Genomic DNA, 94,673 nt, shown 5'->3' on the forward strand with positions numbered 1-94,673 from the left:
ATTTTCTTGGTTTCCATTGGCTTCCTCCTTTCTGGAAAATTCATATAGGGTACAGAAAAAGCCACATGGCAGAAGATTTTCGTCTTACCGTGTGACTTTTTCTCTGTCCTATATTATTGTAACCCTTGGGGTCAGTGACCACATAGGAACTGTGACATTGTAAAAGGTTGGGCTTGAGCCAAAACCGGGTTTTGCCGCTGCCGGAGCCGCCCACCACCAGCACGTTTTTATTCCGGGCGTTCTTGGGGTCCGATGGACGGTTGGACATCATCAGCCGTTCCGTTTTGGTCAGGATGATGTTGTCGGAAAACTTGGGAGCCATAAACGGTTCAATATCCTTGGGCGTCCCCCACCGGGCAGAGCCGTACTCCATGCCATGGCGGTACTTCTTGGCGTTTTTTCCACGCAAATAGACCGCCAGCCGTAACCCTGCACCGCAGCACAAGCCCACCAGCAAATCCAGAGGGTGTAGGCTGGGCAGAGGGTTTGCAAATTCCACCGGGATTGTACCCATCATGGACATGATCTTATCGCCCAGTTCCTTGCCCTCCGCAAGCCGCCACACTTCACCAAAGTTGGTTGCCACAAGCCCCAGCAAAATATAGGGCAGATACAGCGCCAGCAGCTTTGTCAGCTTTTTCGTGGTCACAGTCCGCGCTCCTGTTCCTTGTGCCGGACTTTGCCGGGGAGTTCTGCCGCCTGCACCCGTTCATGCAGTTTTGCCAGCACCGAGGGGCGGTTGCCCTTATTCAGCAGAGATGCCGAATACTCTTTGAACGCCGAGTTGAAGGCTTCTGCGTCTGGGGCTTTGAAAAAGACCAGATACCGGGGCGGCACTTCGGAGATGTCTTTACGAATGGCATAGTCGATGCCGTACTTTTTGGCATAGCGTTCCAGCCCACGGATGCCGGTCTTGCTGATCTCCACGCTGGACACGCCCCGGTTTTGCCGCAGAAGGGTGCGGACGCTCTGCTTGCCTTGGGATGCCTTGGACTGGTACAGCCGAAACGCCGCCTTTACCGCCCGGAGGACAGTCCGGGCGGACAGCTTTGTGGTGGAGATCATAATGTTGAATGACTTCTGTTCGATTTCTTCCTGCACTGCCATCACCTCCCGTGCAGCAGGGTGATTTTAGCGGTCATGCTCTGCCGGGGGCTTGGTGCGGGGCTTTTCTGCGGGAGGTTCATCCGGCACCGGCAACACCAGCAGACGGTTGCCCAATTTCAGAAAGGCTTCCGGCTGATGGAAAAGCTGCTCGTACTTCTGCACCATTTCCGGGGGGAGCGATGCAAAATCCTCCTCGCCCAGACCCACCACCAGAAAGTCTCCGGCAACGGCATCGTACATCTGCCCGTCCTCGTCCCGCAGGGCACGATTCAGGGGCAGACCCATGAGCTTGCCGTCATCGGCATAAACGATGGCAACCGGGTCGGCAAAGGGATAGCTTGCGCCGATGGAGCCGCCCACAGCCTGCTGCAAAGCCTTCAGGTCGTTATCGATCTCGACCTGCTGCGGATGCTGTCCCGGCGCAATTTTCAGCACCGATAAGGTGTTTTCAGCCATGCGAATCCTCCTTTCCGTTCAGTCCGATCTCACCGCTCCGTGCCGCCTGCATCAGAGCCGCCACGAAGAAGCCGAAAAAGGCACCTGCTTCAAAAAATGCGAAACCGATAAAAAAGTTCAGCATGGCGCACCTCAGTCGATACAGATGCAGGTCAGCTTCTGCCCATCTGCCATCAGGGTGGTGCTGTGGCTTTCCAGATAGGTCTGAAAGCGGTAAATATCCTCCACCGTCAGGGATACGATGGTGCTGTGCCCATCGGTGCGGTAGAAGATGACCGGACCGGTCAGGTACCGCTTGCCTGCCAGCTTGAGGACCTGCGCCGGATTGTAGCTGATAAATAGCGGCGCACCCTTCACGGAAATCAGGGCATCGTCCTCGTCAAAACAAGGCAGAACAGAGGGGGCATCCTCCTCCATGATAATGGTCAGCTCCATGTCGGGACCGATGGCGGCAAGGTACACATCCTTGCCTGCTGCCTCGGTCAAACAGGATGCCGCCTGCTTCAGCATGGTCAGGATGTTCACATCCACCGTGATCTGCGGAGCGTGAGCTGCGGAGTGAAAAGGAATCGTGTTGTTCATAGGCGTTACCTCCAAATTTTTGCAAACAAAAAAGACCCCATCGGGTCTTTCGTTACGGGTCAGCGTTCGTTGCGGCGCTGCTGTTTTTTCTGCCACGCATCCAAAAGCTGGATGATTTTTTCTTCCATTTGCCGAGGCGTATAGCTGCGTGGAAAGTATTTTCGCAGGATGTCGTTTTTGATAGTTACGGTGTCCTGCTCACTCTTCTTTTCCTGCCCCAAAATATCAAACGCCTTTTCATAGGTGAACTCACCACACTGCGCCATCTTCTTTAGTTGCTGAGCCTGCGATACAGATGGGGCATTTTGGGTACCATCCATGGCTTCTAAAAAATCCCGCTGTTGGCTTTCGTTCAGATAGGACAGCTCCACAGCGGGATTGAAGGCAATCTTCTTTTCATCCACCATGTCCAGCAGTTCCGGGACAAGGTTGGTCAGGCGGATATAACGTCGAACTGTATCACCGCTTATACCTTGGTCTTTTGCAACCACATCATCGCTGCGGAACTTCGCCGCAACTTGCGGCGAAGTCAAATCCGACCTAGCACCTTGATTTTTTAGAGCTTCCAGCTTCATTTTGTAGGCAAAAGCCCTTTCACTGGGCAGGATGTGTTCACGCTGAAGGTTGGAATCCACCATCAATATCACAGCAGCATCGTCCGACATCTGCCGCACAATGACCGGCAGGGTGTCCAGCCCAGCAAGTTTAGCCGCATACTGACGGCGGTGCCCAGAGATGATCTCGTAGCCGTTACCGTCCGGGCGAGGGCGGGCAATCAGCGGAGCCAGCACGCCGTACTGTGCGATACTCTCCACCGTCCGGGTCATGGCTTCATCGTCCAGCACCTTGAAAGGGTGGTTGGTGAAAGGGTGCAGCTCGTCAATGGGAATCTGCTGTACCTGCTCCCGCTGTTCCTCCTGTCGGTTTTCCTCGGTGGAAAACAGGTCATCTAGCCCTTTCAGAGCTAAGTTTCCGCTGTCGATCGGCATCCGCCTGCACCTCCTTTGCAAGAGATTTGTAGGCTTCTGCCACCTTGCCCTTGGGGTCATAGGCAAAGATGCTTTTGCCTGCCGCACTGGTTTCAGCCGCTCGGATGGACCGTGGAATGGTCTGCTCAAACACCTTCAGGTGTTTCCCGTATGCCTGCCGGATCAGATTGCTGATCTGCTTTCCGTAGTTGGTGCGGCTGTCGGTCATGGTCAGCAGAATACCCTCGATTTTCAGCTTGGGGTTGATCTGCCGCCGGACCTTCTGCACGGTCTGCAAAAGCTGTTCCAGACCCTTTGCGGACAGGTACTGCGCCTGCACAGGAATCAGGGCGGCGTCTGCCGTCGCCAGTGCGTTGATGGTCAGCATTCCCAGCGAGGGCATACAGTCCAGCAGAATAAAATCGTACTCCCGTTTGGCACTGTCCAGCACCTGCTTGAGCATCTTTTCCCGGTTCATGCTGTTCACCAGCGCCACTTCCAGCCCTGCCAGTTCGATGTTGGCAGGGATAAGGTCAACACCCTCTGCATGGTGAAGAACGCCCTCACCGGGCTGGATAGGCTGGTCGTTCATGGTTTTTTGCATCAGGGTGGAGAGGGTAGTGGGCAGTTCATCGGGCTGCTGCCAGCCCATACTAATGGTCAAGCTGCCCTGCGGGTCGGTGTCTACCAACAGGACTTTTTTGCCCTCCATCGCCAGCCCGATGCCCAGATTTTCACAGGTGGTGCTTTTTCCCACACCGCCTTTTTGATTGGTGACTGCGATAATCGTAGCTTTCTTTGCGATAACATCACCCCACTTTCGGTGAACCACGCGCAAAGTCGTGGTTCGTTTTGTTCTGATAGTAGAGGTTCATGGTGGTGGGCGCATTGTAGAGCATTGCCAGCAGATATTGCTTCATGTTCCGCACCGGGGCGGTGTTTTCTGCCAGCGAATCCAGCACGAAGCGGATGTGGTCGGCGTTCAGCTTTTTCAGCCGACTGCGTACCACCTCGGCAGGCTTGTCATCTCCGGCAATCCGCAACATCTTGCGTTTGGTAGAACAGGTGTCCACAAGTAAGTCCACGATCTGGTCGATAGTGTCCTCCTCGTCCGGGCAGAGCTGGAGAAGCAGCTCGACCTCCAACACCTGATAAAAATAATCCTCAAGCTGCTCCCGGATGCCCTCGGAATAGATAGGGTCAGGATCGTTCCACTCTGTTTTATTCTTATCAGTCTTATTTGCTTGCGGTTTTGGCTGCACCAGAATTGCGCTTTCGGCAGCACCTGAATTGCTGTTTGGGCAATTCTGTACTTGCGCTTTGGGCAAGCCGGAGGAAAAGTCCTTGACGTAGATCAGGCTGGGTCTGCCCAGACCACGGCGTTTGCGCTCGATGAGGTCTATGTCCTCCAGTTCCCGGAACAGCTTGACTGCCTTGTGTTCGGCACAGCAGAGGGATTTCTGCACTTCCCGGACGGTGTAGATGATATACACCCGCCCTTGCTCGTCCAACCAGCCGTTTTTCACCGACAGGCTCATGCGGTCCAGCAGAATGCCGTACAGTGTCCGGGCATCGGTGGAGAGCTGCCGGAAGCGGCAGTCTTGGAACAGTGCCTTTGGGATGCGGAAGTAGGAAAACAGTTCGCCCGACTGACCATAGAAGTAGTCCAGCGTCATTTGGCGTGACCTCGGATTTTCAACTGTATGGGTGTGTTCATGTGGAAAACCTCCTTCCCGATTTCTGCGAATGAAAAAGCTCACCTTCAATTTTAGAAAGCGAGCCATGTAAATCCAAAATAGTAACAGTAAGTGTCGAGTTTCGTACCCAAAAATTCTTGGGTACGGTTCTGGGTACAAAGAGCCGTTTTAGAGGCAAAAAGATACCAAAAGTTACGTCAAAGTACACAAAGACACTTTTATGAAATTATCAGATAGTCACAAGATTTCACAAGAAAAATGGGATTTCAAAATTAGCGACGTTCTCATAACCGCTTGGTCCCGGGTTCAAGTCCTGGCTGGCCCATACAAAAAAGACACCTGTTCAGGTGTCTTTTTTGCTTTGGAACAGAAAAAACGGATTTTTTTGCAAAAAACACTTGCAAAGCAGTCTTTCTTGTGATAAAATAATTGAGCTGTGATTGTGCTGCTATAGCTCAGTTGGTAGAGCGCATCCTTGGTAAGGATGAGGTCTCCAGTTCGAATCTGGATAGCAGCTCCAGCTCAAACCGCCTTGATGGGAAACCGTCAGGGCGGTTTTTTGCATCCATCGCTCTGCCGTCTGCAGCAGCGCAAGCCTGGCAGCCCCAGTCAGGGGAGCTGGCGCGGAGCGCCTGAGAGCTCCATCAAACAACAAAGCCGCAGGCCTGTTAAGGGCTTGCGGCTTTGTTGTTATGGGAAAGAGGTAAAAGTGTCTGTAAAATGTCGGTTTTAATTAGAAGTCTACCTCAGTGTCGTAGTAGCAGCACTTGAGCAGTTTCTCCATCTCCTCCTGGCTGGGCTGGCGGGGGTTGGAGCCAGTGCAGGCATCGCCGATGGCGTTCTTTGCGATCTCGGGCAGACGCTCCAGGAACACTTCCTCGGGAACAAAGCCCTGCTCGGTGGGGTAGGAATCGGGGCCGTAGTTCTTGATGCAGTGGGGGATGTTCAGCGCATCGTTCATGCCGCGCAGGTACTCAATGAGCAGCTTGACCTTCTCGTCGTCGTTGGAACCGCCCAGCTTCATCTCGTCGGCGATGACACCATAGCGCTTCTTGGCCTCGGGGTCCTTGGCGTTGAAGGCGATAACCTTGGGCAGATACATGGCGTTGGCAGCACCGTGGATGATGTGTGCGCCGTAGTCGGCAAAGGCAGCACCGGTCTTGTGTGCCATGGAGTGGACGATGCCCAGCAGAGCATTGGAGAATGCCATACCGGCCAGGCACTGCGCGTTGTGCATGGAATCACGCTTGGACATATCGCCGTTGTAGCTGTCCACCAGATCGCCCTGGATCATCCGGATGGCGAAGATGGCCAGCGGGTCGGTGTAGTCGCAGTGGGCGGTGGAAACGTAAGCCTCGATGGCGTGGGTCATTGCATCCATACCGGTGTGGGCAACCAGCTTCTTGGGCATGGTCTCGGCCAGATCGGGATCGACGATGGCGACATCGGGGGTGATCTCAAAGTCAGCGATGGGGTACTTGATGCCCTTCTGATAATCGGTGATGATGGAGAAGGCGGTCACCTCAGTGGCGGTGCCGGAGGTGGAAGAGATGGCGCAGAAGTGGGCCTTGCGGCGGAGCGGCGGAATGCCGAACACCTTGCACATCTCCTCAAAGGTGATCTCAGGGTACTCGTACTTGATCCACATGGCCTTTGCGGCATCAATGGGGGAGCCGCCGCCCATGGCAATGATCCAGTCGGGCTCAAACTTCAGCATGGCCTCTGCGCCGCGCATGACGGTCTCAACAGAGGGATCGGGCTCGATGCCCTCAAACAGCTCCACTTCCATGCCGGCTTCCTTCAGGTAGCCAACAGCGCGGTCAAGGAAGCCGAACCGCTTCATGGAGCCGCCGCCGACACAGATCATGGCCTTTTTGCCGGTAAAGGACTTCAGGGCTTCCAGAGCACCCTTGCCGTGGTACAGATCGCGGGGAAGAGTAAAACGAGCCATAGGAAATACCTCCGATTCAATTAAAACTCTTTGGTTTGTGGATGTTTGACACAAAAATAACCAACTCTCTTACACAAAGTGTACTGCAAACCATCCAAAAGTTCAATTGCCGGAATGTGGAAAAATCAGATCCAATTTTGGGCATTTCGCTGGAAAGGGAGGGTTTCCCGGCCGGAGAAACCGGGAAAATGGCAAACAAAAAACCACCTGAAGCTCTAAGACTTCAAGTGGTTTTTTCAATGGAGCTGCTATCCAGATTCGAACTGGAGACCTCATCCTTACCAAGGATGCGCTCTACCAACTGAGCTATAGCAGCAAATGGCGACCCGGATCGGGCTCGAACCGACGACCCCCAGCGTGACAGGCTGGTGCTCTAACCAACTGAGCTACCGGGCCATGATCGCTCAAGTTCGTGCGGCGTTTACCGCCGGAACGTGCCTTATTATACCGGAAGATGGGCGGCTTGTCAAGCGGAAAAAACAAAAAAGCCGCAAAAAAGATGAAAAAGGCGGACTTCCTCAGTCTGCTCACTGCATTCGCAGCCAACTCCTTCCATGAGGGAGCCTCTTTGCAGGGGCACAAAGGCCCCATCCCAGAGGGGGCTGGCATCGCGCAGCGATGACTGGGGGAGTATGTCTGCGCAAAAACAAAACCTCCGGAACGGCTGTTCCGGAGGTTTGTGGCAGGGGTAGTAAGTCTCGAACTCACGGCACGCGGTTTTGGAGACCGCTGCTCTACCAACTGAGCTATACCCCTAAATCTATGCTGCATTCGCTGAATGCTTGCTTATTATATAAGATTCGGCGCAAAATGTCAAGCATAAATTTTCAGGTCTTGGTGTTGCAGCCGCAGCAGCCGTCCTTGGCGGCGGGCAGGCTCTGGGCCAGCTGCTCCAGAGTGACGCTGTCGATGTACTGGTTGATCACCTCGTCCAGTCCGGCCCAGAACGGCAGGGTGAAGCACTGCTCGGACATGGGGCACTCGTTGGTCTCGCTGCCAAGGCAGGGGATGGGGGCCACGCTGCCCTCAATGGCACGCAGGATCTCACCGGCGGTGTAGTCGGCGGGGGCCTTGGTCAGCCGGTAGCCGCCCTGGCTGCCGCGCTCACTTTTCACAAGCCCCACCCGGGCCAGCGGGGTGACGATCTGTTCCAGATATTTCAGGCTCAGGTTCTGCCGCTCGCTGATCTCCTTCAGGGAGACGGTGGTGCCCGGTGCGTAGCGGGCCAACTCGGCCATCAGCCGCAGGGCGTAGCGGCTCTTTGTGGAAAATTTCATGGTCTACTCTCCTTGCTTCTCTCTTTAGTATACCACGCGGTACAGGTTTTGCAAAGCGAAAACGCCGGTTTCTCTTGCCGAAACAAAAAACGTCTGTTATCATATAATAGAGAGATTATCGGAACTTGGAGATGAGACAATGGTAGAGAAGATCACTCCGGCCGAAGCCATCCGCCTGCTGGATGCAGGCAAGGCGCAGGCCGTGGATGTCCGGGAGCCGGACGAATTTGCCGTGGGGCATATCCCCGGCGCAAAGCTGCTGCCCCTGGGTGACGTGCTGACCCGCGCGGAGGAGGTCATGCCGGACAAAAACGCCCAGTGGCTGATCTACTGCCGCACCGGCCGCCGCAGTGCCGATGCCGCACAGAAGCTGGAAGCGCAGGGCTACACCAGCCTGCGTGATCTCGGCGGCATCCTGAGCTGGCCGTATGAGATCGAGGGCGATTTTGAGGGGCATTTTTAAAGGAAACTCCCCCAGTCTGCTTCGCAGACAGCCCCCTCTGAGATGGGGCCTGTCCGTGCGGTAAGCCTCCCTCCTAGAGGGAGGTGGCAGCGCACAGCGATGACGGAGGGAGTTTTGTGCAAAAGAAAGGATGTGCACTTATGGCGTTCGACCCGAAAAAGTTTGCCGGAGCCCATTGCGGCTGCCGGTATCAGCAGGACTACCGCCCCACGCTGGGCCGGGACGGCAAAAAGGAATCCGGTACGCTGGAAGTCATCAAATTCTATTATGATGGTGCCATCCGCTTTGAGCAGCACTGCTACGGCGAGGCGGCGACCTTTGTGTTCGGTGTGTGGGCTTCCGGCATGGATGCCGACGGCACCCTGCACTGGGCCCTGCCGGATAAGCGCAAGAGCTATTATGATGAGGAGTACCTGCCCAAAAAGCTGGATCGTGTGGACGAAGCGGGCAATCTGTACTTCGATGGCAGCACCTTCCCCTGGAAGCTGGCCGACGATTTTGCCGAAGATCGGCGCTGGGGCTACCCCAAATGGAAGGTGGTTCTGGGAAAGCTGGCCGGAAAAGGCCGCTGATTTTGCAAAGAATCTTACGAAATGATGAAATCAGAGTATTCCTATTGACCTACTAGGGAATGATATGGTATACTGTCAGCGTCAAAGAGTATTGAGACCGGGCCGAAGCCCGGCAATACGGAAAGATATCTGTATTGTGCTTAGAAAGGATTCTTCCTATGGAAATCAGCGAGAAAGTGGTTTATCTCGACAATGCCGCAACAACTGCCTGCGCCCCTGAAGCACTGGCTGTTATGGTCGAGGCCCTGAGCGGAGCCTGCGGCAACCCCAGCAGCCATTACAGCATCGGCTATGAGGCCAAAGAGTTTGTGGACACCGGCCGCGCCCAGGTGGCAAAAGCCATCAACGCGGCTCCGGCGGAGATCTTCTTTACCGGCTGCGGCTCTGAGGCCGACAACTGGGCCGTGAAGGGCACTGCCTTCACCAAGGCCCGCCAGAATAAGAAGCACCTCATCACCAGCGCCTTTGAGCACCACGCCATCATGCACAGCATGGCGGCGCTGGAGCGCATGGGCTTTGAGGTCACCTATGTGAAGCCCACCGCTGAGGGCTATATCCGCCCGGAGGACGTGGAAGCTGCCATCCGTCCCGATACCGCGCTGGTCAGCATTATGATGGCCAACAACGAGATCGGCACCATCCAGCCTATCAAGGAAATTGCGGAGATCGCCCACAAGCACGGCGTGTGGATGCACACCGATGCGGTGCAGGCCGTTGGCACCATTCCCGTGGATGTCAAGGAGCTGGGCGTGGATATGCTGTCCATGAGCGCCCACAAGTTCAATGGCCCCAAGGGCATGGGCGCACTGTACTGCCGCAAGGGCATCTGGCCCCAGAACCTGATCGACGGCGGCAGCCAGGAGGCCCGCCACCGCGCCGGCACCGAGAACGTGGCCGGTATCGCCGGTATGGGCAAGGCACTGGAGATGGCGGTCGGCGCTCTGGATGAGCGGATGGCCCACGAGCAGATGCTGCGTGACTATGTCATCGACCGCATCCTGAAGAACATCCCGGAGGCCCGCCTGAACGGCGGCCTGGAGCACCGTCTGCCTGGCAATGTGAACATCAGCTTCCCCGGCCTGGAGGGCGAGACCATCCTGCTGGACCTGGATATGCACAACATCTGCGCATCCACCGGCTCTGCCTGCAACTCCGACAGCCTGGACCCCAGCCATGTTCTGCTGAGCATCGGCGTGCCGGAGGAGATCGGCCACGGTTCCATGCGGTTCACCTTTGGCCCGCAGAATACCATGGAGGAAGCAAAATATCTGTGCGACGTGCTGGAGGAGGTCATCCCCCGCCGCCGTGCTATGAGTTGTATGTGGCTGCAGGGCCAGAACACCGCCCGCCAGTTCAGCCTGAAGGGAGAAAACTAAGATGGCAAGTATGTATAGCGCAAAGGTCATGGAGCATTTCGCAAACCCGCACAATGTCGGCGAGATCCCCGATGCAAACGGCGTGGGTGAGGTCGGCAACCCCAAGTGCGGCGATATCATGCGCATGTACCTGAAGATCGAGAACAACGTGATCGTTGATGTCAAGTTCCTGACCTTTGGCTGCGGTGCCGCCATTGCCACCAGCAGCATGGCCACCGACCTCATCAAGGGCAAGACCATTGACGAGGCCCTCAAGCTGACCAACAAGGCCGTTGTGGAAGCTCTGGAAGGTCTGCCCCCCATCAAGGTGCACTGCTCCGTTCTGGCAGAGCAGGCCGTCAAGGCTGCCCTGTCTGACTACTACCGCCGTCAGGGCATTGATCCGGAACCCATTGTGGGCAAGCTGGAAGAAGACTGTGACCATTGCAGCGGTGAGAGCTGCAAGGTCTGAGCAGGATCCGCAGAATCATAAAAAGGGGTGGTTCCCGGTCGGGAACCACCCCTTTTTTGGTATCATACGGAACTGCGGTGAAAGTTCAGCGCAGATTTGCCTTCTGGATCAGGCTGCGGATATGGTGGACCAGCATCTCGATGGCGGGGCCGTTTTCACCGCCATTGGGGATGATGATATCGGCGTTGCGCTTGCTGGGCTCCACAAAAGCCTCGTGCATGGGCTTGACGGTGGCGCGGTACTGGGCGATAACGCTGTCCAGCGAGCGGCCCCGCTCCTTGACATCCCGCAGGATGCGGCGGAGGATCCGCTCGTCCGCGTCGGTGTCCACATAGATCTTGTAATCGAACAGGCTGCACAGCTCCGGCTCAGCCAGGGGCAGAATGCCCTCCACGATGAGGACGGGGGCAGGCTCGATGTCTGCACCTCGCTGCTGCGGTTGTGGTTGGCGTAATCGTACACGGGGCAGTCGATGGCGCGGCCCGCTTTCAGCTCCTTCAGGTGCTGGATGAGCAGGTCGTTGTCGAACGCGTCCGGGTGGTCATAATTCAGCTTGCAGCGCTCTGCAAAGGGCAGTTCATCGTGGCGCTTGTAGTAGCTGTCGTGGGAGATCAGACGCACCTCGTCCTCCCCGAACCGCTCCTTGAGCCGGTAAGCCAGCGTGGTCTTGCCGCTGCCCGAGCCGCCTGCGATGCCGATGATCAGATTGTTCATGTCCCAAAATCCTCCCGCCTGCCGATTCCGGTAGAAAAACCGGTCAGAATAAGCTATAATAGGTATATTGTTGGGGAACACCCCTGTTTCTCACTGCTTATGATATCACAAAACCACTGTTTTTGACAGAGTAAGAGGAAAATTGATGAAAAAGATTGTTTCGGCCCCGTATATCGACCAGACTGCCCGCTGGGTGAACGGCTGCGAGAGCATCAGCAGCGTGATGCTGCTGCAGGCCGTGGGCATCCCCATTGACCCGGACGTGTTCATTGAGCGCGACCTGCCCCACGCCCCCTACTGGGAACAGGAGGGCAGGCTCTACGGGCCTGACCCGATGTTCGTCTACCCTGGCGACCCCCACGACCACACCGGGTACGGCTGCTATGCCCCCTGCATCGTGCAGGCCTTGCAGAGCGCGTTGGAGCACGAGGGCGCGGCGGACCGGTTCGAGGTGCTGGACGTGAGCGGTGAGACTGCGGCGCAGCTGTGCCGGTTCATTGACGAGGGAATGCCGGTGGTGTTTTGGGCAACGCTGGATTTTACCCCGGTGCCCGAGGAGCGGGATCACTGGCTGCTGGCCGATGGCACCGACTTTGCCTGGAAGTGCCACGAGCACTGCCTGCTGCTGGTGGGCTACGATGAGGAAAACTACTGGTTCAATGACCCGTGGCATGACCACGGGGTCTGCGCCCGGCCCAAGGAGTTGGTGGAGCGCTGCCATGCGGCACAGGACTCCTATGCGGTGACCCTGCGGCGGAAATAAGAAAGGCGGAACATGAAAACAGAGAAACTGAAACAGAACGTCAAGGGCTATGTGCATCAGTTTGAGGACGGCGGCCTGCGGCTGCTGAGAAAGGGGCAGAAGGGCGTGATCCACGCCATCTTCAGCCGCTTTGGCCTGGTGCTGATCCTCCTGCTGCTGCAGGTGGGGCTGCTGTTCAGCATCTTCCGGTGGTTCGGCAACCTGTGGCCCCATTACTTCGGCGGCAGTGTGGTCGTTACATCGGCCATGGTCATCTACCTGCTCAACAGCAAGATGGACAACAGCGCCAAGATCACCTGGATGGTGGTGGTTGCCATTGCACCGGTGGTGGGCATTCCGATGTTCTTCTATGTCAAGAGCAATTTCGGGCACAACATCCTGCGCAAGCGGCTGCTGGAGCTGGAGGATCAGCTGCGCGGCTGGCTGCCGCAGAGCCAAAAGGCAGTGGAGCAGCTGAAAGCGCTTGAACCCGGCGCGGCTTCGCTGGCAAAGTACCTGTACGGGCGGGGCGGCGGCTTTCCGGTGTACCAGAACACCGCCATGACCTACTTCCCCGGCGGCGAAGCAAAGTTTGAGGAACTGCTGCGCCAGCTGGAAACGGCAGAAGAATATATCTTTGTGGAGTATTTCATCATCGACGAGGGCCTGATGTGGGGCAAGATCCTGGAAGTGCTGGCCCGCAAGGCGCTGCAGGGCGTGGATGTCCGGGTGATGTACGACGGTACCTGTGAGTTCTCCACCCTGCCCCGCAATTACCCCCGGCTGCTGGAGAAGCTGAACATCCAGTGCAAGGTGTTCAGCCCGGTGCAGCCGTTCGTCTCCACCCATTACAATTACCGCGACCACCGGAAAATTCTTGTCATTGACGGGCGGGTCGGCTTTACCGGCGGCGTGAATCTTGCCGACGAGTACATCAACCACATCCAGAAGCATGGCCGTTGGAAGGATGCCGCCGTGATGCTGGAGGGCGAGGCGGTCCGTTCGCTGACGGCTCAGTTTCTGCAGATGTGGGGCATCCTGAAGGAGCCGGAATATGAGCAGTTCCTGACCCGGCCCATTCCGGTGCCGGAAAATGCAAAGGGCGTGGCGGCTCCCTACGGGGATTGTCCGCTGGACGGCGAGCGGGTGGGCGAGATGGTCTATATCGACCTGCTCAACCGGGCCAGGGATTACATCCACATTATGACCCCCTACCTTATCCTGGACGGCGAACTGGAGACCGCCCTGAAATTTGCCGCTGAACGGGGCGTGGATGTCCACCTGATCCTGCCCGGAAAGCCGGACAAGCGGTTCCCCTACGCACTGGCAAGGAGCCACTATTCGGCCCTGCTGGATTCGGGCGTGAAGATCAGCGAGTGGAGCCCCGGCTTTGTCCATGCAAAGGTGTTCGTGGTGGACGGCAGGGAAGCAGTGGTGGGCACCATCAATCTGGACTACCGCAGCCTGTACCATCACTTTGAGGATGCCGTCTGGATGGTGGATGCTCCCTGTATCCGGGACATTGAGCAGGATTTCCAGCACACGCTGGAGCAGTGCCGCACGGTGGAAAATACCTCGGCCAGCATCTGGCAGAAGCAGTATCTGCTCCGTGCCGCCGGAATGCTGCTCAAGGTCATTGCACCGCTGCTGTAACAGCTGAATTACAGAACAACAGCCCCCTCAGGCTATTATGACCCGAGGGGGCTGTTGTTTTGTATGATCCTTATCTGGGGTAGCACAGCGCCAGCTTGGAATAAAAATCTTCCAGTGCAAAACGAACATCCAGATCGTGATAGACACGGATGGTTTTGCGGTCAGGAGCTTCAGCATAGGTCAGGCTGGGCAGGAGCACAGGGGCCGGGCGGAGTGTCCAGTGCCCCCGGAATCCATTCTCCAGCAGGACGGCGGCGGTAGTGTTGTCGCCCAAAGTCCAATTGCCCCCGGTGCGCAGAGGAAAACGGGGATCGTATTCGGAGGGGTACTCGTCCATCAGCTGCCGAAATAGATAGGCTCCCACTTCGCCGCAGGGCCGTACCCGAAGCGCCAATTCGGAAAGGGATACCTCGAATCTGGCGTAGACATCCTGTGGGATCTGCCAGACCGTGACAGCGCTGTCCAACAGGACACGGCAGGCGATGGGGTCTTGCTGAACATTGAATTCCGGTCGTCCGGCGGGATAGGGGCCGCCGCCGTTCCAGAGCACCGTCATGCGGGACGCGATCTCCGGGGCACGGTTCAGGGCGGCGGCAATGTTTGTCATAGCGCCCTGGGCCGCAATGTACAGGGGAGCCGGGTCATCCCGCAGAGCCTCCTGGATCAGAAACTCGACGGCTTCACAGTCGGGAGCATCCTCCGGGGAGGCGAGAGGGGCAGTACAGCCATGAAGAACAGGAACATCGTCGATGTGTGCGGCGTTCAGCAGGCGGCATACCTCCTGGTAACTGCGCTCCATGCTGTGGGGCGGCAGACCCCTTTGGGTGGTTTTGATCTCGAAATGGGTGGCACAGATACCACGCACATCAAATTGCGGAGTGAGCAGATGGTGCAGGATGGCAAAGTCATCATCGCCTTCGTTTTTTGCATCGGTGTCAATGATGACCCGCACCCGGCAGGCCTCCGGCGGTGCAAATCCCAGCCGCGCAAGAAGTTCAGAGCGTTCCATGTGGTGTTACCTCAATTCAGTTTTACCAGAGCTTCGTTCAGTGCGGCCAGCTTTTCTTCATCGAACATTTTGTTGCTGTAGAATTGCAGATCATTCACCGAAATGCCCCGGGAGCCGGGCTCCTGCTGCACATATTGGGCCAGCTCCGGCAGCAGCTGCTGGATTAGGGCAGCGGACTGAGGAGTGTCCAGCAGGGTGCCGATCTTCATATCAAGACAGAATTCCTTGACTTCCTCCGGGGCGGGCACCAGCACGTCGTGGTTGAAAATGTGGTTCAGGAAGCCGAGTGCCATGCCCTGCCACACTGCGGATTCCGGGTTTTCCGGGTTTTGGGGATTGGCAATGTGGCGGCTGCCGGTGGAGAAGCCGTGGTCGCCGTAAGCAAAGATATGCATCTCATAGGGGATCTTCCGCTCTGCCAACAGGGTGGCAAACTGCAGGGACTGTGTGGCGGGCACCAGATGGTCGCCCTGAGTGGCAAAAAGGAAGGTAGGGGGAGTCTGGTCATCCACCTGCTGCAGCAGGTCCGGCAGCTCCATGCCCAACGCCTTGCCCGGGACGCTGAACACAGCGTAGCCCAGCAGCATGGCCGCGGGACGGACCCGGCCCATGGTGCCCACCGAGGCGGCAAGATGCCCGCCGGCAGAGAAGCCTACCACGGCGATCTGCTCCGGGTCGATGTGCAGGTCGCCTGCGTTCTGGTGCAGGTAGTCCATGGCCTCCTGCGCCTCGGCAAAGGCATTGGTATAGACCTCCTCCACCGGACAGTTCTGGGAGACACTGTACCGCAGCACAAAGGCGTTGTAGCCTGCGTTCAGGAAGGCCAGCGCTACAGGATCGGCTTCCCGGTCTGAGCAGAAGGCATAGGCTCCACCCGGAAAGATCAGGATCGCAGGGCAGCGATCCAGAGCAGGCATTTCGGTGCAGGGATCCTGCAGGTAGCAGGTCAGCTGGGCATTGTGGGTCCCCATGGGGATCTGAGTGATTTTCATAGTTGGCTCCTTTTTCCTGTAGTAAAACGGGCCTTCGTACAGATAACCCCGAAAAGCAGGGGGGTCCCTGTGCGAAAGCCCAAAATCGACTTTGTTATTCCGATATCAATATAGCAGATAGCAGAAACACTGTCAAGGAGATTTACTGGTATTCTTTTTCCATCGAGAAGCCCCGGCCGCTGACTTCGGTCACACGGCTGACGATGAGGAAACAGGCGGGGTCGATGGAATGGACCAGCTTTTCCAGCCGGGGCAGCTCCCGGTTGGAGATGACGCTGAGCAGCACCTCGCTGGGCTCGCCGGTGTAGCCGCCCTCGCCGTGGAGCACGGTCACGCCGCGGTCGATCTCAGCCAGAATGGCGGTGCGGATCTCATCCGACCGGGTGCTGATGATCTTGACCTCGGTGCGGCTGTCGCCCAGCATCAGCATCTTGTCCATGACGATGGTGTGGGTGATGACCAGCACGATGCCGTAGAGCACCTGCTCCGGCTGGCTGAACGCTGCCTGCACCAGCAGGATGACGATATCAAAGAGCATCATGGTGATGGACACCGGCCAGCGGAACCATTTCTGCAGCACCAGCGGAGGGATATCCATGCCGCCTGTGGAAGCGCCCGCCCGGATGACCATGCCCAGCGCAACGCCGATGCCCAGACCCGAGAAGATGGTGCAGAGGAAGATATCCTCAGTCAGCACCCGGCCGTCCAGCAGCCGCTCAAACAGCCCCAGAAAGGCGGGGCTCAGCACGCTGCTGGCAAGGGTGTTCAGCGCGAACTTCTTGCCCAGCACCGCCCAGCCCCACACCAGCATGGACATGTTGAAGAGGAAGAGGAAACCGGAGACGGAGAGCCCCGTCAGCCGCCCGAAGGCCAGCGCGATGCCGGTGGCACCGCCCGTGATGAGCCCGGCGGGCTCCAGAAACAGGGCCACCGCCAGCGAATACAGTGCGTTGCCCAGGATGATAGCCAGACTGTTCAGCAAAAGCTGCTGCCAGCGACGAGTAGATTTCATAGCAGTACCTCCCATACTATCCTTATAATACAGGAAAACTTCAAGAAAATCCACCCGATGCGGTTGCTTCCCATCAGAACAGCGGGATTGATGTGGCTGCCAAGGGCTCCCCCTTTGGGGGAGCTGGCGCAAAGCGCCTGAGAGGGCGAGGCCGTTACTCCTCGTCCAGCAGCCGCAGACCCGCCGTATCGGTCACGGGCAGGGAGAACACGATGACTCCCGCCCTGGGGTCTGCCCCCTGCATGATGGCCTGCATGATCTGGTTTTTCAGGGTGGTGCGGGACACGATGAGCACCAGCTCCTTCTCATTGACCAGCTCCACCCCCATAAAGTGGGCGGCACCCTCCATGCCGGTGCCCTTTGCGTGGATGACGGTGCCGCCGCCAGCTCCGGCGGCGCGGGCCGCGTCCATGATGGAGCCGGTGTGGCCCTGATTGGCAATGACGAGCAGCAGCTCATAGCGGGTATCCTTCAAGGTGCTTTCCTCCTTCAGTGCAAAGGTCTGGTGTTCGGTCAGGAATTGCAGCGCCCGCTTGCCGCCGATGCTGCTGACCGGGATGATGAACGCGATGCCGGTGCCCGGCACATCGATGCGCATTTTGCGGCGCAGGTCTTTTTGCAGGCCGGGCCAGGTCTCGGCGGTGATCATGGCAAAGAGCACGGCCTTTTCGGTCTGCTCCAGCCCCAGGGTGGAAAGGGTCTCCCGCACCGCCGTGCCTGCACCCACCGTGCGCAGGCTGACCGTGATGCCGTGCTCCTCGTAAAGGGCCAGAAAGGCATCGGTGGAGTGGCGGTCGGTGATGGTGACGAGCCAGTATAAAGTATTCACAGCAGGACCTCCTTACAGCTCGATGATGGCATCATCCGGCAGGTCGGCAAAGGCCAGCGCGGCGGCGGACACAGGCTGTGCCTGCCGGGCCCTGCGCTGCTTGAGCTGGGCCATCAGACCCATGAGCTGCACCGTGATGAGGGGGGTCATGGCGACCATGGCCACCACGCCGAAGGCATCGGTGACGATATTGCCGCCCACGGCCACACAGGCACCCTGTGCCAGCGGCAGCAGGAAGGTGGCCGTCATGGGGCCGGAAGCAACGCCGCCCGCGTCAAAGGCGATGGCGGTGTAGAGCTTGGGCACCACGAAGGAGATGCCGATGGCAAAGGCATAGCCCGGGATGAGGAACCACAGGATGGAGATGCCGGTGAGCACCCGCACCATGGCAAGACCCACCGAGAGGGAAACGCCTGCCGAGAGGGCCGCGCCCATGGTGCTGGCGGAGATGGCACCGTCGGTCACTTCCTCGACCTGCTTGTTCAGCACATAGACAGCGGGCTCGGCCTTGACGATGAAGTAGCCGATGAGCATCCCGATGGGTACCAGCAGCCAGCGGAAGCTCTGGCCTGCCAGTACCTGACCCAGATAATTACCGGCTGGCATAAAGCCGATGTTTGCGCCGGCGAGGAATAACACAAGACCGAGATAAGTATAGGCAAGGCCCACGCTGATGCGGCCCAGCGTCCGCCGGTCGAGCTTGAGGGCCGCCAGCTGGAACACGCCGAACATGGCGATGATGGGCAGCAGGGAGGTGGCGATCTCCTTGATGTAGGTGGGCAGACCCTCGTGGAAGAGCTGCCACAGCTCCACGGAATCGCTGACGTTGGGCAGGATGGGCGGAACGTAGGTGCTGTCGCTGGCCTGGAACGCAATGCCCAGAATGAGCACCGCCAGAATGGGGCCGATGGAGCAGAGCGCCACCAGACCAAAGCTGTCGTCCGCAGCATGGCGGTCGGAACGGATGGCGGCCACGCCGACACCCAGCGCCATGATGAAGGGAACGGTGATGGGGCCGGTGGTCACGCCGCCGGAATCAAAGGCCACGGAAAGAAATTCCTTTGGCACAAAGGCGGCCAGCACAAAGATGAGGCCGTAGAACACCACCAGCAGCTTGGGCAGGGCAATGCCCACCAGCATACGCAGGAAGGCGACCACGAGGAACAGCCCCACGCCTGCCGCCACCGAGAGGATGAGGGTCATGTTGGGGATGGAGGGCACCTGATTGGCCAATACCTGTAAGTCGGGCTCCGAGATGGTGATGAGGAAGCCCAGCAGAAAGCCGACACCGATGATGAGCGGCACGCTCCGGCTTTTGGTGAGCATTGCGCCCACCCGCTCGCCCATGGGGCTCATGCTCATCTCCGCGCCCAGCGTAAAGAACATGATGCCCACAATGATCATAGCCGCGCCCAGCAGGAAGCAGAGCAGGATGCTGGGGGAGACGGGAGCAATGGAGAAGCAGAGCACCAGCACGATGGCCACGATGGGCAGCACCGCCTGAAGCGCTTCCAATAATTTTTCCCGCAGTTTGGGGATGGATGCCTTGAGAATAATGTCCACCGACCTTTCGAGAAAATATTTCCGCAGCGTACAAAAAATGTGCGGATATATGAATAGTATACCGAAAAACGAAAGAGGGGGTCAACTAAGAAACGGTAAAGATGGATAAATGAATGCAAAATTTACAAATTGGAAATTAAATGGAACCTGATGAGAAATAAAACGCCCGGCGGGACAGACCAGCCGGGCGGGAAAAGCATTATTTGACTTCCTGTTTGCCCAGAACGTCTGAGGTGGGGGTCTGGAAGGTGGGGATGTCGGCGTAGGGATCGGGGGTCGTATCTGCAGGCAGGCTCTTCATGTACTTGTCCATGGATTCGGCCACCTGCTTGGCAATGGCCACGGCCTCGACCACGGTACGGGCACCCATGACGGCATCGCCGCCGGCAAACACGCCCTCGCGGGTGGTGCTGCCGTCCTCGCTGACGGTCAGCAGGCCCTTCTGGTTGGTCTCGATGCCGGTGGTGGTCTTGACGAGGTTGCTCTCCGAGCCCTGGCTCACCGAGACGATGACACCGGTGTGGGGGTAGAAGGTCTCGCTGCCCTCCACCTGCACGAACTTGCCCTCTTCGTTCTTGACCGTGTCGCGGCAGATCAGGCCGTTCTCCCGGATCTCCACCGGGGCCTTGCAGAAGCGGAAGCCCACGCCTTCGAGCCTGGCATAGCTGACCTCGTACTCAGAGGCGCTGATGCAGCTCTCGTCCCGGCGGGCATAGCAGGTGACATGGCGGGCACCGTTGCGGATGGCGGTGCGGGCGCAGTCCATGGCCGAGTTGCCTACGCCGATCACGGCGATGTCGTCCCCCAGCCGGAAGGCCTTGGAGTTGGCCAGATAGTCGATGCCGAAGGCCACGTTGCCCAGGGTCTCACCCTTGATGTGCATGGCGTTGGCCTTCCACAGACCGGCACCGATGAACACGCTCTTGTAGCCGTCGCGGAACAGGTCGTCGATGGTGATGGTCTTGCCGATGGTGGTGTTGGGCCGGACATGGATGCCCTTGAGCTCAAGGTGGCGGTACTGGAAATCGTCCAGCACGCTGTCGGGCAGGCGGTAGTTGGGGATGCCGTACCGCATCACGCCGCCGATCTTATCCCGGGCATCAAAAATGGTGATATCGTAGCCCCAGCGCGCCAGCAGCACGGCAATGGTCAGGCCGGCAGGGCCTGCACCCACCACGGCGGCCTTCATGCCGTTCCTGGGGGCGGGGCCCTTGGTCATTTTGTTGGCATAGGTGGTGGAGATATAGTCCTCGATGATGGAAAAGTGGACAGGATCGTGGCTGGGCATCCGGTTGCGGATGCAGTGGCCCTCGCACTGATTCTCGTGGTTGCAGACCAGAGAGCAGACCGTGGTCAGGGGGTTGTTCTCAAACAGCATCCGGCCTGCGGCATCCAGCTCGTTTGCCTTGAGCAGACGGATGACCTCGGGGATGTTGGTGTGGATGGGGCAGCCCTGCTGGCACATGGGCTTTTTGCAGCCGAGGCAGCGGTTGGCTTCGTCCAGAACGTGTAATGCCATGGAGTTCCTCCTCTTGTCCCACAGGCTGGGGACGCTTCGTTGTATCCAATACTATCATTATGATACACCGAACCGCTGCCGGGATACAAGTGTGGAAATGTAAAAATTTCAGGAGAAAATTTTGCTATTTCGTCAAAAAGATAATTTTTTGACGAAGTGCGCCCCCCATCGGCTCCGGTTTTTTACGACACAGCGCGCCAAAATCACAGGCTCGCAGCTGTGCATCCACCACCGCCCGGCAGGGGGCGTTCTGCTCGGCCAGCCGTGCAAGGGAGTGGGACACCGGCAGTGCGGCAGCCTTCAGGAGGGGAAGGGCATCCTTCTGCGCCCCCAGCAGGTGGAGATAGGGCGGCAGGGCGGGGAAGGCATCGGCAGGATAGTCCAGAGCGGCATCCATGGCCAGGCGGCGCATCCGTGCCCGGGGGTAGCGCACGGTGGTCAGGCTGTCCAGCAGCTCCGCATGGGTGGTGCTGGAACGCACGGCGGCTTCCAGCCGGTGCTCCAGACCTTCCGAAATGCCCCGTACCTGGGCAAACGGCGCGGTTCCTGCGCACCGGCTGCGCAGAAGCGCCAGCTGACAGCGCTGGGCGGCCGCAAGATCGGTGTACTGCCCGGCGGCAAAGGCTTCCCGGTAGAGCGGCAGGACTTCCGCCGGAACATAGGGAGCAGCGGCATCAGCTCCGCCGTTCTGCCAGAGCGTGCGCAGGGCGCTGGCACTGGCAAACTGCCCCCCTGATCCGGTCAGGGCCTGCCCATGACCGGCACCCTGCCGGGGCAGGGGGATCGGCACCAGAGAAGCCCCCAGCTCCAGAATAGCCTTGCAGTATTCCACGGCCAGATTGTTGTTGGGCTTGTCCAGCAGGGCGGCAAGGCCGGTGCCCGGGCAGACTGCTTCCACCGCTGCCTGCCGGGCTGCCGCAAAGCTGCGGGCCCCGGCAGCAAGCCGGGCCTTGAGGGCGTTGCGGTATTCCGCGCCGGAGAGCACCCGGGCGGCTTCCATCAGAAGCGCCGCATCCGGAGTCTCGGCCCCGAACACCAGAGCGTCGCACCCGGCGGCGGCCAGCAGCTGCACCCCGGCCCGGGCAAAGCATTCCGCTCCGGAACAGGCATAAGGAGCGGGCAGGGCGAACACGAGGTCGGCCCCGCAGGTCAGCGCAGCCTGCACCCGCACGCTTTCGGGCAGCAGGGGCAGCGCGCCCCGCTGGGTCAGCCCGCAGCTCATGGCCACCGCCACCCGCCGGGCACCCAGTGCCTTTGCCTGCTGCAGCTGCCAGGCGTGGCCGTTGTGGAAGGGATCGTATTCGGCAATGATCCCGGCGAGCTTATACATTGTGAAATTTATATCGTTCATACAGAAATAACCTGTGTCTCTTTCCATTTGTGGGCAGGGTGTACAAAAAAGCATGGATACTTTGTGGAACCCTTTGCCCGGTTGCGGCTTGAAAACCCTTGGAACCTATTATATAATATTTCTAGGAATCTGTAAAATTCTGTCCGCATCTGCGAACCGAAAAGAATATGGAGGCACAAGAAGATGAAAGTTCTGGTTATTAACTGCGGCTCTTCTTCCCTGAAGTATCAGCTGATCGATATGGACGGCGAGAAGGTGCTGTGCAAGGGCCTGTGCGAGCGCATTGGCATGGAAAGCAGCATGATCACCCACGAGGCCAACGGCCACAAGGCCACCACCCCGGCGATCTTCCCCACCCACACTGAGGCTTTTGCTGAGGTTGTGAAGAAGATGACCACCGGCGAGGGCAAGTGCATCGACGATGTCAGCGAGATCAACGCCATCGGCCACCGCGTTGTCCACGGCGGCGAGAAGTTCAAGGCCAGCTGCCTGATCACCGATGAAGTCATCAATACCCTCCGGGAGCTGAGCCCCCTGGCCCCCCTGCACAACCCCGCAGGCATCCTGGGCATTGAGGCTGCACGCAAGGTGTTCGGCAACATCCCCATGGTCGCTGTGTTCGATACCGCTTTCCACAGCACCATGCCCCCGAAGGCTTATATGTACGCCATCCCCTACGAGTACTATGAGAAGTACGGTGTCCGCCGTTACGGCTTCCACGGCACCAGCCACAAGTATGTTGCACACAAGGCTGCTGAGTATCTGGAGGAGCCCATTGAGCGCCTGAAGCTGATCACCTGCCACCTGGGCAACGGTTCTTCCATTGCCGCTGTGGACCAGGGCAAGGTCGTGGATACCTCCATGGGCATGACCCCGCTGGCCGGCCTGATGATGGGCACCCGCTGCGGTGACCTGGACCCCTCTGTGGTCAACTACCTGAAGTACACCCTGAACATCACCGGCCACGAGCTGGACGAGATCCTGAACAAGAAGTCCGGCCTGCTGGGCATCTCCGGTGTCTCCAGCGACAAGCGCGATGTGGAGGAGGCAGCCGAGGCCGGCAACAAGCGCGCACAGCTGGCTTCTGACATGCTGAACTACCAGATCAAGAAGACCATCGGCAGCTACATTGCCGCCATGGGCGGCGTGGATGCCATCGTCTTTACCGGCGGCATCGGCGAGCATGATGCTGTTGCCCGTGCAAAGATCTGCCACCACATGGATTGGCTGGGCATCCGCATCGATACCGACAAGAACAAGCACATCCAGGGCGATGTCTGTGAGATCACTGCCTGGGGCGCAAAGGTCCGCACGCTGGTCATTGCTACCGATGAGGAGTTGATGATCGCCCGCGACACCAAGGAAGTTGTCGAGAAGTAAGCCGTTTGTATTTTACGCGGTTTTTACAATGCAATAAAAAGGGAACGCGCTTCTGAATGGGGGCGCGCTCCCTTTTGCTGTTTTCCGGGGCACAAACCCTGTCTAATTGGGCCGAATGCACAAAAATGAAGGCGAAGGTTTGTTTTTTGGTTGACAAATCAAAAAAAGAACGGTACAATAGAGAAGTCCTCAACCAGAGGATGTTCTATCATTCAAGCCCCTGGTAGCTTACGATCAGCGCGATGGTCCCTAAAAACCAAAGGTATGGTTACAATCCTTCCGCGGGCAAGAACTAAACAAAGAGGAGATACTACTATGTTCGAAGACAAGACTTTAGTTTGCAAAGACTGCGGCAAGGAGTTTGTTTGGACTGCTGGTGAGCAGGAGTTCTACGCATCTCGCGGCTTTGAGAACCAGCCCCAGCGCTGCAAGCCCTGCCGTGACGCTCGCAAGAACGGCGGCGCACGCAGCAACAGCGGTGAGCGCCAGATGTTCGATGCTGTCTGCGCAGCTTGCGGCAAGGCTTGCAAGGTTCCCTTCCAGCCCCGTGAGGACCGTCCGGTCTACTGCTCCGACTGCTTCGCTCGTATGAAGCAGAACTAAGCGCTGATTTTAAAATCTGAAGCTTGGCCCCCGCTGTCGCAAGATGGCGGGGGCTTTTTGTGTGGAAGTTGCTCACCCTCTCAGTCAAAGCCGAAGCAATGACGGAGAGGGTGAGGTCGCTAAAAATTGTGTCAACTACTTGCAAAAATACCTAGTAATAGGGTATAGTATATACGAATGGTCTTCCTGACCACGAAAACACCCACAACAGAAAGGAATCCCATCATGTTTGATATTTTTAATATGCTCAAGAAGAACGAGGAGAGCAAGACGATGCAGGTGACCCGCGAGACCATCATTGGCGATATTCTGGATATGGATCAGACCACCGCTCCCTATTTTATGGAGATCGGTATGCACTGCCTGGGCTGCCCCGCTTCCCGCGGCGAGACCATTGCCGAGGCCTGTGAGGTCCACGGTGTGGACTGCGACGAGCTGCTGGAGAAGCTGAACGCCCATCTGGCTTCCAAGAAGGCCTGAGTGCTCCCCACACTGGATGCGCGGCTGACCGCCGCCGCCGAGCTGGTGCTGCCGGGCAAGCCGGTGGCCGACATCGGCTGTGACCACGGCAAGCTGACAGCGGTGCTGGCGGCCTCGGGGAAATACCCCCGGGTCATCGGGGCCGATCTGCGCCCCGGCCCGCTGGCAAAGGCGGAACAGACGCTGGAACATGCAGGATGCAAAGACCGCGTTGAGCTTCGGCTCGGCGACGGTCTTTCTGTGTTGTCTGCGGGCGAGGTGGGGACCATTGTGCTGGCGGGCGTTTCGGCACAGACCACCTGGGAGATCATCGAACAGGCCCCGTGGGTGTCGCAGGTCGGCGGGCCACGACTGGTGATGGTGCCGGCCACCCGCCACAGCGAGCTGCGACGCTGGCTGTGGGAACACGGCTTTGCGCTGGCGGCAGACCGCCCCGTGCAGGCGGCGGGCCGCTGGTACGCCGTGATGGCTGCCGAGTACACCGGCGAGGTGCACACCCCCACCTTTGCCGAGTGCCTGTTCGGCAGAACAGCCGAATGGCCCGAGGGTGCAGGATATGCCGCCTGGCAGAAGGCCAAGCTCCCCCGTTTCCGGCTGGGCGTGCCGGATGGGACGGAGCTGGCGGAGGAGATCGATAAATTGTTAGATGGCTCGCCCTCTCAGACTCGCTGACGCTCGCCAGCTCCCCCAAAGGGGGAGCCCTTGGCAAAACCGGAAACTTTGTGGGGATTGTCAAAACCTCGCCCTTCGGGAGAGGTGGCATTGCGCAGCAATGACGGAGAGGGTGAGGCTGCTGAAATTGGAGGTACAGCTTTATGGCTACAACCAATGATATTTACGCTGAGATGCAGCGCTATGCGCCATTGGAACTGGCAGAGAGCTGGGATAACCCCGGCCTGCTGGTGGACTGCGGCCGCGGGGTGTCCCGGGTGCTGGTGACGCTGGACATCACCCCCGAGGTGGTGGAGGAAGCTGCGGCCGGGGGCTGCGAACTCATCGTGTCCCACCACCCGGTCATCTTCAGCCCGCTGAAAAAGCTGACCCCCCGGGACGTATCCTTCCAGCTGGTGCAAAAGGGCATCTCTGCCGTCTGTATGCACACCAATCTGGATGCCGCCGAGGGCGGCGTGAACGAGGTGCTGGCGGGCATCTTCGGGATGCGGGACTGGGAAGTGTTTGCCGATGGCTGCGGCCGGGTGGGCGAGGTTGAGCCCATCACGGTGCCGGAGCTGGCCCGCAAGGCGCAGGCTGTGCTGGGCGGGCGGTGCAACCGGCCCCGGAGCGGCCCCGCAGTGCAGGTCAAGTTTGCAGATACCGGCAGGACCGTAAAGCGGCTGGCGGTCATCAGCGGCGCGGGCGGAAGCATGTTCGAGGATGCCCTTGCCGTGGGGGCAGACTGTCTGCTGACCGGCGAGGCCAACCACCACGCGGCCATAGATGCCGTGCGTCTGGGGCTGTCGCTGGTGGCGGCGGGGCACTACGCCACCGAGTTCCCGGTGTGTGCCGCCATCGCTGACCGTCTGCACGCTGCGTTCCCGGAGCTGGAGGTGCGGGTGAGCGGAGAGAACAGAGATCCGTTTACTTATATATAATAAGGAATTAAACCTCTCAGTCTCGCTAACGCTCGCCAGCTCCCCTAGTAGGGGAGCCCTTGGCAAAACCGGAGCGTTTTGCGTAAACGAATAAGAGATTCTATCAGAGAAACAGGTGATTATAAGATGGCACTTGATGCCGCGACGCTGGCGCTGACGGCTGGGGAGCTGAAACAGACCCTGACCGATGCGAAGATCGCAAAAATATTTGAACCCACCCGCGACGAGCTGGTGCTGACCCTGCGCACCCGCACCGAGACCTATGCGCTGCTGCTCTCGGCACGCAGCGGCTCGGCCCGGGTCTGCCTGACCGAAGAGAGCTTCGAGAACCCCGAGACACCGCCCTCCTTCTGTATGCTGATGCGCAAGCATCTGACCGGCGGCAGACTGCTGGATGTGCAGATGGAGCCGGGTGACCGCATCGTGTACTTTACCTTCCAGTGCACCAACGAGATGGGGGACCTGGTGCAGAACATCCTCTGCGCTGAGCTGATGGGCCGCTACTCCAATCTGGTGCTGGTGCAGAACGGCAAGATCATCGATGCCCTCAAGCGGGTGGATTTTGAGGACAGCGATGTCCGGCAGCTGCTGCCGGGCCTGCCCTATACCATTCCGCCCAAACCGGCCCGCCCTGACTTTTTGCAGGTGAGCGCCGCGTCTATCGTGGCGGCAGCCTGTGAGCGGGACCTGCCTGTGGCCGATGCCCTGAACAAGACCGTGGCCGGTGTCGGCCCGGTGGTCTGCCGGGAAGCCGCCTGGCGCGCCTTCGACGGGGAACACCTGCTGGCCAACGAGCTGGACGATGCGCAGAAGCGGAAGCTGATGGCCGCCATCGACGAGCTGAAGGAGCTCCACCACAACGGCGGCTGTCCCTGCAGCGTGACTGCCCCGGACGGCAAGCCGGTGGAGTTCACCTTCTTCCGGCCCATGCAGTACGGCGATACCTATGTTATAAAAGAGTGGCCGTCCTTCAATGCCCTGCTCGAGGGCTACTATGCCGAGAAGGACCGCGCCGAGCGCCTGCGCACCAAGAGCAAGGAGCTGCACAAGGCCGTGCACAACATGTACGAGCGTGCGGTCCGCAAGCAGGCCGCACGGCAGGAGGAGCTGGCCGCCAGCGGCAAGAGCGAGAAGCTGCGGCTCTACGGGGAGCTGCTCTCGGCCAACCTCTATTTGGCCCAGAAGGGAATGAAGAGCATCACCGTGCCCAACTGGTACGATGAGGGCAAGGAAGTGACCATCCCGCTGGACCTGCGGTTCAGCCCCAGCCAGAACGCCCAGAACTTCTTCAAGAACTACAAGAAGAAACAGACCGCCGCCCGGATGCTGGTAGACCTGCTGGCAGAGGGGGAAAAGGAGATCGCCTATCTGGAAACGGTGCTCTACGAGGTGGAGACCGCCGCCGGTGAGGCGGCACTGAACGAGATCCGGGCCGAGCTCAAGAGTCAGGGCTACCTGAAATACTACAAGCAGCGCGACAAGCGTCAGAAGCCTGCCGACTTCCTGCGCTTTACCTCCAGCGACGGCTTTGAAATTCTTGTGGGCCGCAACAACGCCCAGAACGACAAGCTGACCCTCCACACCGCCCGGGGCAAGGACCTCTGGTTCCATGTCCAGAAGGCTCCCGGCAGCCATGTGGTCGTGATGAGCCGGGGGGAGGATATCCCGGACACCACCCGGCAGGAGGCCGCCGAGCTGGCCGTGATCTATTCCAGCGCCTACAAGGCCGGGACCGGTGCCAAGGTGGCGGTAGACACCACCGAGGTGAAGAACATCTGGAAAGCCAACGGCGCAAAGCCCGGCATGGTTCTGTATGAGGTGTACACCACCGTCTACATCACGCCCCGGGATGGGCTGGAAGAACAGCTGAAACAGAAAAAGTAAAGAATGACCCTCTCCGTCAAAGCCTGCGGGCCCTGACGGAGAGGGTCTTTTTGTATAAAGCGCCCCATTCCGGTGCATCCTGAGAGGCGGGGGAGTTTTCCACGCGAAAACGTGGAACGCGGTATGCAAAATGCACAAAAAATGCGCCAAAAGACCGTGCGGAGAAAATAAAAAAGAAAAATACGATTTTTTTGAAAAAACACTTGCCAAATGCACGCAGATGTGATAAAATATCTCTCGGCTGCAAAGGGCTTGTGCGATACAAGTCGTGCAGGCCAGCGATATGCGTAGATGCGGGAGGTTGTCATCCGGCAATAGTCGTGATGGGTTATTTCCGCGGAGTATGTCCGATCTTAGAACCGGGCGAAAAAATTACTGACAGCGATGGAATACGTTCCCTCGGCGGGGCAACCTGCGAAACGGGCGGAACCAATGTTCGGATTTGATTTGCTAATATATCTCCGGGAGAACTGCCAGGCGGTTCACCGGTTTTTCTAGTGCCAAATCGAGGAACACCCGGAACTGTGTAGAGCAATTTATCGGCTCGCCTAGGGCAAAATCAATTTTTTCAGGAGGCGTAAGCAATGGCAGTCAAAGAGAAAATCAGAATCCGTCTGCAGAGCTATGATGCTCAGCTGATTGATGCCGCAGCAGAGAAGATCGTGGAGACCGCAAAGCACACTGGTGCCCGCGTGTCCGGCCCCATCCCCCTGCCCACCGATCGTGAGATCGTTACCGTTCTGCGTGCTACCCACAAGTACAAGGATAGCCGCGAGCAGTTCGAGAGCCGCACTCATAAGCGTCTGATCGACATTCTGAAGCCGTCCAACAAGACGGTCGAGGCTCTGATGAGCCTCCAGCTCCCCGCTGGCGTGGACATCGAGATCAAGCTGTAACAGCTGATCCAAGCGATGCTCCTCGTTTCCCGAGGGGTCATGTTGGCGGTGACGTGCGCCGCCAACCAATAACCTTTACAGGAGGAAAAGAAAATGGTTAAAGGCATTATCGGCAAGAAAGTCGGTATGACCCAGCTGTTCGATGAGAACGGCAAGGTTATTCCCGTAACTGTCATCGAGGCTGGTCCCTGCACCGTGGTGCAGAAGAAGACCGTCGAGAGCGATGGTTACCAGGCTGTCCAGCTGGGCTTCGGCGAGGTTTCCGCCAAGAAGGTCAACAAGGCAGCTGCAGGTCACTTCAAGAAGGCAAATGTTGCCCCCAAGAAGACCCTGCGCGAGTTCCGTCTGGAAGATGTTTCCGCAATGAACGTTGGCGACGTGCTGAAGGCTGATGTCTTCGCAGCAGGCGACAAGGTTGACGTTGCAGGCGTTTCCAAGGGCAAGGGCTACCAGGGCGTTATCAAGCGCTTTGGCCAGCACCGTCTGCGTGAGAGCCACGGCACCGGCCCTGTTGCTCGTCATGCAGGTTCTATGGGCGCTATTTCCAACCCCTCTCGTGTGTTCCCCGGCAAGCGCCTGCCCGGTCACATGGGCTTTGTGCGGGTCACCGTGCAGAACCTGACCGTTGTCAAGGTTGACACCGAGAACAATCTGATCGCTGTCAAGGGTGCGGTTCCCGGCTCCAAGGGCACCATCGTCACTCTGGCCAACAGCGTGAAGGCGTAAGGAGGAAAGCTACAATGGCAAAGTTTAATGTAGTCGATATGAACGGTCAGCACGTTAGCGAGATCGAGCTTTCCGACGCCGTGTTCGGTATCACCCCGAACGAGAAGGCTGTCCACATTGCTGTGGTGAACTTCCTGGCCAACCAGCGTCAGGGCACCCAGAACACCAAGATCCGCATGGAAGTTTCCGGCGGCGGCAAGAAGCCCTGGCGTCAGAAGGGCACCGGCCACGCTCGTCAGGGCTCCATCCGTGCTCCCCAGTGGACTCACGGCGGCGTTGCTCTGGGCCCCAAGCCCCGCAGCTACAACTACCACATCAACAACAAGGTCAAGCGCCTGGCTCTGCTGAGCGTTCTGTCTGACAAGGCTGCCAATGGCAACATGGTCGTTGTTGATAAGTTCACCTGCGACGAGTACAAGACCAAGGCTGTGGTTGCAATGCTGAACGCTGTTGGCGCCGGCAAGAAGAACCTGCTGGTCAACGAGACCGTCGATGCAAAGTTCGTCAAGAGCGCTGGCAACATTGCCGGTGTCAAGACCACCTTTGCAGGCAGCGTGAACACCTACGATGTGCTGAACGCCGACAAGCTGATCATCAGCGTCGACGCAGCTAAGAAGCTCGAGGAGGTGCTTGGCTAATGAAAACCGCACATGATATCATCCTGAAGCCGGTCATTACCGAGAACTCCATGGCTGGCATCGCTGATAAGAAGTACACCTTCAAGGTTGCTACTGATGCCACCAAGGTCGAGATCGCTCAGGCTGTCGAGACCCTGTTCCCCGGCGCTAAGGTCGCTAAGGTCAACACCATTTCCGTGCGTGGCCGCTTCCGCCGCCAGGGCATGCATGCTGGTTACACTGCCGCTTCCAAGAAGGCAATCGTGACCCTGACCAAGGACTCCAAGGAAATCGAGTTCTTCAACAGCATGGTCTAAACCGAACCCGCCGAGGGTTCCTCTATGGGGATATGACCCCGATAATAATTCATAAGATAAACAAAGGAGAATAGCACAATGGCTATCAAGAAGTATGGCCCCACTACTCCGGGCCGCCGCGGCATGACCGTCACGGATTACAGCGTCCTGAGCAAGGTCGCTCCCGAGCGCAGCCTGCTGGAGCCCATGAAGAAGCACAGCGGCCGCAACAACACCGGTCGTATCACCGTCCGCCACCAGGGCGGCGGCAACCGCACCAAGTATCGTGTCATCGACTTCAAGCGTCAGAAGACCGATATCCCCGCTACCGTCAAGACTCTCGAGTATGATCCGAACCGCAGCGCATTCATCGCTCTGGTCGAGTACACCGATGGCGTTAAGAGCTACATCATTGCTCCCGATGGCCTGAAGGTGGGCGATGTGGTCATCAGCAGCAAGTCTGCCGACATCAAGCCCGGCAACTGCCTGCCCTTCGAGAACATCCCCGTTGGTACCATCATCCACAACATCGAGCTGTATCCCGGCCGCGGCGCTCAGCTGGTTCGTTCCGCTGGCAACATGGCTCAGCTGATGGCTAAGGAGAATGGCTACGCTCTGGTTCGTCTGCCCTCCGGTGAGATGCGCAACGTGCCCGTGAACTGCACCGCAGTTGTGGGCCAGGTTTCCAACATCGACCACGAGAACGTCAACCTGGGCAAGGCCGGCCGTAAGCGCCACATGGGCGTTCGTCCCGGCAGCCGTGGTACCGTTATGAACCCCTGCGACCACCCCCACGGCGGTGGCGAGGGCCGCGCACCTGTTGGTCACTCCGGTCCTATGACTCCCTGGGGCAAGCCCGCTCTGGGTCTCAAGACTCGCAAGCATCATAAGCGCTCCGATAAGCTCATCGTGAAGCGTGCAGGTAAGTAAGAGAGGAGTTTAAGACAATGGGTAGAAGCATTAAAAAAGGACCTTTCGTCCAGGCTGCTCTTCTGAAGCACGTTGAAGCAATGAACGCTTCCGGCAAGAAGCAGGTCATCAAGACCTGGAGCCGCGCCTCCACGATCTTCCCCGAATTCGTTGGTCACACCTTTGCCGTTCACGACGGCCGCAAGCATGTGCCTGTGTATGTGACTGAGGACATGGTTGGCCACAAGCTGGGTGAGTTCGTTCCCACCCGTACCTTCAAGGGCCACACCGGTAATTCTAAATAATAGAGGGAGGAACACAACATGGAAGCTCGGGCAATTCTTCGTTATGCCCGCATTAGTCCCCGTAAGGTGTCTATCGTTATGGACCTGATCCGTAACAAGCCCCTGGACGAAGCGCTGGCAATCCTGCAGTACACCCCGAAGGCCGCTTGTGAGCCCCTTCTGAAGCTGGTGAAGTCTGCAGCCGCTAATGCGGAAAACAACTTCAATATGGACAAGAACAATCTGTACGTTGCTGAGTGCTACGTGTGCCCCGGCCCCACGCTGAAGCGCATGATGCCTCGTGCACAGGGCCGCGGCTACCGCATCCTGAAGCGCACCAGCCACATGACCGTTGTTCTGAAAGAGAAAGAGTAAGGAGGGAAAACAATGGGCCAGAAAGTAAATCCGCACGGCATTCGTGTCGGCGTTATTAAAGACTGGGACAGCCGCTGGTTTGCCTCCAAGAAGGATTTCAGCGATAACCTCGTCGAGGATCACAAGATCCGCACTGAGCTGAAGGCTCAGCTGAAGGACGCTGGTGTCCCCAAGATCGAGATCGAGCGTACTGTGGATCCTTCCACTTCCGCTCCTCGCGTAACTGTTAACATCTACTGCGCTAAGCCGGGCATGGTCATCGGCAAGGGCGGTGAGGAGCGCGTTGCTCTGCAGAACAAGCTGACCAAGGAGTATGGCAAGACTGTGATCGTCAATGTCATCGAGGTCAAGAGCGCTTCCACCAACGCACAGCTGGTTGCTGAGGACATCGCTCGTCAGCTGGAGAACCGTGTGACCTTCCGCCGTGCCATGAAGCAGTGCATGCGCAATGCTATGAGCCCCCGCGATCGTTCCACCGTTCCCGCTAAGGGCATCAAGGCTATGTGCTCCGGCCGTCTGGGCGGCGCTGATATCGCTCGTACTGAGAGCTATCACGAGGGCACCATCCCCCTGCAGACCCTGCGTGCCGACATCGACTACGGCTTTGCTGAGGCTGCTACCACCTACGGCCGCATCGGCGTTAAGGTGTGGGTCTACAAGGGCGAGGTCCTGAAGAGCGCTAAGACCGCTCAGAAGAAGGAAGGAGGCAACAAGTAATGTTACTGCCTAAGCGTGTTAAGTACCGCCGCGTTCAGCGCGGCCGCATGACCGGCAAGGCTACCCGCGGCAACGTGGTGTGCCAGGGCCAGTACGGCCTTGTTGCTCTGGAGCCGGCATGGATCTCTTCCACCCAGATCGAGGCTGCTCGTGTTGCCATGACTCGTTACATCAAGCGTGGCGGCAAGGTGTGGATCAAGATCTTCCCCGATAAGCCCGTTACCGAGAAGCCCGCTGAGACCCGCATGGGTTCCGGTAAAGGCTCTCCCGAGTACTGGGTCGCTGTCGTTAAGCCCGGCCGCGTTCTGTTCGAGCTGGCAGATGTCGATGAGGCAACTGCCCGCGAGGCTCTGCGCCTGGCTATGCACAAGCTGCCCATCAAGTGCAAATTTGCAGTCCGTGAGGACTCCGTGAAGGAGGATGGCACCAATGAAGGCTAATGAACTCCGCGAAATGCAGACCGCAGAGCTGACCAGCAAGCTGGTCGACCTGAAGGCTGAGCTGTTTAACCTGCGCTTCCAGCATGCCATCAACCAGCTGGAGAACCCCGGCCGCATCGACGCAGTCAAGAAGGACATCGCCCGCGTGATGACCGTTCTGGCTGAGAAGCAGTAAGGAGGTTAAACGATGGAAGAACGTAATCTGAGAAAGACCCGCGTCGGCGTTGTCGTGTCCGACAAGATGGATAAGACCATCGTGGTTGCCGTTAAGGATAGCGTGCAGCACCCCCTGTACAAGAAGATCCTGAAGCGTACCGTGAAGTTCAAGGCTCGTGACGAGCAGAACGAGTGCGGTATCGGTGACCGTGTTGAGATCATGGAGTGCCGCCCCCTGAGCAAGGATGTGCGCTGGCGCCTGGTCCGTATCGTTGAGAAGGCAAAGTAATCTTTGCCCGCTGCTTTGAACAGTTTGAAAGGAGATATCTGAAATGGTTCAGATGCAAACTTATCTCAAAGTTGCCGACAACACCGGTGCCAAGGAGCTGATGTGCTTCCGTGTGCTGGGCGGCACCCGCAAGAGATACGCAAACATTGGTGACGTCGTGGTCTGCTCTGTCAAGAAGGCAGCCCCCGGCGGCTCCGTTAAGAAGGGCGACGTTGTCAAGGCTGTCATCGTGCGCAGCAAGCATGGCGTGCGCCGCGACGACGGTTCCTACATCCGTTTTGATGAGAACGCCGCCGTTATCGTTATGGCCGACAAGAACCCCAAGGGTACCCGTATCTTTGGACCTGTTGCTCGCGAGCTGCGTGATGCCGGCTACACCAAGATCCTGAGCCTGGCTCCGGAATCGCTGTAAGGAGGTTTTAAAAATGAATAATCTTCATGTTAAAACCGGCGACAACGTTATGATCATCAGCGGCAAGGACAAGGGCCACACTGGTAAGGTCCTGCAGGTCAGCCCCTCTGAGAACAAGGTCATCGTTGAGGGCCAGAACATGGTTACCAAGCACGTCAAGCCTCGTCGTCAGGGCGAGCAGGGCGGCATCGTGAAGGCTGAGGGTGCTATGTACGCATCCAAGGTCATGCCCATCTGCCCCAAGTGCGGCAAGGCCGTGCGCGTGGGCCACGTCGAGAAGGACGGTAAGATGGTCCGCGTCTGCAAGAAGTGCGGCGCTGAGCTGTAAGGAAAGGAGTAAGGAACAATGGCTCGTTTGAAAGAACAGTATGTCAATGAAATTGCTCCTGCTCTGAACTCTAAGTTCGGTTACAAGAGCGTTATGCAGATCCCCAAGCTGGACAAGGTCGTCATCAACGTTGCCTGCGGCGAAGCCAAGGACAACGAGAAGATCCTGGAAGCTGTTATGAAGGATCTGGGCCAGATCACTGGCCAGAAGGCAGTCGTCTGCCGTGCCAAGAAGAGCGTTGCTAACTTCAAGCTGCGCCAGGGCACTCCCATCGGCTGCAAGGTCACCCTGCGTGGTGAGCGTATGTACGAGTTTGTCGATCGTTTCTTCAACGTCGCTCTGCCCCGTGTCCGCGACTTCCGCGGCATCAACGGCAACGGCTTTGACGGCCGCGGCAACTTTGCATGCGGCATCAAGGAGCAGATCATCTTCCCCGAGATCGACTTTGATAAGGTCGATGCAGTCCGCGGCATGGATGTCTGCTTTGTTACCACCGCTAAGACCGACGAAGAGGGCAAGGAGCTGCTGAAGGCTCTGGGCGCTCCGTTCGCTACCGAGAATAACTAAGGAGGAGATTGGTACAATGGCTAAACTGTCTATGAAGCTGAAGCAGTCTCGTCCTGCTAAGTTCTCTACCCGTGCATACACCCGCTGCCGCATCTGCGGCCGCCCCCACTCCGTGCTGCGCAAGTACGGCGTGTGCCGTGTGTGCTTCCGTGAGCTGGCCTACAAGGGCGAGATCCCGGGCGTGAAGAAGGCTTCCTGGTAATTTACCAGAGGGCTGGATAGAATGTCGGATATCCGCCCCGGGGCAAGCATGTTTCGGGGCGGTATCATTATAAAACAAATGAGAGCTAATCTAAGGAGGTTAGTGGCACATGCAGATTACTGATCCTATCGCGGACCTGCTGACTCGCATCCGCAACGCTAGCACTGCCAAACACCCTTCTGTGGAGATCCCCGCTTCCAACATGAAGAAGGCTATCTGCCAGATTCTGGTTGACGAGGGCTACATCAAGGGCATGCAGGTGAAGAACGACACCGTTCAGGGCACCATCGTTGTCACCCTGAAGTACCAGGCTAACGGCGAGCCCGTTATCGCTGGCCTGCGCCGCGTGTCCAAGCCCGGCCTGCGCATCTACACCAACTGCGAGGATATGCCGAAGGTCATGAAGGGCCTGGGCACCGCAATCATTTCCACCTCTAAGGGCATTATGACCGATAAGGCTGCTCGTGCTGCGCACGTTGGCGGCGAGGTCCTGGCCTTTGTGTGGTAAGAAAGGGGTAAAAGACAATGTCGAGAATTGGAAGAAAACCCATCGTCATTCCTGCCGGCGTCACTGTTACTGTTGATGAAGCAGCACACACCGTCGCTGTCAAGGGCCCCAAGGGCAGCCTGAATTCCAACTTCCACCCCCTGATGACCGTTAAGGTCGAGGGCAATGAAGTTCTGGTCACCCGCCCCAATGACGATCCCCAGGCCCGCAGCCTGCACGGCCTGACCCGTACCAACATCGCTAACATGGTCAACGGTGTTGTGAACGGCTACGAGAAGAAGCTGGAGATCGTGGGCGTTGGCCTGCGCTGCCAGAAGCAGGGCTCCAACCTGGTTATGAACCTGGGCTTCTCCCACCAGGTGAATGTCCCCGATACCGAGGACTGCACCATCGTGTGGCAGGACCCTAACCACTTCTCTGTTACCGGTATTGACAAGCAGAAGGTGGGCCAGTACGCCGCCGAGATCCGCGCCAAGAAGCCGCCTGAACCCTACAAGGGCAAGGGCATCCGCTACGCAGGCGAGGTTGTCAAGCACAAAGAAGGCAAGGCCGGCAAGGGCAAGAAATAAGGTAAGGAGTGAAAGACAATGGTTAAGCAGATCGACAAGAACGAAGCTCGTCTTCGTCGTCATCGCCGCGTTCGCAACAAGATCAGCGGCACCGCAGCACGTCCCCGTCTGGATGTTTTCCGCTCCGCCAAGCACATTTACGCTCAGATCATCGATGATGAGCAGGGCGTGACCCTGGTGTCTGCATCCACTATGGACAAGGACTTCAATGGTTTCGGCGGCAACGTCGAGGCCGCAGCTGAGATCGGCAAGAAGGTCGCAGCAAAGGCTCTGGAAAAGGGCATCACCGAGGTCGTGTTCGACCGTGGTGGCTACGTTTATCATGGCCGTGTTAAGGCCCTGGCTGATGGCGCCCGTGAGGGCGGCCTGAAGCTGTAATGAGAGGAGGAAACACATTATGGCTATGAGAAACCGTGAAGACGACGGCATGATCACCAAGGTTGTCTCCATCAACCGCGTTTCCAAGACTGTCAAGGGCGGCCGCATCATGAAGTTTGCCGCTCTGGTTGTCGTGGGCGACGGCAAGGGCACCATCGGTTATGGCATCGGCAAGTCTGGCGAAGTGCCTGAGGCAATCCGCAAGGGCGAGGCTGCTGCAAAGAAGAACATGCACAAGGTTGCCCTGAAGGGCACCACCATCCCCCACGAGATCGTCGGCAAGTACGGCGCAGGTGCCGTTCTGCTCAAGCCGGCTGCACCCGGTACCGGCATGATCGCCGGCGGCCCTGTGCGTGCCGTCATTGAGGCTGCTGGCATCAAGGACATCCGTGCGAAGTCTATGCGTTCCAACAACCCCATCAACGTTGTTTCTGCTACCTTCGCAGGTCTGTGCGGCCTGGTCAGCGCGGAGTCCGTCGCTGAGAAGCGCGGCAAGACCGTGAGTGAGATTCTGGGTTAAGGAGGTAACAAACCATGGCAGATAAGATGCTCAAGATCGAGCTGAAGAAGAGCCTGATCGGCCGCGGCGCTAAGCAGATCGCTACCGCTGAGGCCCTGGGCCTGAAGAAGCCGGGCGACGTTACCGTTCAGCCTGACAATGCCGCTACGCAGGGCAAGATCGCAAAGATCGGCTTTATGCTCAGCGTCACCGAAGCCTAATAGCAGGGGGTATACGCATAATGAAACTTCATGAACTGCACGCTATTCCCGGTGCAAACAAGGCTGTGACCCGCAAGGGCCGCGGCATTGGCTCCGGCAATGGCAAGACTGCCGGTTTCGGCAGCAAGGGCCAGAAGGCCCGTTCCGGCGTGAAGCACGCTGGTTTCGAGGGCGGCCAGATGCCTCTGGCACGCCGCCTGCCGAAGGTTGGCTTTAACAACATCTTTGCTACCCAGTACGCCATTGTTAACGTGGCTGACCTGGAAGCAGCTTTCAACGCTGGCGATGTCGTTGACACCGAGGCTCTGAAGGCAAAGGGTCTGGTCAAGAAGACTCTGGACGGTGTTAAGGTCCTGGGCAACGGCGAGCTGACCAAGGCTCTGACCGTCAAGGCCGCAGCCTATTCCGCTTCTGCCAAAGAGAAAATCGAGAAGGCAGGCGGAAAGGCTGAGGTGATGTAAGGTGTTCCAGACATTCCGTAACGCATGGAAGATTCCCGAGCTTAAAAATCGTCTCCTGTTCACGCTGGCGATCCTCGTGGTGTATCGTCTGGGCAGCGCCATCCCCGTTCCGTTCATCACCGGTTCTGCACTGAACCAGATGTTCTCCAACGGCAATATGCTCTCGTATCTCGATATGATGAGCGGTGGTGCCCTGTCTCGGTGCACACTCTTCGCGTTAGGTGTGACGCCTTATATCAACGCTTCCATCATTGTGCAGCTGCTCACCGTTGCGATCCCCGCCCTGGAAAACATGGCGAAGGAAGCCGACGGCCAGCAGAAGATGCAGCAGATCACCCGGTATGTCGGCGGTGTCATCGCTCTGGTGATGAGCCTCGGCTACTACTTCGTGATCCGCAATATGGGCGCACTGAAGTACACCAGCGGCGCGGCCGGTATCTTTACCGCCGTTGTCATCATTGCCACCTTTACCGCAGGTGCGCAGCTGATCACCTGGTGTGGTGAGCAGATCGATGACAAGGGTATCGGCAACGGTATCTCTCTGTTGATCTTCTCCTCGATCGTTTCCAACTGGTCCGGTGTCTACACCACCGTCACGGGTCTGCTGACCCGCGCCGCTGCAGGCGAGACCCGGTTCTATATCCTGCTGCCCCTGCTGCTGGTTCTGGCACTGGTGGTGATCGTGTTCATCGTTGTTATGACCAACGCTGAGCGCCGCATCACCATCCAGTATGCCAAGCGTGTGGTGGGCCGCAAGCAGATGGGCGGGCAGAACAGCTACCTGCCCCTGAAGCTGAACATGAGCGGCGTGATGCCCATCATCTTCGCTTCCGCGATGGTTTCGATCCCCGGCACCATCGGCAGCTTCCTGCAGATCGATCAGGCAGCACATCCGTTCTGGTATGCTTTCTTCCATACCTTCAACTACACGTCGCTGCTCTACATCGTGATCTACCTGCTGCTGATCCTGGCCTTCAACTACTTCTATGTGGCCATCCAGTACAACCCCGTTGAGATCGCCAACAATCTGCGCCGCAACAACGGCTCGATCCCCGGCTTCCGTCCCGGCAAGCCGACCAGCGATTTCCTGACCCGCACCCTGAATAAGATCACCCTCATGGGTGCCATCTTCCTGGCTGCGGTGGCTGTACTGCCGATCATTCTGGGCAACCTGACCGGTATGAGCATCCAGCTGGGCGGTACCAGCCTGCTGATCGTGGTTGGTGTGGCACTTGATACCACCCGCAGCCTCGACAGCTTTATGACGATGCGCAACCACAAGGGTTTCCTTGGCTGATCTAAAACAAAAGCACTGATGTGAGAAAGCACTGGAAAGGAGAGCATGCTCGTACTTTTCAGTGCTTTTTTGCTTTGAAGGGGCGTTAGTTCCTTCAAACACCCAAAAAGGCTCCTTTGATAGAGGAAAGGAAGAATATCTATGAATCTGATCCTGTTAGGCGCACCCGGCGCGGGCAAAGGCACCCAGGCCGAGATCATCTGCGCAAAGCTGAACATCCCCTCCATCAGCACCGGCAACATCCTGCGCGCTGCTGTCAAGGAAGGCACCGAGATGGGCCTGAAGGCCAAGAGCTTTATGGACGCTGGTGCTCTGGTGCCCGATGAGGTCATCATCGGCATCCTGAAGGACCGCCTGGCACAGGACGACTGCGCCAACGGTTTCATCCTGGACGGCGTGCCCCGCACCATCGCTCAGGCCGAGGCCATCGAGACCATGGGCATCCGCATCGACAAGGTGCTGGAGCTGTCTGTGGCGGACGATGTCATCGTGGAGCGGATGAGCGGCCGCCGCGTCTGCGAGAAGTGCGGCGCAAGCTACCACATCATCAACAAGAAGAGCAAGGTCGAGGGTGTGTGCGACCTGTGCGGCGGCAAGACCGTCATCCGCAAGGACGACCAGCCTGCTACCGTTCTGGATCGCCTGAAGGCTTACCACGAGCAGACTGAGCCGCTGGTGGCGTTTTACCGTGAGCGCGGCAAGCTGGCCGTGATCCCCTTCTGCCCCTCCATCGAGGAGACGACCGCTGAAGTGATGAAGGCACTGGAGGCATAATCGTGATCCAAATCAAGAATGCGAAAGAACTGGACGGAATGCGCAGGGCCAATGCCCTGAGCGCAGCTGCCCTGAAGTACGGCGGCCAGCACATTGAGGCTGGCATGACCACCTGGGAACTGGATAAGCTGATCTACGATTTCATCGTAAAGCACGGCGGTACCCCCAACTTCAAGGGACTGTACGGTTTCCCGGGAACAGCCTGCATCAGCCTGAATGATACCATCATCCATGGCATCCCGTCGCATGATATCGTCATCCGCCCGGGCGACATCGTCAGCATCGACACCGGTGCAAAGGTCGATGGCTTCAACGGCGACAACGCCTGCACCTATGCGGTGGGCAAGATCGACCTGGAAGCACAGCGCCTGCTGGATGTGACCAAGGCAGCTCTGTACAAGGGCATCGAGCAGGCAAAGGCCGGCAACCGCATCGGTGATATCGGCTATGCGGTGCAGAGCTACTGCGAGGACGCAGGCTTCTCCGTGGTCCGGGAGTTCGTGGGCCACGGCACCGGCCGTGAACTGCACGAGGACCCCGAGGTACCCAACTACGGCCATCAGGGCCGCGGCCCCCGCCTTGTGCCCGGCATGACCATTGCTATTGAGCCTATGATCTGCCAGTACGACTGCAAGATCACCCAGGCCAAGGACGGCTGGACGGTCAAGACCAAGGACGGCGGTCTGGCAGCGCACTTCGAGCACTCGAACGCGATCCTGAAGGATCACACCGAGATCATGACCCGCTTCTGGGATGATCTCGATTTTGATCCCGAGACCTTCTGCCTGAAGTAAGTAAACCGGTACAGCATCCCCCAAGGCCTCCCGGAAACGGGAGGTCTTTTTGCATCCAAAGCACGTCCTTTGTGCAATTCTGACAAGTTTTGGTGAAAAATTTTCATCTTCCCGGTGGAGAAGCGCAAAACCGGGGCGGGGAAACGGCCGGTTTGAAAATGCGAGAATTTTTTATCGGAAATACGGAAAAAACACTTGCAAATCCATTGCAAAAGGTGTATAATCTATAAATGGCCGTGACAGCCAGATGCTTTCTCGGTGGACAGGGATTTTCTGCCCACTTTGCGGATTTTGTGCCGCAGGAGAAGAAGTATGTGGCGGTTATCGCCGCCTGTCCGTCAATTCATGGCAAACTGAGCAGATCCAATGAGGAGGCAAATAGCTTGTCTAAAGAAGACGTTATCGAGATCGAAGGCATCGTGCGTGAAGCCATGCCCAACGCCATCTTTAAGGTGGAAATGTTGAGCGAGGATAAGAACACCGGGAAGCTCACTCCCAGCGGGCACATCCTCTTAGCGCACATCTCCGGCAAGCTGCGGACCAATTTCATCCGTATCCTGCCCGGGGACAAGGTTACCGTAGAAATGTCGCCCTATGACTTGTCAAAGGGCCGCATCACCTGGCGCTCCAAATAAGTGCCAGGGCATCAATCAAAAGGAGGTTCAACATCATGAAGGTCAAGCCTTCCGTGAAACCCATCTGCGAAAAGTGCAAGGTCATCCGCCGCAAAGGCCGCGTGATGGTCATCTGCCAGAACCCCAAGCATAAGCAGCGCCAGGGCTAATTCGGGCGCCTGGGGGTCAAGTGCGTAGAGTCCCGGCGCAGACCCCGACACTGACATGGGATGATTTTGGAGGATACTACTATGGCACGTATTGCCGGCGTTGACCTGCCCCGCGAGAAGCGCGTTCAGGTGGGTCTCACCTACGTTTACGGTATCGGTCAGACCACTGCTAACAAGATCCTGGAAGCAACTGGCATCAACCCCGATACCCGCGTCAAGGACCTGACTCTGGAAGAAGAGGCTAAGATCCGTGACTACATCGATCAGGCTAACATCATCGTTGAGGGCGACCTGCGCCGCAACGTTGCTCTGGACATCAAGCGCCTGGTTGAGATCCAGTCCTTCCGTGGCACCCGCCATCGCAAGAATCTGCCCTGCCGCGGCCAGCGCACCAAGACCAATGCACGTACCTGCAAGGGTCCCAAGCGCACTGTCGCTAACAAGAAGAAGTAAGGAGGATTTGAGAAATGGCAAGTGCAAATAACGCCAAGAAGGGCGCAAATGTCCGCATGAAGCGGAAAGAGCGCAAGAACATTGCTGCTGGTCAGGCTCATATCCAGTCTACCTTCAACAATACTGTCGTTACCATCACCGACCTGCAGGGTAATGCAGTGTCCTGGTGCTCCTCTGGCTCCCTGAACTTCCGTGGCAGCCGTAAGAGCACCCCGTTCGCAGCCCAGTCTGCTGCCGAGACCGCAGCCAAGGTTGCAATCGAGCATGGCATGAAGACTGTTGAAGTCTACGTCAAGGGCCCCGGCGCTGGCCGTGAGTCCGCTATCCGTGCGCTGCAGGCTACCGGCCTGGAAGTCACCCTGATCAAGGACGTGACTCCCATCCCCCACAACGGCTGCCGTCCCCCGAAGCGCCGTCGTGTCTGATCGAAGGAGGAAATTGAATTATGGCAAAGAATACGCAGCCTATCGCAAAGCGTTGCAAGGCCCTGGGCATTTCTCCTGCGGTCATGGGCTATGCAAAGAAGAATACCACCCGCAACTCCAACGGCAATGTCCGCAAGAAGCAGTCTGAGTACGCATCTCAGCTGAAGGAGAAGCAGAAGGTCAAGTTTATCTACGGCGTTCTGGAGAAGCAGTTCCACAATGCTTACCTGCGTGCTGAGGCTCGCCCCGGCAAGACCGGTGAGAACCTGCTCCAGATCATGGAGTGCCGTCTGGACAACGTCGTGTTCCGCCTGGGCTTTGCTCAGACCCGCCGCGACGCTCGTCAGCTGGTGAGCCACGCTCACTTCACCGTCAATGGCAAGAAGGTCAACATTCCTTCCTACCAGGTCAAGGCCGGTGACGTGATCGAGGTCCGTGAGTCCAGCCGCTCTTCTGCTAAGTTCGCAAAGCTCGTTGGCCCCGAGGCTCCCGTTGTGGCTCTGCCTTCCTGGCTGAACCGTGAGGCCGGCACCCTGAAGGGTGTTGTGACCAAGCTCCCCGAGCGCAGCGACATCGACTACGAAGTTGCAGAGCACCTCATCGTCGAGCTGTACTCCAAGTAATCCATTAAGAAGGGGAGGCCTTCCTTCTGGATGGCGACCTTTCGCATTCTTTTTAAAAGAATTTAATAATGGGCCGATGGCAACATCGGTTTGACAAGGAGGGCATAGATATGATGGAGATTGAACGTCCCAAAATCGAAACGGCAAGCCTGTCCCCGGACGGCCGCTACGGCAGATTCGTGGCGGAGCCTCTGGAGCGTGGCTTTGGCATCACACTGGGCAACAGCCTGCGTCGTGTGCTTCTTTCCTCTCTGCCCGGTGTCGCCGTGACCAGCGTCAAGATCGACGGCGTGGTTCACGAGTTCTCCACCATTGAGGGCGTCAAGGAAGACGTTACCGAAATTGTCCTGAACCTGAAGGGTATTGCTGCAAAGCTGTACACCGACGGGCCGAAGACAGTGCGTGTTGAGGCAGTCGGCCCTTGTGAGGTTACTGCGGACAACATCAAGCAGGGCGACGATATTGAGATCCTGAACCCTGAATGGCACATTGCAACCCTGGGCGAGGGCGGCAAGCTCGTCATGGAGCTCACCTTCGATAAGGGCCGCGGTTATGTGCCTGCAGAGCGCAACAAGCAGGCCATCGTCGAGAAGAACGATATCAACACTCTTCCCGTCGATAGCATTTACACCCCCGTGCTCAAGGTGAATTATAACGTTGAGAGCACCCGCGTTGGACAGGCCATCGATTACGACAAGCTGACCATCGAGGTTTGGACGGATGGCACGATCAATGCACAGGAAGCCGTTTCTCTGGCTGCCCGTGTGCTGACCGAGCACCTGAACCTCTTCGTCAACCTGTCCGATGAGGCTGCCGGTACGGAGATCATGGTGGAGAAGACCAACGACGATAAGGAAAAGGCTCTGGAGATGACCATCGAAGAGCTGGATCTGAGCGTCCGTTCCTTCAACTGCCTGAAGCGCGCCGGTATCAACACGGTGGAGGATCTGGTCAGCAAGAGCGAGGACGAGATGATGAAAGTCCGTAACCTCGGCCGCAAGAGCCTGGAAGAAGTCATGGCAAAGCTGGACTCCCTGGGCTTCAAGCTGAACACAGACGATGAGTAACTAAAATAATAAGGAGTGAAACGGGATGCCCGGTACCAGAAAGCTCGGTAGAACCAGCGACAGCCGCAACGCTATGATGCGCGCTATGGTCACCTACCTGTTAGAGAATGGCAAGATTGAGACCACTGTCACTCGCGCTAAGGACGTTCGTTCCATGGCCGAGAAGATGATCACCCTGGGTAAGGCCAGCGACCTGCACACCAAGCGTCAGGTCTACGCCTACATCACCAAGGAAGATGTTGCAAAGAAGCTGTTTGATGAGATCAGCCCCAAGTACGCTGACCGCAACGGCGGCTACACCCGCATCATCAAGATCGGCGCTCGCCGCGGCGACGCTGCTGAGATGGCAGTTCTGGAGCTCGTCTGATCGACTCTGACTGTTCAAACAGTGTAACAAAGGCTCTTTCCCTTCGGGGAAAGGGCCTTTTTGCATCGTGTGGCCCGGGCAGCGGGGTGTTCCCAAAGCAAGTGTCCGCTGGGGTGGGCCCCTGCTGCCGCAGGCAGTAGGGCGGGCGATGGAATGGCCCGTTTCACTTGCGTGGGAATGCCCCGCTGCCCGGTTGGGCGTTAGCAGCTGGGGCTTGTGATGGCGGGGCAAGAATGCTATAATTATACTGTATTTCTGCACGACTTTGCAAATTTTCCACAGAAGGGAGGGGCGGCGGTTGAAAAGACGACGGTTTCTGGTGCTGAGTGCAGGCTGCATGATGGGCCTGCTCTCGGCGTGCGGCCTTCCGATGTCGGAAAATGTGCAGGTGGAGGAGCTGCTGCGTGCCCCGCGCCTTCCGGGCGACTACGGTGCGCTGCAGAATGCCCTGAACGAATGGCTGGGGGAGAGCGCCCAGCTGAAATACCCGATGCAGGGGGAGCTGCTCTCGCCGTTCCTTTTGCAGGATCTGGATGGTGACGGCCAGCAGGATGCCGCTGTTCTCTACACCACGGCCCAGAGTTCCAACGTCTGTATTGCATTTTTGCAGAAGGATGCTGCAGGCGTGTGGCAGGTCCGCCAGAGCATCGAGGGTTTGGCGGATACAGTGGACAATGTCCGGCTGGCACAGCTGCAGGATGGTGCCGCCACCCAGCTGGTGGTGGGGTACCTCGCCGCGCAGGGTGACAGCTATCTGGCGGTGTACTCCTACGAGAACGGCACGGTCAATGCCATTCTGGAACAGTCCTATGAGCAGTATCTGGTGGAGGATATCACCGGCGGCGGCAACGAGGATCTGATCCTGATGTCCACGCTGGAGGACGGCGGGGTGCAGATCGAGCTGCTGACCGTTGACCGGGACGGGATGTTCCAGCAGGTGGCCGTCATGGGCCTTTCGGCAGATAAGTTCTCGGGCTGCGCCGCTGTGGCGGCGGGCCTGGGAGCGGACGGAAAGCGCTATCTGGTGCTGGACGGCTGGACCGGCCTTTCGGGCAACAATCTGGCCACGGTGCTGCTCTACTTCGATGAGGAAAGCCAGCAGATGCTGCCCGCTGAGCAGATCAGCACCAGTGAGCTGTACAATGCGTCCCTGCGCAATGTCTCCACGCTGGTCAGCCGGGATCTGGACGGCGACGGCATCGTGGAGATCCCCACCCAGCCTGACGAAGCGGGCCTGCTGAACCTGAGCCAGAGCCGACGGATGGATTTCATCGTCTGGATGGACTACACCAGCCCGGAGCCGGAAAAGAGCTTCGGCCTGTTGGACGAGGAGAGCAGCTGCTACATTGAGCTGCCCGCCGAGTGGGAGGGCAACCTGATGCTCACCGACAGCGCTGAGGGAGAGGAAGCTGTGGAGCTGCGCACCGTGGACGAGGGCAAGCTGGTGCTGACCATGCGCCTGGTTCCTTCCAGCGAGAGCGCGGCGGGCTGGACCCGCCTGGGCGTGGTGGCATCCCGCCAGATGCAGGCCAGGTTCGGGCCGGACGTGGTGCTGAAGGATCAGAGCTATCGACTGTCCCGGTCGTTGTACCGGTTGAATTGATGATACCGCTCAGTTTTGCAGAAGTTTACCGGATGCAGGCTGGGTGTTCTGAGGTGAAATGCTTCTCCGTGTGCTCTTGGGCAGAGGGAGAAAGCAGAAAAATATGGAGGTCTTAGATGGTCAAGGTACTTGTGGTAGAGGATGAAGCCAGCATCCGCGAGATGATCGCGCTGAACCTGCGGCTGGCGGGGATGGAGGCGGTGGAGGCCGACAGCGCCGAAGCCGCCCTGCCTCTGCTGGAGCAGAAGCCCGGCTGTGATGCAGCCATCCTGGATGTGATGCTGCCCGGCATGAATGGGTTCTCGCTCTGCGAGACCATCCGCCGCACCGACCAGAAGATCGGCATCATCATCCTGAGCGCCAAGGGGCAGGAGCAGGACAAGATCCGCGGCCTGTCCATCGGCGCGGATGACTATATGACCAAGCCCTTCAGCGTCAGTGAGCTGCTGGCCCGTGTGGAGGCCCTCTGCCGCCGGGTGGGCCGCTCGGGCGGCGGCTCCGCTGCAGACGAAAATGCCCCCACCACGCTGGTCAGCGGGGAATTTGTGCTGGATGAGAACCGCCGTGTTCTCCTCAAGGCCGGGCGGCAGATCGAGCTGACCCAGGTGGAGTTCCAGATCATGGAGCTGTTCTTCCACAACCCCGGCATCGCGCTGGTGCGGGAAAAGATCCTGAAGGGCGTGTGGGGCGAGAACTACTTCGGCGATGTGAAGATCGTGGATGTGAACATCCGCCGCCTGCGGATGAAGGTAGAGGATGAGCCCAGCCACCCCACCCACATTATGACAGTGTGGGGCTACGGCTACCGGTGGGAGGAGTAAAGAAAAACCTCTCAGTTGCGCTGTGCTCGACAGCTCTCCCGACAGGAGAGCCGAGATCACTGACAGAAAGGAGGAAAAGCAATGCGCAGTGGTATTACCCACCGCTGGCTGCGGGGAAGCCTGTTCCTGACCGTGCTGCTGGTGCTGCTGGTGGAGAGCATGTTCGTGTACAACTTCAGCCGCAGCTACTACAACAGCGTCCAGCAGACCATGATGCGGCGTTTTTCCTCCATCAACGGTCAGCTGAAAATGTACACCGGCGATACGGCCCAGAAGACCGCGGCCAACCGCAGTGTGGCCCTGCGCCGGATGGTGGAGCAGTTTGCGGATAAAGACAAATATGAGTTCATGCTGCTGGACGGCTACGGCGGCGTGATCGCCTCGTCCAGCGGCACAGGTGCGGACGGCATCGTTGTGCAGGACGACTTTAACAAGGCACAGGATGCACCGGACGGCGTGGGTGTGGCCATCTACCGCACCGCCAGCGGGGAAACGGTCATGGCCGTGTGCAGTCTGGTGCCCTACGCGGCCGAGGATGTGGCTGCCATGCGCCTTGTCACCAGCCTGACGCTGGTGCAGGAGCAGCTGAAAAGCGTTTTCATCATCAGCCTGATCGTGGTGGCGGCCATTCTGGGCTTTACAGTGGCCTCCGGCCTGTACTTCGTGCGGGGCATCGTGGTGCCGCTGGGGCAGGTGGAGCGGATCGCCGCCAGCATCGCCCGGGGAGAGCTGGATGTCCGCCTGCCTGTGACCGGTGACGAGCGGGACGAGGTGGACCGCCTGCGCGGCACCATCAATCAGATGGCCGAGGGGCTGGAAGAGACGGAGAAGATGAAGAACGAATTCATCAGCTCGGTCTCCCATGAGCTGCGCACGCCGCTCACCTCCATCCGGGGCTGGGTGGAGACCCTGCGCACCCTGGATGACCCCACCGATGAGAACTACCGCAAGGGGCTGGAGATCATCAACAACGAGACCGCCCGCCTGTACAACATGGTGGAGGAGCTGCTGGATTTCAGCCGCCTGCAGAATGGCCGCCTGAAAATGGAGTGCCGCCCCCTGGACCTTGTGGCCGAGCTGACGGACGCTGTCCTTTTCTGTGAAGCGCGCATCCAGCGGGAGGGGCTTCTGCTGGCCTATGCGGAGCCGGAGGAGATGATCCCGGTCTACGCCGACCCGGACCGCCTGCGGCAGGTGTTCATCAACATTCTGGACAATGCCATCAAGTATTCGGCCCCCGGCGGACGCATCACGGTCAAGATCTGGCAGGGCGAGTACAAAGCCTTCATCGAGATCATCGATCAGGGCCGCGGCATCCCGCCGGAGGATCTGGAAAACGTCAAGACCAAGTTTTACAAGGGCAGCAACTCGGTGCGGGGCAGCGGCATCGGCCTTGCGCTGGTGGATTCCATTATGACCGCACTGGACGGTACCATGGACCTCAAGAGTACGCTGGGCCGGGGCACGGTGGTCACCCTGGGCCTGCCGATCTATAAACGATAAGAGATTGTCCATATTTATCTGGTAAGATAGAGGGGCAGTTTTTACGATAGAGAGGGGACGCAGCGCCCCATAGGAGAGCCAATGAATCAACCGAACAAGGAACGCTTCAAGACGAGTGTGGGCGGGCAGGCCCTGATGGAGGGCATTATGATGCGGGGCCCGAAAAACATCTGCTGTGCTGTCCGCAAGCCCGATGGAACCATTGAGACCAAGGTCGAGCCCACCCCCACCCACGGCGTGTGGACAAAGATCCCGCTGGTGCGGGGAGCCATCTCGATGATCGAAAGCCTGATCATGGGATACAAGTACATGATGTACTCGGCACAGGTGAGCATGGGGGACGACTACGACCCCGCCGAAGAGGAGACCGCCTTTGAAAAATGGGTGGGCGACCATCTGGGCAAAAAGGCCGAAGATATCATGCTGGCGGCGGCTGCCGTGATCGGCGGGCTGTTTGCCATCCTGCTCTTCACCGTTCTGCCCACGGTGCTGGTGGGCGGCCTGAACCATCTGGTGCCGCTGGGCCGCTGGGCCAAGGTGGTGCTGGAGGCGGTGCTCAAGGTCGCCATCTTCCTGACCTACATGGCCGCCATCTCCCGGATGAAGGAGATCCACCGGGTGTTCGAGTACCACGGGGCCGAGCACAAGACCATTGCCTGCTACGAGGCCGGAGACCCCCTCACGGTGGAGAATGTCCGCAAATATACCCGCTTCCACCCCCGGTGCGGCACCAGCTTTTTGATTTTGGTGGTCATCGTCAGCGTGTTCCTGTACAGCGTGCTGCCCTGGTCCAGCACCAGCCTGCGGGTGGTGTTCAAGCTGCTGCTCCTGCCGCTGGTCATGGGCATCAGCTACGAGCTGCTCAAGTGGTGCGGCCGGTCGGATAACATCGCCACCCGCATCATCCGGCAGCCCGGCATCTGGGTGCAGCATCTGACCGTGTTTGAGCCGGACGACAGCATGATCGAGGTGGCCATTGCCGCCGTCACGCCGGTCCTGCCCGAGGACCCGGAGGACGGCAGATGGTAACCGCAGGGATGCTGCCCCGGGCAGCAGTCCGGGAGGTGGAGGCACGCCTGCGCGCCGCAGGCTGCCCCGACGCGGATTTTGACGCGGCCGAGCTCTTCCGGCTGGCAGTGGGCGGGGATGTCCGCCTTGCCGATGCTCCGCTGGGTGCAGAGCAGGCAGAGCGGCTGGAAGCCCTGACGGCCCGCCGCGCGGCCCGGGAGCCTTTGCAGTACCTTTGTGGCAGCTGGCCCTTCCTTGATTTTGAGCTGGCTGTCGGCCCCGGCGTGCTCTGCCCCCGGGCCGATACTGAGGTGGTGGCCGAAGCCGCCGCCGGAATGCTGGCTGAGGTGGAGGCACCCCGGGTGCTCGACCTCTGCGCCGGCACAGGCTGTTTGGGGCTGGGCGTGAAGCGCTTCTGCCCGGCGGCACAGGTCACAAGTCTGGAGAAGAGCCCTGCGGCATACCGCTATCTGGAACAGAACGCCCATCTCTCCCCGGTACTGACCATCACCCCGGTGCAGGGGGATCTGTTCACCTACTGGCAGACCCTGCCGGAGGGGCAGCTGGACCTTATTGTGTCGAACCCGCCTTACCTGACCGCCGCCGAGATGGGCGAACTGCAGCCCGAGGTGGCGCAGGAGCCTGCCATGGCGCTGGAAGCGGGGGAGGATGGGCTGGTATTTTACCGCGCCATTGCGGAACACTACCTGCAAGCCCTGCGCCCCGGCGGTGCCCTTGCCCTGGAGATCGGCTGGCAGCAGCGGGAAGCTGTAACGGCCCTGCTTGCCGCCAACGGGTGGACGGACATCGCGTGCAGAAAAGACTTTGGCGGCAATGACCGCTGTGTGATGGCGAGAAAACAATAAAAATATCTACAACTTCCTGTTGTAATATCTGTAAAATGTGTTATACTAGTACCGAAAGAATTGGAATGCCCGCGCCTGCGTTTGGCCGCACCGCGCCGGGAACAGATGACAAAGGAGCATGACACTATGGCAAAAAATCAGAACAACAACGTTGCCCCGGCGACCCAGAAGACCGATCCCGGTGCCAAGAAGGATGCGCTGGCCACGGCACTGGCCCAGATCGAGAAGCAGTTTGGCAAGGGCGCTGTGATGAAGCTGGGCGACAACGCTGCCATGCAGGTGGATGCCATCTCGACCGGAAGCATCGGCCTGGATCTGGCACTGGGCGTGGGCGGCGTGCCCCGGGGCCGCATCATTGAGGTGTACGGCCCCGAATCCAGTGGTAAGACCACGCTGGCCCTGCATGTTCTGGCCGAAGCCCAGAAGAAGGGCGGCGATGTTGCCTTCATCGACGTGGAGCACGCGCTGGACCCTGTGTATGCCGAGGCGCTGGGCGTGGACATCAACAACCTGCTGGTCAGCCAGCCCGATACCGGTGAGCAGGCCATGGAGATCTGCGAGGCGCTGGTGCGCTCCGGTGCCATTGATGCCATCGTTGTGGACTCTGTTGCCGCCATGGTGCCCCGCGCTGAGATCGAGGGCGAGATGGGCGACAGCCATGTGGGCCTGCAGGCTCGCCTGATGAGCCAGGCCATGCGCAAGCTGACCAGCGTCATCGGCAAGACCAACACCGTCTGCATCTTCATCAACCAGCTGCGTGAAAAGGTCGGCGTGGTCTACGGCAACCCCGAGGTCACCACCGGCGGCCGCGCCCTGAAGTATTATTCCTCTGTCCGCATCGATATCCGCCGCGTGGAGGGCCTGAAGGATTCTTCCGGCCAGTTCATCGGCAACCATACCCGCGCCAAGATCGTCAAGAACAAGGTGGCTCCTCCGTTCCGTGAGGCTGAGTTCGACATCATGTTCGGCGAGGGCATCTCCAAGATGAGTGAGCTCATCGATCTGGGTGTCAAGCTGGGCATCGTTCAGAAGAGCGGTGCATGGTTCAACTACGGCGATATCCGCCTGGGTCAGGGCCGCGACAATGCCAAGCAGTTTCTGCGCGATAACCCCGAGATCGCCAACGATATCGAGGGTCAGGTGCGCGCCAATGCCGACAAGCTCTATGCCACCCGCCGCCCGGGGGGCAAGGCTGCTGCCGCCCCTGCAGAGGGGGAACCGGCAGCTCCTGCCACAGCAAAGGAGCCGGTGGTCAAGGCTCCCGCCCGCAGCAGCGAGAGTGAGCTGGATATCATGGTGGAAGAGTAAATGGCCTTTTACAGCCGTGGCCGCCGCCCGCTGGCCGAAGAGGAAAAATCTACCGATGCCGCCAAGGCCCGCACCCGGGCCATGGAGCTGCTGGCCGGGCAGGAGTTTTCCTCGGGCCAGCTGTATGAGCGGCTGAACCGCCGCTATACCCAGCAGACCAGTGCCGCCGTGGTGGCAGAGATGGTGCAGCGGGAGTATATCAACGATGCCCGCTATGCCGAGACCCGTGCCCACGCTCTGCTGGCGGCAAAAAAGAGCCGCCGCGCCGCTGCCCAGAATCTGCGGCAGAAGGGCCTGGCCGCAGGCGAGATCCAGCAGGCGCTGGATGCTGTTTACACCCCCGATGTTTCCGGCGAGGACCCGGAGCTGGAAGCCGCCGCCGCTCTGGTGGAAGGGCATTACCGCAAAAAGTTGGAAGCGGGCCGCAGGGATCTGGTCATTGCGGCCCTGCAGCGGCGGGGATTTTCGTATTCCGTCATTAAGGAAGCCATTCGCAGGGTGGAGGAGGGGGAATAACCCTCTCAGTCAAAGCCTGCGGCTTTGCCAGCTCCCCCGAAGGGGGAGCTTTTCCGGAGCAAATCGTAAAAAATCAAAAGCATCCCTCAAAAGAGAAAGAGAGTATCATCCCTTATGAAAATTGCATGTATTTCCCTTGGCTGCCCCAAGAACCAGGTCGATCTGGACGTGATGGTGCACATCCTGCTTTCGGCCGGTCACGAGACGGTGGCCGACCTGGGTGAAGCCGATGTCATTCTGGTCAACACCTGCGGCTTTATCGAGAGCGCCAAGACCGAGGCCATTGAGAACATTCTGGAGGCCTGCGCTTACAAGCAGCAGAACCCGGAGCTGAAGGTCATCGTCACCGGCTGCCTGGCCGAGCGTTACCGCAGCCAGATCGAGGAGGAGATCCCCGAGGTGGATGCTGTGGTGGGCTGTGCCTCCAACAAGGCCATTGACACCATCGTGGCCCGCCTGTTCCAGGGTGAGAACCATCTGGAAAGCTACGGTGCCAAAAAGGACTTCCCGCTGGGCGGCAAGCGTGTCATCGGCACGCCTGCCCACTATGCGTACTTAAAGATCGCAGAGGGCTGCAACAACCGCTGCCACTACTGCGCCATCCCGGGCATCCGCGGCCCGCTGCACAGCCGCGATCTGGCCGACTGCGTGGCCGAGGCCCGCTGGCTGGCCGGTGAGGGCGTGAAGGAGCTGATCGTGGTGGCCCAGGACCCCACCGCCTATGGCGAGGACTGGGGCAAGCCCGGCAGCATCTGTGAGCTGCTGGACAAGCTGAACAAGGTGCCGGGCCTTGAGTGGATCCGCATCATGTACGCCTACCCGGAGCGCATCACCGATGACTTTATTGCCGCCATGAAGCGGAACGAGAAGGTGGTGCCCTACCTTGACCTGCCCATCCAGCACTGCAACGATACCATCCTCAAGAACATGAACCGCCGCTCCACCCGTGCGGAGCTGCTGGAGGTCATCGGCAAGTTGCGCCGGGAGATCCCCGGCATCACCCTGCGCACCACCCTGATCGCAGGCTTCCCTGGTGAGACCGAGGAGCAGTTTGAGGATCTGTGCAACTTCGTCAAGGAGGTCAAATTTGACCGTCTGGGCTGCTTTGCCTATTCTGCCGAGGAGAACACCGTGGCCGCGAAGATGGACGGCCAGATCGATCAGGAGACCAAGGACCGGCGCGCAGAGCTGGTGATGCAGATCCAGACCGGCATCATGGCCCAGAAACAGGCCGAAAAGGTGGGCCAGACCGTCCGTGTGCTCTGTGACGGCATCGACGAGGAGAGCGGCCTGTACCTCTGCCGCACCACCGGCGATGCCCCCGAGGTGGACGGCAATGTCTGCGTTTCCAGCAAGGAGCCGCTCTACCCCGGCCAGTTCTATGATGTGCTGGTGGAGGACAGCGACCTTTACGATCTGTACGGAACGGTTGCAAAATAACAAATTGGAGGAATCTATATGAATCTGCCCAATAAGCTCACCCTGACCCGGATCATTCTGGTGCCGGTGTTCATGGTCTTCGTTTCCCTGACCCAGATCGGCACGGAAGATTTCAACCCTACCTGGTATCTGGTGGCAGGCATCGTCTTTGCCGCGGCCAGCTTTACTGATTTTCTGGACGGCCATCTGGCCCGCAAGTGGAACATGGTCACCGACTTCGGCAAGTTTGCCGACCCGCTGGCCGACAAGCTGCTGACCACCGTGGCCTTCATTTACATGCTGCGGGACGGCGTGTGCAGTCCGGTGGTGCTCTGCATCATCCTGGCCCGTGAGTTCGCCGTGTCCGGTCTGCGGATGGTGGCCGCCGGTGCCAAGGACGGCAAGGTCATCGCCGCCAACATGTGGGGCAAGGTCAAGACTGTGCTGCAGATGCTGACCATCATCTTCTACTACTTCGGCACCGCATTGACCTGGGGCAATTCCGTTATGATAGGCGCTGACTGCGTGTTCCTCTCCTACTGGCTGTGCTGGCTGGTGGCCATTGCCACCGCCATCTCCGGCATCAAGTATCTGTGGGACAACCGCAGCTTCATCAATACCGCAAAATGATCAAGAAGATCGCCATTCTCTGTTCCATTTTCCTGAACCTCTGCATCGTGCGGTGGGAGCCGATGGCCATCCGGATGACCTGGGAAGCGGTGGGCAGCAAGACCTTCACCTTTTACACCGAGAACTCCAATGTCTTTGCGTTCTTCGTCTGCCTGCTGGTGGCGGTGTGTCAGGTGATCTGCCTGTTCACGGGGCGGCAGCTGCCCCGCTGGGTCAAGATGCTCAAATACATTGCCACCTGCTGCCTGACCATGACCTTCCTGACCGTGGTGTTCGTGCTGGGGCCCTACTGTGCCGACCAGGGCGGCGTGGTGTTTCTGCTGACCGAGAGCTCCATGCTCTACCACCACCTGCTCAACCCGCTGTGTGCCTTTGTCTCCTTTGTCCTGCTGGAACGGGAGCCAAAGCTGCCTGCGCGGTGCGTTCCGCTGGCGCTGGTCCCCACGATGCTCTATGGCTCTGTGGCCCTCTGGGCCAATTACCAGCGGCTCATCACCGGGCCTTACCCGTTCCTGCTGGTCTATCAGCAGACCACCCGGCAGACGGTGCTGTGGTGTGCGGCCATCCTGGCCATGAACCTGCTCTATGCCTGGCTTGTCTGGCGGCTGGGCGGGAACCGCCGCAAAAAGAAAAATGTGGGCTTGCTTTTCAGAAGCTGAGATGCAAAAAGGCTCTCTGCCGGTTTTGGCAGAGAGCCTTTTCTCGTGTTTTGCTTACAGCAGGGGGATCCCAGCCTTTGCGCAGGCCGCGCGGGTGGCTTCGTCCCAGACGCTTGCCTGTACCTCGCCGATGTGGGCGCTGCCCAGCAGCAGCATGCACAGACGGCTCTGGCCGATGCCGCCGCCGATGGTGTAGGGCAGCTCACCGTTCAGCACTGCCTTGTGGAAAGGCAGGGTGCGGCGGTCGTCACAGCCGGCCATGGTCAGCTGCCGGTCCATGCTCTCGGGGCTGACGCGGATACCCATGCTGCTCAGCTCGTAGCTGCACTGCAGGGGCTCGTTCCAGAACAGCAGGTCACCGTTCAGGTCCCAGTCGTCGTAGTCGGGGGCGCGGCCGTCGTGGGGCTTGCCGCTCTTCAGGGGAGCACCGATCTTCATCAGGAAGGTGGTGCCGTTCTCCTTTACAAAGGCATTCTCGCGCTCCTTCGGGGTCAGGTCAGGGTACTTGTCCTCCAGCTCCTGGGTGGTGATAAAGGTCACGTTGGGGGTGTGAAGGGGCAGATCCTGCAACTGGGGGAACATGGCGTGCAGGTTCATCTCGGTGGCGCAGACGGCCGACACGATGGAGCGCACCACATTCTTCAGGTAGGCCTCGCTGCGGTCCTCCTCGCGGATGACCTTCTCCCAGTCCCACTGGTCCACATAAACGGAGTGGAGGTTGTCCAGCTCCTCGTCCCGGCGGATGGCGTTCATGTCGCAGTACAGGCCCTTGCCTACCCGGAAGCCGTAGTCCTTCAGGGCCTTGCGCTTCCACTTTGCCAGCGACTGCACCACCTGTGCCTCGATGCCGCTGTCCCGGATGTCAAAGGTGACCTTGCGTTCCACGCCGTTCAGGTCGTCGTTCAGGCCGGTGGAAGCCTCCAGAAACAGCGGAGCCGACACGCGGTAGAGGTTCAGCGTGGCACACAGGGTGTCGGCAAACAGCCGCTTCACGGTGCCGATGGCACGCTGGGTGTCGTACAGGTTCAGCGCGGGTGTGTAGTTCTGCGGGATCATCGTTTTGCTCATAACAGTATACCCCTCTCTTTCCGTTCTCCGCCGCCGAGTTGCGGCACCGGAACGGCTTTCCCTTTAATACAGTAAATTATGGCACAATTTCAGAGCGTTGTAAAGGGGAGAACGCAAAGCCGGTGCAATTCGGGAGCTTACGCCTCTGCCACGGCCTCGATCTCGCACAGGACACCCTTGGGCAGATCCTTGACGGCAACGCAGCTGCGGGCGGGCTTGGAGGTGAAGTACTTTGCGTAGACCTCGTTGAAGGCGGCAAAGTCAGCGATATCGGCCAGGAAGCAGGTGGTCTTGATGACCTTGTCGTAGCCGGAACCGGCGGCTTCCAGGATCGCACCCACGTTCTTGCAGCTCTGCTCGGTCTGGGCGGCGATGCCTTCGGGCACAGTGCCGTCCGCGGGGTTCACAGGGATCTGGCCGGAGGTGTAGACGAAACCGCCTGCGATGAAGCCCTGGGAGTAGGGGCCGATCGCGCCGGGAGCCTTTTCAGTAGCGATGACTTTCATGGAAAATACCTTCTTTCTGTGTGTTTGATGGAGCTTTTCTCTTTGGGGAGAAAAATTCTGCTGCTTGAAGTCTACACCATGCGGCAGGATGTGTCAATCCGGGCGGGACTTTTTGCCCATGCGGCCTTTACAAGCGGGCAAAAAGGCGGTATCCTTAATCTATTGATACACCACCCTTCAGGAGGAACCCATGGATATCCGCCAGCTGCACTATTTTCTGGTTTTGTGCGAAGAAATGAACTACACCCGCGCGTCACAGCGGCTGTTTCTGTCGCGGCAGGCCCTGCGGCAGAGCATCACGGCGCTGGAAGCCGAGCTCTGCGGCCCGCTGTTCGTCAGCGCTCACCACAAGCTCTCGCTCACCGAGCGGGGGCTGAGTTTGCAGCGCCATGCGGCCCCGGTGGTGGAGCAGTTCCAGCAGATGCAGGCGGCCCTCCATGCGGAGATCCAGTCGGCCCAGCCGGTGCGCATCGGCATCAGTGTCTCGCTGGTGCCGGACTACCTGCCCGGGCTGGAGACCCAGCTGGACAAGTTCCGCCAGCAGTACCCCCACATTGAGATGCGGTTCCGCCTGCTGGAAAACGATGCCGTGGCCGATGGTGTGGAGCAGGGAGAGCTGGACGCGGGCCTTGTGATGGATCTGGGCACGGCGGCTCCGGTGCTGGCCCGCACCACCCTGCGGGCCGACCCGGCCTGCCTGCTGGTGCCGCGCGGCCATCCCCTCTGGGAAAAGGAGCGGGTGCCGCTTTCGGCCCTGCGGGGCCAGCGGGTGCTGCTGCCCAGCCTGCGGCAGGATCTGTTCAGCCCCCTGTGGGATGCCTGCGCCAGGGAGGGCTTTGCACCCAACGCGGAGATCGGCCCCAGCTTCTATCAGGCATACTATCTGGTCCAGGAGCAGCTCTGCACCTGTCTGACCCGCTACGAGCCGGGGGCACGGCGGGAGCTGGACCGGGTGCGGGACGTGCTGCTGGAAGATCTGCCGCCCCTCTGCGTCTCGATGGTGCAGCGGCGCGACCATAACTCGGCCTATCTTGACCTGCTGCGGGGCTACCTGATGGAGGTCATCGGGGGAGCGGCATCCCTGCCGCCCCGGCGGGGCCGCCCGGCAAAGCCCTTCTACAACTTCCCGGTGCTGTCCAGCGCCGCCCCCAAGGCGGCACCGCAGCACCCGGCTCCGGGCACCCAGCTGCCCTTTGCGGGCGGAAACAACTTCCGGGAGCTGGGCGGCTACGAGGCCGACGAGGGCAAGCATGTCAAGTGGGGGCAGATCTACCGCGGCATTCCCACCGGGCTGCTGACCGGGGCGGCTGACCGCAAGCTGCTGGACAGCCTGGGCTTGCGGCTCATCCTTGACCTGCGCAGCGAGTCCGAGGCAGCGGAGCAGCCCGACTATGTGCCCGATGGCGCGCGGCTGGTGCGCATCTGCGGGCTTTGCCACCCGGACGGAAGCGAGATCTCCTTTTCTCCCGGGGACATTGAAAAGCTGCTCAAGGGCAAGAAGGATGAGGAGCATAACCTCGCCGATGCCATGTATGAGCAGATGCTCTTCCGCAATAAGGCCTACAAGGAGCTGTTCCGGGCGCTGGAGGCGGGCGAAACGCCGATCCTGTTCCACTGCTCCGGCGGGAAAGACCGCACCGGCGTGGCGGCCATGCTCATCCTGCTGGCGCTGGGCGCTTCCGATGAAACGATCTGTCAGGATTTTGTCCGGACCAATGTCTGCCGCCGCCCGGAGCTGGAAAAGATCTGGGCCGCCCATGCCGAGGAGATCGAGGCGCATCCCGAACAGAAGCAGTTCTATCAGGGCATTGCCGGTGTCCACCCGGAGTCTGCCCACTTTGTGCTGGACACCATCCGCAAAGAGTATGGCACCACCGATGCCTATCTCGAGGCGGAATACGGCCTGACCCCCGCCCGCCTGATGCGGCTGCGGCGGATGTATCTGGAATAATGGCTGTTTTTTTAGAAAATTCCTTTCACTTTACTTGACATTGTACCAAATGTTTCGTAATATAAGAAGTAGTATGGAATCCATGACGCTGCGTGCAGGGATCTTCCGCAACCAAAGTTCAATGGGGCTTCATCTGCCCGTTTTTATATGAAAACCTTGTAGATAAAAAAGCTGCATCAGGCCGCAGGGGCAAACATGCCCTTTTTGTGCGGTGCTGTTGTCTGTTTTGTTGTTGAGAGCTTGATTTTGTATTGTTGACCCACGCCTTGCGCGGCAGCGTCTCCAGATTTTAGTTAATTTTGAACTTTAATTGTAAGGAGAGTGAACACGATGTCCCCGATCATTCTGTTGATCGTGGTCGTGGTTGCTGCTGTTGCTGCCGGCGCGGGTTATTTTATTGGTTACAACAACCGTAAAAAGACCGCCGAGGCACAGATCGGCAGCGCAGAAGCCGAGGCTACCCGCCTGGTGAACGAAGCAATCAAGACCGCTGACCAAAAACGAAAAGAAGCTGTTCTGGAAGCCAAGGATGAGGCTTTCCGTCTGAAAGCCGAGGTCGATGCCCAGAAGGCAGAGGCCGACAAGGAGATCAAGCAGCGCCGTGCTGAGATCAGCCGCCAGGAGAACCGCATTGACCAGAAGGAAAATGCGCTGGACCGCAAGACCGAAGCCCTGGAAAAGAAGGAAGAAGAGCTCAAGAAAAAGCACGAGGAGGCCGACAGCCGTCTGGCTGAGGTGGATGCCATCCGTGCCAAGGAGATGGAGCGCCTGGAGACCCTGGCGGGCCTGAGCCAGGAGGATGCCCGCGAAGTGCTGCTGCACAAGGTGGACGAGGAGCTCACCCACGAGAAGGCTGTCCGTGTGGCTGCCTACGAGACTGACCTGAAGGAAAACTGCGATAACATCGCCCGCAACATGATCGGTCAGGCCATCAGCCGCTGCGCCGCTGACCACTGCAGCGAGACCACCGTCAGCGTGGTGCCCCTGCCCAGCGACGAGATGAAGGGCCGTATCATCGGCCGTGAGGGCCGCAACATCCGCGCGCTGGAAACTGCCACCGGCGTGGATCTTATCATCGATGATACCCCGGAGGCCATCACCCTGTCCTCCTTTGACCAGACCCGCCGCGAGGTTGCCCGCATGACGCTGGAGCGCCTGATCGGTGATGGCCGCATCCACCCCGCCCGCATTGAGGAGACGGTGGAGAAGTGCCGCCACGACCTTGAGCTGCAGATGAAGCGGGAGGGCGAGCGCGCCGTGATGGAACTTGGCATCCACGGCCTGCACCCCGACCTCATCAAGCTCATCGGCCGCCTGAAGTACCGCACCAGCTTTGGCCAGAATGCTCTGACCCACAGCATGGAGGTGGCCTGGTTGGCCGGTCTGCTGGCAGGCGAGATGGGCGTGAACGTCACGCTGGCCCGCCGTGCCGGTCTGCTGCATGATATCGGCAAGGCCCTTGACCATGAGATCGAGGGCAGCCATGTCCAGATCGGTGTGGATATCTGCCGCAAGTACAAGGAAAACACCCAGATCATCCATGCCATTGAGGCCCACCACGGCGATGTGGAGCCCAAGACCCCGCTGGCCTTTATCATCCAGGCCTGCGATGCCATCAGCGCCGCACGTCCCGGTGCCCGCCGCGAGAACGTGGAGAGCTATGTCAAGCGTCTGGAAAATCTGGAGGAGATCTCTTCCAGCTTTGAGGGCGTGGAGCAGGCCTTTGCCGTTCAGGCCGGCCGCGAAGTCCGCATCATGGTCAAGCCTGATGTCATCAGCGATGATCAGGTCATCCTGCTGGCCCGCCAGATCGCCAAGAAGATCGAGGATACCCTCGATTATCCCGGCCAGATCAAGGTCAACGTCATCCGCGAGAGCCGCGCCATCGAGTACGCGAAGTAAGATCAGAATCAAGAGGAGCCCGTTGTGTTCGTACAGCGGGCTCCTTTTTTGTCTGTGAGTCTCTCGGGCGCGTCGTGTCAGATCTCCGGGCAGGGGTGCAGGTTTATGAGACCGTCTATCCTGCTTTTCCTGCTGGGAGAGGTGTCATTGCGAAGCAATGACAAAGAGAACTGCGATAGGCTGAACTGATTTCAACTCTTAATAAAATGAAGTGAACGAAGTTAAATGTACTCTGTGGGAATACAAGTGGTGACTTTAATGCAAGAACTGTCTTTACACAAAATACAGCACAGGAGAAAAACTATACAAAAATTAGTTTCCGTTTTCGGCGGGATGTTGGATAAAGGGGAGAAATGGGCCTTTTTGGAGAATAAATTCGGCAAAAAGTCTTTTCTTTGCCGACGGATGGATGTATAATGCGGCCATGGCACAAGGGTGTGCAGAAGCTCCAGAGGGGGAGCAGAGCCCCTTGTGCATTTTCAGAAACTGATGCTTTATCAGTGTAGAGCATTAAAGAGAGGGGAAAACATATATGAAATTCGATCGTCGTATTTCGCGCCGCAGCTTCCTGGCAGCTGCCGGTGTCACCTCTGCCGCGCTGGCTCTGACAGCCTGCGGCGGCTCTTCCAGCTCCACGGCTGCATCTTCTGCAGCCAGCGGCGCTTCCTCTGCTGCGGCTGGCACCGCACAGGGCGGCACCCTGAACATCATGCTGGAGACCGAGGTCCAGTCTCTGGACCCCCAGGTGGCCACCGACGGCACCTCCTTTGAGGTCATCGCGGATTACACCGATGGCCTGATGCAGATGGATGCTGACGGTGCAGCAGTTCCCGCCATGGCGGAGACTTATGACATCAGCGAGGACGGCAAGACCTACACCTTCCACCTGCGCGATGCAAAGTGGTCCAACGGTGAGGCTGTGACCGCCGCCGACTTTGTGTTCGGCTGGCAGCGTGCCGTAGACCCCGCCACCGCTTCCGAGTATTCCTACATGCTGTCCGACATTGGTCAGGTGGTCAACGCCGCTGAGATCATTGCCGGTGAAAAGCCCGTTACCGACCTGGGCGTGACCGCAGTGGATGACAAGACCCTGGAGGTGCAGCTGAACGTTCCTGTCAGCTACTTCCTGAGCCTGATGTACTTCCCCACCTTCTACCCGGTGAACGAGGCCTTCTACAACACCTGCGCTGACACCTTTGGCACCAGCCCCGAAACGGTGCTGTCCAACGGTGCGTTCGTGCTGACCGATTATCAGCCCGCCGCCACCGCCTTTGCGCTGGAAAAGAACCCCGATTACTATGATGCGGATAAGATCGCTCTGGACGGTCTGGCCTATCAGGTCATCAAGGACAGCCAGCAGGCTTTGATGAGCTATCAGACCGGCACGCTGGATATCACCCTGCTGAACGGTGAGCAGGTCGATCAGGTCAAGGATGATCCCGAGTTTACCAGTGTGGGTGCCGGTTACCTGTGGTACATCAGCCCCAACATCGACGCTGTGCCTGATCTGGCAAACCTGAACCTGCGCAAGGCCATGACCTTTGCGCTGGATCGTGATGCCATTACCGGCGATGTGCTGAAGGATGGCTCCACCCCCGCATACACCGCTGTTCCCGCACAGTTTGCAACCGGCCCCGACGGCAGCGATTTCAGCGCCGACCAGACCAAGTTTGCAGATGACTGTGCTTATGACCCCGAGAAGGCCAAGGAGCTCTTTGAGACCGCCAAGGCTGAGCTGGGCAAGGATACCTTCACCTTTGATATGGTGGTGGATGCTGACGATGCACCCCAAAAGGTGGCTCAGGTCGTCAAGGAGCAGCTGGAGACCACGCTGGAGGGCCTGACCATCAACCTGACCGTGGAGCCCAAGAAGCAGCGCGTGCAGGATATGCAGGACGGCACCTTTGAGCTGGGCCTGACCCGCTGGGGCCCCGACTACGCTGACCCCATGACCTATCTGGGTATGTGGGTGACCGGCAACTCCAACAACTACGGTCTGTGGAGCGATGCCGACTACGATGCCATCATTGACGAGTGCACCACCGGTGATTTGTGCACCGACCCCGAGGGCCGCTGGGCAGCCCTGTATGAGGCCGAGCAGATCGTCCTCGAACAGGCCGTCATCTTCCCCCTGTACGGCCAGTGCAACGCCGAGATGATCTCCTCTGCCGTCAAGGGTGTCGAGCATCACCCCTGCGCTCTGAACCGTGTGTACAAGAACACCACCAAGAGCGAGTAAACAACTGAATCGCTGAATAAGGCCGCACAGTGGCCCGCAAAAGCCACTGTGCGCCTTTTTGGCATTGTGCCTGTCCGCGGCAGACGAACGACTGACCGCGAAAATACACCCGGACAAAGGGGGTCCACCCGACGTGAAAAAATATACGCTCAAGCGAATCCTGACCTCGCTGTTCACACTGCTGGCCATTCTGCTGGTGCTGTTTATTCTGATGCAGCTGATGCCCGGTTCGCCCTTCAATGATGAAAAGCTGACGCCCGATATGCGGGCTGCCCTGTACGCAAAGTACGGCCTGGATCAGCCCATCTACATCCAGTTCTTCCGCTATGTGGGCAACATGCTCCGGGGAGATCTTGGCGTGAGCTATAACATCTCCAAGAATACACCCATCTCCCAGCTCATCCAGAGCCGCCTGCCCATCTCCATTCAGGTGGGCGGCATGGCTGTGACGCTGGGTGCCGCTGTGGGCCTGGTGCTGGGCATCATTGCCGCACTCAAGCGGGATACCATTTTTGATACCATCGCCACCATCATCTCGGTCATCGGCGTGTCGGTGCCTTCCTATGTGTTCGCACTGGCCCTGAGCTATGCCTTTGGCTTCAAGCTCCGCTGGTTCCCGATGCTGTTCTCCGCCAAGGATGTCTTTGGCTCCAGCGTCCTGCCCAGCATCTCGCTTTCCATGTTCACCATGGCCTCCATTGCCCGCTTTACCCGCAGTGAGATGATCGAAGTCCTTGATTCCGATTACATGCTGCTGGCTGAGAGCAAGGGCATCTCCGGCCCGGCGCTGATCTTCCGCCATGCCCTGCGCAATGCCCTCATCCCCATCATCACGGTGCTGGCACCCCTGATCGTGGATCTGATGACCGGCTCGCTGGTGGTGGAAAAGATCTTCGCCATTCCCGGCGTGGGCAGCCTGCTGGTCACGGCCATCCAGTCCAACGATTACAACGTGGTCATTGGCCTGAGCTTTATTTACAGCGCCATGTACATTGGCATCATGCTGGTCGTTGACCTGCTCTACGGCATCATCGATCCGCGCATTCGTCTGGCAAAGGGGGATGACTGATATGGCAGAAAAAGCAATCCGCCTGGGCGGCGAATCCACAGCGGATGCCATCGTCAGCGCGGTGGATTCCCTGTATCCCGAGCACACCTTTGAGGACAAGGAGTTTGCCCTCAAGCACAACGACGATGAGATCGCCGTGGATACCAACTTTGCGGCCCAGAGCTTCTGGAAGGATGCCATCCTCCGCTTCTTCGGCAAGAGGAGCGCCGTGCTGGGCCTGATCCTGATCGCTGTCATCGTGCTGCTGGCCGTTTTTGGCCCGGGCATGAACAGCTATACCTACTCCGGCCAGGATCTGAGCCAGAAGAACTTTGCCCCCCGGGTGCCGGGCATCGAGCGCCTCGGCATTCTGGACGGCAGCGAGAAGATGAGCACCACCACCGGCAGCAAGACCGTCAACGCTTATGTGGAAAAGGGCAAGGACGATGTCTACTACTGGTTCGGCAGTGACCTGTACGGCCGCGATATCTGGACCCGCACCTGGGAGGGTGCCCGTGTCTCCCTGATCATCGCGGTGGCCGCTGCTGTCATCGATATGGTCATCGGCATGAGCTATGGCCTGATCTCCGGCTACTTTGGCGGCAGGGTGGATATGGTGATGCAGCGCTTCCTTGAGGTGGCCAACGGCATTCCCCGCCTGGTCATCGTTACGCTGCTGCTGCTGGTGCTGCAGCCCGGCATGGTCACCATCATCTTTGCCCTGATGCTGACCGAATGGGTGGGCATGAGCCGCATTGCCCGCGCCGAGATGCTCAAGCTGAAGGATCAGGAATTCGTGCTGGCCTCCCGCACGCTGGGTGCAGGCAGCTTCTTCATCATCTTCAAGGAAGTGCTGCCCAACATCATCGGACCCATCATCACGCAGGTCATGTTCAGCATCCCCACCGCCATCTTTACCGAAGCATTCCTGTCCTTTGTGGGTCTGGGCATCCCGGTGCCCCAGTGCTCGCTGGGTTCTTTGATCAGTGAGCTGTACAACAGCTTCACCACCCACCCCTATCAGATCATTCCGCCCATTGTGGTGATGAGCCTGCTGATGCTCAGCTTCAATCTGGTGGCCGATGGTCTGCGCGAGGCCCTGGACCCCAAGATGAAGAGTATGTAAGGAGGAACACCCCATGCCTGAGAATAAAAAAGAACAGGTCTTGTCGGTGCGAGACCTTGATATCACTTTTAAGACCACCGCAGGCCCGGTGCACGCCATCCGGGGCGTGAACATCGACCTGTACAAGGGCGAGACCGTTGCGCTGGTGGGCGAATCCGGCTCCGGCAAGTCCGTGACCATGAAGGCCGCCATGGGCATTCTGGCCAAGAACGCCACCGTGAACAGCGGCTCCATCCAGTTCAGCTACCACCATGCAGACGGCTCTCCCGAGACGGTGGACCTGCTGCAGAAGGACAAAAAGTGGATCCGCCGCCACATCAATGGAAAGCGCATCGCCATGGTGTTCCAGGACCCCATGACCAGCCTTGACCCCACCATGACCATCGGCAAGCAGATCATGGAGGGAATGCTCTGGCACTTCAAGATGCCCAAGGCCGAGGCCTACAAAAAGGCACTGGAGCTGCTGGAGGAGGTGGGCATCACCGATGCGGAAAAGCGGATGAAGAATTATCCCCATCAGCTGTCCGGCGGTATGCGTCAGCGCGTGGTCATTGCCATTGCCCTGTCCTGCGACCCCGACCTGCTCATCTGCGATGAGCCCACCACGGCACTGGACGTGACGATCCAGGCCAAGATCCTGGAGCTGATCCGCAGCATCCAGAAGGAGCGCGGCATCTCGGTCATCTACATCACCCACGACCTGGGCGTTGTGGCAAAGGTGGCCGACTATGTGGATGTCATGTACGCGGGCAAGATCGTGGAGACCGGCACCATTGATGAGATCTTCTACGACCCCAAGCATCCCTACACCTGGGGCCTGCTGTCGGCCATGCCCGATCTGGACACCGCCGATGACCGTCTGTACACCATCCCGGGCTCTCCGCCGAACCTGCTGCATGAGAAGCCGGGCGATGCCTTTGCACCCCGCAACCGCTTTGCCCTGCACATCGATGATGAAGTCGATCCCCCCATGTTCAAGATCAGCGAGACCCACTATGCGGCCACCTGGCTGCTGGACCCCCGGGCCCCCAAGGTGGAAATGCCGCCGGAGCTGGCCCAGCGCATCAGCCGCATGAAAGCGGATGCAGAAAAGATCAAGGAGGCGGAATAAATGGCTGCACAGAGCGCGACCCCGCTTCTGAAAGTAGAGGGCCTGAAACAGTATTTCAAGGTGAACAAGAACTTCACCGTTAAGGCTGTGGACGACGTGAGCTTTGAGATCTACCCCGGCGAGACCTATGGTCTGGTGGGCGAATCCGGCTCCGGCAAGTCCACCATCGGCCGGAGCATCATCCGGCTGTACGACCCCACCGCAGGCAAGATCACCTTTGACGGGCAGGACATCAGCGGACACCTGAGCCACGCACAGAACAACACCCTGCGCACCCAGATGCAGATGATCTTCCAGGACCCCATGGCCAGCCTGAATCCCCGCAAAAAGGTGGAGGACATCATCGGCGAGGGACTGGACATCCACCACATGTACAAGACCCCGGCGGATCGCCGGGAGAAGGTGGAAAAAATTCTGGCCAAGGTGGGCCTTGCCCCGGAGCACGCCGAGCGTTACCCCCATCAGTTCTCGGGCGGCCAGCGCCAGCGCGTGGGCATCGCCCGCGCCCTGATCATGAACCCCAAGCTCATCATTGCCGATGAGTGCATCTCGGCACTGGATGTGTCCATTCAGGCGCAGGTGGTCAACCTGATGAAGGATATCCAGCAGGAGACCGGCACGGCCTACCTCTTCATCGCCCATGACCTTTCCATGGTCAAGTATATCTCTGACCGCATCGGGGTGCTCCATCTGGGCCACCTGCTGGAGACCGGCACCACCGAGGAGATCTTTGAGCATCCCATCCACCCCTACACCCGGAGCCTGCTGTCGGCCATCCCACTGCCCAACCCTGTTGTGGAAAAGCGCCGCGTGGCCGAGACCTACGATTACGCCGCCTCCGGCATCGATTACAGCCTGGGTACCAGCCACCATGTTGCGGGCAGCCACTACGTCAAGTGCACAGACGCAGAGTTTGCCCAGTGGTGCAGGTAGACCATATCCTCCCAGCAAATGCAAAGCGCCCCCGCTCACCGGTGTTTCCGGCAGGCGGGGGCGCTGCTTTTTGTAGGAAGTTCAGAAGGTCAGCCGCATCTGGTACCACACCACGCCGCCGTGGGTGGAGCCGGAAACGCCTTCGCTGACAAAGCCGAAGCCGGCGTAATAGTGCACGAGCCTGTCCTTGCAGGTGAGCACCAGCCCCCTGCGGCCCTGAGCCTTTGCATCGGCGATGGCCCGGCGGAGCAGCTGCCCGGCCAGGCCCTGCTTCCGGTATTCGGGCAGGGTGTTCACCCCAAAGATCATCTGCCATGCTCCATGCGCATCGTGCAGGGAAGCGTCGGCGTACATCTCGTCTGTCAGGTCGGGGGTATCGGTCACAAAGCCGTCCACAAAGGAGACGAGCTTTTCGTCCTCGAACAGCAGCCAGAAGTGGTCGGCGTAATGGGTCAGCCGCCCGGCAAATTCTTCTTTTGTGGCCGCTTCCGCAGCCGGGAAGCAGGCCGCCTCCACGGCAGCAATGGCATCCAGATCTTCAAAGGTGGCAGTACGGATCTTTTGCATAGTCATTCTCCAGAGTTTGATTTGTTGAGCTGAGTATACCACACCATCCCGCAAAGCGCCAGCAAAATAAAAAGAACCACCGACCGAAGTCGATGGTTTTTGTCCCCGGAGGGAACAGGGGCCGACCGGGACTTCACCTCTCAAGCTCCTGCGAGTTTCCGAAGTGCTCTTGTTGGGGTATGCTTGTCGGGGCAACGCCCCTCCATCTGCTGTCGCAGACCGCGCTGCCGCTTAAAAGCCCCACTGGGGCTTTCATTGCTTCGCTGCGCTTCGCAAACGCGGTCCCACCCCAAACCCTGCCGGGAACGTGTATGGCAAACTGGAAGTTGTAAATACATGTTTTCCCAAGTTCTTTTGCCATATCATGTATTCTTGAATTTAACATCAAATCTACAATTCTATCAGGCTCTTACTTTTCCATTTTCCACTCTTCCATCTAAGCACCATTCCAATTGCTCTAGCGCACTCATCACCCGCCATGGCAATATATGCTCCTACCGCCAGAAGTCCCATGTGTATTCCAAGAAAATATGTTCCACCAACTGCAAACAGATACATAAATATTGCACCAATTATAACTGGAAAAATAGCATCTCCACTTGTTTTTAATGCCTGTCCATATACAAGATTTGTCACTCTTCCAAATTCAAGGAATATATCTACTATCAACAATTTTACTACAAGCTCAATCATCTGTGTATCATCCGTAAATATATGAACGATAAAACGTCCGGTCATTGCAAATGTCACAGAAAAGCACGTTGCTGTTACAAGACCATATATCACAGCTTTCCGTGTACCCCTGTCGCATTCCTCATACTTCTTTGCCCCGATTCTCCAGCCAGTCATAATAGCATTTGCCTGTGCAAGTGCTGCCCCCACACAATATGAGAAATTGGCTATCTGCATAGCATACGAACGAGCTGTAACATTCATTCCATCCGTATCCATCTGGTTCATAAAACGCACTATAAATGTCATTGCTACATTATAAAGTGCTGTCTCAAATGCAGAAGGAAACCCGATCTTAACAATCTGTGCAAGTATCCTTCGTGGTTGTTCACGTTCAGGGCTCTGCTTTGCTTTTATAAGTACAGCCCCCATTGCCGCTACAATAATAAGATTCACAGCTTTTGAAATAACTGTTGCAGTAGCAACTCCCATGACTCCCCAGTGAAACACAAACAGGAATACTGAATTCAGTATAATATTAATTACATTACCGACAACTGTCCCTGTCAAGGAATGTTTTGTATATCCAAATACTCTTAAATAGCTGGAAAAAATAGGAATAAGCGCATTTAAAAAGCTTGCGCCTCCAACAATTTTAAGATATGTTTCAGCTGATTCAAGCAAAGCAGGAGCAATACTCACTGCCCTCAGTATCCCTCCTGAAAAGACAGCAAGAACAACAGATATCAAGATACCTGTCAGTGCATTAAATACAAGTCCAAGCTGTCTCGCCTGATATGCAATTCCAGGTCTTCCAGCCCCGATATTCTGTGACATCACCGCTACCATACCAGATGATATTACCCCGAACATAATGATAAAAACACCTATATATGTATTTGCTGTTCCGACAGCCCCAACAGCCTGGTCGCTTACTGATGATAACATCAGTGTATCAACCATACCTGAAAGCATATAAAATAAAGTTTCCAGACATATTGGCACAGATAGTTGTGTCAACGTTTTTCTTTCACCTTGCATGTTTTCCTCCACAAATTCCGAGTTGTTGAACTGAGCCGAGTATACCACACCATCCCGCAAAGCGCCAGCAAAACAAAAAGAACCACCGACCGAAGTCGATGGTTCTTGTCTGCGGGTGGAGCAGGGGTCATCCGGAACTTCACTTCTCAAGCGCTTGTGAGTTTCCGAAGTGCTCTTGTTGGGGCGTGCTTGTCGGGGCAACGCCCCTCTATCTGCTGTCGCAGACCGCGCTGCCGCTTAAAAGCCCCACTGGGGCTTTCATTGCTTCGCTGCGCTTCGCAAACGCGGTCCCACCCCAAACCCTGCCAGGAACGTGTACGACAAACTGGAACTTGTCGGGGCAAGGCCCCTCCATCTGCTCTCGCAGACCGTTCGGTCACTTAAAAGCCCCACTGGGGCTTTCATTGCTTCGCAAACGCGAATTTTCAAATTAGTCTTTGCAAATAACCTTTGAACCTTCACCATCAATTACAATTCCCTGACGGTTGTTAATTGGGCATAGATTCAAATCCGAAAACTCAGTCATTATTTTCTCGGTAACTTTCTTAAATGGTGCTGTAAGATAATGCGGAAGAACATAGAAATCAATCAAATCAAGCCCTGCATCATCTTCTTGTGAGTAGTCCTCCGGCTTTTCATCCATTTGCTCGATATATTGGATGCTTGGAGCGCATATAATTGCGCCTGCCGATTCACCGATCATCAGTTTTCCCTTTTCCAATTCCTTCTTCAACAGCGCATCCGTTCCCGTTTTACGGAGCTGGTCCATAAGGAAGAAAGAATTTCCGCCGGTAAAATATATCACATCTGCTTCTTCAAAAACAGACTGTATCGTTGAATAAGCCTCCGTTGAAATATCAATTTCAGTTACGATTGCTCCCAACTTTTTGAATAATTTTCGAGCCGAGCCGACATAACCGGTGTAGCCTTCACGCAGCGAAGCTGTTGGAATAAATGCGACTTTCTTATTCTCAATTTCTTCCTTTATCAGACTTCCTACACTTGAAAAGTGCGAACATAAAAATAGTTTCATCAATATTCTCCTTTATAAATTCCGAGTTGTTGAACCAAGCTGAGTATACCACACCATCCCGCAAAGCGCCAGCAAAACAAAAAGAACCACCGACCGAAGCCGATGGTTCTTTTTCACGAGTGGAGCATTGTCCACAGCACTCGAACCTAAAACCTCTTCACGGGTAACCGTCTTGGCATCGTCCGTGAAGTTGAAATTGAGTACGACCCGGTCATCAAAGACGTAGACCGAGTTGACAAAGGTATCAATGATCTGCCGCTGGTGTTCCGTGCTGCCCACGTCACCCTTGCGGAATTTTTCAAACCAGAACCGCATCCATTCGCGGGTCAGGACCGGCTTTTTCAGCTCTTCTTCCAGAATGCTGGTGTTCAGATCTTCTTTCCGGGCTTCCAGTTCGTCCAGCCGCTGCTTGGTGGTCGGGGTCAGGATGCCCTGTTCAATAGCTTCCAGAAGATTTGCCAGCCGCTTCTCCGTATCACGGAGCTGGTCTTTCAGGACAGGCAGCCGGGTGTTCTCCTGCTGCTGGGCTTCCATAATCAAATCTATCAGCCGTTCGATGATTTTATCGCTGAGAATCACCTTGATAGCGGTCTCCACCACGAACCGTTCCAACGGCTCTTTACGGATGGCTTTCAGGTCGCAGTGCGCCTTGCCGTGGCGTTTGGCGTTGCCGCACTTGTAGTAATAGTAGGTGTTTCCCATGTGACTAGTGCCGCTCTCGCCGCCCATGAGCGTACCGCACTTGCCGCAGAACAGCTTGGTGGTCAGCAGATAGCTCACATCCTCTTTTGCAGGGCGACCGTGGGCGATCCTGTTCTGCTCGAAACGCTGCTGCACCCGGTTGAACAAGTCCTCATCCACGATGGCGGGAATGCCGCCCGGTGTCACGATGTCTTTATAGCGGTACTCGCCGATGTAGCGGCGGTTCCGGAAAATCTGGAAGAAGCTGTTCTTCACAAACGGCTTCCCGGTGCGGGTACGCAGGCCGCGCTCGTTCAGGGATGCGGCAATCTTCTCAGCCGGTTCGCCGTCGGCATACCGGGTAAAAATCTCCTGCACGATGGGAGCCGTTTCCGGGTCGATATGATATAGCCTGTCCTCCTTGCCAATGGTGAAGCCCAGCGGAACGATACCGCCGTTATACTTGCACTGGAGGGCATTTTCGCGCTCACCGCGCGCTACTTTCAGGGCGAGTTCGGCGGAATAGTATTCCGCCATGCCGATAAGCATACTCTCCACCATAATGCCTTCAGGCCCCTGCGAAATGGGTTCCATGGCAGACACCAGATGGACACCGTTCTTTTCCAGCTGGTACTTGTAGTTCACGGCATCGAACCGATTCCGGGCAAAGCGGTCCAGTTTCCAGACCAGAACTACATCGAAGATTTTCTTCGCGCTGTCCTTGATCATCCGCTGAAAGTCCGGGCGGTCATCCGTCTTGGCAGAGTAGGCACGGTCAATGTAGGTGCCGACCACGGTGATGCCGTTCTTCTCGGCGTAGTCCTTGCAGTCGCGCAGTTGTCCTTCAATGGACGCTTCTCGCTGGCTGTCAGATGAATAGCGGGCGTAGATCACGGCGGTCATGGTTGCACCTCTCTTTACACATCATTTTGGCGATACTTCGTATAACCTATATACCATATTTCACATCGGTTTGCAAGAAGATTTTAAATCGCTGTCACTGCTCAAAATTGTGAAAATAATGATTCTGAGCTTCAAATATAAAATAGAAAAGTGGTGGTGCTCACGGTGAGCACCACCACTTTAGAAGAAAGAAGTTCCTTTGCTGCTTGTGCGCCTTAACAATCTGGAAACAATCACAGAAAATCGAATTTGAGCATATTAGGTAAGAGCAAGAATCGTCCCGTGGCCACAAATTTTCAATTCTTGAAAATTCTTGCCCCTTTGGGACAGCTTCTTGTTGGGGCGTGCCTGCCCCAAACCCTGCTGTAGACGGATACAAAAACCCAGAAAACAGCTCCTACAGCTCCTTTAGATGAGGTGTTTTTCAAGGCAATAATGATAGATGCCTTCCTCATCCACAGAACGGCAGCAATCTGTTGCCCTTGCCTTGACTTCATCGAGGGCGTTTCCCATGGCAACGCCTGTGCCGACTGCTTCCAGCATTTCAATGTCGTTTCGGCCGTCCCCAAAGGCGATTGCTTCTGCTTTTGAAAAGCCGTAATGCGCCAAAACAGCTCTTACAGCATTTCCCTTTCCGCAGGACAGCGGAATGATATCCACTGCCTTGTCCCACCATGCGGTTATCTGTGTGGCGTGGGTTCCCAACAGGATGCGTTCGTATTCAGAAGGGCTGCAGGAACACATGATCTGATAGATATCCTCCTCACAGAGCTTGTCGAAATGCTCGGAGATCATCAGCTTCTCGTTGCCGAAGGAAAAATACTGCTCCAAGTCCGGGTCTGTCCCATTTGTCACGATAAAGTGTTCGTTGCTGATGGCAGCCGCCCGGTGCATTTGCTTCAGATTATGCAAAATTCTGCGCTTGTCGTCAGCGTCCAGTGGGTTCTTCGAGATCACTGCATCCTTGCTACGGACATAAGAGCCGTTGAAGGTCAGCCAGAGATCAAAATCAACGCCTTCAAAATGTGGGACGGAGAGGTAGCCTCTGCCTGTCGCCATGCACAGTAAGATCCCTTTTGCCTGCAACTGCTGTAAGGTCTGTACGGTTTGGAATGACGGCACCTTACTGCCCAACTTGAGCAAAGTTCCGTCTACATCAAAAAAAGCGATTTTTATCATACGGTTACCTCCAGCGAAAAACTATTTTCCAGAACGCCGGGGAGCAGGGTATAAACCGATCCTCCGATTCGTTTTTCAAACAGATTTTTTAGCTCAAGCGTTTTCTTCCATCGGTCTATCGTTGCCGGATGGACACCGTACCGAAGCGTTACATCTACAAAACGTTTTTCCAAAAGACAAAATCCGGTGGGCAGCGCCAAGGCATCGCATAGCTGTACCAAACGGTCGTAATCATCATAGACAGCGGTTTGAATGAATTTTTCCATAAAACGGAAATCTTCTTTTGAAACGTCAAAGGTTCCGATAGAAGTGTGGATATCCTGGATCATAAAAGCATGAGAAATACAGATCTGTCCAGCCTTTTTCCATCCTCGTTCCATACAGAAACGGTATCCGTCGATCAAATGACGTTCAGAACTTACCCCTGCATAACGCCCGATATCATGCAGCAGCCCAAAGCAGTATGCCTGATCTGCATCCATATTGTTGCATTTGGCTGCTATATTTTTACAGGCAAGGGCTACAAAACGGGAATGTCCGATCCAATTTCCGGGATTCTGCTGCCCTGCCCAAGCCAGAGCGGCTTCTGCTGTATTGCAATTCAGCTCCAAGGGGACCGTCCTTTCTCTCATAGCAAAACGCATCCGAAGATCAAAGGTTTTCAAATATGATATGCACTTACGGATCGTGCACTTCTGCTACTATCATTATAACGCCTACAGCCTAAAAATAATATCTTGATGCTGTCAGATGGTGTTGTTATTCTGCCGTTTGTATCGGTACTGACGTGGCGTGCAGCCGACAACCTCCCGAAAAACTTTTCCGAAATAGCTTGAATTTCCCATACCGCAAGCAGTCCCGACCTCTGTAATAGAAGCCTTGCTTTCCGCCAACATCTGGCAGGCGATCTGAATGCGGTATGCGGTCAGGTAAGCAATCGGGGTCGTATGAAGGTGTTCACGAAAAATGCGATAGCACTCTCGTTCACTTGTGTAGGCTGCTGCTGCCAACTCCTTGACTGAGAGGTTTTCCGGGTAGTGCTCATGGATATAAATCAATATCAGCTTTATTTTATCGTTGCCTCCGGCAGAGTTCCGATTGGAAGAGCTTACAGAATGCGATTGCTCCACAAGCATTAACCATAGCTCGGTCAGGATCTCTCGCAGTTTCAACTCATACCCGAATGTATCACAAGACAAACAAAAAGATTCTTTGAGTCGTTTCAGGATTTCTCGCCCTGCCGCATGATCCGGTAAAAGAGGAAGGATCTCAAGTTGTGGGTCGGATGTAATGGGCAGAATGTATTTTTGCTCGATTCGGCTTCCTCGTTCCCCTGCCAGCAGAGAAACATCGAAAATATGAAGAAGCTGCACGTTCTCTTCCGTCTGAGAAATCGCCCTTGTGGTGTGAAGTACGTTGGAATTGACAAAACCACCGCTTCCCGCCGGGAATACAAGTTTTCCACCTGGTGTGGTGTATTCAACGCAGCCGCTTTCCATGTAGAAAAGCTCTACCGCCTGATGCCAGTGCCATGGCACAGTGCTGCCGATGTAGCGATCCAACGTGGCTCTTGAGGCAGTATATGGAAAGTCCTTTGCAAGCTCCGGGATGCGCTCTTCTCTGCTGCCTGTATGGAATTCTATACAATGTACGTCTTTCATGTGGTGCACCACTTCATTCCAGTTTATTAAGCCGAGTATACCATACCCGCCAATGAAAGAACATCCCTGATATGACGACCAAGTTCGCACAAAGCGAACTTGATTCCGCAAAGCAAAAGGCAGGATACCACCGCCACGGTGATACCCTGCCTTTGTTCGTTTACCGCTCTGCGTACTCTCGCCGCAGAACCTCCGATAAACAAAAAACGTACCCGAACCCTTTTTCGTAAAGAATCGGGTTCGAGTACGAACTGTATGGTGGACGGTACAGGACTCGAACCTGTGACCTCCTGCACGTCAAGCAGATGCTCTACCAGCTGAGCTAACCGTCCATATTCTGTTTGTGCCACAATCAGCTTGATTATGATATCATACCGCCGGGCAAAAAGCAAGCCCTTTTTTGAAAATTCTGCAAACTTTTTGATGCCCGGTTTGCCGGGAATGGAAAATCAGCCGCCCAGCGCACATTTTGTAAACCGACTCAAGGCGTTTCCGTTGCCCTGAACGCCGGTTTGTGGTATAATACATTGATTATAATAGGAAAGGTATCGCAGAATGAGAGTTTTGGGCATCGACCCGGGTTACGCCATCGTGGGCTGGGGCGTTTTGGACTATGCGGGCAACCGGTTTGCACCGGTGGATTTCGGGGCCGTGTGCACCGATGCCGGGGTGCCGTTTGAGCAGCGGCTGGACGAGGTCTACACCGGCATCCGGGAGGTCATCGAGCGGACACAGCCTGAGGTGCTTGCCATCGAAAAGCTGTTCTACCAGCACAACCAGACCACTGTGATCGGCGTGGCCGAGGCCCGCGGGGTCATCCTGCTGGCGGCGGCGCAGGCGGGCATCCCTATCTACGAGTACACCCCCATGCAGGTGAAACAGGCCGTTACCGGCTACGGCAAGGCCGTGAAAAAGCAGGTGCAGGAGATGACCCGCATCCTGCTGCATCTGCCCGCTGTGCCCAAGCCCGATGATACCGCCGATGCACTGGCCATGGCCATCACCTTCTGCCATACCAACGGCAACCAGCTGAACCGCTTTGCAAGAAGGGGCGTTGGGCCGATTTAGTTGTTGTTATTCGTGTATAAGGGAAGGCTTCCCTTTGTACAACCTCTCAGTCTCACTTCGTTCGACAGCTCCCCTAGCAGGGGAGCCTCTGGCGAAGAGGAAGAGCTGCCCGTTATGCCAAGGCCTCCCCTATTAGGGGAGGTGGCATTGCGGAGCAATGACGGAGAGGTTGGACAGGGGAGAAGCTGACCGAAAAGGGAAAACACTTTATGATCTACTCTTTAACTGGAAAAATCATCAAAAAGACCCTGAACGCTGTGGTGGTGAGCTGCGGCGGGGTGGGCTACTATGTGCAGTGCCCGACCAGCGTTGCGGGTGCACTGCCCGGGGTGGGCAAGGAAGCCACCCTTTATACTGTGATGAGCGTGACCGAAAATGACATCAGCCTGTATGGCTTTGCCACTGAGGAGCAGCAGAGCTGCTTTGAGCTGCTGACCGCCGTTTCCGGTGTGGGCCCCAAGGTGGGTCTGGCCATTCTCAGCGTCATGGAGCCTGACCGGGTGGCGCTGGCGATCTCGGCAGGCGACCACAAGGCCTTCAAGGCGGCATCCGGCGTAGGCCCCAAGCTGGCCCAGCGCATCGTGCTGGAACTGAAGGATAAGGTGGCAAAGGGCTTTGTAGATGGCATCAACCTCGAGGATGTGGGCGCGGCCACTGCCGCCCCCGCCGCACAGGGAGCCGGGCAGGCCATTGCGGCGCTGGTCTCGCTGGGGTACAGCCAGAGCGAAGCCGCCCTGGCCGTTTCCAAGATCGACGCAAGCCTTCCCGTGGAAGAGATCATCAAGCTGGCCCTGCGGGGCATGGCAGGCAGGAGGTAATCCATGCAGGACGAAACCGCGCTCTATGGCGCAAAAATGATGCAGCCCGGCTTAACGGCGGCGGACAACGAGGAAAACAGCCTTCGCCCGCAGCATCTGGAGGACTACATCGGACAGGACAAGGTCAAGCAGAACCTGAAAATCTATCTGGAAGCCGCCAAGCGGCGCGGTGAGCCCATGGATCACATCCTGCTCTATGGCCCCCCGGGCCTGGGCAAGACCACGCTGGCGGGCATCATCGCCAACGAGATGGGGGTGCAGATCCGCATCACCAGCGGCCCTGCCATTGAGAAGCCCGGCGACCTTGCCGCCCTGCTGACCAATCTGCAGGAGGGCGATGTGCTCTTCATTGATGAGATCCACCGCCTGTCCCGGCAGGTGGAGGAGGTGCTCTACCCGGCGCTGGAGGATTACGCGCTGGATATTATGATCGGCAAGGGCCCCAGCGCCCAGAGCATCCGGATCAACCTGCCCCGCTTCACGCTGGTGGGCGCTACTACCCGTGCGGGCCAGATCACCGGCCCCCTGCGGGACCGCTTCGGTGTGCTGCTCAAGCTGGAGCTGTACAGCCCCGATGAGCTGAGCCGGATCATCCAGCGCTCGGCGGGCATCCTCGACCAGCCCATCACCCCGGAGGGCGCTTACGAGCTGGCAAAATGCAGCCGGGGCACCCCCCGCGTGGCAAACCGCTTCTTGAAGCGTGTCCGCGACTTTGCCACCGTGCTGGGGGATGGCATCATCGACCGGGACGTTTCTCTGATGAGCCTGAAGCGGATGGACGTGGACGCGCTGGGTCTGGACGAGCTGGACCGCAGCCTGCTCCGCGCCATCATTGAGATGTACAACGGCGGCCCTGTGGGCCTGGAAACGCTGGCGGCGGCGCTGGGCGAGGAGGCCGTGACGCTGGAGGACCTGTGTGAGCCCTACCTGATGCAGATGGGCTTTTTGACCCGCACTCCCCGGGGCCGCTGTGCCACCCGCCTTGCCTATGAGCACCTGGGCCTGAAAGCCCCCGAGACCGGAAGCCCGGAGGACAACGGCCAGCAGAGCCTGTTCTGAGCCGTTTGAAGAGAGAAAGGAGGACGCTTATGCGCCCTGCAGATAGTTGGAAAGATTATGAGCTGCTGGATGCCACCGATGGCAACCGCCTGGAGCGCTGGGGGGAGACCATCCTCATCCGGCCCGACCCGCAGGTGGTGTGGAAAACCGAGAAACAGAGCCAGCTCTGGGCCAAGGCCGATGCCGTCTACCACCGCTCCAATCAGGGCGGCGGTGAGTGGGAGTACCGCCGCCGTCTGCCTGAGAAGTGGAAGATCTCCTGCGGTGAGGGCGAGGACAAGCTGACCCTCATCGTCAGCCCCACCGGCTTCAAGCACACCGGCGTGTTCCCGGAGCAGGCTGTCAACTGGGCCTGGTACGCCAAAAAGATCCGCGCGGCAGGCCGCCCTGTCAAGGTGCTGAACCTGTTTGGCTACACCGGCGGCGCAACGCTGGCCTGTGCCGCCGCGGGGGCTACTGTCTGCCATGTGGATGCGTCCAAGGGCATCGTAGCGTGGGGCAAGGACAACGCCGTGGCCAGTGGTCTGGCGGACCGGCCCATCCGCTGGCTGGTGGACGACTGCGCCAAGTTCGTGGCCCGGGAAAAGCGCCGGGGCAACACCTACGATGGTATCATCATGGACCCGCCCAGCTACGGCCGCGGCCCCGGCGGCGAGATCTGGAAGCTGGAGGACTGCATCTATGAGCTCATCAGCCAGTGCGAGGAAGTGCTGAGCGATACGCCCCTCTTCTTTGCGGTCAACAGCTACACCACCGGCCTGTCCCCCGCGGTCATGGAGTATATGCTCAAGACCACGCTGGTGCCCCGCTTTGGCGGCAAGACCAGCTGTGATGAGATCGGCCTGCCCGTTTCCGCCACCGGCGGCGTTGTGCCCTGCGGCGCAACGGCCATTTGGGAAGAATGAACTCCCTCAGTCACGGCTGTCGCCGTGCCAGCTCCCTCGGGGAGGGAGCCTTTGGCATGGCGGGAACGTTGACCGTTTGCCGGAAAACTTCTCGGTTGCGCCAGAGGCCCCATCTCAGAGGGGGCTGTCTGCGAAGCAGACTGGGGGAGTGTCCTGACGGCAGCCATTCTGAAAAAATGAAGAAGAACCAAGAATGGGGTACAGCCCTTTTGAGAAGGGCGCACCACCGGAAAGAGAAAACCTATGGAAGAAACGATTTTAACTGCGAAAGATCTGAAGTTCCGCTATGACCCGGAACAGCCGGACTACGCCCTGAACGGCGTGTCGGCTGAGGTGAAGCGGGGCGAATTTGTGGCAGTGCTGGGGGCCAACGGCTGTGGAAAATCCACGCTGGCCAAGCACTTCAACGCCATCCTCCTGCCGGAGAGCGGCACTGTGCTGGTGGAGGGGATGGACACCAAAGACGAGGACAAAATCTACGATATCCGCCAGACCGTGGGCATGGTGTTCCAGAGCCCGGACAACCAGATCGTTGCCACCGTGGTGGAGGAAGATGTCGCCTTTGCGCTGGAAAATCTGGGCGTGCCGCCGGAGGAGATGCGCCGCCGTGTGGATGAAGCGATGAAGATGGCGGGCATCTATGAATACCGGGAGCGTGCGCCCCACAACCTGTCCGGCGGCCAGAAGCAGCGCGTTGCCATTGCGGGCGTGGTTGCCATGCGGCCCGACTGCCTGATCCTGGACGAGGCCACCGCCATGCTTGATCCCCGGGGCCGGGAGCAGGTGATGCAGACCATCCACCATCTGAACAAGAACATGGGCATCACGGTGGTGTCCATCACCCACTATATGGAAGAAGCTGCTCAGGCCGACCGCGTGCTGGTGATGAGCAAGGGCAATGTGGTCATGGAGGGCACCCCGAAAGAGGTGTTCAGCCAGACCGAAAAGGTGCGCGCCCTGCGGCTGGATGTGCCGCAGGCTGCCGAGCTGCGGGATGAGCTGGTCAAGGCCGGCATCCCCATGCCCGAAGGCATCATCGACACCGGCGCGTGCGCACAGGCTCTGTATGAGCTTTTGAAGTAAGGGAGGGGACGGAAGATGGGAAGCATTATCAAAGTAGATCACCTGAGTTATGTCTATAACCCGGGAATGCCCAATGCCGTCACCGCGCTGGATGACGTGAGCTTTGAGGTGGAAGAGGGAGATTTTGTGGGCATCATCGGTGCCACCGGCTCCGGCAAGAGCACCCTCATCACCCACATGAACGGCCTGAACAAGCCCACCAGCGGTCACATCATCATCGATGGCCGCGACCTGTGGGCCGAGCCGGAAAAGATCCGGGAATTCCGTTTCCTCACCGGTCTGGTGTTCCAGTACCCGGAGTACCAGCTGTTTGAGGAGACTTGCTATAAGGATATCGCCTTTGGCCCCAGAAACATGGGGCTGGACGAGGCCGAGATCGACAGACGGGTGCATGAAGCAGCGGACTTTGTCGGCCTGGATGAGGCGCTGCTGCAGCGCAGCCCCTTTGAGCTGTCCGGCGGCCAGAAGCGCCGGGTGGCCGTGGCGGGTGTGATGGCCATGAAGCCCCGCATTCTGGTGCTGGATGAGCCTGCCGCCGGTCTGGACCCCGAGGGCCGGGACGAGATCCTGTCTGAGGTCAAGGAGTACCACAAAAAGACCGGCACCACCGTGCTGCTGGTCTCCCACAGCATGGAGGATATTGCCAAATACGCCGACCGTGTGCTGGTGATGAGCAACAAGAAGATCGCCATGTACGACACCGTGGAGAACGTGTTCGCCCGTGCGCCCGAGCTGCTGGCGCTGGGCCTGAGCGTGCCGCAGGTCACAAAGATCTTCCTCAAGCTGCGGGAGATGGGTGTGGATGTCCCGGCGGATGTTTACACCGTGCCCTATGCCGTCAAGATGATTTTGGAAGCCAAGAAGCGCCGGGACGCAGGCGAAAGCCTTGTGCTGCCCCGTGTGGATGCAAAGAAGGGGGGCGCTGCCACATGCTGAGAGATATCACCATCGGCCAGCACTTCCCGGGCGACAGCCTTGTGCATAAGTTCGACCCCCGCATGAAGCTGGTGCTGACCATCGTCTACATCATCCTGCTGTTTGCCGCGTCCAACCCGCTGGGCCTGACGCTGTCCCTTGTGTTCCTTGTGGCCATGTACGGCGTGGCAAAGATCCCCTTCAAGCTCATCACCAAGAGCCTGAAGCCCATTTTGCCCATCATCCTCTTTACCGCGGTGCTCAACCTCTTCTTTGTTTCGGGCGAGGGTGAGCCGCTGGTGCACTTCTGGGTGCTGAACATCTACGCCGAGGGCCTGCGCTATGCCATCCTGATGGCGGTGCGCGTGATGGCACTGATCGCGGGCACCAGCCTGCTGACCTATACCACCAGCCCCATCGTGCTGACGGATGCCATTGAGCAGCTGCTCAAGCCTTTGGGCAGGCTGCACTTCCCGGTGCATGAGCTGGCTATGATGATGAGCATTGCCCTGCGGTTTATCCCGACCCTGATCGAAGAGACCGACAAGATCATGAACGCCCAGAAAGCCCGTGGTGCCATGCTGGACAACGGCTCCATGATGGAGCGCGTCAAGGCGCTGGTGCCGGTGCTTATCCCGCTGTTCATCTCGGCCTTCCGCCGCGCCGATGAGCTGGCCATGGCCATGGAGTGCCGCTGCTACCGCGGCGGTGATGGCCGCACCCGCCTGAAGGTGCTGCGCTGCACCCGGCAGGATTATATCGATCTGGCGGTGTGCATCGTCTGCTTTATGGTGATCCTGAGCTCGAGACTGGTGTTCCCGAATTTTTAAAAACTCCCCCAGTCGCCTGCGGCGACAGCCCCCTCGAGGAGGGGGCCTTATAGCCTCCCTCTTTGAGGGAGGTGGCACGGCAAAGCCGTGACGGAAGGAGTTCCATGCAGAACTATCTACTTACCCTTGCCTACGATGGCACCAACTACTGCGGCTTTCAGGTGCAGCCCAACGGGCGGAGCGTGGCCCAGACCTTTCAGGATGGGCTGGAAGCGGTGCTCCACAGCCGCCCCGATATCAAGGGGTGCAGCCGCACCGATGCCGGTGTCCACGCGCTGGGCTTTGCGCTGAACTTCCACGCGGAGACCCGCATCCCCCCCGAAAAGCTGCCGTTGGCCATCAACCAGCACCTGCCCCCGGATATCCGGGTGCTGTGCGCCCGGGTGGTGCCGGAGGAGTTCCACGCCCGCTATGCCGCCCATACCAAGACCTACCTGTACCGCATCCACAACCACCCCATCGATTCGCCTTTTGATGAAAAATATTACACCCGGGTGCCCCGGCGGCTGGATGTGGATGCCATGCAGAGGGCGGCGGAACAGTTTGTGGGAAAGCACGATTTTCTGGCCCTGTGCGCGGCGGGTTCCTCTGCTGCTGCCCACGGAGATACCGTGCGCACCATCACCGACTGCCATGTGATCCGGAAGGGCGACGAGGTGGACATTGAGGTGACAGCGGACGGCTACCTCTATAACATGGTGCGCATTCTGGCAGGCACCCTGTGTGAGGTGGGCGCGGGCCGGATGCAGCCCGATGCCATCCCCGGCATCCTTGCCAGCCGGGACCGCAGCCAGGCCGGGCCGACGCTGCCCGCGAAAGGGCTATTTTTGGAGAAGGTGGACTACGACCTATGAGAAAAAATCGCAACCGTCCGGAGAGTGACGAGCCGCTTTCGGAAGGGCGGGTCGAATATCTGGAAGCTGCCCGCCAGCGTGTGCGGAACCGGCGCATCCGCCGCACGGCGGTGCTGCTGGTGCTGCTGACGGCGGTGGTGCTGTTTGCCACCGGCATCGCGGGCAGCTCGGTGGCGGCCCTGAAGGACCTGACCGATACGGCCCGCATTGCCCTGCTGCCCGGCTCCGGCTGGCCCCAGCAGACCGGTGTGGCCGAGCTGGAACAGATGGCCCCCCTGACCGGCAGCTTTGTGGAGCTGGGGGACGAGGGCTGTGTGGTCTGGTCGCGCACCGGCAAAAAGCTGAACAGCATCCAGAGCGGCTATGCCCGCCCGGCGCTGGCCGCGGGCAAGACCCGCTTTGTCCTCTACAACCGCTCCGGAAACGAGCTGCGGGTGGAGAGCCGCACCCAGAACCTTTACACCAAGCAGCTGGAAAACAGCATTTTCCTCTGCGCCATGTCGGACAACGGCACGCTGGCTGTGGTCACGGAGGACCAGACCAGCATGGCAAAGCTGCTGGTATACAGCCCCTCCATGGAGCAGCAGCTCAGCTGGAGCATGACCTCCAACGACGGCACCCCCCTGCGGATGGCCTTTTCCCCCGACAGCCGGAAGCTGGCGGCGGCAGCCGTCACCGTCAGCGGGGGACAGGTGATGACCAACCTCTACCTCATCAATCTGGCATCGGGCGATCCCGTCAGTCTGGTGAATCAGGGCGGTGTGCCCCAGTGGCTGGGGTGGACCTCCGCTTCCACGATCCTGGCTGTCTACGATACCAGGGCTGTGCTCTACAATGCGGGCGGCGGTGAGCGTGCGGTCTATGATTTTGCGGGCACGGAGCTGAAGGATGTTTCGGTGGACGCAGCAGGCAATGTGGCCCTGCTGCTGGCATCGGGGCAGGTCTCTCAGGCTGTGACGCTGGACAAAAACCTGAACGTCCAGTTCAGCGCTGCTGTCTCGGCGGCAAATTCCATTGTCCGGGCGGGGAACCTGTTCTATCTGCTGGCCGATAACGCCGTGGAGTGCTTTGATGCATCCGGCACCCAGCAGTGGAGCCAGAACCTTGACACCAGCCCGCAGGCATTGCTGGCCAACAGCAAGGATCTGCTGCTGTTCAGCGGCAACACGGTGCAGAAGTTGGAAGCACCCGCTGAATAGCCCTCTCCGTCAATGCTTGCGCATGGCCACCTCTCCCAAAGGGAGAGGCAATTGCGGCTTTGAGGAAAGAGAGTGCAATTTATTTTGTGGCTTCCCCTGTCAGAAGCGTTGGCTCCCCCTTTGGGGGAGCTGGCACGACGGCAGTCGTGACTGAGAGGGTGAGCCAGTTCGGAATAAGGTTAAACGTATGTTCAAGAATCCGTCATTTATTTTTGATATCCTATGTACGGTGGTCTGGCTGGTGCTGGCCGTCCGGTATGCCCGCAAAGGCTTTCTGGCCTCGGTGGTGCAGCTGACGGGCAGCCTCATCAGCCTGTTCGGTGCCAGAGCCTTTTCAGGCTGGGCAGCCGGGCAGGTGTTCGAGCGTTTCCTCGCCGGAAGCTTCCGGGACCAGATCGCTGCCAATATCGCCGCCGGGGGAGCCGTCAGTCTGGATGGCATTGCCCAGCGGTACGCGGGCTTTCTGCCCGAGGCGTTCCGGACATCCATCGTGGATGCCTGCGAGCGCTCCATCTCTGCCGTCCTCAATGACAATGCCGTTGTGCTGGCGGATACCATCGTCCAGAAGGTGCTGGCTCCGCTGCTGACCCCGGTGATCTCGCTGGTGCTGTTCTTTGTGGCGTTCGCCCTGCTGCGGATGCTGGTCAGCCTGCTGGTCACGGTGCTGGGGCTGGTGAACAAGCTGCCCGTGATCGGTGCAGTGAACCACTGGCTGGGCTGGGGCGTGGGCGGCATTGCCAGCCTTGTGGACATCTATCTGGTGCTCTGCGTGGTCTGGGCGCTCATTGTGATCACCGGCGGCAACCTCACCATGCTCAACGACACGGTGATGAGCGGCAGCCTTTACTATAAAGTATTCAATGTATTCAACCCGTTTGTCTGAGCGGGGAGGGAAAAGGAGGAACAATGGTCTGCATTCGATGCCAGAAGCGGCCTGCCATTATTTTTGTCCAGCGGATGGAAAATGGCCAGATGAAAAACGAGGGGTACTGCCTGCACTGTGCCCGGGAGATGCACATCAAACCGGTCGATGATCTGATGAAGCAGTTTGGCATGTCTGATGAGGACATGGATGCCATGGAAGACCGGATGGAAAACATGATGCAGGAGATGGGGGACATGAGCAGCATGAACCCCTTCTCCATGATGATGGGTATGGGCCAGCCGGACCAGAGCGAGGAGGACGGCGACCTTGTGCCCGGCTCCAGCGCCACCTTCCCGCTGGGGGTGAACGGCGGTGCCCAGAACGGCAAAAACGAAAAGAAGGCGGGCAAAAACGACAAAAAGCCGCCCCGCCGCAAGTTTTTGGATACCTACTGCGAGAACCTGACCCGCAAAGCCCGGGAGGGGAAGCTGGATGATATCATCGGCCGCGACCGGGAGATCTACCGCACCATCCAGATCCTGAGCCGCCGCCAGAAGAACAACCCCTGCCTCATTGGTGAGGCGGGCGTTGGCAAGACCGCCATTGCCGAGGGCATTGCTGAGCGCATTGCCAAGGGGCAGGTGCCGGCAGGGCTGCAGGATAAGGAGATCTTCCTGCTCGACCTGACCAGCCTTGTGGCAGGTACTCAGTTCCGCGGCCAGTTCGAGCAGCGGGTCAAGGGTCTGCTGAGCGAGGTCAAGGCGGCGGGCAATGTCATCCTGTTCATTGACGAGATCCACACCATTACCTCTGCCGGTGAGAGCGAGGGTGCCATGAATGCGGGCAACATCCTGAAGCCCGCCCTCTCCCGCGGCGAGATCCAGGTCATCGGTGCCACCACTTTCAACGAGTACCGCAAGTATATCGAGAAGGACCAGGCGCTGGAGCGCCGGTTCCAGCCCGTGCGGGTGGAGGAACCCAGCGTTGCTGATACGCTGGCCGTGATGGGCGGCATCAAGCACTACTACGAGGAGCACCACCATGTGCAGGTGCCCGCCGATGTGCTGAACGCCACCGTGACCCTGAGCGAGCGGTATATCACCGACCGCTACCTGCCCGACAAGGCCATCGACCTGCTGGACGAGGCCTGTGCCTGCTGCAATCTGGCCCACCCGGTCATCTCCGAGTACCTGACCATGCAGAAGGAACTGGAGGCCCTCAAGCAGGAAGAGGCCGACATGGAAAACGCCGATGTGAACGAGCCCATCGACTACGAGCGTGTGGCAGAGCGCAAGACCCGGATGGCACAGCTGGAGCGGGAATTGCCCGCCAAGCAGGCTGCAGCCGGGGAGATCCAGGTGACCATGGACGATGTGGCCAAGGTCATTGAGCTGTGGACGGGCATCCCGGCGGTGAAGATCCGGGAGACCGAGTACGCAAAGCTCGCCAGCCTTGAGGCTGAGCTGAAAAAGAAGATCATCGGTCAGGACGATGCCGTGCATCTGGTGGCGCAGGCGGTCAAGCGCAGCCGCGCCGACCTCTCGGACCGCCGCCGTCCGGCCAGCTTCATCTTTGTGGGCCCCACCGGCGTGGGCAAGACGGAGCTGGTGAAGCAGCTGGCAAACCAGCTCTTTGACGGCCCCGACCCCCTGATCCGGCTGGATATGAGCGAGTATATGGAAAAGTACGCCGTGTCCCGCATGATCGGTTCCCCTCCGGGCTATGTGGGCTACGAGGAGGCGGGTCAGCTGACCGAAAAGGTCCGCCGCCGCCCGTACAGCGTGGTGCTGTTCGATGAGATCGAAAAGGCCCACCCCGATGTGATGAATATCCTGCTGCAGATCCTGGACGAGGGCAAGATCAATGATGCCCAGGGCCGCACCGTGGATTTCTCCAACACTGTCATCTGCATGACCTCCAATGCGGGCAGCAGCGACCAGACCACTGCAAGTCTGGGCTTCAACCGCAGCGAGGAGGAGCGAAACGAGGAGAAGAGCCGCAAGGCACTGAGCCAGTTCCTCCGCCCTGAGTTTTTGGGCCGCGTGGATGAGGTCATCACCTTCAAGCCGCTGAGCGAGGAGACCCTGCAGGGCATTGCCGCCCTGATGCTGGACGAGTACAAGCCCAGCATGGAGGCCAAGGGCATTGCCTACAGCTATACCCCGGCGGCACTGGCAGCGCTGGTGCACAAGAGCCAGGGCGGCAAGTTTGGTGCCCGCGACCTGCGCCGCACCATCCGCAAGGCTGTGGAGGACCCCGCCGCTGAAAAGATCATCGACGGTACCCTTGTTTCCGGCTCCACCCTGACCGTGGATGCTGAGAACGATGAGATCGTGCTAAAATAAAGAGCAAACAGAAAGCCGCTGCACAGCGTAACAACTGTGCAGCGGCTTTTGTAGTGTAAGAACGCTCCGTCACCTGCGGTGAGGCTGATGGGGAAGATCAGTCCACGCTGACCGGTTCCTCCGGCTTGTTGGTGGTGCGGGCGCTCGTGCGGCCCTCGGGGATGATCTCGCCTGCGGCGGTCAGGCTGATCTTGGCCAGGGTCGGGCCGACCAGCTCGTACACCAGCACCGAGAAGAGTACCACGTTGCGCACCATGTGGCCGTCGGAAAGCTCGGCGGCCTCGGCGGCCATGCCCAGCGCCACACCGGCCTGCGGCAGCAGGGTGATGCCCAGATACTTCTGGATCTTCTCACTGCAGCGGGTGGCCTTGCAGCTGACATAGGAGCCGGAGATCTTGCCCAGAGAGCGGGAAGCAATATAGACGGCACCAATGAGCAGGACCATGGGGTTGGCGAGGATGTTCAGATCCAGCTCCGCGCCGGAGAGCACGAAGAACAGGATGTTCACCGGGCTTACCCAGCGGTCCAGGCGGTCCATCAGCTCATCGGAAGTGGGACAGATGTTGCAGAACACGGTGCCGGTCATCATGCAGACCAGCAGCAGCGAGAAGCTGCAGTGGATGGGGCCGACCTTAAAGCTGACCATGGAAAGGCCCACCGTCAGCAGCACAAAGGCCACCGAAAGGCTCATGCGCTTAGAGCGGGAGTGGAAGTAGACCTCCAGCTGGTTGAGCAGCAGACCTGCCAGCGCGCCCAGACCCAGGCTGAGCACGATCTCCACCAGAGGCTCCAGAAGGATGCTGATGGGGTCGATGCGGCCCTGCTCCAGCGCGTTTGCGATGCCGAAAGAGGCTGAGAAGAGCACCAGACCCACGGCATCGTCAATGGCGACCACCATCAGCAGCAGACGGGTCAGGGGGCCGCTGGCCTTGTACTGCTTGACCACCATCAGGGTGGCGGCAGGGGCTGTGGCAGAGGCGATGGCACCCAGTGTGATGGCGGATGCCATTGAGATGACATCCGGCCGGGCAAAGTGGAGGGCAACCAGAGCGATATCCACCAGCACGGTGGTGATAACGGCCTGCAGGATGCCCACAGTGACCGCCTGCCTGCCCATGCTCTCCAGCGCGCTGAGCCGGAACTCGTTGCCGATGACAAAGGCGATGAAGCCAAGTGCCACCTGTGTGATGATGCCGTAGCTTTCGACCTGTGCAAGGCTTCCGAAACCGAAGCCCCAGCCGCTCAGGCCCAGCCGACCCAGAAAGAAGGGTCCCAGCAGAAGTCCTGCCACCAGATAAGAGGTGACAGCCGGCAGGCGGATCGCTTTCGCTGCACGGGATGCCAACAGGCCTGCAATGAGCGAAAGAGACATACAGATGAGCAATTGCTCCATAAAATAAGATCCTCCTCAGAAATTAAGATACGTTAAAAAGTATATCTTATCTGAGGAGGAAAAGCAACATTTGTTAATTGAATTTAAAAATCCTCTGTGCAATGCGGTAACCGCCCAGCACGAGCTTGTCGCCCTTGGGGATCTTCAGGTTGGTCACGCCGCCAAAGCCGTAGCGGATGGAGCGGTAGACCCCGGCGCTGGTGTGTGCCTTGAGGTAAGCCCACAGCTCGTTTTCCTTCTGCTTGGCGGCGGCGCTGCCGTCCAGCAGCAGGAAGATGTCGCTGATGGCCATCATCATGGAGAGGTAGTGCAGCATATAGCTGCGCAGCTTCTTCTGGCCCTTGAGGGCATCCAGGTCCTGGCAGTCGATCATGTGGCGGGTCACCCGCAGCTGCTGATCCACCCGCTTGACCATCACACTCTCGTTCACGCTCTGGTCGGCCCGGCCGATGAAGTAGCGGTACAGGTCCAGATCCATATAGTACATGCTCTTGACAAAGGGCAGGGGCTGGTAGACAAAGATGTTGTCCACATAGAAGGTGTGCTTGGGCAGCACCATGCCGCAGTCCCGCAGCACCTGTGTGCGGTACATCACCGAGTGCATCAGCAGGTTCTGGTCGGGCCGGAAGTGGCCGACATGCGTCCAGTTGAACAGCCGGTTCTGGGGGAACACGTTGGTGTAGCGCACGGTGTGGCTGGTGTTGTCCTCCACATGCTCGTAGACATAGTTGCAGATCATCAGGTCAGGTGCGGTGCCCCGGGCAGTCAGCGTGTTCAGCTTGGCCAGCACGGTCCTGAGGGCGGCCTCGTCCAGCCAGTCGTCGCTGTCTACCACCTTATAATACAGGCCGGTGGCGTTGCGGATGCCCTGATTCACGCCCTCGCCATGGCCGCCATTCTCCTGATGGATGGCCTTGACGATGGTGGGATATTTGGCGGCGTATTCATCGCAGATGGCGGGGGTGTCATCCTTGGTGGAACCATCGTCCACCAGGATGATCTCGGCCTGCTCCCCGGCGGAGAGCAGGGTCTCGATGCAGTGGCGCATATATGCCGCCGAGTTGTAGCACGGAACGGCGAAGGTGATCAATTTCTGAGCCATACAAAATACTCCTTTGCTCTTTTCCGGCAGATGCGCAGGGCAGGAGCCGGGATGGAGATATGTACCCATATTATAGCATTTTTGTGCAGAAAATGCTATCGAACGTGGGAAATGTCAGAGATGTTTTACAATTATCCGGGGAGTTGTGGTATACTGATTGGGTTACAGACCGCTCAGGCCGCTTTGCGTCCAGCTCCCCTGGTAGGGGAGCCAAGACTTGCCTCTCCTACTGGGAGAGGTGGCATTGCGGAGCAATGACGGAGCGGTTTTGTATGGATAGGAGGAACCATGGAAAGTCCGCATAGTATTCTGAAAAAAGTCTTTGGCTACGACAGCTTCCGCCCGGGGCAGGAGGAGATCGTCTCTCGCCTGCTGGCCGGGCAGGATGTGCTGGCTGTGATGCCCACGGGTGCGGGCAAGTCCATCTGCTATCAGGTGCCGGCCCTGCTGCTGCCGGGCATCACCATCGTGGTCTCGCCGCTGGTGAGCCTGATGAAGGATCAGGTGGGGGCGCTGGTACAGGCCGGTGTGGCGGCAGCTTTCCTGAACAACAGCCTGACGGACAACCAGAAGGCCCTGATGCTCCGCCGCGCCCGGGAGGGGTGGTATAAGATCATCTATGTGGCTCCGGAGCGGCTGGAGATGCCGGGCTTCCAGCGGTTTGCGCAGGAGCGGGAGATCAGCATGGTCACGGTGGACGAGGCCCACTGCATCAGCCAGTGGGGGCAGGATTTCCGCCCCAGCTACCTGCGCATCAAGGCATTTGTGGACAGCCTGCCTAAGCGCCCGGTGGTGGGAGCTTTTACAGCCACCGCCACCGCCCATGTGCGGGAGGACATCCGCACCCATCTGGAACTCCACACCCCCTACGAGGTGACCACCAGCTTCGACCGGCCCAACCTCTATTTTGCCACCCGCAGGGCCCTGCCCAGCGAGAAGCCCAAAGTTCTGCTCGACCTTGTGCTCAGGGAGCGGGACAATGCGGGCATCATCTATTGCAGCACCACCCGGCAGGTGGACGAGACCACCCGCCTGCTGCAGAGCCGGGGCATCCGTGCGGCAGCCTACCACGCCAAACTGGATGCGGATACCCGGCGGCAGAATCAGGACGATTTCCTCTATGACCGGGTGCAGATCATGGTGGCGACCAATGCCTTCGGCATGGGCATCGATAAGCCAAACGTCCGGTTCGTGATCCATTATAATATGCCCAAGGATCTGGAGAGCTATTATCAGGAGGCGGGCCGCGCGGGCCGTGACGGGGAGCCAGCCCGCTGCACCTTGCTTTATTCCGGCACCGATGTGCGCACCATCCGGTTCTTCATCGACAAGGAGATGGAGGCTGACAACGGCCTGCCTGCGGATGTCAAGGCCGAAGCGGCACGCAAGGCAGAGGAACGGCTCAAGTACATGACCTTCTACTCCACCACGCCGCGCTGCCTGCGGGGGTATCTGCTGAGCTACTTCGGCGAGGCCGCACCCCAAAAGTGCGAGAACTGTTCCAACTGTCTGCTGGCAGCACAGGCTACCGAACAGGTGGAGGAGCAGGCGGCACAGGCCCGCCAGCGTGCCGCGGCCAGTGCAAAGCGGCTGGCCTCGGCCTCCCGCCGCCGTGCCGACGAAGATGCCCTCAGCGAAGCAGACGAGAATCTGCTGGCGGCCCTCTATGCCCTGCGCAAGCGGCTGGCCGCAAAGCAGAAGCTCCCTGCTTATATGGTGTTCAACGATTCCACCCTCCGCCAGATGGCGCTGAAAAAGCCCCTGAGCGTGGAGGAATTGCTCAATATCCCGGGTGTGGGCGAGAAAAAGGCCGCCCGCTACGGGCAGGAGTTCCTCAGTGTGATCGAGGATATGGTATCATCCCGTTAAATAATAAAACGCCCGGTTTTCCACTCACTTTGTATAGAGTGTTGAAAATCGGGCGTTGTTTTATTGCATGAAAGTGTATTGCTATGCCAAGGGCTCCCCTACTAGGGCAACGACGACGACCGCCGCCAGTGGCGGAAGCAGGGAGGAGTTGTTGGGGCAGCGGCCAGCAGGACGCAAGTGCAAAACCTTGCACGAAGCGGACGCTGGGAGCCGCAACCCGTACGCTGGCGCGCGTTAGCGCGACTGAGAGGATTACATCGTGTGTGTGGCAAACACCTGTTCGTCCTCCCACCAGACGGGGGACTTTGCGGCAAGGCTTTTGGGCACATCCAGAAGCCGCTGGTTGGAGCTGCCCCGGAAGCGCAGGGAGATATCGTGCTGGGCTTCCACAAAGCGGCCATCCACCAGAACATCCAGCAGGCTCAGCAGCTCATCGGTGACCTCACAGCGGGCCGGGCAGGGAACACTGCCGGTCAGCTGTTCCCAGGTGTAACCGGAATAGCACCAGATGCTCTTATCCGGGTACAGCGCCCTGAAGTTGCGGACAAAGGGCAGCAGCTCCCGCTGATTCTCCGGCTCAAAAGGCTCACCACCCAGCAGGGAGATGCCTGCAATATAGTCGGGCTGGCAGGATGCAAAGATCTCGTTGCGCACGGCTTTGCCGAAGGGCTGGCCGTACCCGAAATCCCATGCCACCTCGTTGAAGCAGCCCGGGCAGTGATGCCTGCAGCCCGAAACAAAGATGCTGGTGCGCACCCCCGGCCCATTGGCAATGTCGTAATACTTGATTGTTGCGTAATTCATCACAGATGCAGCACCCGATCCTTGATCTCCTGTGTCCGGCCCTGGTTCCAGAACTGGGTGCCGATATAACCGCAGGTGCGGCGGGCAACGTTCAGCTTGTTCTGGTCACGGTTGCCGCACTTGGGGCACTCCCACACCAGCTTGCCGTCATCCTCAACGATCTTGATCTCTCCGTCGTAGCCGCAGCACTGGCAGTAATCGGACTTGGTGTTCAACTCGGCATACATGATGTTGTCGTAGATGAACTGCAGCACGCTTATCACGGCCTCCAGATTGTCCTGCATGTTGGGCACTTCCACATAGCTGATGGCACCGCCCGGGGACAGCTTCTGGAACTCGCTCTCAAACTTGAGCTTGGTGAAGGCATCAATGGGCTCCGAAACATGGACGTGGTAGCTGTTGGTGATATAGTTCTTATCGGTGATGCCGGGCACGATGCCGAACCGCTTCTGCAGGCACTTGGCAAACTTGTAGGTGGTAGATTCCAGCGGGGTGCCGTAGAGAGAGTAATCCATGTTCTCGGCCTTCTTCCACTCGGTGCACTTGTCGTTCATGTGCTGCATCACGCTCAGGGCAAAAGGCTTGGCACCGGCATCGGTGTGGCTCTTGCCGGTCATATACTTCACGCACTCATACAGACCAGCGTAGCCCAGGCTGATGGTGGAGTAGCCGCCAAAGAGCAGCTTGTCGATCTTCTCGCCCTTCTTCAGGCGGGCCAGTGCGCCGTACTGCCACAGAATGGGGGCGGCATCGCTGGGGGTGCCCATCAGGCGCTGATGGCGGGCCTGCAGTGCCTTGTGGCAGAGAGCCAGGCGCTCATCAAAGATCTTCCAGAACTTCTCGAAGTTGCCGCCGGAGGAAAGGGCTACATCCACTAGATTGATGGTGACAACACCCTGATTGAAGCGGCCGTAGTATTTGGGCTTGCCGGTCTCGGGGTCCACATAGGGAGTCAGGAAGCTGCGGCAGCCCATGCAGGTGTAGCAGTGGCCCTCGCCGTTTTTGTCCACCTTGAGCTCGAGCATCTTCTTCTCAGAGATGTAGTCGGGCACCATCCGCTTGGCAGTGCACTTGGCAGCCAATTCGGTCAGGTAATAATAAGGAGTGCCGGGGCGGATGTTGTCCTCTTCCAGCACATAGATCAGCTTGGGGAAGGCTGGGGTGATCCAGACACCGGCCTCGTTCTTCACGCCCTGATAGCGCTGGCGGATGGTCTCTTCGATGATGATGGCAAGGTCGGCCTTTTCCTGCGGGTTGCGGGCTTCTCCCAGATACATGAACACGGTGATGAAGGGGGCCTGACCGTTGGTGGTCATCAGGGTCACGACCTGATACTGGATGGTCTGGACACCGCGGTTGATCTCGTTGCGCAGGCGGCGCTCCACGATCTCCTTCTTGCGCTCCGGGGTAACGTCCAGCCCTTCCATCTCCGCTTCGACCTCAGCGGCGATCTTCTTGCGGGAGACATCCACAAAGGGAGCCAGATGGGTCAGACTGATGCTCTGGCCGCCGTACTGGTTGGATGCCACCTGCGCAATGATCTGGGTGGCAATGTTGCAGGCGGTGGAAAAGCTGTGGGGCTTTTCAATATAGGTGCCGGAGATCACGGTGCCGTTCTGCAGCATATCCTCCAGGTTGACCAGATCGCAGTTGTGCATGTGCTGCGCAAAGTAGTCGGAATCGTGGAAGTGGATCAGGCCCTCATTGTGTGCCTTGACGATCTCCGGGTCCAGCAGAAGGCGGGCGGTCAGGTCTTTGGAGATCTCACCGGCCATATAGTCACGCTGGACGCTGTTCACGGTGGGGTTCTTGTTGGCGTTCTCCTGCTTGACTTCCTCGTTCTGGCACTCGATCAGGCTGAGGATGCGCTCGTCGGTGGTGTTGGTCTGGCGCTTCAGGCTCTGCACATAACGGTAGGTGATATAATGGCGGGCTACATCGTGGGCCTGAATGTCCATCAGCTTGTTCTCCACCATGTCCTGGATCTCCTCCACGCTCACGGCACGGTTCAGCGCCTGGCACTGCTCCGTGACATCGTTGGCGATGGACAGGATCTGCTCCTGGGTCAGGCTGCTCTTGCGGCTGACCGAATCGCTGGCCTTGGTGACCGCAGTAATGATCTTGGTGATATCAAATGGAACTTCCGAACCGTTGCGCTTGATGATCTTCATAGTGTTCCTCCGTCGTTCTATCTGTGTACAGTTCAAGCGGGTGCCTCTTTCGCAAGAGGCACCCGCAAAGCAGTCTTGGGATGCGTTCAATTGATGTGATTCTATGATATCACTATTTAGTGATATGTCAATGGAGAAACCACTACATTTTGTGTTTTGGCGGTTTCGCCAAAATTGAGCCGAGAATCTTGGAGCAAAATTTGAGGCCAAAGCTCTTGACAAACTGTGCAAGGAAAGTGTTTGCATTCCGGGGCGTAATATCCGCGGCGGTGTATACTTCTCTGGAAGTTTGGATAGAACAATACCTTATTATATAGAGAAAAATGACCTCTGAGGTCGCCGCAGCTTCCACGTCAAGGAACGTGTAAATTGCAGTTAAAAAACTAGTCAAAAAGTCAAAGACGAAAAAAGAAACGAAAAAAGTGAAAAAAGGGGTTGCCAAACGTGTCGGGATATGGTATTATACTTGAGCGCCAAGGGCCGCCGGAAAGAATGACTTCTGAAAGCGGCAGAAGCAAAGCGAAAGAACCAATATGGATACGTTGAAAAACGAACCACAAGTTCGAAAAGATCGAAAAGCTTCTGAAAAAAGTACTTGACAAAAAATCACTTCTGTGGTAAAATAATCAAGTCGTCAGCCGCAAGGCTGAGGCGCACAGGACCTTGAAAATTGAACAATATCGAAAAACTTGTAACGGAACCTATTTTCGTGTTGGAAAAACACGTTAAACAATTCCAAACAAAGTAATTCACACAGGACGCAAGCGATTGCGTGCTGAGCG

Annotated in this window: 101 protein-coding genes, 5 tRNA genes and 2 pseudogenes; 73 read left to right on the forward strand and 35 right to left on the reverse strand. The window is 58.1% G+C overall.

The window, feature by feature from the left end:
• Nucleotides 1–121 precede the first annotated feature (121 nt).
• The 8 genes and pseudogenes from D3F01_RS16035 to D3F01_RS11760 all read right to left on the reverse strand — a co-directional run.
• A pseudogene (locus D3F01_RS16035) lies at nucleotides 122–649 on the reverse strand (type IV secretory system conjugative DNA transfer family protein); the annotation flags it as partial.
• On the reverse strand, nucleotides 646–1,107 hold the full coding sequence (locus D3F01_RS11735; RefSeq protein ID WP_242888883.1) for a PcfB family protein: 462 nt from the start codon (nucleotides 1,105–1,107) through the stop codon (nucleotides 646–648). The pseudogene D3F01_RS16035 and the gene D3F01_RS11735, both read right to left, overlap by 4 nt.
• Nucleotides 1,108–1,131: 24 nt before the next feature.
• Nucleotides 1,132–1,569, reverse strand: a complete 438-nt coding sequence (locus D3F01_RS11740) for a DUF3846 domain-containing protein (RefSeq protein ID WP_347568003.1) — start codon at nucleotides 1,567–1,569, stop codon at nucleotides 1,132–1,134.
• Nucleotides 1,556–1,687, reverse strand: coding sequence for a hypothetical protein (locus D3F01_RS15980; RefSeq protein WP_005945994.1), 132 nt, complete (start codon nucleotides 1,685–1,687; stop codon nucleotides 1,556–1,558). Before D3F01_RS15980 ends, D3F01_RS11740 begins: the two co-directional genes overlap by 14 nt.
• Nucleotides 1,688–1,695: 8 nt before the next feature.
• Nucleotides 1,696–2,145, reverse strand: coding sequence for a hypothetical protein (locus tag D3F01_RS11745; RefSeq protein ID WP_242888887.1), 450 nt, complete (start codon nucleotides 2,143–2,145; stop codon nucleotides 1,696–1,698).
• 59 nt (nucleotides 2,146–2,204) lie between these two features.
• Nucleotides 2,205–3,134, reverse strand: coding sequence for a ParB/RepB/Spo0J family partition protein (locus D3F01_RS11750; RefSeq protein WP_242888889.1), 930 nt, complete (start codon nucleotides 3,132–3,134; stop codon nucleotides 2,205–2,207).
• Nucleotides 3,091–3,918 (reverse strand): ParA family protein, encoded by an 828-nt coding sequence (locus D3F01_RS11755; RefSeq protein ID WP_347568004.1) that lies wholly within the window; start codon nucleotides 3,916–3,918, stop codon nucleotides 3,091–3,093. The genes D3F01_RS11750 and D3F01_RS11755 overlap by 44 nt, the downstream gene beginning before the upstream one ends.
• A 4-nt stretch (nucleotides 3,919–3,922) precedes the next feature.
• Nucleotides 3,923–4,789, reverse strand: a complete 867-nt coding sequence (locus tag D3F01_RS11760; protein ID WP_242888893.1) for a DUF6017 domain-containing protein — start codon at nucleotides 4,787–4,789, stop codon at nucleotides 3,923–3,925.
• Nucleotides 4,790–5,254: 465 nt separating this feature from the next.
• Between D3F01_RS11760 and D3F01_RS11765 the strand changes: the two genes are divergently transcribed.
• Nucleotides 5,255–5,330: transfer RNA gene (locus D3F01_RS11765), tRNA-Thr, on the forward strand.
• A 213-nt stretch (nucleotides 5,331–5,543) separates the two neighbouring features.
• On the opposite strand, the gene D3F01_RS11770 is transcribed toward D3F01_RS11765, so the two are convergent.
• The 5 genes from D3F01_RS11770 to D3F01_RS11790 all read right to left on the reverse strand — a co-directional run bounded on the left by D3F01_RS11770 (nucleotide 5,544) and on the right by D3F01_RS11790 (nucleotide 8,038).
• Nucleotides 5,544–6,761, reverse strand: a complete 1,218-nt coding sequence (locus D3F01_RS11770) for an iron-containing alcohol dehydrogenase (protein WP_097771321.1) — start codon at nucleotides 6,759–6,761, stop codon at nucleotides 5,544–5,546.
• A gap of 240 nt (nucleotides 6,762–7,001) precedes the next feature.
• Nucleotides 7,002–7,077: transfer RNA gene (locus D3F01_RS11775), tRNA-Thr, on the reverse strand.
• 3 nt (nucleotides 7,078–7,080) lie between these two features.
• Nucleotides 7,081–7,157: transfer RNA gene (locus D3F01_RS11780), tRNA-Asp, on the reverse strand.
• Nucleotides 7,158–7,441: 284 nt separating this feature from the next.
• Nucleotides 7,442–7,517 (reverse strand) — tRNA-Trp (locus D3F01_RS11785).
• 71 nt (nucleotides 7,518–7,588) lie between these two features.
• Nucleotides 7,589–8,038 carry an Rrf2 family transcriptional regulator gene (locus tag D3F01_RS11790; protein ID WP_005934524.1) on the reverse strand — a complete coding sequence of 150 codons (450 nt, stop codon included), beginning with the start codon at nucleotides 8,036–8,038 and terminating at the stop codon, nucleotides 7,589–7,591.
• A 139-nt stretch (nucleotides 8,039–8,177) separates the two neighbouring features.
• On the opposite strand from D3F01_RS11790, the gene D3F01_RS11795 reads away from it, so the two are divergent.
• The 4 genes from D3F01_RS11795 to nifU all read left to right on the forward strand — a co-directional run bounded on the left by D3F01_RS11795 (nucleotide 8,178) and on the right by nifU (nucleotide 10,900).
• Nucleotides 8,178–8,501, forward strand: a complete 324-nt coding sequence (locus D3F01_RS11795; protein WP_097771319.1) for a rhodanese-like domain-containing protein — start codon at nucleotides 8,178–8,180, stop codon at nucleotides 8,499–8,501.
• Nucleotides 8,502–8,641: 140 nt separating this feature from the next.
• Nucleotides 8,642–9,073: a hypothetical protein gene (locus D3F01_RS11800; RefSeq protein WP_117533711.1), complete on the forward strand. Its 432-nt coding sequence runs from the start codon at nucleotides 8,642–8,644 to the stop codon at nucleotides 9,071–9,073.
• A gap of 158 nt (nucleotides 9,074–9,231) precedes the next feature.
• Nucleotides 9,232–10,449 (forward strand): cysteine desulfurase family protein, encoded by a 1,218-nt coding sequence (locus tag D3F01_RS11805; RefSeq protein WP_242888895.1) that lies wholly within the window; start codon nucleotides 9,232–9,234, stop codon nucleotides 10,447–10,449.
• A 1-nt stretch (nucleotide 10,450) separates the two neighbouring features.
• On the forward strand, nucleotides 10,451–10,900 hold the full coding sequence (nifU, locus tag D3F01_RS11810; protein ID WP_005934520.1) for a Fe-S cluster assembly scaffold protein NifU: 450 nt from the start codon (nucleotides 10,451–10,453) through the stop codon (nucleotides 10,898–10,900).
• Nucleotides 10,901–10,985: 85 nt separating this feature from the next.
• Here nifU and udk read toward each other — a convergent pair.
• A pseudogene (gene udk, locus D3F01_RS11815) lies at nucleotides 10,986–11,614 on the reverse strand (uridine kinase).
• A 145-nt stretch (nucleotides 11,615–11,759) separates the two neighbouring features.
• Between udk and D3F01_RS11820 the strand changes: the two are divergent.
• Nucleotides 11,760–12,377 carry a C39 family peptidase gene (locus D3F01_RS11820; protein WP_242888897.1) on the forward strand — a complete coding sequence of 206 codons (618 nt, stop codon included), beginning with the start codon at nucleotides 11,760–11,762 and terminating at the stop codon, nucleotides 12,375–12,377.
• Nucleotides 12,378–12,389: 12 nt separating this feature from the next.
• Complete coding sequence (locus tag D3F01_RS11825) at nucleotides 12,390–14,009, forward strand: phospholipase D-like domain-containing protein (protein ID WP_242888899.1); 1,620 nt, start codon at nucleotides 12,390–12,392, stop codon at nucleotides 14,007–14,009.
• A gap of 70 nt (nucleotides 14,010–14,079) precedes the next feature.
• On the opposite strand, the gene D3F01_RS11830 is transcribed toward D3F01_RS11825, so the two are convergent.
• From D3F01_RS11830 to D3F01_RS11860, 7 genes are all read right to left on the reverse strand, one after another.
• On the reverse strand, nucleotides 14,080–15,018 hold the full coding sequence (locus tag D3F01_RS11830) for a nucleoside hydrolase (RefSeq protein WP_242888901.1): 939 nt from the start codon (nucleotides 15,016–15,018) through the stop codon (nucleotides 14,080–14,082).
• Nucleotides 15,019–15,029: 11 nt separating this feature from the next.
• Nucleotides 15,030–16,010 (reverse strand): alpha/beta hydrolase, encoded by a 981-nt coding sequence (locus D3F01_RS11835; RefSeq protein WP_242888903.1) that lies wholly within the window; start codon nucleotides 16,008–16,010, stop codon nucleotides 15,030–15,032.
• 142 nt (nucleotides 16,011–16,152) lie between these two features.
• Nucleotides 16,153–17,022, reverse strand: a complete 870-nt coding sequence (locus D3F01_RS11840) for a YitT family protein (protein WP_242888905.1) — start codon at nucleotides 17,020–17,022, stop codon at nucleotides 16,153–16,155.
• Nucleotides 17,023–17,176: 154 nt separating this feature from the next.
• On the reverse strand, nucleotides 17,177–17,851 hold the full coding sequence (locus tag D3F01_RS11845) for a P-II family nitrogen regulator (protein WP_242888907.1): 675 nt from the start codon (nucleotides 17,849–17,851) through the stop codon (nucleotides 17,177–17,179).
• A 12-nt stretch (nucleotides 17,852–17,863) separates the two neighbouring features.
• Nucleotides 17,864–19,414, reverse strand: coding sequence for a DUF1538 domain-containing protein (locus D3F01_RS11850; protein WP_242888909.1), 1,551 nt, complete (start codon nucleotides 19,412–19,414; stop codon nucleotides 17,864–17,866).
• 199 nt (nucleotides 19,415–19,613) lie between these two features.
• On the reverse strand, nucleotides 19,614–20,933 hold the full coding sequence (locus D3F01_RS11855) for an NAD(P)-dependent oxidoreductase (protein WP_242888911.1): 1,320 nt from the start codon (nucleotides 20,931–20,933) through the stop codon (nucleotides 19,614–19,616).
• Nucleotides 20,934–21,057: 124 nt separating this feature from the next.
• The gene (locus D3F01_RS11860; protein WP_242888913.1) at nucleotides 21,058–22,284 is read right to left on the reverse strand and encodes a nucleotidyltransferase family protein; all 1,227 of its coding nucleotides are present in this window, start codon (nucleotides 22,282–22,284) and stop codon (nucleotides 21,058–21,060) included.
• Nucleotides 22,285–22,467: 183 nt separating this feature from the next.
• Between D3F01_RS11860 and D3F01_RS11865 the strand changes: the two genes are divergently transcribed.
• From D3F01_RS11865 to D3F01_RS12095, 47 genes are all read left to right on the forward strand, one after another.
• Nucleotides 22,468–23,664 (forward strand): acetate kinase, encoded by a 1,197-nt coding sequence (locus tag D3F01_RS11865; protein WP_097771307.1) that lies wholly within the window; start codon nucleotides 22,468–22,470, stop codon nucleotides 23,662–23,664.
• Nucleotides 23,665–23,979: 315 nt separating this feature from the next.
• Nucleotides 23,980–24,267: a zinc-ribbon domain containing protein gene (locus D3F01_RS11870; RefSeq protein WP_005921120.1), complete on the forward strand. Its 288-nt coding sequence runs from the start codon at nucleotides 23,980–23,982 to the stop codon at nucleotides 24,265–24,267.
• 225 nt (nucleotides 24,268–24,492) lie between these two features.
• Nucleotides 24,493–24,747 (forward strand): DUF1858 domain-containing protein, encoded by a 255-nt coding sequence (locus D3F01_RS11875; protein WP_242888915.1) that lies wholly within the window; start codon nucleotides 24,493–24,495, stop codon nucleotides 24,745–24,747.
• Entirely contained in the window at nucleotides 24,748–25,419 is a 672-nt protein-coding gene (locus D3F01_RS11880) for a class I SAM-dependent methyltransferase (protein ID WP_242888917.1), read from the forward strand.
• A gap of 143 nt (nucleotides 25,420–25,562) precedes the next feature.
• On the forward strand, nucleotides 25,563–26,339 hold the full coding sequence (locus D3F01_RS11885; RefSeq protein WP_242888919.1) for a Nif3-like dinuclear metal center hexameric protein: 777 nt from the start codon (nucleotides 25,563–25,565) through the stop codon (nucleotides 26,337–26,339).
• Nucleotides 26,340–26,465: 126 nt separating this feature from the next.
• The gene (locus D3F01_RS11890; protein WP_242888921.1) at nucleotides 26,466–28,223 is read left to right on the forward strand and encodes an NFACT RNA binding domain-containing protein; all 1,758 of its coding nucleotides are present in this window, start codon (nucleotides 26,466–26,468) and stop codon (nucleotides 28,221–28,223) included.
• Between the two features lie 584 nt (nucleotides 28,224–28,807).
• A complete protein-coding gene (gene rpsJ / locus D3F01_RS11895) occupies nucleotides 28,808–29,119 on the forward strand; it encodes a 30S ribosomal protein S10 (protein ID WP_005934923.1) in 312 nt (103 codons plus the stop codon).
• 93 nt (nucleotides 29,120–29,212) lie between these two features.
• The gene (gene rplC, locus D3F01_RS11900) at nucleotides 29,213–29,845 is read left to right on the forward strand and encodes a 50S ribosomal protein L3 (protein WP_097771303.1); all 633 of its coding nucleotides are present in this window, start codon (nucleotides 29,213–29,215) and stop codon (nucleotides 29,843–29,845) included.
• A gap of 14 nt (nucleotides 29,846–29,859) precedes the next feature.
• The gene (gene rplD, locus D3F01_RS11905) at nucleotides 29,860–30,483 is read left to right on the forward strand and encodes a 50S ribosomal protein L4 (protein ID WP_005934920.1); all 624 of its coding nucleotides are present in this window, start codon (nucleotides 29,860–29,862) and stop codon (nucleotides 30,481–30,483) included.
• On the forward strand, nucleotides 30,483–30,779 hold the full coding sequence (rplW, locus tag D3F01_RS11910) for a 50S ribosomal protein L23 (protein ID WP_005934919.1): 297 nt from the start codon (nucleotides 30,483–30,485) through the stop codon (nucleotides 30,777–30,779). The genes rplD and rplW overlap by 1 nt, the downstream gene beginning before the upstream one ends.
• A gap of 78 nt (nucleotides 30,780–30,857) precedes the next feature.
• Nucleotides 30,858–31,688: a 50S ribosomal protein L2 gene (gene rplB / locus D3F01_RS11915; protein WP_097771302.1), complete on the forward strand. Its 831-nt coding sequence runs from the start codon at nucleotides 30,858–30,860 to the stop codon at nucleotides 31,686–31,688.
• A 17-nt stretch (nucleotides 31,689–31,705) separates the two neighbouring features.
• Nucleotides 31,706–31,972, forward strand: a complete 267-nt coding sequence (gene rpsS / locus D3F01_RS11920) for a 30S ribosomal protein S19 (protein WP_005934915.1) — start codon at nucleotides 31,706–31,708, stop codon at nucleotides 31,970–31,972.
• Between the two features lie 18 nt (nucleotides 31,973–31,990).
• Nucleotides 31,991–32,326, forward strand: coding sequence for a 50S ribosomal protein L22 (gene rplV, locus D3F01_RS11925; RefSeq protein ID WP_005921882.1), 336 nt, complete (start codon nucleotides 31,991–31,993; stop codon nucleotides 32,324–32,326).
• A 12-nt stretch (nucleotides 32,327–32,338) separates the two neighbouring features.
• Complete coding sequence (rpsC, locus tag D3F01_RS11930; protein ID WP_005934914.1) at nucleotides 32,339–33,043, forward strand: 30S ribosomal protein S3; 705 nt, start codon at nucleotides 32,339–32,341, stop codon at nucleotides 33,041–33,043.
• A complete protein-coding gene (gene rplP / locus D3F01_RS11935; protein ID WP_005934913.1) occupies nucleotides 33,043–33,483 on the forward strand; it encodes a 50S ribosomal protein L16 in 441 nt (146 codons plus the stop codon). Before rpsC ends, rplP begins: the two co-directional genes overlap by 1 nt.
• On the forward strand, nucleotides 33,473–33,658 hold the full coding sequence (gene rpmC / locus D3F01_RS11940; protein ID WP_005934912.1) for a 50S ribosomal protein L29: 186 nt from the start codon (nucleotides 33,473–33,475) through the stop codon (nucleotides 33,656–33,658). Before rplP ends, rpmC begins: the two co-directional genes overlap by 11 nt.
• 12 nt (nucleotides 33,659–33,670) lie before the next feature.
• Entirely contained in the window at nucleotides 33,671–33,928 is a 258-nt protein-coding gene (gene rpsQ, locus D3F01_RS11945; protein WP_005921877.1) for a 30S ribosomal protein S17, read from the forward strand.
• Nucleotides 33,929–33,971: 43 nt separating this feature from the next.
• Nucleotides 33,972–34,340 carry a 50S ribosomal protein L14 gene (gene rplN / locus D3F01_RS11950; RefSeq protein WP_005921875.1) on the forward strand — a complete coding sequence of 123 codons (369 nt, stop codon included), beginning with the start codon at nucleotides 33,972–33,974 and terminating at the stop codon, nucleotides 34,338–34,340.
• 13 nt (nucleotides 34,341–34,353) lie between these two features.
• Nucleotides 34,354–34,668 carry a 50S ribosomal protein L24 gene (gene rplX / locus D3F01_RS11955; RefSeq protein ID WP_005934911.1) on the forward strand — a complete coding sequence of 105 codons (315 nt, stop codon included), beginning with the start codon at nucleotides 34,354–34,356 and terminating at the stop codon, nucleotides 34,666–34,668.
• Between the two features lie 18 nt (nucleotides 34,669–34,686).
• The gene (rplE, locus tag D3F01_RS11960) at nucleotides 34,687–35,235 is read left to right on the forward strand and encodes a 50S ribosomal protein L5 (RefSeq protein ID WP_005934909.1); all 549 of its coding nucleotides are present in this window, start codon (nucleotides 34,687–34,689) and stop codon (nucleotides 35,233–35,235) included.
• Nucleotides 35,236–35,251: 16 nt separating this feature from the next.
• Nucleotides 35,252–35,437 (forward strand): type Z 30S ribosomal protein S14, encoded by a 186-nt coding sequence (locus D3F01_RS11965; protein ID WP_005921866.1) that lies wholly within the window; start codon nucleotides 35,252–35,254, stop codon nucleotides 35,435–35,437.
• A 109-nt stretch (nucleotides 35,438–35,546) separates the two neighbouring features.
• Nucleotides 35,547–35,945 (forward strand): 30S ribosomal protein S8, encoded by a 399-nt coding sequence (rpsH, locus tag D3F01_RS11970; protein WP_005934908.1) that lies wholly within the window; start codon nucleotides 35,547–35,549, stop codon nucleotides 35,943–35,945.
• Nucleotides 35,946–35,962: 17 nt separating this feature from the next.
• Entirely contained in the window at nucleotides 35,963–36,514 is a 552-nt protein-coding gene (rplF, locus tag D3F01_RS11975; RefSeq protein ID WP_005934907.1) for a 50S ribosomal protein L6, read from the forward strand.
• A gap of 18 nt (nucleotides 36,515–36,532) precedes the next feature.
• Nucleotides 36,533–36,892, forward strand: coding sequence for a 50S ribosomal protein L18 (gene rplR, locus D3F01_RS11980; RefSeq protein WP_005934906.1), 360 nt, complete (start codon nucleotides 36,533–36,535; stop codon nucleotides 36,890–36,892).
• 19 nt (nucleotides 36,893–36,911) lie between these two features.
• Nucleotides 36,912–37,412: a 30S ribosomal protein S5 gene (rpsE, locus tag D3F01_RS11985; RefSeq protein WP_097771300.1), complete on the forward strand. Its 501-nt coding sequence runs from the start codon at nucleotides 36,912–36,914 to the stop codon at nucleotides 37,410–37,412.
• Nucleotides 37,413–37,426: 14 nt separating this feature from the next.
• Nucleotides 37,427–37,612 carry a 50S ribosomal protein L30 gene (rpmD, locus tag D3F01_RS11990; RefSeq protein WP_005934904.1) on the forward strand — a complete coding sequence of 62 codons (186 nt, stop codon included), beginning with the start codon at nucleotides 37,427–37,429 and terminating at the stop codon, nucleotides 37,610–37,612.
• Between the two features lie 20 nt (nucleotides 37,613–37,632).
• On the forward strand, nucleotides 37,633–38,073 hold the full coding sequence (gene rplO, locus D3F01_RS11995; RefSeq protein WP_005934902.1) for a 50S ribosomal protein L15: 441 nt from the start codon (nucleotides 37,633–37,635) through the stop codon (nucleotides 38,071–38,073).
• A 1-nt stretch (nucleotide 38,074) separates the two neighbouring features.
• A complete protein-coding gene (secY, locus tag D3F01_RS12000) occupies nucleotides 38,075–39,370 on the forward strand; it encodes a preprotein translocase subunit SecY (protein ID WP_097771299.1) in 1,296 nt (431 codons plus the stop codon).
• A 141-nt stretch (nucleotides 39,371–39,511) separates the two neighbouring features.
• The gene (locus D3F01_RS12005) at nucleotides 39,512–40,144 is read left to right on the forward strand and encodes an adenylate kinase (RefSeq protein ID WP_156076328.1); all 633 of its coding nucleotides are present in this window, start codon (nucleotides 39,512–39,514) and stop codon (nucleotides 40,142–40,144) included.
• 2 nt (nucleotides 40,145–40,146) lie between these two features.
• Complete coding sequence (gene map / locus D3F01_RS12010; protein WP_242888923.1) at nucleotides 40,147–40,938, forward strand: type I methionyl aminopeptidase; 792 nt, start codon at nucleotides 40,147–40,149, stop codon at nucleotides 40,936–40,938.
• A 383-nt stretch (nucleotides 40,939–41,321) separates the two neighbouring features.
• Nucleotides 41,322–41,573, forward strand: a complete 252-nt coding sequence (infA, locus tag D3F01_RS12015) for a translation initiation factor IF-1 (RefSeq protein WP_005937979.1) — start codon at nucleotides 41,322–41,324, stop codon at nucleotides 41,571–41,573.
• Nucleotides 41,574–41,608: 35 nt separating this feature from the next.
• A complete protein-coding gene (rpmJ, locus tag D3F01_RS12020) occupies nucleotides 41,609–41,722 on the forward strand; it encodes a 50S ribosomal protein L36 (protein ID WP_005921832.1) in 114 nt (37 codons plus the stop codon).
• A gap of 81 nt (nucleotides 41,723–41,803) precedes the next feature.
• On the forward strand, nucleotides 41,804–42,175 hold the full coding sequence (gene rpsM, locus D3F01_RS12025; protein WP_005937976.1) for a 30S ribosomal protein S13: 372 nt from the start codon (nucleotides 41,804–41,806) through the stop codon (nucleotides 42,173–42,175).
• Between the two features lie 14 nt (nucleotides 42,176–42,189).
• The gene (gene rpsK, locus D3F01_RS12030; RefSeq protein WP_005934894.1) at nucleotides 42,190–42,600 is read left to right on the forward strand and encodes a 30S ribosomal protein S11; all 411 of its coding nucleotides are present in this window, start codon (nucleotides 42,190–42,192) and stop codon (nucleotides 42,598–42,600) included.
• Nucleotides 42,601–42,620: 20 nt separating this feature from the next.
• Nucleotides 42,621–43,223: a 30S ribosomal protein S4 gene (gene rpsD / locus D3F01_RS12035; protein ID WP_005934893.1), complete on the forward strand. Its 603-nt coding sequence runs from the start codon at nucleotides 42,621–42,623 to the stop codon at nucleotides 43,221–43,223.
• Nucleotides 43,224–43,333: 110 nt separating this feature from the next.
• Nucleotides 43,334–44,290: a DNA-directed RNA polymerase subunit alpha gene (locus tag D3F01_RS12040; protein WP_035394747.1), complete on the forward strand. Its 957-nt coding sequence runs from the start codon at nucleotides 43,334–43,336 to the stop codon at nucleotides 44,288–44,290.
• Nucleotides 44,291–44,315: 25 nt separating this feature from the next.
• Nucleotides 44,316–44,657, forward strand: coding sequence for a 50S ribosomal protein L17 (gene rplQ, locus D3F01_RS12045; protein WP_005934891.1), 342 nt, complete (start codon nucleotides 44,316–44,318; stop codon nucleotides 44,655–44,657).
• Nucleotides 44,658–44,955: 298 nt separating this feature from the next.
• A complete protein-coding gene (locus tag D3F01_RS12050; protein WP_242888926.1) occupies nucleotides 44,956–46,260 on the forward strand; it encodes a hypothetical protein in 1,305 nt (434 codons plus the stop codon).
• 116 nt (nucleotides 46,261–46,376) lie between these two features.
• Nucleotides 46,377–47,081: a response regulator transcription factor gene (locus D3F01_RS12055; RefSeq protein WP_005934889.1), complete on the forward strand. Its 705-nt coding sequence runs from the start codon at nucleotides 46,377–46,379 to the stop codon at nucleotides 47,079–47,081.
• 81 nt (nucleotides 47,082–47,162) lie between these two features.
• The gene (locus tag D3F01_RS12060; protein WP_117477348.1) at nucleotides 47,163–48,584 is read left to right on the forward strand and encodes a HAMP domain-containing sensor histidine kinase; all 1,422 of its coding nucleotides are present in this window, start codon (nucleotides 47,163–47,165) and stop codon (nucleotides 48,582–48,584) included.
• 81 nt (nucleotides 48,585–48,665) lie between these two features.
• Entirely contained in the window at nucleotides 48,666–49,613 is a 948-nt protein-coding gene (locus D3F01_RS12065) for a DUF1385 domain-containing protein (RefSeq protein ID WP_097771298.1), read from the forward strand.
• Complete coding sequence (gene prmC, locus D3F01_RS12070; RefSeq protein ID WP_242888928.1) at nucleotides 49,607–50,458, forward strand: peptide chain release factor N(5)-glutamine methyltransferase; 852 nt, start codon at nucleotides 49,607–49,609, stop codon at nucleotides 50,456–50,458. The genes D3F01_RS12065 and prmC overlap by 7 nt, the downstream gene beginning before the upstream one ends.
• A 126-nt stretch (nucleotides 50,459–50,584) precedes the next feature.
• Nucleotides 50,585–51,766, forward strand: a complete 1,182-nt coding sequence (gene recA, locus D3F01_RS12075) for a recombinase RecA (RefSeq protein WP_082210798.1) — start codon at nucleotides 50,585–50,587, stop codon at nucleotides 51,764–51,766.
• Nucleotides 51,767–52,282 carry a RecX family transcriptional regulator gene (locus D3F01_RS12080; RefSeq protein ID WP_242888930.1) on the forward strand — a complete coding sequence of 172 codons (516 nt, stop codon included), beginning with the start codon at nucleotides 51,767–51,769 and terminating at the stop codon, nucleotides 52,280–52,282.
• 114 nt (nucleotides 52,283–52,396) lie between these two features.
• Nucleotides 52,397–53,722 (forward strand): 30S ribosomal protein S12 methylthiotransferase RimO, encoded by a 1,326-nt coding sequence (gene rimO, locus D3F01_RS12085; RefSeq protein WP_242888932.1) that lies wholly within the window; start codon nucleotides 52,397–52,399, stop codon nucleotides 53,720–53,722.
• Between the two features lie 18 nt (nucleotides 53,723–53,740).
• Complete coding sequence (gene pgsA, locus D3F01_RS12090; RefSeq protein ID WP_242888934.1) at nucleotides 53,741–54,331, forward strand: CDP-diacylglycerol--glycerol-3-phosphate 3-phosphatidyltransferase; 591 nt, start codon at nucleotides 53,741–53,743, stop codon at nucleotides 54,329–54,331.
• Complete coding sequence (locus D3F01_RS12095; RefSeq protein ID WP_242888935.1) at nucleotides 54,328–54,990, forward strand: hypothetical protein; 663 nt, start codon at nucleotides 54,328–54,330, stop codon at nucleotides 54,988–54,990. Before pgsA ends, D3F01_RS12095 begins: the two co-directional genes overlap by 4 nt.
• A gap of 54 nt (nucleotides 54,991–55,044) precedes the next feature.
• Here the strand turns inward: D3F01_RS12095 and asnA are convergent, their stop codons facing one another.
• Together asnA and D3F01_RS12105 are read right to left on the reverse strand one after the other, a co-directional pair.
• Complete coding sequence (gene asnA / locus D3F01_RS12100; RefSeq protein WP_156062204.1) at nucleotides 55,045–56,058, reverse strand: aspartate--ammonia ligase; 1,014 nt, start codon at nucleotides 56,056–56,058, stop codon at nucleotides 55,045–55,047.
• 137 nt (nucleotides 56,059–56,195) lie between these two features.
• Nucleotides 56,196–56,564 carry a RidA family protein gene (locus D3F01_RS12105; RefSeq protein WP_097773256.1) on the reverse strand — a complete coding sequence of 123 codons (369 nt, stop codon included), beginning with the start codon at nucleotides 56,562–56,564 and terminating at the stop codon, nucleotides 56,196–56,198.
• Nucleotides 56,565–56,754: 190 nt separating this feature from the next.
• On the opposite strand from D3F01_RS12105, the gene D3F01_RS12110 reads away from it, so the two are divergent.
• From D3F01_RS12110 to D3F01_RS12140, 7 genes are all read left to right on the forward strand, one after another.
• Nucleotides 56,755–58,515 (forward strand): tyrosine-protein phosphatase, encoded by a 1,761-nt coding sequence (locus D3F01_RS12110; RefSeq protein ID WP_242888936.1) that lies wholly within the window; start codon nucleotides 56,755–56,757, stop codon nucleotides 58,513–58,515.
• Between the two features lie 330 nt (nucleotides 58,516–58,845).
• Nucleotides 58,846–60,417 carry a ribonuclease Y gene (gene rny / locus D3F01_RS12115; protein ID WP_005934875.1) on the forward strand — a complete coding sequence of 524 codons (1,572 nt, stop codon included), beginning with the start codon at nucleotides 58,846–58,848 and terminating at the stop codon, nucleotides 60,415–60,417.
• Nucleotides 60,418–60,949: 532 nt separating this feature from the next.
• A complete protein-coding gene (locus D3F01_RS12120) occupies nucleotides 60,950–62,656 on the forward strand; it encodes an ABC transporter substrate-binding protein (protein WP_242888937.1) in 1,707 nt (568 codons plus the stop codon).
• A gap of 133 nt (nucleotides 62,657–62,789) precedes the next feature.
• Nucleotides 62,790–63,725 (forward strand): ABC transporter permease, encoded by a 936-nt coding sequence (locus D3F01_RS12125; protein WP_097771287.1) that lies wholly within the window; start codon nucleotides 62,790–62,792, stop codon nucleotides 63,723–63,725.
• Between the two features lies 1 nt (nucleotide 63,726).
• A complete protein-coding gene (locus D3F01_RS12130) occupies nucleotides 63,727–64,830 on the forward strand; it encodes an ABC transporter permease (protein WP_242888938.1) in 1,104 nt (367 codons plus the stop codon).
• 13 nt (nucleotides 64,831–64,843) lie between these two features.
• Nucleotides 64,844–65,941 (forward strand): ABC transporter ATP-binding protein, encoded by a 1,098-nt coding sequence (locus D3F01_RS12135; protein WP_097771285.1) that lies wholly within the window; start codon nucleotides 64,844–64,846, stop codon nucleotides 65,939–65,941.
• Nucleotides 65,942–66,874 (forward strand): ATP-binding cassette domain-containing protein, encoded by a 933-nt coding sequence (locus tag D3F01_RS12140; protein WP_242888939.1) that lies wholly within the window; start codon nucleotides 65,942–65,944, stop codon nucleotides 66,872–66,874.
• Nucleotides 66,875–66,955: 81 nt separating this feature from the next.
• Here D3F01_RS12140 and D3F01_RS12145 read toward each other — a convergent pair whose 3' ends face one another.
• The 8 genes from D3F01_RS12145 to D3F01_RS12180 form a co-directional block, all read right to left on the reverse strand.
• A complete protein-coding gene (locus D3F01_RS12145) occupies nucleotides 66,956–67,447 on the reverse strand; it encodes a GNAT family N-acetyltransferase (RefSeq protein ID WP_117533665.1) in 492 nt (163 codons plus the stop codon).
• A gap of 384 nt (nucleotides 67,448–67,831) precedes the next feature.
• Complete coding sequence (locus D3F01_RS12150; RefSeq protein WP_242888940.1) at nucleotides 67,832–69,154, reverse strand: MATE family efflux transporter; 1,323 nt, start codon at nucleotides 69,152–69,154, stop codon at nucleotides 67,832–67,834.
• Nucleotides 69,155–69,584: 430 nt separating this feature from the next.
• The gene (locus D3F01_RS12155) at nucleotides 69,585–70,187 is read right to left on the reverse strand and encodes a Type 1 glutamine amidotransferase-like domain-containing protein (protein ID WP_242888943.1); all 603 of its coding nucleotides are present in this window, start codon (nucleotides 70,185–70,187) and stop codon (nucleotides 69,585–69,587) included.
• Between the two features lie 12 nt (nucleotides 70,188–70,199).
• A complete protein-coding gene (locus D3F01_RS12160; RefSeq protein ID WP_242888944.1) occupies nucleotides 70,200–71,771 on the reverse strand; it encodes a recombinase family protein in 1,572 nt (523 codons plus the stop codon).
• A gap of 408 nt (nucleotides 71,772–72,179) precedes the next feature.
• Nucleotides 72,180–72,950 (reverse strand): Cof-type HAD-IIB family hydrolase, encoded by a 771-nt coding sequence (locus D3F01_RS12165; protein ID WP_118528392.1) that lies wholly within the window; start codon nucleotides 72,948–72,950, stop codon nucleotides 72,180–72,182.
• A complete protein-coding gene (locus D3F01_RS12170) occupies nucleotides 72,947–73,561 on the reverse strand; it encodes an HD domain-containing protein (RefSeq protein WP_055186271.1) in 615 nt (204 codons plus the stop codon). Before D3F01_RS12170 ends, D3F01_RS12165 begins: the two co-directional genes overlap by 4 nt.
• Nucleotides 73,562–73,696: 135 nt before the next feature.
• Complete coding sequence (locus D3F01_RS12175) at nucleotides 73,697–74,611, reverse strand: AraC family transcriptional regulator (protein ID WP_242888946.1); 915 nt, start codon at nucleotides 74,609–74,611, stop codon at nucleotides 73,697–73,699.
• Nucleotides 74,612–74,867: 256 nt separating this feature from the next.
• Nucleotides 74,868–74,943: transfer RNA gene (locus D3F01_RS12180), tRNA-Val, on the reverse strand.
• Between the two features lie 223 nt (nucleotides 74,944–75,166).
• On the opposite strand from D3F01_RS12180, the gene ruvC reads away from it, so the two are divergent.
• The 11 genes from ruvC to D3F01_RS12235 all read left to right on the forward strand — a co-directional run bounded on the left by ruvC (nucleotide 75,167) and on the right by D3F01_RS12235 (nucleotide 86,552).
• Complete coding sequence (ruvC, locus tag D3F01_RS12185) at nucleotides 75,167–75,679, forward strand: crossover junction endodeoxyribonuclease RuvC (RefSeq protein WP_005934868.1); 513 nt, start codon at nucleotides 75,167–75,169, stop codon at nucleotides 75,677–75,679.
• 209 nt (nucleotides 75,680–75,888) lie between these two features.
• Nucleotides 75,889–76,497: a Holliday junction branch migration protein RuvA gene (ruvA, locus tag D3F01_RS12190; protein WP_242888948.1), complete on the forward strand. Its 609-nt coding sequence runs from the start codon at nucleotides 75,889–75,891 to the stop codon at nucleotides 76,495–76,497.
• A gap of 3 nt (nucleotides 76,498–76,500) precedes the next feature.
• A complete protein-coding gene (ruvB, locus tag D3F01_RS12195) occupies nucleotides 76,501–77,556 on the forward strand; it encodes a Holliday junction branch migration DNA helicase RuvB (protein WP_005934866.1) in 1,056 nt (351 codons plus the stop codon).
• 29 nt (nucleotides 77,557–77,585) lie between these two features.
• Nucleotides 77,586–78,461 carry a class I SAM-dependent methyltransferase gene (locus D3F01_RS12200; protein ID WP_242888950.1) on the forward strand — a complete coding sequence of 292 codons (876 nt, stop codon included), beginning with the start codon at nucleotides 77,586–77,588 and terminating at the stop codon, nucleotides 78,459–78,461.
• A 243-nt stretch (nucleotides 78,462–78,704) separates the two neighbouring features.
• Complete coding sequence (locus D3F01_RS12205) at nucleotides 78,705–79,544, forward strand: energy-coupling factor transporter ATPase (RefSeq protein WP_005934864.1); 840 nt, start codon at nucleotides 78,705–78,707, stop codon at nucleotides 79,542–79,544.
• A 15-nt stretch (nucleotides 79,545–79,559) separates the two neighbouring features.
• On the forward strand, nucleotides 79,560–80,480 hold the full coding sequence (locus D3F01_RS12210; protein ID WP_005934863.1) for an energy-coupling factor transporter ATPase: 921 nt from the start codon (nucleotides 79,560–79,562) through the stop codon (nucleotides 80,478–80,480).
• Nucleotides 80,474–81,289 carry an energy-coupling factor transporter transmembrane component T gene (locus D3F01_RS12215; RefSeq protein WP_005934862.1) on the forward strand — a complete coding sequence of 272 codons (816 nt, stop codon included), beginning with the start codon at nucleotides 80,474–80,476 and terminating at the stop codon, nucleotides 81,287–81,289. The genes D3F01_RS12210 and D3F01_RS12215 overlap by 7 nt, the downstream gene beginning before the upstream one ends.
• A gap of 104 nt (nucleotides 81,290–81,393) precedes the next feature.
• Nucleotides 81,394–82,143: a tRNA pseudouridine(38-40) synthase TruA gene (gene truA, locus D3F01_RS12220; protein ID WP_242888952.1), complete on the forward strand. Its 750-nt coding sequence runs from the start codon at nucleotides 81,394–81,396 to the stop codon at nucleotides 82,141–82,143.
• A complete protein-coding gene (locus D3F01_RS12225; protein WP_005934860.1) occupies nucleotides 82,140–83,342 on the forward strand; it encodes a DUF5711 family protein in 1,203 nt (400 codons plus the stop codon). Before truA ends, D3F01_RS12225 begins: the two co-directional genes overlap by 4 nt.
• Nucleotides 83,343–83,529: 187 nt before the next feature.
• A complete protein-coding gene (locus D3F01_RS12230; RefSeq protein WP_242888954.1) occupies nucleotides 83,530–84,225 on the forward strand; it encodes a hypothetical protein in 696 nt (231 codons plus the stop codon).
• A 23-nt stretch (nucleotides 84,226–84,248) separates the two neighbouring features.
• Nucleotides 84,249–86,552, forward strand: a complete 2,304-nt coding sequence (locus tag D3F01_RS12235; RefSeq protein ID WP_242888956.1) for an ATP-dependent Clp protease ATP-binding subunit — start codon at nucleotides 84,249–84,251, stop codon at nucleotides 86,550–86,552.
• A gap of 97 nt (nucleotides 86,553–86,649) precedes the next feature.
• Here the strand turns inward: D3F01_RS12235 and D3F01_RS12240 are convergent, their stop codons facing one another.
• Nucleotides 86,650–87,945 carry a cation:proton antiporter gene (locus D3F01_RS12240; protein ID WP_117477370.1) on the reverse strand — a complete coding sequence of 432 codons (1,296 nt, stop codon included), beginning with the start codon at nucleotides 87,943–87,945 and terminating at the stop codon, nucleotides 86,650–86,652.
• 73 nt (nucleotides 87,946–88,018) lie between these two features.
• A complete protein-coding gene (locus D3F01_RS12245) occupies nucleotides 88,019–89,047 on the reverse strand; it encodes a glycosyltransferase family 2 protein (RefSeq protein WP_242888962.1) in 1,029 nt (342 codons plus the stop codon).
• Nucleotides 89,048–89,335: 288 nt separating this feature from the next.
• Here D3F01_RS12245 and D3F01_RS12250 point away from each other — a divergent pair, with 288 nt between their 5' ends.
• A complete protein-coding gene (locus D3F01_RS12250) occupies nucleotides 89,336–90,916 on the forward strand; it encodes a RecQ family ATP-dependent DNA helicase (RefSeq protein ID WP_242888963.1) in 1,581 nt (526 codons plus the stop codon).
• 252 nt (nucleotides 90,917–91,168) lie between these two features.
• On the opposite strand, the gene nrdG is transcribed toward D3F01_RS12250, so the two are convergent.
• Both nrdG and nrdD read right to left on the reverse strand, forming a co-directional pair.
• Nucleotides 91,169–91,720 carry an anaerobic ribonucleoside-triphosphate reductase activating protein gene (nrdG, locus tag D3F01_RS12255; RefSeq protein WP_242888964.1) on the reverse strand — a complete coding sequence of 184 codons (552 nt, stop codon included), beginning with the start codon at nucleotides 91,718–91,720 and terminating at the stop codon, nucleotides 91,169–91,171.
• On the reverse strand, nucleotides 91,720–93,891 hold the full coding sequence (gene nrdD, locus D3F01_RS12260) for an anaerobic ribonucleoside-triphosphate reductase (RefSeq protein ID WP_117477375.1): 2,172 nt from the start codon (nucleotides 93,889–93,891) through the stop codon (nucleotides 91,720–91,722). Before nrdD ends, nrdG begins: the two co-directional genes overlap by 1 nt.
• Between the last annotated feature and the right edge of the window lie 782 nt (nucleotides 93,892–94,673).

It is taken from the genome of Faecalibacterium sp. BCRC 81149, from assembly GCF_022750605.1.
In the GTDB taxonomy this organism is placed as follows: Bacteria; Bacillota; Clostridia; order Oscillospirales; family Ruminococcaceae; genus Faecalibacterium; species Faecalibacterium duncaniae.

What these genes read in the sequence shown, in the direction of transcription:
- D3F01_RS11735 (WP_242888883.1), bottom strand. Translation starts at nt 1,107, where the DNA reads ATGGCAGTGCAGGAAGAAATCGAACAGAAGTCATTCAACATTATGATC.
- D3F01_RS15980 (WP_005945994.1), bottom strand. Translation starts at nt 1,687, where the DNA reads ATGCTGAACTTTTTTATCGGTTTCGCATTTTTTGAAGCAGGTGCCTTT.
- D3F01_RS11745 (WP_242888887.1), bottom strand. Translation starts at nt 2,145, where the DNA reads ATGAACAACACGATTCCTTTTCACTCCGCAGCTCACGCTCCGCAGATC.
- D3F01_RS11750 (WP_242888889.1), bottom strand. Translation starts at nt 3,134, where the DNA reads ATGCCGATCGACAGCGGAAACTTAGCTCTGAAAGGGCTAGATGACCTG.
- D3F01_RS11760 (WP_242888893.1), bottom strand. Translation starts at nt 4,789, where the DNA reads ATGACGCTGGACTACTTCTATGGTCAGTCGGGCGAACTGTTTTCCTAC.
- D3F01_RS11770 (WP_097771321.1), bottom strand. Translation starts at nt 6,761, where the DNA reads ATGGCTCGTTTTACTCTTCCCCGCGATCTGTACCACGGCAAGGGTGCT.
- D3F01_RS11790 (WP_005934524.1), bottom strand. Translation starts at nt 8,038, where the DNA reads ATGAAATTTTCCACAAAGAGCCGCTACGCCCTGCGGCTGATGGCCGAG.
- D3F01_RS11795 (WP_097771319.1), top strand. Translation starts at nt 8,178, where the DNA reads ATGGTAGAGAAGATCACTCCGGCCGAAGCCATCCGCCTGCTGGATGCA.
- D3F01_RS11800 (WP_117533711.1), top strand. Translation starts at nt 8,642, where the DNA reads ATGGCGTTCGACCCGAAAAAGTTTGCCGGAGCCCATTGCGGCTGCCGG.
- D3F01_RS11805 (WP_242888895.1), top strand. Translation starts at nt 9,232, where the DNA reads ATGGAAATCAGCGAGAAAGTGGTTTATCTCGACAATGCCGCAACAACT.
- nifU (WP_005934520.1), top strand. Translation starts at nt 10,451, where the DNA reads ATGGCAAGTATGTATAGCGCAAAGGTCATGGAGCATTTCGCAAACCCG.
- D3F01_RS11820 (WP_242888897.1), top strand. Translation starts at nt 11,760, where the DNA reads ATGAAAAAGATTGTTTCGGCCCCGTATATCGACCAGACTGCCCGCTGG.
- D3F01_RS11825 (WP_242888899.1), top strand. Translation starts at nt 12,390, where the DNA reads ATGAAAACAGAGAAACTGAAACAGAACGTCAAGGGCTATGTGCATCAG.
- D3F01_RS11830 (WP_242888901.1), bottom strand. Translation starts at nt 15,018, where the DNA reads ATGGAACGCTCTGAACTTCTTGCGCGGCTGGGATTTGCACCGCCGGAG.
- D3F01_RS11835 (WP_242888903.1), bottom strand. Translation starts at nt 16,010, where the DNA reads ATGAAAATCACTCAGATCCCCATGGGGACCCACAATGCCCAGCTGACC.
- D3F01_RS11840 (WP_242888905.1), bottom strand. Translation starts at nt 17,022, where the DNA reads ATGAAATCTACTCGTCGCTGGCAGCAGCTTTTGCTGAACAGTCTGGCT.
- D3F01_RS11855 (WP_242888911.1), bottom strand. Translation starts at nt 20,933, where the DNA reads ATGGCATTACACGTTCTGGACGAAGCCAACCGCTGCCTCGGCTGCAAA.
- D3F01_RS11860 (WP_242888913.1), bottom strand. Translation starts at nt 22,284, where the DNA reads ATGAACGATATAAATTTCACAATGTATAAGCTCGCCGGGATCATTGCC.
- D3F01_RS11865 (WP_097771307.1), top strand. Translation starts at nt 22,468, where the DNA reads ATGAAAGTTCTGGTTATTAACTGCGGCTCTTCTTCCCTGAAGTATCAG.
- D3F01_RS11870 (WP_005921120.1), top strand. Translation starts at nt 23,980, where the DNA reads ATGTTCGAAGACAAGACTTTAGTTTGCAAAGACTGCGGCAAGGAGTTT.
- D3F01_RS11875 (WP_242888915.1), top strand. Translation starts at nt 24,493, where the DNA reads ATGTTTGATATTTTTAATATGCTCAAGAAGAACGAGGAGAGCAAGACG.
- D3F01_RS11885 (WP_242888919.1), top strand. Translation starts at nt 25,563, where the DNA reads ATGGCTACAACCAATGATATTTACGCTGAGATGCAGCGCTATGCGCCA.
- D3F01_RS11890 (WP_242888921.1), top strand. Translation starts at nt 26,466, where the DNA reads ATGGCACTTGATGCCGCGACGCTGGCGCTGACGGCTGGGGAGCTGAAA.
- rpsJ (WP_005934923.1), top strand. Translation starts at nt 28,808, where the DNA reads ATGGCAGTCAAAGAGAAAATCAGAATCCGTCTGCAGAGCTATGATGCT.
- rplC (WP_097771303.1), top strand. Translation starts at nt 29,213, where the DNA reads ATGGTTAAAGGCATTATCGGCAAGAAAGTCGGTATGACCCAGCTGTTC.
- rplD (WP_005934920.1), top strand. Translation starts at nt 29,860, where the DNA reads ATGGCAAAGTTTAATGTAGTCGATATGAACGGTCAGCACGTTAGCGAG.
- rplW (WP_005934919.1), top strand. Translation starts at nt 30,483, where the DNA reads ATGAAAACCGCACATGATATCATCCTGAAGCCGGTCATTACCGAGAAC.
- rplB (WP_097771302.1), top strand. Translation starts at nt 30,858, where the DNA reads ATGGCTATCAAGAAGTATGGCCCCACTACTCCGGGCCGCCGCGGCATG.
- rpsS (WP_005934915.1), top strand. Translation starts at nt 31,706, where the DNA reads ATGGGTAGAAGCATTAAAAAAGGACCTTTCGTCCAGGCTGCTCTTCTG.
- rplV (WP_005921882.1), top strand. Translation starts at nt 31,991, where the DNA reads ATGGAAGCTCGGGCAATTCTTCGTTATGCCCGCATTAGTCCCCGTAAG.
- rpsC (WP_005934914.1), top strand. Translation starts at nt 32,339, where the DNA reads ATGGGCCAGAAAGTAAATCCGCACGGCATTCGTGTCGGCGTTATTAAA.
- rplP (WP_005934913.1), top strand. Translation starts at nt 33,043, where the DNA reads ATGTTACTGCCTAAGCGTGTTAAGTACCGCCGCGTTCAGCGCGGCCGC.
- rpmC (WP_005934912.1), top strand. Translation starts at nt 33,473, where the DNA reads ATGAAGGCTAATGAACTCCGCGAAATGCAGACCGCAGAGCTGACCAGC.
- rpsQ (WP_005921877.1), top strand. Translation starts at nt 33,671, where the DNA reads ATGGAAGAACGTAATCTGAGAAAGACCCGCGTCGGCGTTGTCGTGTCC.
- rplN (WP_005921875.1), top strand. Translation starts at nt 33,972, where the DNA reads ATGGTTCAGATGCAAACTTATCTCAAAGTTGCCGACAACACCGGTGCC.
- rplX (WP_005934911.1), top strand. Translation starts at nt 34,354, where the DNA reads ATGAATAATCTTCATGTTAAAACCGGCGACAACGTTATGATCATCAGC.
- rplE (WP_005934909.1), top strand. Translation starts at nt 34,687, where the DNA reads ATGGCTCGTTTGAAAGAACAGTATGTCAATGAAATTGCTCCTGCTCTG.
- D3F01_RS11965 (WP_005921866.1), top strand. Translation starts at nt 35,252, where the DNA reads ATGGCTAAACTGTCTATGAAGCTGAAGCAGTCTCGTCCTGCTAAGTTC.
- rpsH (WP_005934908.1), top strand. Translation starts at nt 35,547, where the DNA reads ATGCAGATTACTGATCCTATCGCGGACCTGCTGACTCGCATCCGCAAC.
- rplF (WP_005934907.1), top strand. Translation starts at nt 35,963, where the DNA reads ATGTCGAGAATTGGAAGAAAACCCATCGTCATTCCTGCCGGCGTCACT.
- rplR (WP_005934906.1), top strand. Translation starts at nt 36,533, where the DNA reads ATGGTTAAGCAGATCGACAAGAACGAAGCTCGTCTTCGTCGTCATCGC.
- rpsE (WP_097771300.1), top strand. Translation starts at nt 36,912, where the DNA reads ATGGCTATGAGAAACCGTGAAGACGACGGCATGATCACCAAGGTTGTC.
- rpmD (WP_005934904.1), top strand. Translation starts at nt 37,427, where the DNA reads ATGGCAGATAAGATGCTCAAGATCGAGCTGAAGAAGAGCCTGATCGGC.
- rplO (WP_005934902.1), top strand. Translation starts at nt 37,633, where the DNA reads ATGAAACTTCATGAACTGCACGCTATTCCCGGTGCAAACAAGGCTGTG.
- D3F01_RS12005 (WP_156076328.1), top strand. Translation starts at nt 39,512, where the DNA reads ATGAATCTGATCCTGTTAGGCGCACCCGGCGCGGGCAAAGGCACCCAG.
- rpmJ (WP_005921832.1), top strand. Translation starts at nt 41,609, where the DNA reads ATGAAGGTCAAGCCTTCCGTGAAACCCATCTGCGAAAAGTGCAAGGTC.
- rpsM (WP_005937976.1), top strand. Translation starts at nt 41,804, where the DNA reads ATGGCACGTATTGCCGGCGTTGACCTGCCCCGCGAGAAGCGCGTTCAG.
- rpsK (WP_005934894.1), top strand. Translation starts at nt 42,190, where the DNA reads ATGGCAAGTGCAAATAACGCCAAGAAGGGCGCAAATGTCCGCATGAAG.
- rpsD (WP_005934893.1), top strand. Translation starts at nt 42,621, where the DNA reads ATGGCAAAGAATACGCAGCCTATCGCAAAGCGTTGCAAGGCCCTGGGC.
- D3F01_RS12040 (WP_035394747.1), top strand. Translation starts at nt 43,334, where the DNA reads ATGATGGAGATTGAACGTCCCAAAATCGAAACGGCAAGCCTGTCCCCG.
- rplQ (WP_005934891.1), top strand. Translation starts at nt 44,316, where the DNA reads ATGCCCGGTACCAGAAAGCTCGGTAGAACCAGCGACAGCCGCAACGCT.
- D3F01_RS12055 (WP_005934889.1), top strand. Translation starts at nt 46,377, where the DNA reads ATGGTCAAGGTACTTGTGGTAGAGGATGAAGCCAGCATCCGCGAGATG.
- D3F01_RS12060 (WP_117477348.1), top strand. Translation starts at nt 47,163, where the DNA reads ATGCGCAGTGGTATTACCCACCGCTGGCTGCGGGGAAGCCTGTTCCTG.
- D3F01_RS12065 (WP_097771298.1), top strand. Translation starts at nt 48,666, where the DNA reads ATGAATCAACCGAACAAGGAACGCTTCAAGACGAGTGTGGGCGGGCAG.
- prmC (WP_242888928.1), top strand. Translation starts at nt 49,607, where the DNA reads ATGGTAACCGCAGGGATGCTGCCCCGGGCAGCAGTCCGGGAGGTGGAG.
- recA (WP_082210798.1), top strand. Translation starts at nt 50,585, where the DNA reads ATGGCAAAAAATCAGAACAACAACGTTGCCCCGGCGACCCAGAAGACC.
- D3F01_RS12080 (WP_242888930.1), top strand. Translation starts at nt 51,767, where the DNA reads ATGGCCTTTTACAGCCGTGGCCGCCGCCCGCTGGCCGAAGAGGAAAAA.
- rimO (WP_242888932.1), top strand. Translation starts at nt 52,397, where the DNA reads ATGAAAATTGCATGTATTTCCCTTGGCTGCCCCAAGAACCAGGTCGAT.
- pgsA (WP_242888934.1), top strand. Translation starts at nt 53,741, where the DNA reads ATGAATCTGCCCAATAAGCTCACCCTGACCCGGATCATTCTGGTGCCG.
- D3F01_RS12095 (WP_242888935.1), top strand. Translation starts at nt 54,328, where the DNA reads ATGATCAAGAAGATCGCCATTCTCTGTTCCATTTTCCTGAACCTCTGC.
- asnA (WP_156062204.1), bottom strand. Translation starts at nt 56,058, where the DNA reads ATGAGCAAAACGATGATCCCGCAGAACTACACACCCGCGCTGAACCTG.
- D3F01_RS12105 (WP_097773256.1), bottom strand. Translation starts at nt 56,564, where the DNA reads ATGAAAGTCATCGCTACTGAAAAGGCTCCCGGCGCGATCGGCCCCTAC.
- D3F01_RS12110 (WP_242888936.1), top strand. Translation starts at nt 56,755, where the DNA reads ATGGATATCCGCCAGCTGCACTATTTTCTGGTTTTGTGCGAAGAAATG.
- rny (WP_005934875.1), top strand. Translation starts at nt 58,846, where the DNA reads ATGTCCCCGATCATTCTGTTGATCGTGGTCGTGGTTGCTGCTGTTGCT.
- D3F01_RS12120 (WP_242888937.1), top strand. Translation starts at nt 60,950, where the DNA reads ATGAAATTCGATCGTCGTATTTCGCGCCGCAGCTTCCTGGCAGCTGCC.
- D3F01_RS12130 (WP_242888938.1), top strand. Translation starts at nt 63,727, where the DNA reads ATGGCAGAAAAAGCAATCCGCCTGGGCGGCGAATCCACAGCGGATGCC.
- D3F01_RS12135 (WP_097771285.1), top strand. Translation starts at nt 64,844, where the DNA reads ATGCCTGAGAATAAAAAAGAACAGGTCTTGTCGGTGCGAGACCTTGAT.
- D3F01_RS12140 (WP_242888939.1), top strand. Translation starts at nt 65,942, where the DNA reads ATGGCTGCACAGAGCGCGACCCCGCTTCTGAAAGTAGAGGGCCTGAAA.
- D3F01_RS12145 (WP_117533665.1), bottom strand. Translation starts at nt 67,447, where the DNA reads ATGACTATGCAAAAGATCCGTACTGCCACCTTTGAAGATCTGGATGCC.
- D3F01_RS12150 (WP_242888940.1), bottom strand. Translation starts at nt 69,154, where the DNA reads ATGCAAGGTGAAAGAAAAACGTTGACACAACTATCTGTGCCAATATGT.
- D3F01_RS12155 (WP_242888943.1), bottom strand. Translation starts at nt 70,187, where the DNA reads ATGAAACTATTTTTATGTTCGCACTTTTCAAGTGTAGGAAGTCTGATA.
- D3F01_RS12160 (WP_242888944.1), bottom strand. Translation starts at nt 71,771, where the DNA reads ATGACCGCCGTGATCTACGCCCGCTATTCATCTGACAGCCAGCGAGAA.
- D3F01_RS12165 (WP_118528392.1), bottom strand. Translation starts at nt 72,950, where the DNA reads ATGATAAAAATCGCTTTTTTTGATGTAGACGGAACTTTGCTCAAGTTG.
- D3F01_RS12175 (WP_242888946.1), bottom strand. Translation starts at nt 74,611, where the DNA reads ATGAAAGACGTACATTGTATAGAATTCCATACAGGCAGCAGAGAAGAG.
- ruvC (WP_005934868.1), top strand. Translation starts at nt 75,167, where the DNA reads ATGAGAGTTTTGGGCATCGACCCGGGTTACGCCATCGTGGGCTGGGGC.
- ruvA (WP_242888948.1), top strand. Translation starts at nt 75,889, where the DNA reads ATGATCTACTCTTTAACTGGAAAAATCATCAAAAAGACCCTGAACGCT.
- ruvB (WP_005934866.1), top strand. Translation starts at nt 76,501, where the DNA reads ATGCAGGACGAAACCGCGCTCTATGGCGCAAAAATGATGCAGCCCGGC.
- D3F01_RS12200 (WP_242888950.1), top strand. Translation starts at nt 77,586, where the DNA reads ATGCGCCCTGCAGATAGTTGGAAAGATTATGAGCTGCTGGATGCCACC.
- D3F01_RS12205 (WP_005934864.1), top strand. Translation starts at nt 78,705, where the DNA reads ATGGAAGAAACGATTTTAACTGCGAAAGATCTGAAGTTCCGCTATGAC.
- D3F01_RS12210 (WP_005934863.1), top strand. Translation starts at nt 79,560, where the DNA reads ATGGGAAGCATTATCAAAGTAGATCACCTGAGTTATGTCTATAACCCG.
- D3F01_RS12215 (WP_005934862.1), top strand. Translation starts at nt 80,474, where the DNA reads ATGCTGAGAGATATCACCATCGGCCAGCACTTCCCGGGCGACAGCCTT.
- truA (WP_242888952.1), top strand. Translation starts at nt 81,394, where the DNA reads ATGCAGAACTATCTACTTACCCTTGCCTACGATGGCACCAACTACTGC.
- D3F01_RS12225 (WP_005934860.1), top strand. Translation starts at nt 82,140, where the DNA reads ATGAGAAAAAATCGCAACCGTCCGGAGAGTGACGAGCCGCTTTCGGAA.
- D3F01_RS12230 (WP_242888954.1), top strand. Translation starts at nt 83,530, where the DNA reads ATGTTCAAGAATCCGTCATTTATTTTTGATATCCTATGTACGGTGGTC.
- D3F01_RS12235 (WP_242888956.1), top strand. Translation starts at nt 84,249, where the DNA reads ATGGTCTGCATTCGATGCCAGAAGCGGCCTGCCATTATTTTTGTCCAG.
- D3F01_RS12240 (WP_117477370.1), bottom strand. Translation starts at nt 87,945, where the DNA reads ATGGAGCAATTGCTCATCTGTATGTCTCTTTCGCTCATTGCAGGCCTG.
- D3F01_RS12245 (WP_242888962.1), bottom strand. Translation starts at nt 89,047, where the DNA reads ATGGCTCAGAAATTGATCACCTTCGCCGTTCCGTGCTACAACTCGGCG.
- D3F01_RS12250 (WP_242888963.1), top strand. Translation starts at nt 89,336, where the DNA reads ATGGAAAGTCCGCATAGTATTCTGAAAAAAGTCTTTGGCTACGACAGC.
- nrdG (WP_242888964.1), bottom strand. Translation starts at nt 91,720, where the DNA reads ATGAATTACGCAACAATCAAGTATTACGACATTGCCAATGGGCCGGGG.
- nrdD (WP_117477375.1), bottom strand. Translation starts at nt 93,891, where the DNA reads ATGAAGATCATCAAGCGCAACGGTTCGGAAGTTCCATTTGATATCACC.